This window comes from Rheinheimera sediminis, from assembly GCF_004005375.1.
In the GTDB taxonomy this organism is placed as follows: Bacteria; Pseudomonadota; Gammaproteobacteria; order Enterobacterales; family Alteromonadaceae; genus Pararheinheimera.
In genome coordinates this window covers 1-115,343 of sequence record NZ_RZUF01000008.1, presented here as the reverse complement: position 1 = coordinate 115,343, position 115,343 = coordinate 1, and the positions used below count along the sequence as shown (strand labels likewise).

Here is a 115,343-nt window from a genome sequence, read left to right as displayed (position 1 = left end):
TCGGTGCCTACGAGCAACTGGCTACCTTTGGCCGGATTATAGGTTGCCCGGTAAAGCAGGTGAAAGATAGCGAAGAGTTAGCTATGCTGTTAAATCAGTTACAACAACGTAAATTGATACTGATTGATACTGCCGGTATGAGCCAGCGAGATGTTCGTTTAGCTGAAAAACTTGCCTCCTTAGTGCATAATTCGCGTGTCAAAATAAAAAGTTATCTGGTATTGTCTGCAACATCTCAAGCTCGCGTCATGCAGGAAACCGTTGAGCATTTCAAACGTATTCCATTAGCGGGTTGTATTTTCACCAAACTTGATGAATGCTTAAGTTTGGGAGAAATCATTAACGTGGCAATACAAAATGCGTTACCGGTCAGTTACTTGACTCATGGCCAACGAGTCCCTGAAGATATTGAAATGGCAGACGCAAAAACAATGGTTGCCAAGGCAGAGCAGTTACGGACCTCTAATAGTAGTACGGGTTACCAGTGGTATTCAGATGCAGTGACCCGGGTGGAAGGAACCTATGCATAATCTTCCGATGAATGATGATCAAGCCAGTGGCCTGAGAAGAATGAACCAACAGCAACAGATGGTAAAAGTAATAGCAGTGACAGGGGGGAAAGGTGGCGTAGGTAAAACCAACGTGACATTGAACCTTGCTATGGCTATGGCTCAACTGGGTAAAAAAGTATTGGTTTTGGATGCTGACCTGGGGTTGGCAAATTGCGACGTCATGCTTGGACTGCGGGTCCAGAAAAACTTATTTCATGTGTTATCTGGCGAAGCTGAGCTGGATGATATTCTTATCGAGGGGCCTTTCGGTATCAAAATAGTGCCTGCGACCTCAGGTACTCAATCCATGACTGAGTTAAAACCAGTAGAGCATGCTGGCCTTATTCGTGCTTTTAGCGAAATGCGGACACGTTTTGATATTCTGCTGGTTGATACTGCTGCAGGTATTTCAGACATGGTGCTAAGCTTTTCCCGTGCTTCTCAAGATGTTTTAGTGGTGGTCTGTGATGAGCCCTCATCAATCACAGATGCCTATGCATTGATGAAAATCCTTAGTCGTGAACACGGTGTGCAACGTTTTAAAATTGTCGCCAATATGGTGCGCAGTTTAAAAGAAGGTCAGGAGTTGTTTGCTAAGTTAAGTCGGGTCACGGATCGATTTTTAGATGTCAGTCTGGAATTAGTTGCTACTATTCCTTTTGACGAGAACGTAAGAAAAGCGGCTCGTAAGCAAAAAGCCTTTGTGGATGCTTTTCCAAAAACGCCCGCTTCCTTGGCTATACGAACTTTAGCAACCCGTGCCGTACAATGGCCTGTGCCTCCTGTGGCCTCCGGTCATCTGGAATTCTTTTTAGAGCAGTTGGTACAACAACCTGAAGCGAGAGGTCTGGTTTGAATAGCAAGCTTGCAGCCTATGGCGCCGCAGATCAACTAACTCAAATGGTCGAGCGGCATGCCCCTTTGGTGAAGCGTATTGCTTACCACTTGTTAGCCCGGTTACCCGCTAGTGTATTGGTCGATGACTTAATTCAATCGGGTATGATTGGGCTGATTGAAGCGGCGAAAAATTTTGATGGCAGTAAAGGAGCAAGTTTTGAAACCTTTGCTGGTATTCGTATTCGAGGTGCTATGCTGGATGAAATTCGCCGCGGCGACTGGACTCCACGCTCGGTGCACCGCAATTCTCGTATGATAGCTGAGGCTATCGCAGAACTGGAAGCTGAACTGGGTCGTGATGTAAAAGATAGTGAAGTTGCTGAAAAACTTGATATATCCTTAGATGAGTATCATCATATGTTGAGTGATGCCAGCAGTGGTCGAATTATTGGTATCGAAGATCTGGGCATCTCGGATGATGTTTTAGTGACGGCAAATGATAAAGATGACGATCATTTGTATGAACAACAGGCAACTGATGCGTTTCAACAGGCGTTGATAAAAAATATCAGTAGCTTACCGGAGCGAGAAGCGATAGTGTTGTCTCTGTATTATAATGACGAACTAAATTTGAAAGAGATTGGTGCTGTGCTGGATGTCAGTGAGTCCAGAGTCAGTCAAATTCATAGTCAGGCGCTGGTGCGCTTGCGCTCCAGAATGCAGGATTGGTTGTAATAGTTTGAGTTAGTCCAGCTTGGGCTCTCACCGGAGGGGATTTTGGATAAGAATATGAAAATTCTTGTGGTTGATGATTTCTCAACCATGAGACGCATTATTAAAAACCTGCTAAGAGATCTTGGCTTCACCAATGTGTCTGAAGCTGATGACGGCAGTACCGCTTTGCCTATGTTGCAAAATGGTGATTTCGATTTTGTAGTGACAGACTGGAACATGCCAGGTATGCAGGGTATAGACTTGCTTCGTGCAATTCGTGCTGATGCTAAGCTGAAACATATTCCTGTGCTGATGGTTACCGCTGAAGCCAAAAAGGAACAGATCATTGCTGCTGCACAGGCTGGAGTGAACGGTTACATTGTCAAACCTTTTACCGCTGCGACCTTACAGGAAAAACTGGCTAAAGTATTCGAACGCTTAGGTTAAACCGTAACCGACAAAGGAGTACACTATGTCTGTAACTACGGCACCTTTGATTACTTTAGAGCAAGCCAGAGAACTGGTTCAATTGTTGGAGTTTGGTGAAACCGACGCAGCAAATGAACTGGTACAACAGTTGGCCGTTCCTGGTTCTTCTGAGTTATTTGCCGAGGTTGGAAAACTGACCCGGCAATTGCATGACTCGTTAAAAAGCTTCCAAATTGATCCATCTTTAAGTTCGTTGCTGGAAGATGATATTCCGGACGCCAAAAAACGCTTGAATCATGTAATCGATATGACAGAACAAGCCGCCAATAAAACCATGGATGCTGTAGAAAACTGTCTCCCAATAGCCGACGAATTGAATTCCCACTTACAATCTATTTTGCCAAACTGGCAAAAGCTGATGAGTCGCGATTTAAAAGTCGGTGAGTTCAAAGCCTTATGTCACAATCTTAATGGCTTTTTGCATCAAGCCACCGGAAACTCTGCTACCTTACATGCGAGGCTGACCGAAGTTTTGATGGCGCAGGATTATCAGGATTTGACGGGGCAGATTTTACGGCGGGTCATCGAATTGGTCCGGGAAGTGGAAGACAGCTTAATTGGTTTATTAACAGCCTTTGGCCAGACCAATCTGAGCACGGAAGCGCGTCCCGCAGCCGTATCAAAAAAACCAAAAGCAGGTCACGAAGCTGAAGGCCCTATTATCGACGCAGCAGAGCGTGATGATGTGGTGTCCGGTCAGGATGATGTTGACGATTTATTATCAAGTTTAGGTTTCTAAAAGGGGAGCTGTAGCATGGGCTTTGATTTAGATGAGGATATTTTACAGGATTTCCTAGTCGAAGCCGGCGAGATCCTTGAACTACTGCAAGAGCAGTTGGTTGAGTTGGAAAACAATCCGGATGACGCAAATTTATTAAATGCCATTTTCCGTGGTTTTCACACTGTTAAAGGTGGCGCTGGGTTTTTATCGCTGACAGAATTAGTAGACGCCTGTCATGGCGCCGAAAACGTGTTTGATATTCTTCGTACCGGCAAACGCCGTGTTACTGCAGAATTGATGGATGTTATCTTACAAGCGCTTGATGCGGTCAATGCTATGTTTGCAGACGTGCAAAATCGCGCTCCTTTAACCCCTGCTGACCCTGCTATTATCGAAGCTCTGCACCGTCTGAGTATGCCAGAGTCTGAAGATGAACAGACCCAGCACGCTCCTGCTGCAGAACCTGAACCAGAACCTGAAATCAGCATGGAAGAATTTGATGCTGTGGTAGAGTTTGCAGCTGCACCAGCTGTTGAAAGCTCTGCGTCTATTGACGAAATCAGCGATGATGAGTTTGAATCTTTACTGGATGAATTGCATGGCAGCGGTGCGCCCGGCCGTGATACCTCTGCAAACTTACCACCTCCTGCGACTAAAGAAACCGCAAGCGAAGACATTACTGACGATGAATTTGAAGCCATTTTAGATCAATTGCATGGTCAGGGTTCCTTTATACCCGGAGAAACAGCAGCTGCAGTGCCAAAAGCTGTAGACAAGGCGCCGGCTAAAACTGAAGAAAAACCTAAGGTAGCCAATACAGACGATATCTCTGACGATGAGTTTGAATCTTTGTTGGATGAATTACACGGTAAAGGCAAAGCTCCGATCGGTCCAGCTGAAGCCGCTGCTGCTGCAGCTAAGGTCGTTCCAGTTGCAAAAGCTGCTGCCAAAGCCGTTGAACCCGCAAAAGTTGCAACTCCGGCTGCACCTCCTGCACCAGCGCCAAAAGCTGCACCTGTTGCTGCAGCAGCAAAAGATGCTGATGCGGATCCTAAAGCTGCTGCGAATCAACCTGAAACTACGGTTCGTGTTGATACCAAACGTTTGGATCAGATCATGAATATGGTCGGCGAGTTGGTTTTGGTGCGTAACCGTTTAGTCAGTTTATCCGGCTCGGCTCAAAATGAAGAAATGAGCAAAGCCATAGCTAACCTGGACGTAGTGACTGCAGACTTACAGGGCGCAGTGATGAAAACCCGGATGCAGCCGATCAAAAAAGTCTTTGGTCGCTTCCCTCGAGTAGTTCGGGATTTAGCCCGTTCGCTGCAAAAAGATATCAATCTGGTGCTGGAAGGCGAAGAAACAGATTTAGATAAAAATCTGGTGGAAGCTCTGGCTGATCCATTAGTTCACTTAGTGCGAAACTCGGTTGATCACGGCATCGAGATGCCTGATGTTCGTGTGAAAGCGGGTAAACCACGCACAGGTTTAGTCCGGTTAGCCGCATCTCAGGCTGGTGACCATATTTTGTTAACCATCACAGATGATGGTGCAGGTATGGATCCAGAAAAACTGAAGGGCATAGCCATTAAACGCGGTGTGCTTGAGCCTGATGCCGCAGCTCGTATGTCAGACACTGAAGCCTTCAATCTGATTTTTGCGCCAGGTTTCTCAACCAAAGAACAAATTTCTGATATTTCGGGCCGTGGTGTGGGTATGGACGTGGTGAAAACCAAAATTACCCAGCTCAATGGCACTGTGCATATCAATTCTAAACTGGGTCAGGGTACTATTCTTGAGATTAAAGTGCCCTTAACTCTGGCGATCTTACCTACCTTGATGGTGATAGTAGGTGAGCAGACCTTCGCTTTGCCTTTAGCTACAGTGAATGAAATTTTCCATCTGGACTTAGCTAAGACAAATAATGTTGATGGTCAGTTGACTATAGTGGTCAGAAACAAAGCTATACCGTTGTTTTACCTCGAGCACTGGCTCGTCAGAGGCTCGACCAAGAAGATACGCCGCGAGCAGGGCCATGTGGTGATAGTGCAAATCGGCACTCAGCAAATTGGTTTTGTAGTGGACTCTTTGATTGGTCAGGAAGAAGTAGTGATCAAGCCTCTGGATGCCTTACTGCAAGGTACACCTGGTATGGCTGGCGCTACTATTACGTCAGACGGTGGTATAGCCCTTATTCTGGATGTGCCTAACTTGCTGAAACATTATGCCAAACGCTCCAAAATAAAATTTGATCGCTTTGACAAGTTCTCAGCTTAAGAGAGTGAACTATGACCATAAGGGTATTAGTTGTTGATGACTCCAGTTTTTTCCGTCGCCGACTGACGGAAATACTGAGTCAGGATGCCGAGTTAGAGGTCATCGCTACCGCCAATAATGGCAAAGAGGCGGTAGAAAAAGCTTTAGCCTTAAGGCCTGACGTCATTACGATGGACATCGAAATGCCGGTAATGGATGGCATTCAGGCTGTACGTGAAATTTTAAAAGTCCAACGTACTCCCATTCTGATGTTCTCCTCGCTGACGCATGAAGGTGCAAAAGCCACTTTAGACGCATTAGAAGCCGGCGCTATCGACTTCCTGCCGAAGAAATTTGAAGACATTGCTCGTGACAAAGCAGAAGCCGCTGATGTGTTGCGTCAGCGTGTCAAGACAGTCGCCAGACGTCGCGTGATCAGCAGACCCTCAAGTTTAACCGGGTCTGCCAATTCCATCTTAGCATCCCGTGCTTCAGCTACGCCTGCAGCAAGCTCAACCGCTATACCAGCGAGAGCGCCTTTGGCTCAAAGCCTTGCTGCCAGAGCCTTAGCTGAGCGTGCTGAATTGCAAACTCGTGCTGCAGAGCGGGCCGAAACTCATCGTTCAGTCAGCTTTGATTCCAGCGGCAAAAACTACAAACTGGTTGCTATCGGCACTTCTACCGGTGGACCTGTTGCGTTGCAGCAAATTATCACCGCTTTGCCGGCCAATTTCCCTTTGCCGATAGTCCTTATTCAGCATATGCCTGCGGCCTTCACCGGTGCTTTTGCCAGCCGGTTAAATGGTCTGGCTAAAATTGAAGTGAAAGAAGCAGCAGACAACGATGTGTTGCGTCCTGGCGTAGCTTATTTAGCTCCAGGTGGTAAACAAATGCTGGTAGATGGGAATGAAAATCAGGCCAGGCTTAGGGTGCGTGAAGATGATTCTCCTCGTATCACCTTTAAGCCCAGTGTAGATGTTACTTTTGGTACCGCAGCAAAAGTTTTTAACGACAAAGTGCTGGCTATAGTGCTGACAGGTATGGGCTCGGATGGTCGGGAGGGTGCTCGTCTGCTTAAACAGGCTGGTTCCCGTATTTGGGCTCAGGATGAAGCCAGTTGTGTGGTCTATGGCATGCCACAAGCCGTTACTGCTGCTGGCTTAACAGATCTTGAAGTGGCGTTATCTGAAGTAGCTACTCGCATTGTTTCCGAAGTAGGCAATGGATAAGCTTACTTTTGCCGGGATCCTGATTGTATTAGTTGCCATAGTAGGGGGCTTTAGTCAGGAAGGTGGCGACGTCTTCACTTTGTTGCATTGGCCCGCCTTTGTGATTGTGTTTGGTGGTACTTTGGGTGCTGTGCTTATTCAAAGTCCTGCCTCGCAGTTTCGGTTGAGTATCAGTCTGCTGCCTTGGGTGATCCGGCCGCCTAAGCTTGATTTTGACGCGACGATCGAACGCATGACTCAGTGGGGGCACTCAGCGCGGTTGCAAGGTTTTTTGTCCTTGGAACAGGATGCATTAAATGAAAAAGAACCTCTACTAAAACGCGGTTTAAACTTATTGGTAGACGGCACAGAAGCTAAAGTACTGCAGGATATTCTTGATACTGAGCTGCATCTGGACAAAGAACGTTTATTAAGAGCGGCCAAGGTGTTCGAAGCCATGGGGGGCTACAGTCCGACTATAGGTATAGTGGGCGCTGTGTTAGGGCTTATTTTAGCCTTATCCAATATTTCTAACCCCGACGACTTAGGTCAAGGTATAGCTATAGCTTTTGTCGCTACTATTTACGGTGTGGGTTTAGCTAACTTTGTTTTTATACCTATCTTTAATAAAATCAGAGCGTTAGTTGAGGAGCGAGCGCTATTTCACTCCATGATTATTGAAGGTTTGTGTTCTATAGCTTTAGGTGAAAACCCTCGTTATGTAGAATCTAAGTTGATGGCATACAGAGCAGCTTAAATGTACAGACCTCGCCGTTCGCCAGCCATTGAACCTGAGAAGTCAGACGCAGAACGTTGGTTGGTGTCTTACGCTGACTACATGACCCTGTTGTTTGCACTTTTTGTTGTGCTCTATTCGATGGCCACCATGGAGCGGGAGCAGATTAAGGCTGTGCAGGACACTATTGCTAAGGTTTTTGTGACAGGGGATATCACGGCAACAACTAGTCAGAGCGACTTGGTTCAAACTAAGCCTGAGTCGGGTCAGGCAAAAAGTGATTTCGAGCTGAATGATTCAGGTTTAGAGGAGCCACAGGGACCTTCTGTGTCAGCTGACAAGCCTAAGCTGGATTACATCGACAAGACAGAATTCGGTAGCCCTTTAGTGGGAATGCAAAAAGAGATAAATCTGGCTCTGCATAGTTTAATCGAGTCAGGTTTAGCTAAAGTAACATTGGATGAAGATTGGTTAACAGTTGAATTAAATAGTGGTTTATTGTTTGGCAGCGGCAGCGCGCGGGCAAATAGCTCAGCTTCTGTGGTGATGACTGAATTAACTGCTATTTTAAAACAGTCGAATAATATTTTAAGGGTGCGGGGTTATACTGATTCGGTACCTATTCGTACTGAGCAGTTTCCGTCCAACTGGGAATTGTCTGTCGCCCGGGCTGCCTCTATAGTTCGTTTATTGGAAGACTTAGATATAGCTCCCGAGCGTATGGCGATTGAAGGCTATGGTCAGTATTCGCCTTTTGCAGACAATGCGACAGCTCAAGGTCGTAGTCAAAACCGTAAGGTGGTCATAGCTCTGTCAAAATATGCTTATCAGCCTGTGACGGTTAAAGCGTCAGAGTCAGTTGAGACTGAAACCGAAGTGGAACAGGCTGCAGAGTCTGCAGCTATGCAGCAACAGAATAAAATACGGGTGATCCGTTTGCCTCATGGTGGCATCCGGATCACGACCAGACCGCCTGAACCAGGCGAAGAAGAACCACCTAGTCAGTAGGAAAAGTAAATTGGTTGTTTGGACTATCGCAAATCAAAAAGGTGGGGTTGGCAAAACGACCACCACAGTAACTTTAGGCGCTTTGCTTGCACAGCGTGGTCATCGTGTTTTACTGATCGATACTGACCCTCATGGCTCTTTGACTTACTACTTTGGCATTGATGCTGAAGAGTTGGAAGTCAGCGTTTACGACATTTTTTTGCGTGGTAAAGATATTACCGGTGAAGAGATCCTGCAGTCACTTTGCCCTAGCGGTATGGACAATTTAGACATATTACCAACGTCTATGGCGTTGGCTACTTTGGACCGCTCGCATGGTCAACAAGGTGGTATGGGGCTTATTTTGAAAAAAGCTCTGCAAAAAATTGAAAAAGACTATGACTACGTATTGATTGACTGCCCTCCCGTTATTGGTGTGTTGATGGTGAATGCCATGGCAGCCTGCGATCGAATTCTGATCCCGGTGCAAACCGAATTTTTGGCATTAAAAGGTCTGGATCGGATGATTGCTACAATGCAACTTATGCATAGCTCATCGCCACAAGACTATGCTTTTACCATAGTGCCCACTATGTATGATAAAAGAACTAAGGCCTCGCTTGATGCTTATAAAGCACTTAAAGCCCAGTATCAGGAGAGAGTATGGTCAGCTGTTATACCTATAGACACCAAATTCCGTGATGCCAGTCTTGCTCAGACTCCACCACCTGTATTCGCGCCAAAATCCCGCGGCGTTTTTGCGTACAATACATTGCTAACTTATTTATTGCAGTTAGCACCGGAGGACTAAGATGAGCGATTTACAAGCCAGCCAAAAAGTGATGAAGCATTACATGAATGCTTTATTGACAGAGGACGTGGTTGAAACGCCTATTGATCAAGCCAAAAAACAGCAACTGAATGCATTACTGGCGACTGTTTCAGCTCCTGTTATTGCCCCTGTGAAAACTCCGGCACAGGTAAAACCTGCAGTTGTAGCTCCAGTAGTGGCTCCAGCTGTAAAAGCACCGGTGGCAACTCCGCTAGCCCCCGTTACAGAGCAAGTGAAGCTTGCTGCTGTTGTTCCAGCTGTACAAGCTGCAGCGCCTGTGGTGAAAGAATATCGAAAAGGCCGTTTTCAAGCGTTGTTTTTTACTGTCGCAGGCTTAAAAGTTGCGTTACCCTTGAAAGCGCTGGGCGGTATTCATAAGATAATGCCTGTCAGCTCTTTGCCAGGCCAGCCACAATGGCTTAAAGGCGTGATGTTATACCGTGAGCAGAAAATTAACGTCGTTGATACTGCACTTTGGGTCATGCCAGAAAAATATGATCAAGAGCTGGCAGAAAAGCTAAACTATCAATATGTTATTATGCTAGGCAATAGTCATTGGGGTTTGGCTTGTGATACCTTGGTCAACACTATTGCTCTGGAGCAAGACGAAGTAAAGTGGCGGGAGACCGAAGGTAAAAGGCCATGGCTCGCCGGTTTAATTAAACAACATATGTGTGCTTTGCTGGATGTCGATGCTCTTATCGCTTTACTGGCAAAGGGCATGAATAGTCAAGACTGAGTTCAGAATACAAGCATTTAACCTCTGGGTAGGAGCTAGGCATGAGTAATTTAACAGCACAATCTGGCAAAACTAAAGAAGTCACAGACTTAGTGCTGCAATGGGTGACCTTTAAACTGCAGGAAGAAACCTACGGTATTAATGTCATGCAGGTGCAGGAAGTTCTGCGGTACACCGACATAGCCCCAGTGCCAGGTGCGCCTGATTATGTGATGGGCATTATCAATTTACGTGGCAACGTCGTCACAGTCATTGATACCCGATCACGTTTTGGTTTAGCGCCCTCAGAAGTCACAGACAATAGCCGTATTGTGATCATTGAATCAGAACGGCAGGTTATAGGTATTATGGTCGACAGCGTCGCTGAGGTTGTGTATCTGAAGCAATCTGAAATCGATACAGCACCAAACGTAGGCACTGATGAAAGCGCTAAGTTTATTCAAGGGGTATCAAATCGTGATGGCGAGCTGTTAATCCTGGTCGATCTGAACAAGCTTTTATCTGACGACGAATGGGAAGAGATCCGTAGCATTTAATGGCTAATCTTCTGACTGAATTCTCATGGGTATGGCTGCTACTCATAGCAGCCATACTGCTGCTTTCTGCTGTTATGGCAATGCTTGGTTCACGCCAAATCAAGAAATTGCTAAGTATCATCAATGAAAATGCAGCTGCGACCTGGCAACAGCAACAACAGTTTGAGCAACTGAGTCAGCAGTTGGAGCTACAAGCGCAGAAACTTAAGCGTGCACATCAGGATATCGAAGAGTTGCGGTCTACTGTTATTGGTGTTGGACAAAGAGTTCTGACATTAGAGAGTCATCTTGGCCAAGGTATGCAACAAGTTGCGGAATTGGCTGAGCAACAAAAATCACTGCATTTGTTTGACCCAGAGTCAAAAATTTACAGCAGAGCCATGAAAATGGTCCATCTAGGTGCCAGCCTGGATGAAATCATGCTCGAGTGCGAACTGCCACAGGCAGAAGCTGAACTGCTATTTAATCTGCATAAGCAAACTCAATAATCTAACAAGCAGAAAACTTGGCTCAAATCATTTCAGTTAATCATATATGAACTCGGAACAACGAGTGTCGAACACAGTGCATTTAACGCGATAAATCAGACAGATAAACACGCCCTAATCCATACCAGTAGCTTCAGCCTTTACTGACCGCATTCACAGATTTTTGTAGATCTCAGCGCGCTTTGCGGTACGCCAGAGCTGACTTTGGCTAGACGAAGCAAGGTACAGAAGAGCGAAAAGAGCTTTGGTCAGTTTCACAGCTTAAGCCATCACATCAGGTTAACCACTGTGACCTGACGTCATTCTGCTATAGTTTAGCGACAAAGAAAGCTTCATTTCCGGATAAGCTATGCATCAGCCAATTCTTGTTCATCATGGTGCTACTGACGGTGTAACAGGCTCCTGCCATCAATATTATTTCAATCGCCAACAAAGTGTTCTGATCGATTGTGGCTTGTTTCAAGGGGTCGAACAGGGCAGGAACAAAGCGGGAGCAGACGCTGCCCAAATAGAATTTTCTCTGCATGGCATTCAAGCCTTGCTATTGACTCACGTGCATATTGATCATGCGGGTCGTATTCCCTATCTGATAGCTGCTGGTTTCAAGGGCCCAATCTATTGCAGCAAGGCCTCTGCTTTGCTCTTGCCGCTGGTTTTAGAAGACGCATTGAAAATGGGCGTGACGAAAAATAAAAGGCTGATCAGCGGCTTCATCCGGGCGCTTTCACGTCAACTAAGACCTTGTGATTACAATAACTGGTATCCACTGGAAGGCTGCGATACTGTTGTTGATGTGCGTTTTCAAAATGCGGGTCATATACTAGGCTCTGCCTATATTGAAATTCGACACTCTATTCCACACACACTAGCTGCTCCACATCAAGCTGAGTACAAAGCTGTGTTCTCGGGCGATTTAGGATCACGAGATACGCCTTTGCTGCCTGACCCTACTCCGCTTGATAGTGCCGATTTATTGGTACTTGAAAGTACATATGGCGATAAAAATCACGAAAACCGTAAAAACCGCCAAGAGCGTTTACAGCAGATGTTGCAGAAAGCGCTGAGCGATAATGGCACAGTTCTTATTCCTGCATTTAGTATAGGCCGTACTCAGGAGCTGCTTTATGAGCTCGAAGATATAATTCATCGAATGCGGGGGCAAGCTATTCATAACGAGCTGAAGTGGGAACAGCTGCATATTATTGTTGATTCGCCTTTAGCTGCTGGTTTTACTTCAGCTTACAAAGAGTTAAAACAGTTCTGGGATCAAGAGGCAAAACAAAGAGCGCAAAATGGCCGTCACCCTTTGCAGTTTGAGCAACTACTGACGGTAAACTCTCATGATGACCACCAAAACCTGGTCCGGTATCTGGCCGAAACCGGACGGCCCGCTATAGTGATAGCGGCCAGTGGCATGTGTGCCGGTGGCAGGGTAGTCAATTACCTGAAAGCTTTGCTGGGTTCAGCTCAGCATCAAATTCTGTTTATTGGCTATCAGGCACGCGGCACACCGGGTGCCGCATTACTCAGGCTAGGTAAAGCAGGTGGCGAATTAATGTTGGATGGACAAAAATATCCAGTGCGGGCTGAAGTTATCCAACTTGGTGGGTATTCAGCACATGCAGATCAGCAGGATTTACTTGCTTTTGTTGAGGGCATGCGAAAAGCGCCTGAGCAAATCCGGCTGGTACATGGCGACGAGGAGGCTAAACGAGAACTGAAACGACAACTGCAAGCACGAGGCTATCAGGTTGTTATTGGCTAATGGCTCAGATTGGCGAGCTTGCCACTTGTTAATTTTAAGTTCTCATTCAGCCTGATTGTTTTACTCTGCCTGCATTGCATAAATTCTGATACCATTTCGGTAGTTTCAGCTCAGTGGAAGTCCCTATGATCAAAGTATTAAGTGTGTTTGGCACCAGACCAGAAGCTATAAAAATGGCGCCTTTAGTGAACTTATTAAAAGAAACTTCAGGCATTGAAAGCAAAGTGTGTGTAACAGGCCAGCACAAAGAAATGCTGGATCAGGTACTGAAGCTGTTTGACATAGTGCCAGATTACGATTTGGCCATTATGAAAGCTGGCCAGGATTTATATGACGTCACGACAAGTATTCTTCTTAACATCAAAGCTGTTTTACGTGATTTCAAACCCGATATAGTCTTGGTACACGGCGATACCAGTACCACCTTTGCCGCAGCATTAGCCTGTTACTACGAGAAAACAGCAGTAGGCCATGTCGAAGCAGGGCTTCGTACTGGCAATATTTATAGTCCCTGGCCAGAAGAGGCCAACCGTAAGTTAACTGGTGCTTTAACTAAACTGCATTTCGCACCAACAGAGACGTCTAAACAAAATCTGCTTAAGGAAAATATTGACCCCACCGGCATTGTAGTGACTGGCAATACAGTGATTGATGCTCTGCATCAGGTGGTGGCAAAAATTGATGGTGATGCCAATTTAACTGAAAACTTTGAGCACCAATTCCCCTATGGTTTGAATGGACGTCGTTTAGTGCTGGTTACAGGTCACAGACGTGAAAGTTTTGGCGATGGTTTTGAGCAAATTTGCGCAGGCTTAAAACAAATTGCACAGCAATTCCCCGACACAGATGTGGTCTATCCTGTGCACTTAAACCCCAATGTACGTGAACCTGTGTTTCGTTTGTTAAGCGACACGTCCAACGTGCATTTAATAGAACCCCAGGATTATCTGCCTTTTGTTTATTTGATGAGCCGCAGCACAGTAGTGCTTACCGACTCGGGCGGTATTCAGGAAGAAGCACCATCTTTAGGAAAGCCTGTGCTGGTCATGCGAGATACCACAGAGCGCCCTGAAGCAGTAGCTGCTGGTACAGTCAAACTGGTCGGCACAGACGCCAGCGTTATCGTACAGGAAGTGAGCAGATTGTTAACGGACAAAGCCTACTATGAGCAGATGAGTTTCGCCCATAACCCTTATGGTGATGGCAAAGCCTGTGCTCGGATTATTGAGGCGATAAAAGCAGGCTTTTAAGCTATTTTGACAGTATTTATAGCGGCGAAATGTGAATAAACATTTCGCCTTTGTTACCTTTAATACACAATTTTTCCATAGACAAAAACAGCGTAATTCGCTAAAGTCGCGGCCGGTTTTGTGTTGCAATAAAACTACGAAGGACATTTGGCATCAGGATGTGCAGAAACCCTCACTGAGTTACTTCTGACATAACGCTGGTTTAACACTAAAAGACGTGCGAAAAGCAAAGTTTGGCCATACTTTTTTGTCCGAAAAACCAACGAAGTTGGAAAAAGAGGCTTGAGTTTGCTGCATAGCGACAGCCAAAAGCCGAAGCTGCGGCCAGTTTTCGCTTGGAAAAACGAGTAAAGCAGGTAAACTAAGTAAAGTTTTTTGCTGGATCTAACTACTATAAAATCTGGAGTTGTAGGGTGCTGAAATTAGTAAAAATCACTGCATTTGCTGCATTATTTGCCGCATTGCCTATATCTGCTGTGACACCATCACCAGCCATGATAGCGCAGATTCAAAATTTGTCTCCTGCAGAACAGCAGCGCTTAGCTAAGCAATATGGGATTGAATTACCAGCAGGGGCAGGTGCAAACAGTACTTCTTCTCAGGCTGAACCTGAAGTTTTGATTCCAAAGCAACACTCCGCTATTAGAGAACAATCGCTTCTGAACTCAGACAAACTAGCAGTTGATTACGACCAAACGCCTAAACGCTTTGGTATGGCAATGTTTGATTCACAGATCAGTACCTTCGCTCCTATAGATAATGCGCCTGTTGCTGAAAACTACCGCTTAGGCCCGGATGATATTGTGTTGTTGCAATTGTTTGGCAAACAAAATAGCAGTGAAGAATTAAAAGTAAGCCGCACTGGCACAATAAGTTTGCCTGAAATAGGCCCTGTTAATGTCAATGGTTTAACTGTAGCCCAAGCCTCAGATCTTATTGTTAACAAAGTGCGCGAAGCCATGATAGGTGTTGACGCTGTTGTTACTATGGGAAAATTACGCACCATCAATATTTTTGTAGCTGGTGAAGCAAAAACACCAGGCATGTTTGCTGTTTCCGCTTTAACTAATGTAACTCAGGCTTTATATGTAGCTGGTGGTGTATCTGAAATCGGCAGCTTGCGAGACATTCAGGTCAAACGCAACGGCGAAACTGTAGCTCGTTTTGATTTATATAACCTGTTATTGCGTGGTGACAACAGTGGTGATATTCAACTGAAACATGGTGATGTTATTTTTGTCGCACCATTAAAAGCCACAGTTGAAGCCACAGGTGAAGTAAAACGCCCTGCTGTTTATGAAATCAAATCAGGCGAAACTATAGACAACTTATTATCTATGGTTGGTGGCACCAAAGCTGGTGCTTATCCTCAGTCTGTAGTGCTCGAACGTTTTGATAGTAATAACTTACGTAATTTGTTAAATCTTGATCTGACCAATGCTGTAAATAAGCAAATGTCTTTGCGAGATGGTGATGTGTTAAGCGTCTCAGCAACTTCTCCCCGTATCGAACATCAGGTGACTTTAGTGGGGGCTGTAGTGCGCCCTGGCCAGTATTCATGGCGGCAAGGTTTAAGAGTTACTGACCTTGTTAAATCATTCTGGGCTGATCTGCATATGACGGCAGATTTAGATTACGCACTGATAGTTCGTGAAGTTAACGATGCCGGTGATGTCAAAGTTCTACAGTTTGCATTAGCTAATGCCGTAAATCAGCCGCAAAGCGCAGATAATATAGAGTTAAAACCACGCGATTTAGTCTTAGTTTTTAACTATGCCGAGCAAGCCGTTAACAGAACAGCGTTAAACGACTATTTTCGTAAAGAACTCCAGAAGCGTTTTCATATCAGCGAGGACGTGCGCTGGGCTGCAGGTCAGGATTTATCGGCTATAGGATTCAGCAAACTCTCAGAAAGTAAAGAATACAGAGCCGCCAATAGCTTATCTGTTGGAGTGACCAATGATGTTGGGGGGCAAAAAATTGTCGACTCTCAGCAGGGCAATGAACAACGTCGCGTGAGTGAGCAAGCTACGATAGTTGGCTCTACTGGTGCTGAAGCATTACCCGGAATTATGCAGCATGTAATGTCAAAGCTTTTTTATGATAAAGATCTGCTGGCATTATCAGCTAGTTTTAAACGTACAGAGCTGATGTATCCGCTTATAGAAAAACTGAAGATGCAAGCCCGTAACGGTGCTACCCCCTTATTGGTGCGTGTAAGTGGTGAAGTTAGAGTTCCTGGCGAATATCCGTTGGTTGAAGGTGCTAATTTAAAACATTTGATTGCTGCAGCTAGCGGTTTAACTGACTCTGCTTATTTAGGTCGCGCAGAATTAACCAGAGCTGACGCAGTAAGCAGCAATACAAATTCTGTGGAAGTGAAAAATGTCGCGGTAAATCTCGACGCAGCCTTTAAAGGCGATGAGGTTATTCAGCTTCAAAGTCGCGACAGACTGAATGTTTTTGCAATCCCTGATTGGAATATAGAACGAGCCATTGAAATTCGTGGAGAGGTCAAGTTTCCTGGCCGCTACACAATTCAACGTGGTGAAATGTTATCTGATGTAATTGAACGTGCTGGTGGCTTAAGTCGCAATGCTTTTATGCAAGGTGTGGTGTATACCCGTGAAAGCGTAAAAGAACGTGAACGTCTGCAACTCAAGAAGCTGACTGACCAATTGCGCGCTGACATAGCAACAAAAAGTTTGTCTGAGGCTGGCATACAAACATCACCACAAGAAGCAATGCTGATGATCGACCAGTTAGAAAAACAACCTCCAGTTGGTCGATTAGTACTTGATGTTCCAGCAATTTTAGCTGGCGATATCACTGCAGACATTCCTGTGGAAGATGGTGACTTGTTTTATATTCCGCGCACTGATTATACAGTTTCGGTTGTCGGTGAAGTACAGCATGCCAGTAGCCACAGATTTAAAGACAATATGACGGTTGACGATTATCTGAACCTTGCTGGAGGCCTGCGTAAGCGTGCTGATGAAGAACGTATTTATGTGATCAAAGCAAATGGTTCAGTGGTTATACCATCTACAAAAGGCTGGTTTGCGGTGAAGAGCTCTCAGCTTGAACCTGGCGATGCCATTATTGTCCCTGTGGATACTGAATATAAAGACAGTTTAGGTCTTTGGACCTCTGTTACGCAGATATTCTATCAATCAGCCGTTGCTTTAGCTGCATTGAATTCATTCTGATAGTATTTGTGAGCGTTTTTTAATAAAAGTATTAGGCAGTTAATTATTCTATCGCACTGATAGGCATGATTTATGTCAATTCGTTTTCATTCGTTTTAATATTGGTGTTCGTAAATGATTCACGATAAAAATAGCACAAATAATGAGCTTGTGAATAAATCCGGTGATGACGAGATAGACTTAATTGGTCTCCTTTCACTTATCTGGAAGGGAAAGTTAACCATCATTTTAGTTACCTTTTTATTTGGAGCTTCTTCGATTTATTACTCGCTAGGTTTGAGTGATATATACAGAAGTGAATTGTTAATGGTTCCTGCTGAACAAAAAAATTCCAGTGTATTACCTGGGCAGTTAGGTGGTTTAGCTGCAATGGCAGGAGTAAATTTAGGTTCTGGTGGAATAGACAAAACAACAATAGCGTTACAGACTTTACAATCCAGAGATTTCATTTCGAAATTTATTAGAAAACACAATATACTAGTGGAACTTATGGCAGCTAAAGGCTGGGATCGGCAAAGTAATACATTAGCTATCGACGGGAGTTTATATAGTGTTAAGGATATGTCTTGGATAAGAAATGTTAAAGCACCAAGAAAACCTGAGCCATCGATGCAAGAGGCTTATGCTGTTTTTAGTGATCTTTTTAAGTTATCAAAAGACATAAAATCAGGATTGATTACTTTGGAGTTTAAACATTATTCTCCGTTTCTCGCAAAGCAGATACTTGACTGGCTAGTTGCTGATATAAATCAGGATATGAAGTTAAAAGATATTCAAGAGGCTGAAAAAAGTATTGTGTATTTAGAGCAACAAATTTTAAAAACTAATATATCTGAGGTTAAAACAACTTTATTTTCATTAATTGAAGAACAGACTAAAACTTTGATGCTTGCAAATTCTCGTGACGAATATATGTTCAAAATGATTGATTCGGCGTTTGTTCCTGAAATGAAATATGAGCCGAGACGTTCGATTATTGTCGTTGTTACCACCTTTTTCGGTTGCATTTTCGGAGTTTTTGTTGTTCTGCTCTTTCCAAGACTAAGAAATTGAATAGTAGATAAAATTTTTAATTGACATAGGCATTTATAATGAAGAAAAAAGCGTTAATCACTGGTGTAACAGGTCAAGATGGCTCTTATTTGGCCGAGTTTTTATTGGAAAAAGGTTATGAAGTTCATGGTATTAAACGCCGTGCTTCATCTTTTAACACACAACGTGTGGATCATATTTATCAGGACCCGCACATAGATAATAAAAATTTTATCCTTCATTACGGTGATTTGACGGATTCATCAAACCTTACGCGTATACTGCAGGAGGTTCAGCCAGACGAAGTGTACAATTTAGGTGCACAAAGCCATGTTGCCGTAAGTTTTGAATCGCCGGAGTACACTGCTGATGTAGATGCAATGGGTACTCTAAGGTTACTTGAGGCAATTCGCTTGCTAGGTTTGGAAAAGAAAACCCGCTTTTATCAAGCTTCAACGTCAGAGCTCTATGGTTTAGTGCAGGAAATACCGCAGAAAGAGACTACGCCTTTTTACCCACGTTCTCCTTACGCTGTTGCCAAAATGTATGCCTACTGGATCACTGTTAACTACCGCGAATCCTATGGTATGTATGCTTGTAACGGTATTCTGTTTAACCATGAATCTCCGCGCCGTGGCGAAACTTTTGTTACCCGTAAAATTACTCGTGGCTTATCAAATATTGCCCAAGGTTTAGAGTCCTGCCTGTACATGGGCAACATGGATGCTTTGCGTGACTGGGGTCATGCGAAAGACTATGTACGTATGCAATGGATGATGTTGCAGCAAGAGCAGCCAGACGATTTCGTAATTGCGACGGGTGTGCAATATTCGGTTCGTGAGTTTATCAGCTGGTCGGCAAAAGAATTAGGCGTCACTTTGCGTTTCGAAGGCCAGGGTGTTGATGAAATTGCTGTTGTTGAACAAATCGAAGGTGATAACGCTCCGGCACTGAAAGTGGGAGATGTTATTGTAAAAGTTGATCCTCGTTATTTCCGACCTGCCGAGGTGGAAACTTTATTAGGTGACCCAACTAAAGCGAAGCAAGTATTAGGTTGGGTGCCCGAAATTACCACACAGGAAATGTGTGCTGAAATGGTTGCAGCCGATCTAAAATCAGCAAAGCGCCATGCTTTATTAAAAGCGCATGGCTATGAGTTGCCAGTATCTGTAGAGTAACGACTAGTGTTCTGAAACCACAATATATCCTTGTGTATTGTGGTTTTCATATTTGAGGTTTTCATGAAAAAGATATTTGTTGCTGGTCATAACGGTATGGTTGGCTCGGCTATAGTGCGGCAGCTTGAAAAAAGCGGAACAGCAGAGGTTATTACCAGAACTCGCAAAGAATTAGATCTGACTAATCAGTCGGCTGTTCAACAGTTTTTTGCTGAACAAAATGTAGACCAGATATACCTGGCCGCGGCTAAGGTTGGGGGCATTATCGCTAACAATACCTACCCTGCCGACTTTATTTATGAAAACTTAATGATACAAGCCAACATTATTCATGCAGCTCATGTTAACAACGTACAACAGTTACTTTTTCTCGGTTCCAGCTGTATTTATCCGAAACTTGCTGCTCAGCCTATGGCTGAAGATGCTTTGTTAACAGGCACTTTAGAGCCAACCAACGAGCCTTATGCTTTAGCGAAAATTGCAGGTATTAAGTTGTGTGAAAGTTATCAAAGACAATATGGCCGTGATTACCGTAGTGTAATGCCAACAAATTTGTACGGTCCTAATGATAATTTTCATCCTGACAATAGTCATGTAATACCGGCATTGCTAAGACGCTTCCATGAAGCAAAGCTTGCAAATGCTACAGAAGTTATTGCTTGGGGGTCAGGTTCGCCAATGCGCGAGTTTTTGTATGTTGATGATATGGCAGCAGCAAGCATTTTTGTGATGGAACTTGATAAGTCGACTTACGATAAGCACACCAGCGCTATGTTAAGCCACATTAATGTAGGCACTGGCTTAGATTGTACGATCAAAGAGTTAACTGAAACTGTAGCTAAGGTTGTTGGCTACACCGGTAACATCGTATGGGATACCACTAAACCTGATGGTGCACCACGCAAACTGATGAATGTTGACCGTCTTAAAGAGCTAGGCTGGCAGTATTCTGTTGATTTGGAATCAGGGCTGGAAAGCACTTACGAATGGTTTTTAGACAACCAGGAAGTGTTTAGAAAATAATGCTTAGCGTTGAAGATTTCAAGCAAGTGGTTAAGACTGCTCCACTGTTTTCTATTGATTTAGTCGTACTGAACGAAAAGCATGAAATGTTGGTTGGTTTACGTAAGAACGAACCAGCAAGCGATTTTTGGTTTGTACCTGGCGGTCGTACCTATAAAGGTGAAACTATAGTAGAGGCTTTTAGACGTATCACAGCAGCAGAGCTTGGGCGCTCATTTGAACGCGAATCTTCTGTAATGCTTGGTATCTATGACCATTTTTACGAAAACAGTTGTTTCGATGAGTCAGTATCAACTCATTATATTAATGCCCCACATTTCATGTTAGTAAATAGTAAAGAGTTGAAGCTCCCATTAGTACAACATCACAATTATCGTTGGGTTCCTATTCAAGCTGTTGAGGTTGATGAGACAATACATCGTTTTAGCAAAGTCTTTCTCTCAGACTTATTAAGTTATCTGAATTAGATGAGCATTTATTTAAAATAGATATGGGATAGCTGAGAGCTCAGAGCATCAATATGAATGATTTAAAAATAAACACCCGTGAAGCGAAGCAATTTGTCGGAAATGCTGCTGAGACTATTCTGAATTCAGCGTTGAAGTTTGGCTTAGTTTTTGAGTACAGCTGCAAGACTGGTCAGTGTGGCGTGTGCAAAACAAAAGTGATTTCCGGCACCATAGCTGAACTGCAAACACAACTCGCGCTAACTGAACATGATCGGGCTGAGAATAAAATTCTCACTTGTTGTTGTGCTCCAAGTTCAGACCTGTTGATTGATGCTGAAGATTTAGGCGCATTACATGGCATTGATATTAAAACTTTGCCCTGTCGGATTAAACACATCACACGTTTTTCCGATGAGTTGATAGGCGTAACTCTCAGACTTCCACCAACGGCTCATTTTAAGTTTTTGGAAGGCCAATATATAGATATAATAGGTCCTAATAGCATTCGGAGAAGTTATTCGGTAGCTAGCACAGCTGAGCAGAACGACATAGTTCTTTTTATTAAGCGTTTCGAAAATGGAAAAATGAGTAATTATTGGTTTAATCAGGCAAAAGAGAATGATTTGTTAAGAATGGAAGGCCCTAAGGGAACATTCTTTTTACGTGACAGTAAGCAAGATTTGGTCTTTTTGGCTACAGGCACCGGAATAGCACCCATTATTTCAATTCTGTCCGGTTTAGATAATGACCCGGATTTTGTACAAAGTGGCCCAATCAGTTTGTATTGGGGGAATCGTTTCCCTGAAGAGTTTTTCTGGACACATTCTTTTAAAAAACTGCAAGTAAACGTGAATTATGTGCTGTCGAGAAAGGCTGATAACTGGCCTCATCATACTGGCTATGTCCAGGATGTTGCTTTGGCATCAGATCACAATATGGCAAAGTCAGCTGTTTACGCTTGTGGTTCAAATATAATGATTCAGTCAGCAAAGGAGCGCTTTTTAGCTTCAGGATTAGCGGAAAATAAATTTTACTCAGACGCTTTTGTGCAAAGTTATTAGATTACTTAAATAGGAAATGAACAGATGAAAGCAGTGATCCTTGCTGGTGGCCTTGGTACCAGACTCAGTGAAGAGACCAGTACAAGACCCAAACCTATGATCGAAATAGGTGGTAAACCAATACTCTGGCATATCATGAAAATGTATTCAGCTCATGGTGTAAATGAGTTCGTCATTTGTTGTGGTTACAAAGGATATGTAATCAAAGAGTATTTCGCCAATTACTTCTTGCATCAATCAGATGTCACTTTCGCTATGCATGATAATCAGATGAAAGTTCATCAGAAACGAGCTGAGCCTTGGGTTGTAACTTTAGTTGATACAGGCGACGAATCAATGACTGGTGGCCGCTTAAAACGAGTTGCTGATTACGTTAAGGACGAAGAAGCGTTTTGTTTTACCTATGGTGATGGTGTGGGTGATATTAATATTGCCGAAACTATAGCGTTCCATAAAACTCACGGAAAGGATGCTACTTTAACTGCAACCTACCCACCTGGTCGGTTTGGAGCTTTAGACATCAATAAGGGTCAGGTACTGAGCTTTAAGGAAAAACCTAAAGGCGATGGGGCCATGATTAATGGTGGTTTTTTTGTGTTATCGCCTAAAGTACTCAGCCGCATTACTGCTGATTCAACTATATGGGAACAAGAGCCCTTGATAACTCTTGCTGAAGATAAGCAACTTATGGCCTATGAGCATCATGGCTTCTGGCAACCCATGGATACGTTACGTGATAAAGTCCATTTGGAATCCTTGTGGCAGTCAGGCAAAGCTCCCTGGAAAGTGTGGGAATAAAAGAGAATATGATGGTTAATCCAGACTTTTGGCGTAACAAGCGCGTTTTCGTTACTGGTCATACAGGCTTCAAGGGCAGTTGGTTGTCTATTTGGTTACATCTGATGGGCGCCAAAGTCAAGGGTTATGCACTAATCCCACCGACAACACCCAGCTTATATAATGAAGCCAAGGTAGGATCTTTAGTAGAATCGGAGATTGGTGATATACGTGATTTTGAACAATTAAAATCCAGTATATTAGCTTTTGAGCCTGAGATACTGATCCATATGGCAGCTCAGCCTTTAGTTCGTTTGTCTTACAGAGAACCTTTGGAGACTTATGACATAAATGTTATGGGCACAGCCAAAGTGTTGGAAGCAGCAAAAGTCTGTAAGTATCTGAAAGCTATAGTCAGCGTGACTACAGATAAATGCTATGAGAATAAAGAATGGGAGTGGGGTTACAGAGAAGATGAACCTATGGGCGGGTTTGACCCTTATAGCAGCTCTAAAGGCTGTGCCGAATTAGTGACATCTGCTTACCGACGTTCTTTTATGCAGGAAAAAGGTATTGGTTTGGCTTCTGCTCGGGCTGGTAATGTGATTGGTGGCGGTGATTGGGCTGATGATCGCCTGATCCCTGACATTTTGAGTGCGTTTGAACGCAACGAGCCTGTAGTGATTCGCAACCCTAAATCGACCAGGCCTTGGCAACACGTTTTAGAACCATTGTCAGGCTATTTGGTTTTAGCCCAGAAACTCTATGAAGAGCCAACTAAGTATGCAGAAGGCTGGAACTTTGGTCCTTTTGAAGGCGATGCTAAACCAGTAGATTGGATTTTAAGTAAAATGACAGCGCTGTGGCCAAACTCCTCATGGAAGCTTGATAACGACGCTCATCCACACGAAGCTGGCTATTTAAAGTTAGATGTATCAAAAGCCAAAAAGCATTTGGGATGGGGTCCAACCTGGCGCTTGGAACAGACATTAACGCGAATAATACTGTGGCAACAGGCATGGTTGAATAAGCATGATATGCAAAAAGCCTGTGCAGAAGAAATAAACGATTATATGAGAGATATGAATAATGCAGACAACTGATTCTTTAAGAAAACAAATAGCAGACTTAGTAGAGCAGTATGCCAAAGTGCAATATGCAGAAAAACTATTTATTGCTGGTCAGACTCCAATTCCGCCTTCAGGTAAAGTGATAGGTGCTACCGAATTGCAGTATATGGTTGACGCTTCCTTAGACGGCTGGTTAACCACAGGTCGTTTTAATGAGCAGTTTGAAAAAGAACTGGCAGCTTTTATCGGTATAAAACACCTAATTACTGTTAACTCTGGTTCTTCTGCAAATCTCGTTGCGTTCAGCACTTTGACTTCGCCAAAACTAGGTGAAAGGGCTATTAAAAAAGGTGATGAAGTTATCGGTGTCGCAGCGGGCTTTCCAACTACTGTGAACCCTATAGTGCAATTTGGTGCTATACCGGTGTTTGTCGATGTGGATATGGCTACTCATAATATCGACGCCGATTTAATCGAGGCAGCAATCACACCGAAGACAAAAGCTATTATGCTGGCTCACACTTTAGGTAACCCATTTAACCTGGCGAAAGTGAAAGCTCTTTGTGAAAAATATGGTCTTTGGTTAGTCGAAGATTGTTGTGATGCACTAGGTGCTAAATTTGACGGTAAGATGGTTGGCACTTGGGGTGATATCGCAACGCTGAGCTTTTATCCGGCTCACCATATGACCATGGGTGAAGGCGGCGCTGTATTCACCAACAACTCAGAGTTGATTAGTATTGCTGAGTCTTTTAGAGACTGGGGCCGTGACTGCTACTGTAAGCCTGGTTGTGACAATACTTGTGGTACTAGATTTAGTATGAAATTAGGTAGCCTACCAGCGGGTTATGATCATAAATATACCTACTCACACTTGGGATACAACCTCAAAATCACCGATATGCAAGCTGCCTGTGGTTTGGCTCAGTTGAAGCGCCTTCCTGAGTTTATTGCCAAGCGTAATTCCAACTTTGAGTATTTAAAGAATCGTCTGGAATCTTTATCCGAATATATCGACGTTGCTAAACCAACTGAAAACTCAGAGCCTTCCTGGTTTGGTTTTCCTATTACAGTGAAAAACTCAGCTGGTGTAAATCGCACTGACCTGACTAAATATCTCGATCAGCATAAAATTGGAACCCGGTTATTGTTTGCGGGCAATTTGATCAGACAACCTTATTTTCACAATCTTGAGTATAAGGTTGTAGGTGAACTGATGAACACCGACAATACAATGAACAACACTATTTGGGTTGGTATCTATCCTGGTTTAGGTGAAGAACATTTGAATTTCATAGCTGAAAAATTAGAAGAATTCTTTGGTGTAAATTTCTAATGACCAAAGCCACTGTTTTATTAACTGGTGCGACTGGATTTTTGGGTAGTAACCTACTCAAAGCGCTGTTAGATCAGGAATATAAAGTTGTTATTCTAAAACGTTCAACCTCAGATATTTGGCGTATCAAACAGTACATGGATCGGGTTGTAAGCTACAACATTGACATTGACCCTATATCACTTGCTTTTGAACAGCAACGGATTGACTGCGTCATTCATACAGCCTGTCACTATGGACGTAACGGGGACTCTTTACATCTTATTGTAGAGAGTAACCTTATGTTTGGTTTAAAGGTGCTGGATGCTGCAATAGCTCATAATGTAAATACCTTTATAAACACGGATTCTATGTTGCCAAGAGAGTTAAACGCATACAGCTTATCAAAAAAACAGTTGGTAGATTGGTTAAAACAGCAATCCGAAAAAATTCAAGTGATCAATCTGAAGCTTGAGCATATGTACGGTCCTAAAGACGATACGACTAAATTTGTTCCTTGGGTCGTATCGCAACTTAGGCAAAATAAAATAGAAATTAAACTTACCAAAGGCGAACAGCAGCGTGATTTTATTTATATCGACGATGTTGTTTCTGCTTTCTTAACTGTTTTCGATAACATTCGTAGTTTGGGTCAGTTCAGTGAGTTTGACGTCGGGACTGGTAAGTTAATTTCGGTTAAATCATTTTTATTGCAACTTAAGCAAGCTTACGAGGATAGTTTTGGTGCATCGCCTACCACACTAGCTTTTGGTTTATTGCCTTATCGTGATGGCGAAATGATGACTGTTGAAGTTAACAATCAGGCCTTAATCAGCTTGGGGTGGTCACCAAAAATATGCCTAAAGCAAGGTATCGAAAATAGTTTAAAGGAAAGTATATGAAGTACTTAATAACGGGTGGTTGTGGTTTTTTAGGCTCAAATATTGCCAGTGAGCTATTGAAGCAAGGCCAAGAGGTAATCATATTCGACAGCCTTTATCGGTTTGGTAGCAATCAAAACTTAGAATGGTTGAGAACTCAAGGTCAATTTGAGTTTATCCACGGTGATATACGAAATACCAATGATGTTGAGAGAACTATTAAGCAGCATAAACCTGATGTGATTTACCATTTGGCGGGGCAGGTAGCTATGACAACATCTATTGCTGATCCTCGAATGGATTTTGAGGTAAATGTTGGCGGCAGTTTTAATCTACTGAATGCGGTACGCCTATATTCGCCAGAAAGCGCGATTATTTATTCTTCTACTAATAAGGTATACGGCGATCTTGAGCAATTTCGATATAAAGAGACTGAAACCCGCTACGAATGTGTTGATAAGCCAAATGGTTTTGATGAAGCTGTTAACTTAGACTTTCATTCTCCTTATGGCACATCCAAAGGAAGTGCCGATCAGTATATGCTCGATTTTGCAAGAATTTATGGATTAAAGACAGCAGTTTTTCGTCATTCATCTATGTTTGGTGGTCGTCAGTTCGCAACATTCGATCAGGGGTGGGTCGGTTGGTTTACACAAAAGGCTATTGAAACTAAAACAGGTAATTTGGCAGAGCCTTTCACAATTTCAGGAAATGGAAAACAAGTACGTGATTTACTTTATGCAACTGATTGTGTTGCTCTCTACTTGGATGCGGCTAAAAAAATTAGTGAGATAAAAGGAAAAGCTTTTAACATTGGTGGTGGTATTGATAACTCGTCATCTTTGTTAGAGCTATTTAGCTTTTTAGAGCTAGAGCTTGATATTGAAATGACCTATAAACAATTGCCGGTTAGAGAAAGTGATCAGCGGGTATTTGTTTCCGATATTACGCAAGCTAAAAATTGTTTAGGCTGGCATCCTAAAGTTAGTAAGGTCGAAGGTATCCGTAAGATGATTGAATGGGTATCGACCAAGTGAGTTTATCTAATGTTAGAAGCAACAATTATTTTACCCAACTAAAAGTATCTGCTTTGTATAAAGTTGTCGCGATAGCTGCTTCTTTCATCGCTTTACCAATAATGCTTAAATATTTGGGCCCAGAACGTTTTGGTATTTGGACTACGATGCTCACACTACTAACGTGGGTCATGTTATTTGATTTAGGTATCGGGAATGGCTTAAAAAATAAAGTATCTGAAAGTATAGCGAAAGATAATTCAAATTACGCCGCTGAATACATCTCAACGGCGTATATGCTAATAGGCTTAATTTCTTTTATACTATTTGCGAGTTTTCTAATAGCAGCTATATGGTTGCCGTGGCAGAGTATATTTAATACTCAATTTGTTTCCGAAGTAGATTTGAAAAGCTCTGTAATTACTCTCAGTTTCTTCATTTTTTTTAATTTTTGGATTAGTCTGATAAACCAAATTTATCATGGCCTACAAAAATCTTCTGTAGTTGTTGTAGGTCAGTGCATGTCTAATAGCTTCGCACTTGTATTTATATCTATTCTGTATAATTTTACTGAACCCTCAATTTTATTAATTGTGTATGGGTATGGTTTTGCGTTGGTTTTGACTAACGTCGTTTTTAGCTTATTTCTCTTTAAAAGATATCCTCAGCTAATTCCGACTGGCCGAAAGTTTGATCGCAATAAAATAAAACCATTGCTATCATTAGGTATTAAATTTTTTATCATACAGTTAGCTGTGTTAGTCATTTTTATGACTGATAAAATTTTAATTACCCAGTTACTGGGTCCTGAACATGTAACCCCTTACGAGGTTTTATTTAAGCTGTTCAGCATCATTACAATTTTACACGGTATGATACTTATCCCACTTTGGCCAGCCTACTCTGATGCTTATAATCGTGGTGAATTTGATTGGATCCGTCGAAATATTAAACAACAGTTAAAGATCGCACTTTTCCTTTTTATTTGCACATTTTTAATGGCTGTATTGGGCCCAATAATCGTTAGTATTTGGACTGATGATCTCGTCAGTGTGTCTCCACGATTATACTACCTATTTGCTCTTTTCATTGCCTTTACCATTTGGAGTAACGTATTTGCGTATTTTGTAAATGCGGTTAATAAATTAAATTTGCAGTTATTCACCGCAGTTATTGCCGCAATTGTTAATGTTCCTTTATCAGTTTATTTTGTACGTGTTTTGGATATGGGATTAGAAGGTATTCTCTTAGCAACGGTAATTAGTTTATCGTTTTTCAGCCTTCTAGGCCCAATCCAAGTTTATAGAATTCTTGTAAGGAAAAGATAATGACACCTTTAGTATCTATACTGATCCCAGTATACAATCGAGAGAATATTATTACTGAAACCTTAGAGTCTGCATTAGCTCAGACCCACGATAATATTGAAGTTATAGTTGTTGATAATGCCAGTACAGATGATACCTGGCGGGTTATAAAAGAATTTGCAGAAAAAGATAGTCGTGTTCTGGCTTTTCGAAATGAGGTTAATCTTGGGCCTGTTCGTAATTGGTTGCTTTGTGTTGAACGTGCCAGAGGAGAAATAGGTAAGATCTTGTGGTCTGATGACTTAATAGCGAAAGATTTTCTTGAAAGAACGTTGCCGTTGCTGCGAAGTGATGTTGGTTTTGTATATACTGGAGTTAAAATATTTACTGACGATAAACCAGATTGTGGCACAACGCACTATCAAATGCAGGATACTGGAATATACGATTCTGTAGATTATATAAACAAAATACTTTCAGATTTGGATGCCCCATTCTCCCCAGGTTGTGCAATTTTCAGGATGAATGATATAAGAAAAAATTTGTGGCTTGACATACCTAATAAAATAAAAAGTGATTTTTCAATGCATGCGATAGGTAATGATTTGATGTTGTTTCTCTTGACCGCTTCGAACTATAAATTTTTTGGTCATGTTACAGAACCTCTTGCATTTTTCCGAGCTCATGGAGGCTCAATAAGTACCTCTTCAACAAATGGTAAACTATTATTACATTACGCTTTAGCAAAGGCTCATTTTGTTGAAAATTTTTTGCCAGCTGAGAAGAATAATTTAGCCGCTAGAATTCAAGTTATGCTTTGGAAATATAAAGATTCTACTGTATATAACATGCATTCGGTTAGTGATTTTTTCAGCACTAATGTTTCGGTGAGTAAAAGAAAAATATTCATGCGTATACTAAAAAAAATACTACGATTGCCAAAAAATTATTTTAATAAATTTTTCAATTAAGAATCTTATTAATGTAGTAGGGGAATGAGCTATTTAGTATTTATCGAGCAAGTATTACTGACGTTTATTTCATTGACACTCTTGCCTTACTTTTTTGAGTTTGATATTTCAAATAAACCAGTTGCAGGTTTTAGTATTTAATATGAGTTTAAAGTATGAAAATTTCTGTAGTGGTAGCGGTATTTAATGGTGAGAAGACTATTCGATCTTGCATTGATAGTTTCTTAAAACAAACATACTCAGAAAAAGAACTAATAGTTTTCGACGGGCATTCCACCGATAGCACTAGAAGTATTTTGCAGCAGTATGATAAAGAGATAAGTTATTGGAAATCAGAAAAGGATTCAGGAATTGCTGATGCTTGGAATAAAGCATTAAAACACGTTACTGGAGAGTGGGTAATATTTTTAGGTGCGGATGATCAGTTTTATAGCGTTGATGTGTTCGAGCGAATGGCTGCAGTGTTGAAAGAGAGTGTCGCTGATTTCGTGTTTGGTCAAATTGTGTTTGACGGTGGAGAATATGAAGGTATTCGAATAGGTAAGGAAACCACTTTAGCCGAATTAAAAAGAAAGATGACGTTTCCTCATACTGCTACTTTTAATAGAGTTGAATTTTTGCAAGAATTGGGTGACTTTGATGAGTCGTTTAAAATTGCGATTGATTATGAGCTGGTTTTAAGAAAAAAAGATTTAACTTTTTCATTCTATAATATGCCAATAGCTTTGATGGGATGTGAGGGAGTTAGCTCTCGTTTAGTCAAAGAGACTTTTAAAGAGTTTAGACGAGCGCAGTTAAAAAATAAGACTGACTACAAGGTGTTAATTTATTATTGGTATATAGCAAACAGGGTCAAAAAGAAATTGGTTGATCTTTTGCAATCAACAAAAAGACTGCTGTTATAGATTTTATAAAAAGAACGTTGCTAAGATTAAAATGAATATACTACAAATTAATGTATGCCTTGATAAAGGCGGTGCAGCAAAAGTTGCTCTTGATTTGCACAATAATTTACAAAAAATTGATGTAAACAGTCAGTTTGCGTATGGTTGGGGTGTTAAGGGAGGCAAGAGTGATTCTGAATCAAATGTTAAGAATTGCTTTCGGATAGGATCAAAACCTCAAGTAATAGCTAATTTTGTATTCCATAATCTTTTCGGGTTTGATTTGTTCAGCCCTTTTGGTGTTGGGCGTAGTAAGCTAATTGACGCGATAAAAATGGCTGATGTCGTTCATTTGCATGTGATTCATAGTTATTTCATTAGATTTTCATGGATTCTTGACGCAATAGCTAGTGCTAATAAACCTGTAGTTTGGACTTCGCATGATTACTGGATTCTTACAGGTAGGTGTTCTTCCGTAGGGGATTGTAATAAGTGGCAAAGTGGTTGTGGTCATTGTCCTAATTTATCAAGCTATCCGGCTACCTTTGTGGATTTTTCTGCAACAGAATTCAAAAGAAAACGAATGTACCTAAGTAAAATTAGCTCAAATTTGGTTTTAGTTTCTCCTTCCAGTTTTCTTGCTAATGAGCTTAAAACAGAATTACCTAACGTAGACGTTTGCCATATTCCAAATTGGTTAGACAAGAACTTTGAAGACGCTTGTCGTAATAATATCTTAGCGAATGAGTTAATTAAACTGCCCTTTGGTTCAGTAAATGTTCTTGTAGTGTCTAATAATTTGGACGACACATCCAAGGTTAATAAGGAATTAATTATTAGCCTGTTAGATGTCGAGGGAGTATTTTTACACACAATTGGTAAAAACTCGCCTTTTTCTGGAAAAAATGTATATAACCATGGCGAAATTACAGACCGTATTGAGATGGTAAAAGTGATATCTTCATGTGATGTTTCCTTATTTACATCTAAAATAGACACTTTCGGATTAGTAATGATTGAGTCTTTGGCATGTGGTGTACCAGTATTAGCTGTAAAAAGTAAAGCAGCTGAGGAAGTACTATTAGCTCTCAACATTAAACCTATAGATTCTTACGCGGATATTATAGAGTTAATCAGGTCAAGAACGTTACCAACAGAATATCTTAATAAGACAAGAGAATCTTTACAAGTCTCGATCTTCGAGAGGTTTGGCCATAGTGCTGCGACACAGAATTATGTGAAAATTTACAAGCGTTTAATTTCGGCTAACAAATTATCATGATAATTAGATACCGTTTTTTTTTACTTTTATCGATAATATTCATTCATTTCATGTTTTTATCCATAAGTAAATTTCCTTTAACCATTGCTCCTTTGGCTATTTGTATATTTTTAACTAGGCACTACCGTATTACCTTTAACAAAAAAAAGTGCTTATTATTATTTTTTGTGATTTTCTGGCCGATATTTATTTTTTTGACATACTCGCTATTTATTAAAACAATTGAAATAACTGAATTTGCAAGTACTTATCTCCTTTGGTTATTCGGTTCGGTAGCCGTTGTGCTGGGATCTATAAGTCATATTAAGAAATTTGAGAGATATAGTAGTATATATATAATGGCTTTGTTTTTAGTTATTTCTTTTTCTATTGTGCAAGTGTTAGCTTTGAGGGTTTTTGATATCGAAGCTTTGTACAATCCATTCGGAGAATTCACTTATTTAAGTCAATATAGTTTGGATAGAGTTTATTCTTTGACTGGCCCTAGAGCTTATGGATTATTCTTAGAGCCATCTTACAATTCTTTTATAATGTTTTTCTTAATGTCGATGATTCTGATGGATGATAGATCAAATTTCAGAATATTCGTTTATGTCATCGGAGCTTTGGGGATCGTTTTCACCGCGTCTGCGTCAGGAATCCTGTTAACATTCATTTTGTTATTTTTAATTTTTTGGTTGACTGTAATTAAAAATAACGTACTTAGGCTGGTTTTACTGTTTTTGGTGCCCATAGCTTTAGTTTCGATGATCCCAGAGGAACTTATGGTTAGGTTAAATGAAGTGAATTTAGAGGGGACCTCAGGTTATTGGAGGTTGGTTGCTCCGATAAAAATTATTTATGAGGCAATGTTAGTGTTGCCTTTAGGAATTCCTTTCGGTCAAGTAAATGATTTTGTTTATAACTTAGGTATAGATCATGGTGGAGAGAAGGGCACTTCATTAGATAATGGTTTTGCAATATTGTTTTTTTACTTTGGGCTTTTTGCATTTATATTTTTAGCAGCTATTGTTTATAAATTGCTTGTTGCTATATATTTTCGGAATTATAAAGGGGTGATTTTTTGGTGGTTTATTTTTGCGAGTTTACAATTTTCAGGCGGCATATTTTTGCCTGAGTTCATATTTCCAATTCTATTAATATTGTATCAATATAAAATTGTAAATTTTAATGAGAAGCTTGATGGACCTTTCAGCGGAATCAAGAAGTATATATCCTAATATTAAAGTTGCTTTAGTTAGTAGATGTATATGAGTTTTTCTGCTTAAATATTTTAATTTGATTAAGTTAAGGTGTACTAATGAACCCATTGTTGACAATAATCACCCCGGTTTTTAATTCTGCCAAGTTGCTTCAAAGTACTATAGATTCGATTAAGAATCAAACATATGACAATATTGAATATATCATTGTTGATGGTGGTTCTACTGATGGAACTATTGACATAATAAATGATAACTCTCAAATGGTAAGCGTGTTAATTTCGGAGAAGGATTCTGGGATGTATGATGCGTTGTCAAAAGGGCTGAAAGTCGCCAAAGGTGACTTTATTTGCTACTTAAACGCTGGTGATATTTTATACCCTGATGCTGCTAGTAAAGTAGTCAAATTTTTATCTGAAAACAAATTAGATTGGGTAACTGGTTATATTAGTGAGTGTAATGAGAGTAACGAGATAACGAAGATAGACTTGCCTTTTAGGTACAAAACACATTTAATTCAGAGAGGCATGTATGGTAAGTATCTGCCATATATCCAGCAGGAGTCTACATTTTGGAGTAAAAGGCTAATCCACAAGATAGATTTTGATAAGCTAAGAAGTCTTCGATTGGCTGGCGATTATTACTTGTGGTACTGTTTTTCTAAAGAAAGTAAACTTGAAATACTGAAAACCCCGTTAGGTGCATTCAAAAAACACGAAGGGCAGCTTTCGGAAGATTTGCATCGCTATTGGAAAGAAGTTGGAGAATTCACTGAACCTTCGAATTTATTTAATAAGCTTGAGGTTCTTTGGGAGGGATTATATTGGCTTCTTGATGTTAGAGTGAGAGAGAAACTTGTATCCACTAATTGGCGGTTCGACCATGCTAAGCATAAGTGGATGAAAAAATGATTCTTTTACTGTCTTTTATTTTGTAAATACTATGGACAAGTACATCTCACATAATGTGATGCAGTAATAAAGCGTTTTTTGTAATTATATTTTTTAAATTTACTTCATCATGATTTGTCGTGATGCTTATTATAGCGAATGCTCTACTATATCACTTAGATTACTTACCGAAACTGAATGTTTTTGTGTTTTATGATGTTGTTCTTGCCATGGGTGAAGCACTGTGGTGCTTTTGTTTCTGAATTAGGTTATTATCTGTGGGTTACATCGTCGCAGTAGTTTTTATTTCGATATTTGAATGTTGGTCGCTTTTGAGTTGAATGTTCGCCGTTTTTTTATAGTTTTAATGTAAATGTATTCTGTATGAAAAATTGATAAAGTATATCCACTTTTTAATTTGATGTGATATGACATGTTAGGGGTCTTATGATTGTTCCAATTATTTTATGCGGCGGTACCGGTAGTCGTTTGTGGCCTTTGTCACGTGATTTAATGCCAAAGCAGTTCTTAAAACTGGATGGCGATACTACTATGCTTCAAGCCACAGTTCAGCGTTTGCACGGGTTAGATGCTTTACCGCCTTTAGTAATTTGTAACGAAGAGCATCGTTTTATTGCTGCTGAGCAAATGCGTCAAATCAACCAGCTTGATCATAATATTATTCTTGAGCCTGTTGGCCGCAACACAGCGCCAGCCATTGCCCTTGCTGCAATGACTGCTGTCAAAAAAGGACAAGATCCTCTTTTGTTAGTGTTGGCGGCCGATCATATTATTTCCGATAGTCAGGAATTCCGTCAGGTTGTGACTCAAGCTTCAGAATTTGCAGCAGCAGATAATTTGGTTACCTTTGGTATTGTCGCTACAGGTCCTGAGACTGGCTACGGTTATATAAAAAGAGGCGGCGAGAAATCAGGTGCTTACAGTGTTCAGCAATTTGTTGAAAAGCCTGATTTAGAGACAGCCAAAAGCTATGTTTCCTCTGGTGAATACTATTGGAATAGCGGCATGTTTATTTTCAAGGCAAGCGTTTATCTTGCTGAACTCAAACAGCATCGTCCCGACATCTATGCAGCTTGCGAACAAGCAATGGCTGAAGTTGACCCCGACTTAGATTTTATCCGTGTAAATAAAGAAGCATTTTTAGCTTGTCCGGACGACTCTGTCGATTATGCTGTGATGGAAAAAACCACCAAGGCGGTTGTTGTGCCATTAAATGCCGGCTGGAGCGATGTAGGGTCATGGTCGTCTTTGTGGGATGTCACTGCTAAAGATGAAAACAACAATGTCCATAAAGGTGATGTGTTGAGCGTTGCCAGCAAACATAACTATGTATTTGCTGAGACTGGTCTTGTCGCTACTGTAGGTCTTGAAAACATCATTGTGGTTCAAACCAAAGATGCGGTATTGGTTGCTGCTAAAGATAAAGTGCAGGATGTGAAGTCTATTGTTCAGCAATTAAAAGGCGCAGGCCGCACCGAGCATAGGATTCATCGTGAAGTATATCGCCCTTGGGGTAAATATGACTCTATCGACAATGGTGCTCGTTATCAGGTCAAGCGTATTACTGTAAAACCAGGCGAGAAGCTATCTATTCAGATGCACCACCACAGAGCTGAACACTGGATTGTTGTATCCGGTACAGCCAATGTAACTGTCGATGGTAAAGATACTCTGATGTCAGAAAACCAATCTATATATATCCCTCTGGGCGCAATACATGCACTGGAAAACCCTGGCAAAATCCCTTTGGAATTAATCGAAGTGCAATCAGGTTCGTACCTGGGCGAAGATGATATTGTGCGTTTTTCTGACAGATACGGCAGGGCTTGATCCATGCTATTAGTGTTAGCTCAGGTTATTGCACAGAGTAATATAGCCTTTGGCACCAGTGGTGCCAGAGGCTTGGTAACAGACTTTACAGACGAAGTGTGCGCCGCCTTTGCACAAAGTTTTGTAAGGGTCATGCAGCGTTCTTTTAGCTTTAAGCGCATTGCCATAGGTATTGATAACAGACCAAGCAGCCCCCAGATGGCTGCTGCTTGTGCCGGTGTTTTAGAATCAATGGGTTATTCGGTTGATTATTATGGTGTTTTGCCAACGCCTGCATTGGCCTTTCAGGCTATGCAGGACAAAGTGCCGGCAATTATGGTGACGGGTAGTCACATTCCGTTCGACCGTAATGGCTTAAAGTTTTATCGCCCTGACGGCGAAATCAGTAAAGATGATGAGCAAGCAATTCTGAACGTCTCAGACGAGCTAACTTGTTTTATCTCTGCTTTGCCTGCCACCAGTTCTGTTGCATCTGATAACTATATACAACGTTATTTAGATATTTACCCTCAGCAGATGCTGGCTGGTAAACGTATTGGTATTTATGAGCACTCCAGTGCAGGACGTGATTTGTATCATAGAGTCTTTACTAAGTTAGGTGCTGAAGTTATCTCGTTAGAGCGTACAAACACCTTTGTTCCAATCGACACCGAAGCGGTCACAGAAGTGGATCAGCAAAAAGGACTGGATTGGTCGAAGCAGTATGGTTTCGATGCAATTTTTTCTACCGACGGAGATGGTGACCGTCCACTCATTGCAGACGAAAAAGGTCAATGGTTGCGTGGCGATATAGTTGGCCTGCTTTGTGCTAAAGCTCTAGGTATTCAGTCGCTGGCTGTGCCGGTTAGCTGCAATACAGCGATAGAACAAGCCGGAATATTTTCTACCGTAATTCGTACTAAAATTGGTTCTCCTTATGTGATTGCTGCTTTTGCTGAACTTACCGGTTCTGTCGCCGGTTTCGAAGCTAATGGTGGGTTTTTACTTGGATCTGATGTAACAGTTTCCGAACAGGTGCTGAAGGCTTTACCAACCCGTGATGCTTTATTGCCAGGTTTGGCATTACTTGCATTAGCTGGTGAACTGCCGCTGTCAAAGCTGACCGAAGCTTTACCGCAACGTTATACCGCGAGTGACCGTTTACAGCAGGTACCAACCCAGTGGAGTAAGGAGTTTTTAGCCAAAGCGGCTTCGTCCCCAGAAGAGTTCCTTGATCAGTTAGGCCAGAGTGCACGCACACTGCAAAGTCTGGATCAGACCGACGGCTTGCGCATGCGGTTTGTCGACGGTGAAATTGTGCATTTACGTCCATCAGGTAATGCGCCTGAGCTGCGTTGTTATGCGGAATCTACAGAACAAGCTAAAGCTCAAGATTTAGTGCTTGTTATTCTTAACGCGGTGAAGGGATTACTGAACTGAGATGAAAGTTTCTATTATTACGGTTTGCTATAACAGCGCTGCCACTATTCGCGATACTATCGAATCAGTGTTGGCACAAGATTACTCCGATATCGAATATATCATTGTCGACGGTGCATCAAAAGATAATACCTTGAGTATTGTAAATGAGTACCGTGACCATATCGCAAGAGTAATCAGCGAGCCGGATAAAGGTATTTATGATGCGATGAATAAAGGTATCAAGGCTGCTACCGGTGATATCGTTGGCATACTTAACTCGGATGATTTTTACGAGTCCAGGGATGCTTTGTCTTCGGTCGTAAATGCATTCGGTGAGTGCGAAAAGGCAGAAATGATATTTGGTGACTTAGTTTTTGTTAAGCCAACAGATTTGACTAAAGTGACTCGCTTTTATTCTTTGCCTAACTATGCCGGCTGGAAGCTCCGCTTTGGTTGGATGCCTCCGCACCCAGCAACTTTCATTAAAAAAGACGTCTACGATCGTTTTGGTTTGTACAAAACTAATTTCAAAATTGCTGCTGATTATGAGCTTTTTGTAAGACTACTCATGGTTCAGAAAATCGCTTTCCAGCATGTTGATAAAGTATTGATCCGTATGAGATCCGGTGGAGCCAGCACTTCAGGTTTGAAAAGTTCAATGACTTTAAATCATGAAATTATCAGAGCCTGTAGAGAGAATAATATATATACGAATATGTTATTTTTGATGTTTAAAATTCCTTTTAAGTTGATTGAATTGCTCAGAAGGCCATCCGCGTGAATAGTAACCCTGAAATATTATTAACCGGAGCAAGCGGTTTCGTTGGGAATGCTCTTCTCGGCGTGTTAGGTCCGAAACACTTGAGTATTCTGGGTAGAAAGTCAGTACAGGGCGATTTCAAGGCTTTTTTCCATGCTGATATAGCAGGAAACACAGATTACTCAGCTGCTTTAAAAGGTATTGATGTCATTATCCATAGTGCTGCCCGAGTGCATGTTATGGATGAGAAAAGTTCTGATCCACTTGCTGAGTTTCGTGAAGTGAATACTGCCGGAACCTTGAATTTAGCGCAACAAGCGGCAGATTCAGGCGTAAAGCGTTTTATTTTCATCAGTTCGATTAAAGTGAATGGCGAAAAAACTTTTCCTGGTAAGCCTTTTCAATACGATGATAAACCTATGCCTGAAGATGCATATGGTATATCTAAAGCAGAAGCAGAAACAGGACTTAGGCAAATCGCTTTAAAAACCGGGATGGAAGTTGTAATTATTCGTCCTCCTTTGGTTTACGGACCTGGAGTGAAAGCAAATTTTGCAGCTATGATGTCTTTGGCCAAAAAAAATCTGCCTCTTCCTTTAGGCGCGATAAATAACAAACGTAGCCTGGTTGCAATTGATAATCTGACGAGCTTAGTTGTTACTTGTGTTACTCACCCAAAAGCGGCTAACCAAACTTTTTTAGTCAGTGACGACAATGATCTTTCTACCACTGAATTGGTTGAAACAATGTTTGGAGCAATTGGTAAAAAAGCTATTTTTATTCCTGTTCCGGTCAAAGTATTGCATTTTGCAGCCAGGCTTTTAGGTAAGGGTAGTGTAATTGATCGCCTATATGGCAATTTGGAGGTCAATATAGAGTTTACTAAAAATGCTCTAGGTTGGAGCCCAGTTGTTTCAGTACATGAGGCAATAAAGAAATGCTTTGCAAAGGAATAAAGCTCTTATGATGTTTCGTTTATTAGATGTTCTATTTTCAATAATTGGATTAGTTTTGACTTTTCCTTTCTTGATCATTCTCACTCTAATTGGTTTGTTTGATACTGGCTCACCGATCTTTCGTCAAGTCAGGGTAGGGCGTAACAAGCAGCCTTTTACACTAGTAAAATTCCGTACTATGAGACCTGATACAGCTTCTGTCGCCAGTCATTTAGCCAGCGCCTCAGCTATTACACCTTTTGGGGGATTTTTACGTAAAACTAAACTAGATGAATTACCACAGTTATGGAACGTGCTGAGAGGGGAAATGAGTCTGGTTGGGCCAAGGCCTTGTTTGTTTAATCAGGAAGAGTTGATTGCAGAACGCGATCAGCGTGGGGTGTTTAATTACAGACCAGGTATTACAGGGCTTGCACAGGTCAACGATATTGATATGTCTACTCCTGTGTTGCTGGCCGAAACTGATCAAAAAATGCTTTCGAATTTGTCTTCAAAAAACTATTTCAAATACATTTTTATGACCGTTGCTGGTAAAGGTGCAGGCGACAGGGTAAGACACTGAGCTTTAAGTTCACTTCGCGTTAATGCTCTGACAAGTAAGCTTGGTTAAAACCCACTAAAGGATTAAGCAATATTTATGAAAGTTACGGTGTTTGGTATTGGTTATGTTGGTTTGGTGCAAGCTGCAGTTTTAGCTGAAGTTGGCCATGAAGTGGTTTGTGTCGATATCAATGCTGAGCGTGTTGAGAAACTGAATCAGGGCATTATCCCTATTTATGAGCCTGGCTTAACGCCGCTTGTGACTAATAACTTTCAGGCGGGACGCCTTCGTTTTACCACTGACGCTGCTTTTGGTGTGGAACATGGTTTAATTCAGTTTATTGCCGTGGGGACACCGCCTGACGAAGACGGCTCAGCCGATTTACAGTATGTGTTAGCTGTCGCTAAAACCATTGCTACTCATATGAATTCTCCCAAAGTCGTGATTGATAAATCCACTGTACCTGTAGGCACCGCAGACAAAGTGAAACAGCAAATTTCGACTGTGTTAACAGAACGGGCTGTGGATATTCCTTTTGATGTTGTATCTAACCCTGAATTTTTAAAAGAAGGCGCTGCGGTAGCTGATTGTATGCGACCAGATCGTATTATTATTGGAACCTACAATGAGCAACCCATCGACGTTGTGCGTGAGCTCTACGAGCCTTTCAATCGCAATCACGACAAAATGATTTTTATGGATGTTCGTAGTGCAGAGCTAACTAAGTATGCAGCCAATTGCATGCTAGCGACCAAAATCTCATTTATGAACGAAATGGCAAATCTGGCTGAGTTACTTGGTGCCGATATTGAGGCTGTGCGTAAAGGTATAGGGTCAGACCCTCGTATTGGCTATCACTTTATTTATCCTGGCTGCGGTTATGGAGGCTCTTGTTTCCCTAAAGATGTGCAGGCACTTATTCGTACTTCTGCACAAAATGGCTATACGCCAAAAATTCTACAGGCTGTTGAAGCTGTGAATAATAAGCAGAAGTACAAACTACCCACCCTGGTAAAAAAACACTTTGGCGATGATTTAACAGGCAAAACTTTTGCAGTATGGGGCTTAAGTTTTAAGCCCAATACCGATGATATGCGCGAAGCGTCCAGCAGGGTGTTAATTGAAGAGTTGTGGGCTGCTGGAGCAAAGGTTCATGCTTATGATCCTCAGGCGATGGAAGAGACTCAGCGCATTTATGGTGTCCGGTCTGATTTTGTGCTTTGTGGCACTAAAGAGGCCGCTTTACAGGAAGCAGATGCCTTAATAATCTGTACAGAGTGGCAACAATTCAAAGCGCCTGATTTTGACTTTTTAAAACAACAACTCAAGACGCCAGTTGTTTTTGATGGCCGTAACTTGTTTGACCCTGAACGGCTTAAACAAAAAGGTTTGCAATACTACGCTATAGGTCGGGGCCAAAGTGTATTGCAGTTTTAGTCCCTGTGTTGTTTGCCTGATAAAAAATTGGGCTTTTCGATGATTCGATAAACCAGCTTTCTTTTTTTGCTTGAAGCTGGTGATGAGTTATGTTTTAAGTATGGAGTTTTTCTTGCGCAATTTAACCTCTAAAACACTGCAACATTGCTTGCAACCTCTGATGGATTGGCCGCGCTTTATTAAACGTTCAATATCTATGTTGGTCGATGCGATCATTTTATTTGCTTCCTGGGTATTGGCTTATTATTTACGCTACGACAGTTTTGAGCTGGTTCGAGATGAATCTTTTATCTTAAGTTTTATGGCCGTAGTATTGGCTACTCTTGTTGTTTTTAGTCTGTTTGGTCTTTATAGGGCTGTGGTCCGATATATAGGTTTGCGTTCTATGATTGCCATAGCTGCAGGTGCTATTGTCTCTGGCGTGTTGCTTAATTTTGCCATCGACGCGAATGCTTTTTTATATAGTTTGTCGGGCAATTTAAACTATGTATTTTTTGCTTTTGTCGGAATAGCAGGCAGTCGTTTGTTGTTACGTGAATTGGTCACTGTGATTGGTCGTGCAGCGCAGCACAAGGTCCTAATTTATGGTGCTGGTGCCAGCGGTCGGCAATTGCTTTTAGCGCTGGCCAGCAGCGCTGAATTTCGAGCTGTAGCTTTTGCTGATGACGATCCATCTTTTCACGGCGTAATGATCAGAGATGTTAAAGTCTATTCTCCTGATTGTATTAAAGCCGTTATTCAAAAATATGGCATTAGCCGTATTTTATTGGCCTTACCTTCTGCCAGTCGTGGTACCAGAGCTAAACTGATTGAACGCTTGGAGCCTCTAGGTTTGCCTGTGTTGACTATCCCCGGAATGGCGGATTTAGTTGACGGTAAAATGAAAATTGATGAGCTTCAGGATGTCAAAATTGAAGACTTGTTGGGGCGTGATCCAGTGGCACCTGTACCTTCGTTACTAACAGCTAACATAACGGGCAAGGTCGTGATGGTAACTGGTGCCGGAGGCTCTATTGGCTCAGAGCTATGCCGGCAAATTATTTTACAGTCGCCACAAAAACTAGTGTTATTCGAAGCCTCTGAATTTGCTTTGTATGAAATTGATAAAGAACTGACAGCTATGTTGAGTAGTCGGCAGTTAGACGTTCAATTGCTGCCAGTGTTAGGTACGGTGGTCGACCAACAACGCTTGCAGCAAATTATGCAAAGCTATCATGTGCAAACTGTTTACCATGCGGCGGCATACAAGCATGTGCCTCTGGTTGAATTTAATGTGATTGAAGGTTTACGTAACAACTTGTTTGGCACCTGGCACACAGCTGAAGCAGCTATAGCTTCAAAGGTTGAAACTTTTGTACTAATTTCGACAGACAAAGCGGTCAGACCAACAAATGTTATGGGTACAACCAAAAGGCTGGCTGAGCTGACATTACAGGCTTTGGCAACGAGGCAGCAAAGTACCAGATTTTGTATGGTGCGTTTTGGTAATGTGCTTGGATCATCAGGCTCTGTAGTGCCCTTATTTCGTAAACAAATCAATAAAGGTGGGCCTATCACCCTTACTCATGAAGACATTACCCGTTATTTTATGACGATCCCTGAAGCCTCACAGTTGGTGATCCAGGCTGGCGCTATGGGCGAAGGCGGGGATGTCTTCGTGTTGGATATGGGGGAGCCTGTTAAAATTTATGACCTTGCGAAAAAGATGGTGCATCTGACAGGGCTTGAAATTAAAAATAAGCAAAATCCTATGGGCGATATTGAAATCAAGATCACAGGATTAAGACCTGGCGAAAAATTATATGAAGAGTTATTGATTGGAGAGGATGAAAAGCCTACCCGTCACCCCAGGATAAAAGCCGCGAATGAAATATGTTTAAGCTGGCCTGATATGCAAGCCCTGTTGAGTGAACTGAGTGAAGCCTGTCTGAATTATGATTTAGAGAAAATAAGAGCGTTAATGTTAAGTGCTCCTACAGGCTTTAATCCAACAGATGGTATTTGTGATTTATGGTGGCAAGCCAATAAAAGTATCTGATGGTTAACGTTTAGTTACCAATTTAGGGCTTGTGCCATTATGGAAAAATATGTAATGTTGCTGTAAATAATGAGCTCGAAGGACATCTTTATTCATAGATAGTTCATTTTTGCTGCGCTAAAACTGGTAGAGCGTCAGATGCTGTTCTAAGCTGATGTTCTTTAAAGTTGCCTTTAGCCAACAAAAAAGACGATTCTGGTGAGCAAAGAGGGAGTGAAAGCGTGACTTGGATGATGTCGCTACCCCGTACAACAAAGCGCGGAATATCTGTTTTAGCAGATTTGTTTTTTTTATTAAGTGCACTTTTCATAGCCAGTTGGTTGTCAGGTGTTTTACAACTAGCTGAGTTTTTCTCGTCTCATAGTCTGGGTTTGTTGGTCTGGCTGGCCTTTAGTATTGCAGTGTTTTCATTGTTAGGGCTCTATCGCGCTATTTTGCGTTATATGGCTCCTCAGGCTGTGGCCACTGTGATAAACGGCGTTCTTTTTGCTAGTGCTGGTTTGGTTGCTTTGTTGTGGTTTTTAGCCATCGCTGACATAGCTCGTTTTGTTTTGTGCTTCAGTGTAATAGCTGTGTTGCTGATTGGTGGCAGCAGATGGGGCTTTCGTAGTGCCATTCAACTGCAACGGCATAAAGCAAAACATCGAGTGCTTATTTATGGTGCCGGTTGTTCTGGCCGACAGTTATTGTACGCACTGCAAAGCGGTGACGAGTATAAACCTGTTGTTTTTGTTGATGACAACACAGAACTACAGAAAACTACAGTTTGCGGTTTGACAGTACTTCCAGCCGAACTTCTGGAAAAAGCCATACAACGTTATCGTATAGACAGGGTACTTTTGGCTATGCCGTCTGCAGGCCGTGGTCGTAAGCGTGAGTTACTGGAGTGGCTGTCTGCATTGCCAGTGCCAGTTCAAAGTATCCCAGGCATGGCTGATCTGGTCGCAGGTCACATGAAAATAGACGATCTGCAGGATATACGTATCGAAGACGTGTTGGGCCGCGAAGTGATTGAGCCCAATCAGCAATTAATGTATGCCAATATCAGAAGCAAAGTAGTGATGGTGACAGGCGCTGGTGGCTCTATTGGCTCTGAGTTATGCCGCCAGATCATCCGGTGTAAACCTCGAATTTTAGTGTTATTTGACGTATCTGAGTACGCCTTGTATTCGATAGAACGAGAACTTAATGCCTTGAAACGGCGCTTTGGTTACTCTTGTACAGTCAAGCCTGTTTTAGGCTCTGTCCAGCAGCAAAAATTGTTAGAGCAGGTGATGACAAACTTTCAGGTGCAAACGGTCTACCACGCCGCTGCGTACAAACACGTTCCCTTAGTTGAATACAATATGGTCGAGGGAGTGCGTAACAATGTTTTTGGTACTTGGGCTTGTGCAGAAGCCGCCATTGCGGCAAAGGTAGAGAATTTTGTACTTATTTCTACAGATAAAGCCGTTCGTCCTACCAATGTGATGGGAGCCAGTAAACGTGTGGCCGAACTGGTGTTGCAGGGCCTTGCCAGTAGGCAAAATAGCACTCGTATGTGTATGGTACGCTTTGGTAATGTGCTGGGTTCTTCAGGTTCTGTAGTGCCTTTATTCGCCCAGCAAATTAAAGCGGGCGGCCCTGTTACTTTGACTCATCAAGACATTACCCGGTTTTTTATGACGATACCTGAGGCCTCGCAGTTAGTTATTCAGGCTGGTGCTATGGCAAAAGGCGGAGAAGTTTTTGTGCTGGATATGGGCGAGCCTCTGCGTATTTATGATTTAGCCAAACGCATGATTCATTTGGCTGGCTTAACGTTAAAGGACAAAACTAATCCTAATGGCGATATAGAAATTCAGATCACAGGGCTTAGGCCTGGTGAAAAGCTCTACGAAGAGCTGTTGATTGGTAATAACGAAAGTAAAACAGAGCATTCGAGGATAAGAGCGGCCAAAGAACAATTTCTGTCATGGTCTGCCACTATGCTGTTGTTAAATAGCCTGGATGTCGCCTGCCAGTCTTTTGACCAGCAAATGCTCAGGCAAATTTTATTGGATGCACCCACGGGCTTTGCTCCGAATAGTGAAATTTGTGACTTGTTATTTTTAAGTGGTCGGCGCAGTGAGTCAGCGAAAAAAGAGTTGGTTCACTAGCGTAAAACCATGAAAAACAAGTTTTTCCTGCTTAAATGAAAGCAGGGGAGATGTAAAGCGGTGGCAAAAAAATGCTTGTCGGTAGTTCGAAAAACCTCTATCCTAAGAGGACTTTTTTAAAGGGATGATGTGATGAAAAAATTAAGTGTCGTAATGGCTGCTATGTTAGTGGTATCTAGTGCTGCTATGGCCCAGGGCGAAGAAACTGGCGCTGCAGGCGCTGGCTCAGGTGCTTCTGCTGCCGGTGCTGGTTTAGGTGCTATCGGTGGTATTGCTACAGGTACTATCGTAGCTGGTGCTATTGCTGCTGGTGTGTTAGCTTCTGTTGTTGCTAACAACCGTAGTGATTCTCCGGTGAACTGCCCTACAGGTCAAACGTTGGTGAATGGTGTCTGTACTAATAACCCGCAACCACAACCAGGTTGTAATGGTAGCGATCCATTAGTGGGTACTGTGTGTGTTGGTACTACTTCAACTGTAACAGTGTCAGGTACAGGTACTAATACTTCTACCATTTCTGTTCCAGTGACCTTCACTTACGCACCAACACTGCGTTAATTGATTGTACTGTGAAAAGGCCGCCTGTTGGCGGCTTTTTGTTATCTATAACTTTTGCTAGAAATGGATCTTATGCACAGATTAATATGGCTTTTTGTCTTTTTTGCTTTGGTCAGCCTGGCAGGGTGTTCCAGTACTATTCGCACTTATACCCAAACTTTGGAACTGGCATTTAATCCAGGCGACGGAGCCAGTTTAACTAAAACTGAGCTTGCAGCCAGAGAAAGTGATGTTTTATACGCTAAAGTAGGTGCTTTGCCTAATGCCGTGCTTGTATTGGCTTTTATCGAGCATGGGCAGCACAAATGGATATCAGCCGACGAAGCCATGTTGGTGCTTGAAAAAGGGCGTTTGGTAAAGACAACAGGTTTTGACAACAACTTGCTATATCTATCTGATACTGCATTGGATCCACTACAACAAAAAATGACAAAAATTCAAGCGGGTCAGGCCTGGCAAAGTGTAACCGATTGGTCTGGAAATTCGGAATCTGGCCACCCGGTGAGTTATGAAATCCTTTATACCGAAGTAACCTCCCTTGATGTACTTGAACAGAAGTTTCAAACCAAATTAGTCACAGAGCAGGTTACTTTTTCTAATGGCCAGACGGCTATTAATCAGTTTTGGTTTGATTTAAATAGCGGTTGGTTATTAAAAAGCCGTCAGACCATTGCACCTTTCTGGCCTGAAGTTGAGCTGGTTCATATCAGTAATGCAGGTCGTTTATTGGGTGTCATTAAAAAAGGGAGTTTAAGATGAGCCGCTTAAGCTGTTTCGGCCTCGCTGTGTGGATTATTAGCATAAGTATAGCTAAAGCTGCAACGCCAGTGGTTTTAGTAGAGCATCAAGGCAAGTATCAAGGTTATTTTGAGCAGCCCAGATTGGGGTTGGTTGTTTATCAGTTCAATACCTCCGCTTCTTTGTACTGGCCAGCGGCAAAGCTTTTTAAAACGGATGCAGAAACCACATTAAAGCTTGAGCAACAACGTACAGCACTGCTGAACCGACTAGCCGCACTTAAACATGAATTTCAGCAAGATTCTGATCCAGCTTTAGCGGCAAGTGTTGAAAAAATAGAAAAAGATATTGCGTCCTGGGAATTGGCGGGCAATATGAATCTACCTCTGGACCCCGATAGCGTTCGAGCTAAAAAGTCTCTTAATCCTTTGCTTGCTGCAGGACAATACACACTGCGTGTCGGTACCAGACCGACAGAATTACCAATGCAAGGCTTAGTGGCTGAATACAAGATGCCATTGCGAAATGCCGTTTCTGTCGATAGCTATCTTGGAAGCATCTCTATACTGGAAGGTGGCAGCCACTCTTTTGTTTATGTGATTCCTGCTTTTGGTGAGTTTTACATTGCAAAAACAGGGTTATGGAATAAAAGTTATCAGGAAGTATCACCAGGTAGTCTGTTATTTATTCCTTTTGAACAACGACACTTGCCAAGCGAATTTAGTGATATTAATGAACAAATTGTAGAACTCTTGTTACACAAGGTTGTGACCCAATGAAGAAGTCCTGTTTAGCTGCTCTTATTTCCTCGCTGTTGTGCTCGACAGTCATTGCGGATCAATACTTTTCTCCTGCATCAAACGGTTATTCCCAAGGCAATCATGGGGGTATTGGCTTAATTCAGATGCCAACAGCTCGTATGAATGATGCCGGAGCCTTTAGCCTGAATTACCAGGATAGTGAAGAGTACCGATTTTGGTCAGCGTCCTTGATGTTGTTCCCTTGGATGGAAACGACATTCCGTTATTCAGATGTTCGTACCCAGTTTTATAGCGATGATCCTGGGTTTAGCGGCGATCAGACCTATAAGGATAAAGGGATCGACGTTAAGTTTAAGTTGTGGAAGGAAAGTGAGTTTTTGCCAGACCTTGCTGTAGGTTTTCGTGACTTTGGCGGTACAGGTTTATTTGAAAGTGAATTTATTGCGGCAAGTAAAAGATTAGGTCCTTTTGATTTGCATTTAGGCATTGGTTGGGGGTATTTAGGCCGCAAAGGTAATATCACTAATCCATTTTGTGAAATCAGAGATAGTTATTGCGAAAGGCCCGGTGGATTCAGTGGTTCAGGCGGAAAAATTGACTACCAACGTTTTTTTAAAGGACCTGCCGCTTTATACGGTGGTATTGAGTATCAGACTCCATGGCAGCCTTTGCGCTTGAAACTGGAATACGATGGCAATAACTATTTACAGGATTATGCTGGTGTATTGCAGCAAGATTCCGATTTTAATATCGGCGCCGTTTATGCTCTGAACGACTCATTTGATCTGAATTTAAACTACCAACGCGGCAATACTTTTGGCTTTGGTGTGAACTACAAGGTCGATTTTAATAACCTGAAACAAATCAAATTTGACCCTGCAGTTAAGCAAATACCTGACGTTCCAGTGGCTTCGATCGATGTTTTAGATAAAGTGCAGCTTCGGCAGGATTTGTATTTGAATGCAGGTTTTGTGGTGAATAACTACGTATTAAAAGCTGACGAAATTATTTTAAAAGGTTCACAGATAGCTTACCGCGACGAAGATGTTGCCATGAATCGTGTTGGTCGAGTGCTCGCAACCCATTTGCCTCGAAGCATCAAAACTTACAGGGTGATCATTCAAGCGATGGATTTGCCTATGGTCGAGACTGTGATTGATGCAGAGCAATTTGCCAAAGCTGCACGTTACGAATCACCAGAAGCGGATGTTCGTACAACCTATCAAAGAGTGGAGCCTGCAGTAGATAATCAACAGTGGGCTGTAGAGCGCAACGAAAGTGGCTTTGGGTACACTGCGGATGTTTTCTGGATACAGACCTTTGGTAATCCTGAAAGCTTCTATATGTATCAGGGGGGGTTATTACTAGGCGGTGGTTATCAATTTGATACGCATTTTAGTCTGCAAACCACAGTGAAAGTGAACGTACTGACCAACTTTGATGACTTTAACTTTAAAGTTGATGCGCAGGAAACTGGTGTACCTCGCGTTCGTACTTATGTTCGTGAGTATGTGAGCCGTAGCGACGTGACCATGGAGAATCTATACGGACTTTGGAAAGATCAAGTTTCAGAAAACTGGTACGGTCAAGCTTACGCAGGGTATTTGGAAACCATGTACGGCGGTATAGGTGGTGAACTGTTATACAAACCCATAGATACATCATTGGCTATTGGTTTAGACGTAAATTACGTTCGTCAACGTGATTATGATAGCGAGGTGGCCTTTTTTGACTACAAGGCGCTCACAGGTCATTTGAGCTTTTATTGGACTCCTCAGTGGTTAAAAGACACTATGCTGACTGCCAGTTTCGGTCAATATCTGGCGAAAGATAAAGGCGTGACGCTGGATTTCGCCAAACGTTTTGATAGCGGCATTGTAGTAGGTGCTTATGCCGCTATTACAGATATGTCGTCCGAAGAATATGGTGAAGGCAGTTTTACCAAAGGTTTTTATCTGTCTATCCCCTTTGATTTATTCTCGTTGAAATCAGCCATAGGCAGGGGGCGTATTCCATGGGTTCCAATAGCCCGCGATGGCGGCCAAATGCTGAATAGACCGGTAAATTTAAATGGGTTAACCGAAGCTCGTTCTCCGTTTATGAGATAAAGTGAGATTGGTAGAATAAAGCCACTCTTATGAGTGGCTTTATTATTTGATGGAAAAAATGAATGGTTCAGATTACAGCTTTACCTCTGCCTGGTTTATTGCTTTTGCAGCCTAAAGTCTACGAAGATGAGCGAGGCTATTTTTTTGAAGTAAACCGAAGTGCTGAGCTCGAGCAAATATTGGGTCATATCGACTTTGTACAGGAGTCACAATCTGGCTCTGTGCACCATGTGCTTCGGGGGTTGCATTATCAGTTGGAGAGACCACAAGCTAAATTAATACGAGTGTTAAGTGGCCAGATTTTTGATGTCGTTGTGGATTTAAGGCTACAATCAGCCAGTTTTGGCCAGTGGTATGGTCTGGAATTATGTGCGGAAAAAAGACACCAACTTTTTATTCCGGCCGGCTTTGCTCATGGTTTTTTAACTTTAAGCCAGTACGCTGAAGTCGCTTATAAAACGGATCAGTATTATGATCCTTCCTCAGAACGTGCTATCAAATGGGACGACCGGCAATTGGCAATAAACTGGCCCTTACAAAAGCCTCCTCTAGTCTCAGCCAAAGATGCAGCGGCCCAATCTTTTGCTAGCGCCGATGTTTACCCAACAATGGGGTTAGAACAGATTTAATGTTAAAAGTAGTATTGCTTGGACAATCAGGTCAGCTGGCATCAGAACTTAAGTTCAGCGCTCCTGCGTTTATCCAGCTCAGAGTACTGGGTCACGCTGAGTTTTGTACTTTGTCTGATGCAGTTTTAACAGATTTTTTTTTGCGATTCAGGCCGGACTGGGTGGTTAATGCGGTGGCTTATAATCAGGTTGATCAGGCTGAGTTATCTCCTGACGTGGCTCTTGCAGGTAATTTTTGTTTAGTTCAGAAACTGCAGCAACTTTGTGCCTTGAATCAAACCAAGTTGTTACACATATCCACAGATTACGTCTTTGACGGTGAAAAGCTGACTTCTTATAAAGAATCAGATCAGCAATACCCTCTAAACTACTACGGGAAAACGAAGTTGTTGGCAGAGCAGTGGCTACAGCAAGAATATAAAGCGCAGAGTTTCATCATTCGTACTAGTTGGCTTTATTCAGTCTATGGTAAAAACTTCGTAAAGACTATGTTGCAACTGATGCAAACGAAACGACAATTGCAAGTGGTGCAGGATCAAATGGGCTCTCCATGTTGGGCATATGGCCTCGCCGTAGTTATTTGGCAGATTATCTGTAATGAAACTGTGATTGCTGGAGTCTATCATTGGGCTGATTCTGGGTTTTGTTCCCGCTATGAGTTTGCTTGTGAGATCCAACATTTAGCCATACAACTGGGCTTAGTTGGTGACGAGGTTGAACTGATAGCTGTCAATTCTGAACAACTGAACAGCGTCGTTAAGCGTCCGGTTTTTAGTGCTTTGGATAGTGGTTTGCTCAGAGAATTGTTATCTTTGCCGCCAGTACCCTGGCAGCAGCAGTTAGCGAAGGCTTTAAAGTTACTTTCAATTGGATAAACGAGTAAAAGGATAAGTTATGAGTTATGTATTGTTAACTGGTGGCGCGGGCTATATTGGCAGTCATACAGCTTTAGCTTTGCTTCGCGCTGGCGAACAAGTGATTAGTTTTGATAATTACAGTAACTCCAGCCCTGAGTCATTAAAGCGGGTAGAGCAGTTAACGGGCAAGTCAATTATTCAGATTGAAGGGGATGTACTTGACCCCGTCGCATTAACTGCAGTGTTCCAACAATATCCAGTGAAAGCAGTAGTGCATTTTGCTGGTTTAAAAGCCGTTGGTGAATCAACACAAAAACCTTTGTGGTACTACGAGACTAATGTAGGCGGCACTATTAAACTTTGTCAGGTGATGGCGAAGTTTGCTGTAAAAAATTTGGTATTCAGTTCATCTGCTACTGTGTACGGCGATGCGCAGAATAGTCCCTTGCCCGAGACTACGCCCACTGTGGCAATGAATCCTTATGGTCAATCTAAGCTAATGACAGAGTGGGTCCTACAGGATTTGTATAAATCTGATCACAGTTGGAACATAGCTGTACTGCGTTACTTTAATCCGGTAGGTGCTGATTCGAGTGGTTGTATTGGCGAAGACCCCAATGGCATACCAAATAATCTGATGCCTTTTATTACCCAGGTGGCTGTAGGTAAACGTGCCCAACTGCAGATTTTTGGGAGTGATTATCCTACCCCTGACGGAACAGGAGTTCGGGACTATATCCATGTCACAGATTTAGCCGCAGGCCATGTCGCAGCTCTGCACTATTTGTCTAAAGAACCCGGCTTTGATTGTTTTAACTTAGGCAGTGGCGAGGGGTTATCAGTGCTTGATATAGTGAACGCCTTTGCAGCTGTGAATCAGGTTGCAGTGCCCTATCAAATAGTTGACAGACGCCCCGGTGATGTAGCGCGTTACTTCGCTGATCCATCTAAAGCTAAAACTGGATTAAATTGGCAAACAGAACAAAGTCTTCAAGACATAGTACGTGACAGCTGGAACTGGCAAAAAAATAACCCGAACGGTTATAAATAAACTGGGGCAGATCGCATTTTTCAACGGATGCGATCTGTCTTCCTCTATGCCAAATAAGCCACAGTATCCAGTAGATATTTACCATAAGCGTTTTGTTTAAAAAGCCTAGCGCGCGCCACTATTTGCTCTTTAGTCAACCAACCCATTCTGTACGCAATTTCCTCAAGGCACGCAATTTTTAAACCTTGTCTTTTTTCTACCGTTTCTACGAATTGGCTTGCATCCAACAGCGAATCATAAGTACCAGTATCGAGCCATGCAAAACCCCGGCCCAGTAAACTGACTTTAAGGTTTTTAGTAGTGATGTAACTTCGAATGACGTCTGTGATTTCCAGCTCGCCTCGTTGTGACGGAGTAAGACTCTTGGCGATGGATACAGAGCTGTTGTCAAAAAAATACAGGCCGGTCAAAGCAAAGTCTGATTTTGGCTTCAGAGGTTTTTCTTCAATACTCAATACATTTTGGTTAGCGTCCATTTCCACAACACCAAAGCGTTCCGGATCTGTGACATGATAAGCAAAGACAGTGCAGCCTTTTTCAACTTTGGTCGCCTGAATCAGGCGTTCAATAAAATTCTGACCATAAAAAATATTGTCCCCCAATACCAGGCAGCAATTGTCACCTGCAAGAAAGGGCTCAGCCAGAATAAGTGCCTGAGCTATACCTTCAGGTTTCTCCTGCACTACATAAGTGAACTCAACACCAAAATCTTCACCTGTCCCCAACAGATTCAGAAAGCCAGACAGGCTTTCAGCTGTAGTGATAATTAATATTTCACGGATCCCAGCCAGCATCAGCACAGAGATAGGGTAAAAAATCATAGGTTTGTCGTAAACCGGCAAAAGTTGTTTTGATGTAGATAAGGTCAGAGGGTACAACCTGGTGCCCGAACCTCCAGCTAACACTATGCCTTTATACTTTGCCATCATTCAATTCCTGAAAGACCTTTACGGTTAAGCTGATAATGACCGGATAAAATATTCTGCCACCATTGTGGGTTATTCAGATACCACTTTAGGGTTTTCTGTAATCCAGCCTCGAAACTTTGTATCGGCTGCCATTGTAGTTGCTGTAAAATTTTTGTGGTATCAACAGCATAACGTCGGTCATGGCCAGGCCTGTCTTTGACAAAACGAATTTGCTCTGTGTAGGATTTACTTGTTGCCGAAGGGCGTAATTGATCCAATAAGCTGCAGATGCAGTGAACTACTTCGAGATTGGTTTTCTCTGCATTGCCGCCAATCATATAAGTTTCACCCACCTGACCCCGGCATAACACTGCCCATAATGCACTCACATGATCCTCTACATGCAGCCAGTCACGGATTTGACCGCCATCACCATAGACAGGTAATTCTTTACCTTGTATCGCTGATAAAACTATATGTGGGATCAGTTTTTCCGGGAACTGATAAGGACCATAGTTGTTGGAACAATTAGTGATTAAAACCGGCAGGCCGTAGGTACGATGCCAGCTACGAACTAAATGGTCTGAGGCTGCTTTTGACGCTGAATAGGGAGAGCTTGGCGCGTAGGCTGTGTCTTCATTAAATAAAGCTTCTGTGCCCGCCAGATCGCCAAAAACTTCATCGGTAGAAATATGATGAAACCGGAATGCTTGTTGTGCTTCAGGGCTTAAACTTTTCCAATAGTGCAAACTGGCTTCCAGCAACTGGAAGGTGCCCTCTATATTGGTTTGAATAAAGCTGCCAGCGTTTTCTATGGAGCGGTCAACATGAGATTCTGCAGCCAGATGCATAACGCAGTCAGGTTGAAACTGTGCAAAAATCTGACTTAATTGCTGACGATTTATAATGTCAGCCTGGTAAAACTGATAGTTGCTATAGTGCTGTACATCCCACAATGACTCCAGGTTGCCCGCATAAGTGAGTTTATCTAGGTTAGCGACCAGAACATTGGGTTGATTCAGTAAAAACCGGACTAAATTTGAGCCAATAAAACCTGCGCCACCAGTGACCAAAATTCTCATTTGTTACCTGCAAAAAATAAAATGGGTTCAGAACACCTTAGTTACTTATAACTAAGGTGTTCTGAACCCATTTTACAACATCTGCTCAATTTGTTCTTTGATAAAATGGTACCTTTTCCGTTGTTCTTTGGGCAGCTCGGCGTCATCTATCAGGTTCATACACTTGTGAACCAGATAAATTAAATCTTCGTTTAAACGGCCGCGTTGGCTGATGGCCTGCAGTAAATTCATCGCTATGCTGGCGTTTGCCGGCATAGTTTTTTGTGCTTCGATAAAATAGGAAATGGCTTCAGAATATTGCCCCAGACTATAAGCCTCCATACCAGCGTTATGGCTTGCCATCATGGTGGCTCTTTTGTGGCTGTACTTATCTTGTTCCGATAAAAACATCATATTCAGCGCTTTGTTATACAGATCAGAACTTTGCGATAAGGTATTCAAGGAACCCATATAGTGGTCACTCATCGCCAGATTACCGGTTTCGAAATAGGCTCTGGCTCTGTCCAGCAATGCTGAAGCAGATAAAGTGCGGCCTAAGCTCAGTTCTTCGCTCTGTTGTAGTAAGCTTGTCGCTTTGTCTGTTTTACCCTCTAGTACTGCAGCCCTTGCTTCTATCACCAGTTTGTCGTGTTCGTAACTGCTTGGGTTAAACCGTTTTTTAACCTCTTTGAGAAAATAGTCTACCTTGCCAATCACCTTTCCCCGCTCACGCACTGACATTGACTGAGCATTTTGGATCATAGCTCTGGCATAGTTCAGCATATTGTCTGCTGTGTCATAGATGGAATACTTAGCGGCTTGCAGCAGTTTAGAATGTACCCGTACTGCTAACTCTGTTTGATTATTGATTACAGCTAAATTGGCCAGCACATGCTGACGCAGATAGTTTTTAGGTGAGGCCTCCGCCACAGCGCGCACTGTATTAAAAGCTTCTTCAGCTTTGTTTTGACTCAAATACAGGCGCGTTAGCCAATCCAGCGCTTCAATTTTCGTTTCAGGCTGATCGGTGAGCTCAATCAACATGTCTTCAGCTTCGGTGTCCTGTTCCTGATAGCCTTTAGCCACAGCCAGACCCAACTTGGCCCAGGGCAGATCACGAAAAGCCAACACCTCGGTGTACAATAGTTCCGCCTCTTTATAGCGTCCTACTTTCACTAAGAGCTCACCTTTTAAGCGTTGAATATAAGCATGATAAACAGGGTATTGTTCCAGGGAAATGTCACAGGCTTGAATTGCTTCAGGGTAGTTTTCTTCAGCAATCATTTGATAGGCATATGTTAACGCCCGTTTTACCTGAAAGGCCCGGCCTATGCGCCGCTCAAGTTCGGCATAGCTAAAGGGCTTTAACAGGTAATCATCCGGCAGGAATTCGATCATGCCATAGACTGCCTGACGATGACGTTCACCACTGACCACAATAAAGCAGCAACTGTGTTTTAAGCAGTGCTCAGCTTTTAAGGCTTCAAATAACTGATAACCATCGCGGCCTGCGCCTAAGTTGTAGTCGCACAGAATAAAATCAAAATCAGTTTTACGGCAAACTGACATGGCAGTTTCCGCATTACGCGCCACAACAACATGGTCAAAACCAATTAGCGCTAACATACTTTTCATGTACGCTATGACTTGTTCATAATCTTCTATGACCAGAACCTTTTTCGAACGATAAAATGCTCGCTTGGAAATCACTTGGCTCAACTCTCATTACAACTGCTGTTAGCCTATCATACTATCAACCTGTTTTGGGGAAGCTTCAGTCACCTGAATGCGGGATCCGCAGCGCCACTGAATGAATGTCTTTTATAGCGCTGTGTGTCACTCGGCCCGGCCATAGCAAGCTATGAGCAGCACAGTGCCGTGATAACCACACAAGTCTGTTGCTGCATTGGGCAGCTAAAGCTGCGCAAATTTAAATGAATAAACGGACTTTATTGATTTAATTTGTTAAAGACCCAGTGAGGCACTCATTATCCCGACTCAGATCCACTACTAGCTGCTTACAAGGACTGGTCTTTCCATAAATCAAGCTGTTGCAATTCTGTGGGACAGGCGCCGGCACGGATCCACTTAGCTAAAGCCTGAGCTACATTAGCGTACGCGACTCTTTGGAATGAGTTTGAACCAGCCAACCAGTCAGCGATAACGGCCGTAGTCAAATGCTCTGTACTTTGTCCAAGTTGCAGCTGAGTGAGCGCAAGAGCGTTAGACTCTTGCTCCATCTGTCCCTGTAAGGCTTTGACTAAGATACGTTTTTGTAGCTGTAAAGCTTCACTTACCAGCTCAAAACCTGCGTTGCTTAGTACGGCGCCGGACTGATGTAAATCACGCTTAAACTCATCAACACAAGGACCAGAACACTGAATATGTCCAAGCTGGTTTTTACTCAGGCCCGGGCCATAGAGGTAAAACTGATACTGCTGCAGAGGTTGCAAACACTGGATCACCTGGCGTTGATCTTCAAATGGCAGATACACCAACACTTTATTTGCATCTGCTGTATTTATCCCAGGTTCTAAGTCAACAATAGGCGGCAATATAGGCTGGTTAAAATGATGCCAGTGCAAGCCTATTTGTTGCTGAGCAGGGGCAAACCATTTGAAGATACTGCGGCTGAGTAGGGTGTCATGAATTTGCGGGACTTGATGGAGAAAGGCATATTGATGACCAAAAGCGACAGAGCGTTTTTTTTGTCGTCGCGCCGCCCAGGCTGTGATAGGTTCAAAGTCGGTGAGCACTAAATCATAAGCTGAACAGTCCAGTTGACACACATCACGCCATAGCTCCAGAGGTTTAGCCCGGGCCGCAGTTTTCAGATAGTTGATCTGACCTTGTTCTGTGACAAAGGTTAAGCCGGTTTTTACCTGAAAATCACCAAACTGCTGCATATCAAATAGTTGTTCAGCGGGGCGACCAGAGAACAAAAAGTCAACGGCTATGCCCTCAGCTTGAAGGTATTTGCCCATAGCGCGGGCTCTGCTGATATGTCCATTGCCTGTTGCCTGCACACCATACAAAACCCGCATCGATTTACTCCGGTTAGTCCCTCCAGACCAGTGCTTTAAAGTGTGCACGGCACATAGAGACATAGTGATTATTACCGCCTATCTGCACCTGGCTGCCAGCAGTGGCTGCTTTGCCATTTTCGTCCAGCCGCACCACGAAATTAGCTTTTCGGCCACAGTGACAAACGGTTTTAAGTTCTACTAATTTATCTGCCCATGCCAGCAATGCCTGGCTGCCGGCAAAAGTTTCGCCTAAAAAGTCAGTTCTCAGACCAAAAGCCAACACTGGCACATTCAGATCATCAACCACATAGGTCAGCTGTTTAACCTGAGCTTTGGATAAAAACTGAGCCTCATCAATCAGCACACAGTCCAAATCACCCTGCTGTTTCAGAGTTTTGCAAGCTGCAATAAAATCAAAGTCGGCGTCAAAAATCTGCGCATCCATCGACAAACCAATGCGGGAACTTATTTTTCCGACACCAAATCTGTCATCAATAGCAGCGGTAAAGAGCGCTACCGTCATACCTCTTTCCTGATAGTTATAAGCACTTTGCAGTAAAGAGGTCGATTTACCTGCGTTCATCGCCGAATAATAAAAATACAATTGCGCCATCTGCGTGGTCTCATGATTGAAAGTCTCGCGCAGTATAACCAAAAGCTAATCTGTGTCGTAGACTAACGGCCAAAGATGACAGTAAGAAGACAATTGACGTACACTGCTCAGCGCCATAAAAATGGGATTTAAGGGGATAAAATGGATAAATTGTTGTTTGGAACAGTGCTGCTGCAGGTGCTGTTAACGCTATTCATGATGGTGTTAATGGGAAAGCGGCGCTTTAACGCGGCTAAAAATCGTGAATTACCCTACAAGGCATTCAGGGTAATGGATTTAACCGGTGCTAACGAAAAAGTGATTACCGCCAGTCGTAACTTTGATAACCAGTTTCAACTCCCTGTGTTGTATCTGTTTGCCGTTACTTTTGCGCTGCAATTTGCTCTGGCCGATCTTGCTCTGGTGGTATTGGGCTGGCTCTTTGTTATTAGCCGTTTAGTGCATGCTTATGTGCATGTGGGCGCTAATCATGTCCGTTTGCGTTTTGCGGTTTATCTGTTTGGTGCCCTGATGTTAGTGATGTTCTGGTTGAAGTTAAGCCTGACCTATTTACTTGCTTGAGCATGGATTTATTTGGTGCTTATCTAAGCCTGGCACTAAGTGCTTTTGTTTCCGCCACTCTGTTGCCTTTTGGCTCAGAGTTGGTGCTGATGGGGCTGGTGCACCAGGGCTATTCGCCGCTGCTGCTGTGGTTGATTGCAACTGTATTTAATACTCTGGGCTCTGTACTGAACTGGTATCTGGGTAAACAACTGCTGAACTTTCAGCATAAAAGTTGGTTTATGTTTAAACCCGCTCAAATAGCAAAAGCCAGCGGCCAATTTCAGCGTTGGGGTTTACCTTCCTTATTGTTGGCCTGGCTGCCAGTGATAGGCGATCCACTGACCTTAGTCGCTGGTATTCTGAGAGTACCGTTGTTTTGGTTTGTCGTCTTGGTAGGTTTAGGTAAAGGTTTGCGTTATGGTGTGGTGATAGGACTTATGCCTGGGGTTTAAATCGAATGAAAGGAGTGTAAATGAAAGTATTATTATTCTCTGGTCTGGCTATGATTTTGGCCTTAGGTGCTATAAATGCCCAAGCGCAGCAAAGCTCGGTAGCTGAGCCTGAAGTGAAAGCCGGATGGCAAACCCTGCCGCAGGACAACCTACTTTATCTGGAAACAGACCAAGGCCGTATTGTCATTTTATTAGCACCGCAGTTTGCCCCTGAACATGTAAAACGTGTCAAAGAATTAGTAAAAAACCGCTTTTATGATGGTGTGACTTTTTATCGGGTGATTGAAGGTTTTGTCGCTCAGTTCGGTGTTCCTGAGCATGAGTGGGGCAGCAGAACTAAATTAACGCCGATGAAAGCTGAATTCAGCTGGCCTGTGAATGGTCGTGATCCTTATCTTTTAGTGCAACGACCAGATTTATTAGCCGAAGAAACTGGGTTTAATCAGGGATTTGCTGTAGCTCGTGAACAAAACCAAGAGTGGTTGGTGCATTGCCCCGGTGTAGTGAATATGGCGCGTGCGAACGAACCCGATACTGCAGTGGCTGACATTGCCATTATGCTGGGGCAAGCGCCCAGGCATTTGGACAAAAATATGTCGGCATTTGGTAAAGTGATTTGGGGCCAATATGCTGTGAATCGTTTGCGTCGTGGTGAAGTAGCTGACGGCGGCGTAATAGGTTCTGCATCAGCGCGGACTGTGATTAAACAAGCCCGCTTAGGTTCAGATTTGACGCCAGATAAACAGTTGCAACTGGAAATGCTCAATACCAATAGTTCTGAGTTTTCGCAGTCTCTCGCCGAGCGTCGTTCCCGCATTCACGTGTTTTATCAACACAAAGGCAACGGAAATATGGATGTTTGTTATCCGCAGGTGCCAGTGCGTGAAGTAAAAGTAGGGTAAAGACCTTCCAGCTCCAAATGAACTCAAGCTACAGGGAGGCGGCAAGCCAGTCAGCCCTGCAATGAGTGTAACGCCATTGGACTGGCTGATATAGCGCACTTTAGAAAGCTGCGGCTGTAAGGAAAATAAAGAATTCACTGGTCGATGGCGGCCTTTTCAGTCATTATGTGCGCCTTTTCTGTGGCGCTCCGAGGGGATAGCAATGAACTATGAATTAACAGCTGATGATTTAAACAAACTCAGTTTATTGGACGCTGAACAGCGTTATGACTACTTTATTCAGGCCGTAGCCGATTTAGAAAAGATCTGGATCCTGGTGGATGAAGAAGGTTTTGTTTTGGTTGATGCCGATGAAGAGCGTTGCATCCCGGTTTGGCCACATGCTGAATTGGCACAACTGTGGATCAATGGAGACTGGGCTGAATGTCAGGCCCAAGCGGTAGATATTGCCACTTGGCTTGATAAGTGGACCAGCGGCTTAGACGGTGACGAGTTAGCCATAGCGGTTTTCCCACACGCTGCAGAACCTGGCGTGGTCATTGGCCCTGAAGAGTTCGCTGAAACTCTGATCGAAGCCACTCAAGACAACGAATAATAGTGTTAAATTGGGGTCAGAATCTGACCCCATTTTTATAGCTAAGATTTTCTCCTTGAAGCTATTGATAACAATTCTTGATTAGATTACTATGCCTGCACTTTAATTCGCAGGTGCATTTATGTACGTTTGTCTTTGTAAAGCAGTCACAGATAAAGCCATTCGCCAACAGGTCGAAGCGGGCGCTTGTTCTATGCGTGAGCTGAAACAAAATTTGGGTGTAGGCACTCAATGTGGCAAATGTGTCTGTCAGGCCAGCGATATTCTCGACTCTGCTTTATCCAAACAGTCAGCACAACAACGTATTCCGGTGTTAATGATCAATACCACCCGTCCTGCTGCTTAATTGCATTGGGGGCAAATTGCATTGGGGTCAGGCCTTGAATGTTGAATTTGATTCAACATTCAAGGCCTGACCCCAATTGACAATTCATTTTTAAAGTTAAATGGGCTGCATTTGTTGCTGCGGCTAGGCATAATGTTGGCATCTTTTCCTGAGGTAAGCCTTATGACTAAAATTGCTAAGGTTGCAATAGTGGGCGGCACCCACGGCAACGAATTCTCCGGTATTTATGCCATTCGCCAGTACCAGGCTAATCCTGCTTTAATTCAGCGCCCAAGCTTTGAAACCAGTACCTTGTTTGCCAATCCTGAAGCGCATAAAGCCAATAAGCGCTATTTACACAGTGATTTAAACCGTCAGTTTAAAAATGTCGATTTAGCCAATCCAGAGCTCAGCAATTACGAACAAAGCCGCGCCAAAGTGATTAATGAAATTTTGGGCCCCAAAGGTAACGCCAAAACCGATCTGGTAATTGATTTACACAACACCACCAGCAATATGGGGGCGTGCCTGATCATGACGCAAGCTGGCCCTTTTTATAATCAGATGGCTGCTTACGTGAAGATGAAAATGCCGGAAGCTATTATCTCCCGTGATGAAGACCATTTAGCCGCAGAAGATCATGCGCTGATGTGCACGCTGGGCCGCTATGGCGTGATAGTGGAAGTGGGGCCACAGTCTCAGTCTGTGCTGCGTCAGGATGTGCTGGAGCAAATGCATGAGATGACAGCGCATATTCTCGACTTTGTGGAACTGTACAACACCCAGAGCCTGCCAGAGCTGCCAAAACGCACTGAAGCTTACCTGTATTTGCACAGCATTAAATTGCCGATGAATGAAAAAGGCGAACGTTTGGGCATGGTGCACAAAAATGTGCAGGACAAAGACTACCAAGCTATTCACCCAGGCGATCCGATTTTCACTTTGTTTGATGGTACTGAAGTGCCATACGACGGCGCTACAGTGGTATATCCAACCTTTATAAACGAGGCTGCTTATTACGACAACAATCTGGCGATGTCACTGAACGACAAAATCTGGATCGAGCTGTAAGGTCAAAGCCTTGTTATTTGGATAACTCTGTTGGGGTCAGGCTGAAAGCCAGACCCCAGACATTACAGCTGAACGTAGCTGGCTTTTTTCTGGATAAGCTCAATAGCGTAGTTGTCCGGGTCGCGGACAAAAGCGATTTCTGTAGTACCACCTTTCACCGGACCAGGTTCGCGGCTTATTACCCCGCCTTTAGCGCGTATCAGCTCACAAGCGCCATAAATATCATCGACTTCCAGGGCAATATGGCCGTAAGCTGTGCCCAGCTCGTAGCTGTCAACGCCCCAGTTGTAAGTTAACTCCAATACAGCGCCTTGGCTTTCATCGCTAAAACCAACAAAAGCAAGGGTGTATTTGTATTCAGCATTTTCTGAAGTACGTAACAGCTTCATGCCGAGCACTTCAGTGTAAAAGGCCAAAGAGCGTTCTAAGTTCGTCACGCGAAGCATGGTATGTAAAATGCGCATAAAATTTCCTTCATCGGCTTTTCAGTGAACAGGTACAAAGATCCAAGCAGACTGAGGCAACTTGCGAGCTACCGAACTGCATACATCTTTGCTTAAATTCACCCTGTGATGGCAGATAGTAGCACAAGACAGAGCCGTAACTGGATCGCTGCTCGACACAAATGAGATGGCCTGCAATTCTATGTCGATGATCCACCTCTAAACGTCGTCTATAAAGTCTGCATACCCTCACAGTTGCTGCTGGATTTAAGCTTCCTGATAGGCGGCACGCATTAGTCTGTTCTGCACGGCAAGCCATGCGCCATCCGAAGGCGGATGCTCTACCACAATAAGTTCGGCACCACTTTGATCTGCTAAATACAGCTGTTTGTATAAATCTCGGCCATACTGCATGGCGTCATTTGGCATGCGATATTGCCAGTGAACCTGCGTTGTATAAGACGGTTCACTGAAAGACAGCACCGCAAGTTTTAGCCTGTTGTTTTCAAGCAGCCTGTTGAGCTCAAGAGTGGAAACACAGCGCAATGGGGTCTGAGGTTGGTAGTGAGCTGCCACATTGCCCGAGACCTTCACCTGATGCTGTTCCGGTGTCTCCACCTTCTGCCCCAGTACCTGCTCTAACTGTTCTGCACTAATAGGACCGGCGCGCACTACCGCTATGGAGTCACCAACCAAACTGACAATAGTAGATTCAAGACCAAACTCACAGTCGCCCCCATTCAGCACTGCATCAAGTTTGCCTGCCATGGTGTCCATGACGTGCTGCGCACAGGTTGGGCTTAATCTTTTGTAGGGATTAGCAGAAGGTGCTGCGACCGCTAGTTGCTCAGCTGCCAGTAGCTGCAACAACACAGGATGAGCCGGCACTCGTAAGCCTATGGTATCCAAACCTCCAGTCACACAGCTGTCGACGTGATCTGCTTTTTTAAGCAACAAGGTGAGTGGACCTGGCCAAAATGCCTCTGCAAGTGCAAAAGCCTGGGCAGGAATATCTTTTGCCCAGTCTTTCAGTGCTGTGGCTGCATGCAGATGGACAATCAGCGGATGATCAGCAGGCCTGCCTTTGGCAACAAAAATCTGCTTCACTGCCTCTTTGTTTCGGGCATTTGCTGCCAGGCCATAAACAGTTTCAGTAGGCACTGCAACCAGCTTTCCTTGCTTTAATAACTCTGCTGCAGTGTGGACATGTTCTGCAACTGCAGAGTGTAACATCAGGGTATTCAACACAGTTTGACTCCGGTACCTGGTGGTTGGTAGTTAACCTGAACTCGGGATAATGAGTGTCGACTTTTTTCGATTTAATGAATTAAATCAACGAAGTAACATTGTTACGTTAAGCAACCAAAGTCTTTGCTGACTGAATGTACAGATTTTTGTGGATCTCAAGGCGCTTGGTCGTACGCCATAGCAAGCTATGGCTAGACGGAGCAACGCAGAGAGGCGCGAAAAGATGTCTATTCAGTGGCACGGCTTATCCCGAGTTCAGGTTAGTTAAGGATTACAAAGTGGGCAATAAGCCGGTTCTGCATAAGGTTCGGCCGGAGGCTCATGCTCGGTATGACCACAACAATCGCATTTTTTTATATAGTATTTCACCCGCTGCGTGGGGTAAGTGCAGGCGGAACAGGGCAGACCCGGTTCATGCGCTTTACGCCAAAAATCGGCCGCCTGACACACAGGACAAAGTGCAAGCAACCTGTCAGCGAGCTGGGCTGCCGCCTGCTGAATATAACGCTGCCGGGCAGGGCATAAGTGAGCGCGTAAATCTGGTGAAATACGAATAACTTCTGTCAATTGCCCTGAGGTACTAAGCAAATCTGCATGCTGCACAGCCTGAAAAATAGCATCAAAGCCGAGTAGTCCTTTTAGCAAGCCAGTGCTGTAACTGAGGAGCCAACCTTGTGCTGCATCATGCTGCTCCAGGTGCGCACGGATCAGTGCAAGCTGATCTGTTTTGAGATCAGACAAAGGTACCGGGCCTGAAGCATAAGCCATAATGAATTGCTGCTTATCCTGATAAAACAGGCACAGCACCTCGTCATCCCAATTCAGCAAGCCAGGAGCTGGACCACCACCAAAGCTGCCCTCACTGCCAATACCTATAGCAAGGCCTGTCGCTTCGCAGGCCAGTTTTGCTTTGGTTTTTGCGCAGTCCAACGGGCTTTGTGTGCGCGCTGTTTCACCAGAAAATGAACCCAAAGCGTCAGTATCAAAAGCTTCGGTCAGCTGTAGTTTTAAGCCAACCTGGGCTAAAGCAGGCGCTATCAAAGCTAATTTTTGATGTTTCGTCAGTAGCGCTGCCCTTAGTTCTTTTGCTTTCATCTTATAGCCCTTGCCCCAACATAAAGCCCGGTTCACCGTGAAAGGTGCAGAGGTTCTCGGTTTTAATCACGTCCAGATTATTGGCTGAGATAAGACTAAGCAGGCGAATGATATCGCCATATCCGAGTTGCGTCAGGCCTGCTTTGAGCATAAAACGACATCGCCATTGGTCGGTACAGAAGGTTTCAGGAAAGCCATCAGGCCATACTTTTACGCCCCTATTCGTGATCATTTCCAATTCAAGTTCTGCGGTTTCCAGCAGCTTCAGGCGTTCAGCCAGCATGCTCGCTGAGAGTTGGTGTTTATGCAAAAAAACGTCAACGCCGACGATAATTTTTTCCGCAGGCGCTTTCGCTTCATAGTCTGGAGTAGCAGGCTTTTGCTGCAGAGCTGAGTTTTTATAAGTCACGGCCGTAAACCTCTGCGTTGGCACCAAGTCGAGCTATGACCGCAGCAGCAAACTGGTCGGTATTGACCAGAACTTTGGTTTTTTCACCCATAATAGCTATATCTTTGCCTTCGAAGCTCTGCTGCTGACGGCCATTGTTTCTATTATTTTCAATAACAAGCTGCTGATTTCTCATGGTAGCGATACTTCAATGTGCCAGTGGGCGCACTGTATGTCAGCAAATCTATAAATAAAAATACTTTGTTTTAATTGAATCCATAGCTTCAAAGCTATAGATTTGTGCTGTGCTTAGTAAAAACAGAGAATTCATTATGCCTGCTCTCACTCTTGCCCGATTTCAGCGTATTACTCCACAACAACTTCGGGCCTTTGAGTCTGCAGCGCGTTTGTTATCAGTCACCAAAGCAGCGCAAGAGCTGTATGTCAGTCAGCCAACAGTGTCGGTACAACTGCGCGAATTATCTGTGACTACAGGCCAGCGATTATTCGAAACAACAGGTAGGCAAATACGTTTAACTCAGGCCGGCGAAGAGCTTTATAAAGCAGTACGTGAAGTGGCTGCATGCTGGCAACGCTTCGAAGCCAGAATTGCTGAAATCAATGGATTGGTCAGCGGTCGTCTGCGTATCGCTGCAGTAACAACGGCCGAATACTTTGTGCCTGATTTATTAGGGCCCTTTTCCGCTGCACATCAGGGGGTAGAAATTGAGCTGGCAATTGAAAACAGAGACAGAGTGGTGGGGCGCCTTACTCAGGGGATAGACGATCTGGCGGTCATGATGATGCCCCCGGATGACCTGCCGCTGGAACGCCTGCAGTTTCAGATCAATCCCTTGGTGATCATCACTTCGTCAAAGCACGCTTTAGCGAATAAAACAGTTGAGCTGAATGAGTTAAGCACAGAGCGTTGGTTGATGCGAGAGTCCGGAAGTGGCACTCGTATGGCGGCAGAGCAGCATTTCAAAGAACATAATTTTAAACCAAATGTAGTGATGAGTTTAGGCAGTAACGAAGCGATAAAACATTCAGTCGCAGCAGGTTTAGGTATTGCAGTGCTATCGCAATTGGCCTTACAACCTTCGGTATGGTCAGGCGCTCAGTCTGCGGCAGCCACGACTAAAACTGCGGTGCCACTAGACTATGAGGCCTTGTGCCAAGCCGGATTGAGCATAGTCAAAGTCAAAGACTTCCCAATTATCCGGCATTGGTCTGTGGTCTGGCGTAAAGATAACCCGTTATCGGCCACAGCCCGGCATTTCCTAGACTATCTGCAAGCTGCAGCTGCACAAAAAAAGACGTGAGAAGGCGACTATGGGTCGACTTTCTCTTTAAACTCACACAGGTCCTCAATAATACAAGAGCCACATTTGGGTTTGCGTGCCACGCAGGTATAGCGGCCATGCAGGATCAACCAGTGATGCAAGTCAAACATAAACTCTTCTTTGTTTGGCGTATTCCGGATAATGCTTTGCTCGGTCTCTTCAACCGTTTTGCCTTTGGCGTAGCCGGTGCGGTTGGCCACGCGCTGGATATGGGTATCAACGGCGATAAAGTAGTTACCTTCGTTATCTTTTAGCCAGCCGAAGGCGGTGTTCAGCACCACGTTGGCGGTTTTGCGGCCTACGCCTGGCAAGGCTTCTAAAGCTTCCCGATTTTCCGGCACTATGCCATTGTGCTGGTCTATCAGGATGCGGCAGGTTTTAATCAGGTTCTCTGCTTTTGAGTTAAACAGCCCTATGGTTTTGATGTACTGCTTTACGCCATCCACACCTAAATCAAAAATGGCTTGCGGCGTATTAGCAACAGGGTAGAGCAGGCGGGTGGCTTTATTAACGCTGACATCCGTCGCCTGAGCAGACAGCAACACAGCAACCAGCAATTCAAAAGGAGAATTGAACTCCAGCTCAGTGGTTGGCTTGGGATTGTTTTCCCGCAGTCGCTGTAAAATCTGAATACGTTTTGCTTTATTCATCTGGTTTTATTTAAAACTCTTTATTCAAATTTTTTAAAGCTAACTGGACACATGAGTGACTCGTGCCCGGCTGATTTTTTGTTCCGCAGGTTTAGCTTTGGCCGCAATTCGAGCATCTACAGCATTTTTGCCTGCAATCAAAAAACCCATCACTAAAAAAGCACCGGGCGGTAATATGGCCAACAAAAACTGATGATCCGCCTGGTACAAATGCACGGTCAACACTTTGGCCCAGTCACCCAGCAGCAAATCAGCTCCGGCAAACAAGGTGCCAGCCCCCAGTACTTCTCGTACTGCACCCAAAGTACAGAGCACTAACGCAAAACCAGTGCCCATCATCAAGCCGTCGAAAGCCGCTGGTAGCACTGCGTTTTTCGAGGCATAAGCTTCAGCTCTGCCTATCACAATACAGTTGGTGACCATCAGTGGAATAAAAATGCCTAGCGCCTGATACAGGTTGTACATAAAAGCATGCATCAGCAGTTCGATCACAGTCACTACGGAAGCTATGACCATGACAAACACCGGAATACGGATTTCATTCGGCACATAGTTCCGAACCAGCGATACCACTGTGTTGGTACTAAGCAATACCAGCATAGTGGCTAAACCTAACCCCAGCGCACTGGTCAGGCTATTGGTCACGGCCAACAAAGGGCAAAGCCCTAATAGCTGCACCAGGCCCGGGTTGTTTTTCCACAGCCCTTGCCGAACAAGTTCCTGATAAGGGCTCACTTTTTGTTCTACAGCAGTAGTTTCCATAGGGCTCAGGCTCCACAATTAGCTGGCAAGCTGGCCAGTTCAGGATGTTGCTGAATATAGATAGCAGCATTTTTCACTGCTTTCACCACGGCGCGTGGCGTAATAGTGGCACCGGAGAACTGATCGAATTGACCGCCGTCTTTTTTCACCGCAAAGCTGCGATCTTCAGCTGAGGCCAAAGTTTTGCCATTAAAACTTAAAACCCAAGGGCTTTTACGAAGTTCTACTTTATCTCCAAGGCCCGGGGTTTCTTTATGGGTCAGTACTCGAACGCCAATAATCTGTTGCTCTGGGCTAATAGCTGCCAATACCTCAATAGCACCGCTGTAGCCATCTGGCGCCGTGGTTTCTACCAAATAGGCTTTGACTGAGCCATCAACGCGATAGCGGTAGATCTGTTGTGTCGCATCTTTTCCCAATAACTCTGTATCCAACACCGCGACGCAATCGTGCAAAACCTCTGTATTGCCTGCAAGTTCAGGCATTACTTCAACCAGAGTGCGAAGTTTACTATCAAGTTGCTGCTGCTTAATTTCAACTTTGGTGATTTCATTCACCGCAGCCACGGCAAAAACACAAAGCAGGGCTGCAGTGCCCAGCAGCAAGGCGTTTTTAGTGACAGAACTCAGCATTAGCGCGCTCCCTTATTTTTATGGCCATAGGTGCGTGGCTGGGTGTAATAGTCAATCAAAGGAACCGCCATATTGGCCAGCATCACGGCAAAAGCGAAGGCATCCGGATAACCGCCGTAACTACGGATCACAAACACCAGGCCGCCAATTAAAGCCCCAAAAACCAAGCGACCTTTTTCTGTGGTGGAAGCCGATACCGGGTCGGTCGCAATAAAAAATGCTGCCAGCATAGTGGCACCAGAAAATAACTGAAACAGCGGGCTGGCATTGGTGTCTGGCGATAGTAACCAGGCGATAAAACTAAAGCTAAACAAGGAGCCTAACACAGCCACCGGAATGCGCCATTGAATGACTTTTTGCTGCAACAAAAACAAACCACCGAGTAAATAGGCCAGATTAACCCAAAACCAGCCTTCGCCGGATAACCAGCCAAACACCGGTTTGTCCATGCTTTCGGTTGTGGTGTAGCCCTGCGCCAGGTCCGTTTTTAATGTATCCAGTGGTGTCGCCATACTGACGCCATCCACATTTTGACGCAGTTGGCTGATACTGTAGCCACTGCAACTGAACTGGGTGAAAATAGTACAAACCGCATCAGCGGGCCCCAGACTTTGCTGTTGTAAAGGTGCTGCGGGTAACCAACTGGTCATAGGCAAAGGAAAGGATACTAAGAGCAACACATAAGCCGCCATCGCCGGGTTAAATAAATTGTTGCCTAAGCCTCCGTACAGTTGTTTCACTACAATAATCGCAAAAGCTGTTCCTATCACTACCAACCACCAGGGGGCATAAGAAGGGATAGCTACAGCAAGCAATACGGCGGTCACCACAGCGCTGTGGTCCAGCAATTTAGCTTTCACTTTTTTACCGCGCAGGGCCAGTACTGAGGCTTCACAAAGCAAGGCGGTCGCTATGGCCAATAGCAGTTGGATCAGTACCCCATAGCCAAAAAAGTAAGCTTGTACTGCAATACCTGGTACAGCAGCTAAAGCCACCAACTTCATCAACTGAGCTGTGCTCTTTTGGTTGTGCTGGTGCGGGGAGCTGGCGATTTTAAAACTCATAACGGCTCACTATTTTGTTGTTTTTTCGCTTTAGCCCGCGCTATAGCAGCTGCTATGGCGGCTTTTTTCGCATCGACATCAGATGCTGCTGCTTCAACCTGAGCTGGCTCTGCAGTAGTTTCAGGCTGGGCTTCAGGCTCTTGCTGCGTCAGCTTTTTTGCTTTAGCCCGCGCTATAGCGGCTGCTACTGCGGCTTTTTTCGCATCGACATCAGACGCTGGTGCTTCAACCTGAGCTGGCTCTGCAGCAGCGGCTGCAACTGAGTCTGGCTGGGATTGCGGCTCTTGCTCTGTCAGTTTTTTCGCTTTAGCCCGCGCTATAGCAGCTGCTATGGCGGCTTTTTTCGCATCGATATCAGACGCAGCTGCTTCAACCTGAGCTGGCTCAGCAGCAGTTGCTGCAACTGAGTCTGGCTGGGCTTGCGGCTCTTGCTCTGTCAGCTTTTTCGCTTTAGCCCGCGCTATAGCTGCAGCTACTGCGGCTTTTTTCGCATCTGCATCAGCTGCTGGTGCTTCAACCTGAGTTGGTTCTGCAGCAGTTTCAGGCTGGGTTTCAGGCTCTTGCTGTGTTAGTTTTTTTGCTTTGGCACGAGCTAAGGCGGCGGCAATAGCGGCTTTACGTGGGTCTTCTGTTGCTGCTTCAGTTTGGGCTGGAGCTGACTCCGTGGCCGCAGATTGTTGTTTTTGCTGCTGATAAGCCAAAGCTTCGGCTTTTTTACGCTCGCGCTCTGCAATAATTTGTGCTTTATCCAGAGCTGGTGCTGCTAGTTGTTGGCTGCGCTCCAGCGCCTGTTGCACAGCTGCAGCGCTTTGTGCCGCCTGACCACTGGCTTGTTGCTGCGCAACACGCTGAGCCGCCAGTTGTTGGTTGCGTTCCAGACGTTCTTGTTTTTCCCGCTCTAAACGTTCGGTACGGGCATCAAAACGTGCTTTGGCTTGCTCTGCTTTTAAGGCTTCACGCTGGGTTTCACGGATCTCTGCTTTGGCCACCCGGTAGTAATGCACCAACGGAATTTCGCTTGGACAGACATAAGCACAGGCGCCACATTCAATGCAGTCGGATAAATTGTATTCGGCTAGTTTGTCCTGATCTTTGGCTTTGCTGTACCACAACAGTTGCTGCGGTAATAAGCTGGCAGGGCAGGCGTCAGCACAAGCACTACAACGGATACAATCCATTTCCTCACTGACTGCACCCAGTTCCTGTTCGGTCGGGGCTAAAATGCAGTTGGTGGTTTTAACCACAGGTACAGACCAGTCTGCTATCGCAAAGCCCATCATTGGGCCTCCAACAATAATGCGCTGGCGTTGTTCTGCCTGAAAACCGCAAGCAGTCAGCAAATCTGAGATGGGCGTTCCTATCAGTGCCAGTACGTTTTGTTGCTGCGCCAGGGTTTCGCCAGCCACAGTCACTACGCGGTGGATCAGTGGAATATCGTCCAACACCGCCTGAGCTATCGCAAAAGCTGTACCGACGTTTTGCATCACAATGCCAATATCCAGAGGTCTGCGACCTGCTGGCACTTCTTTATTCGTCAGCAACTGAATTAATTGTTTTTCGCCACCTGAAGGGTACTTGGTGGGGACTTCCCGAACGAAGTAGTTATCTTTTTGGCCTATAGCAGCTTTTAATGAGGCTGCCGCTATAGGTTTGTCGTCTTCTATGCCTATCAATACTGCTTTTGGACTCAGCAGTTTTACCAGTATCTCTATACCGGCAATAATGTCGCTGGCGCGCTCCTGCATCAGCATGTCATCTGCTGTGATATAAGGCTCGCATTCCACAGCATTGATAATCAGATAATCAACCGGCTGCTTCACATTGACTTTAATGTGCGTTGGAAAACCCGCACCGCCCATACCGGCAATACCAGATTCCTGAATACGTTCCAATAAAGTGTAGTTATCTACCACTGCAGGATCCAAAGGTTTGCGGGGACGCCACTCGTCCATACCATCCGGAGTCAGCACTAAAGTAGGTTCAGCTAAGCTGGAAGGGTGAGTACTGGTATGAAGTTCAATCGCCAGCACTGTGCCAGAGGTGGGGGCGTGCACAGGTACAGCCATCGCATTATCAGCCTGAGTCAGAGCCTGGCCTTTAAGTACCCGATCGCCGACTTTGACTAATAGCTTGCCAGCAACACCAATATGCTGGCGCAGTGGAACATATAAACGGTCAGGAATATCTAAAAGCGCCACAGGTTTTTGGTTAGTGCGCTCTTTACGGCTTGGTGGATGAATACCACCATGAAAGTCCCAGACTTTTCCTGCCTGAATTTGTTGAAATAAAGTAGGCAAGTTACGACTCCAGCACTTTGACAGGAATGGCATTAAGGTCCCATTTCCAGCGTTCAATGCTGCTGGCCAATGGCACCATATCTATGCAATCCACAGGACAAGGTTCAACACATAAATCACAGCCGGTGCACTCGTCAACAATAACAGTGTGCATTTGCTTCGAAGCACCCACAATCGCATCCACAGGGCAAGCCTGAATACATTTGGTACAACCAATACACTCATCTTCGCGGATAAAAGCGACACGTTTTATTGCCGGAGTTTGAGCTGCATCCAGAGGTTTGGCTTCCACCCCCATCAGATCGGCCAGCTTTTTGATAGTGGTATCGCCACCTGGCGGACACTTATTGATGTCATCGCCATTGGCTATAGCTTCCGCATAAGGCCTGCAGCCCGGATAACCACATTGACCGCATTGGGTTTGCGGTAAAATTTCATCAATTTGTTCAACCAGCGGATCCGCGTCCACTTTAAAACGTATGGCTGCGTATCCTAAGGCGGCACCAAAAATAACAGCCAGAATACCCAAAGCCCACAAAGCAGTAATAATAGACATTTACGCTTTCACCAAACCAGTAAAGCCCATAAAGGCTAATGACATTAAACCCGCAGTAATCATACCTATGGCAGCACCTCTGAAAGACACTGGCACATCAGCCGCGGCTAAACGTTCACGCATAGCCGCAAATAAAATCAGTACTAAAGAAAATCCTACTGCAGCACCAAAGCCATACACCACTGAAGAGAAGAAATCGTGCCGGGCATTGACGTTCAGAATAGCCACACCCAGCACAGCACAGTTAGTGGTGATCAAAGGTAAAAATATACCAAGTAATCGGTACAAGGTCGGACTGGTTTTATGCACCACCATTTCGGTAAATTGCACGACCACAGCAATCACCAGGATAAAACTCAAAGTACGGAGGTACATTAAGTCCAGCGGCTGTAGCAGGTAAACATCAACCAGATAACTGCAAAGAGAGGCTAAAGTCAGAACAAAAGTGGTGGCCATGGACATGCCAATCGCAGTTTCTAGTTTTTTTGATACGCCCATCACTGGGCATAGCCCTAAAAATTTCACCAGCACGAAGTTATTCACCAGCACTGTGCTGACCAGCAACAGCAAAAATTCCGACATAAAAGAACCTCAGAAAAAAGTCGCGCTATTATGCGGCTTTGTAACAATCGAAACAACAACACTAAACGCGAATGGCATAGAACTGAGGCGATAGCGCTGGATAAAACTGATTAAAAATCTCGGGCGACCATAAAGGTCGCCCCTACATAAACATCAAGGCTCCGTAAGGGCGTGTCTTGTACCCGCCCGCAGACATCAAACGTAGGGGCGGGGTTTACCCCGCCCGCAGGCACCAAACCAATGCCACCCAAATCCAAATCAACATCAATGCACCGTAGGGGCGGGTCTTGTACCCGTCCGCAGGCACCAAGGCAACCCAAATCCAAATCAACATCAATGCATCGTAGGGGCGGGTCTTGTACCCGCCCGCAGAAACCAAACCAAGGCCACCCAAATCCAAATCAACATCAAGGCATCGTAGGTGCGGGTCTTGTACCCGCCCGCAGGCACCAAACCAAGGCCACCCAAATACAAATCAACATCAAGGCACCGTAGGGGCGGGTCTTGTACCCGCCCACAGACATCAATCGTAGGGGCGGGGTTTACCCCGCCCGCTGAAACCAAGCCAAGGCAACCCAAATCCAAATCAACATCACTGCATCGTAGGGGCGGGTCTTGTACCCGCCCACTGACATCCAACGTAGGGGCGGGGTTTACCCCGCCCGCAGAAACCAAGCCAAGGCAACCCAAATCCAAACCAACATCAATGCACCGTAGGGGCGGGGTTTACCCCGCCCGCAGACACCAAGGCAACCCAAATCCAAATCAACATCAATGCATCGTAGGGGCGGGGTTTACCCCGCCCGTTTACACCAGCGCATTATTCCAGTGGCGCGGGCTTACTGAAGAAGTAACCTTGTACACCATCTATTAACAGCGATTCCAACATCTGTTGTTCCGCTGCCGTCTCGACATGTTCTGCAAAGACTGCGACGCCAATACGGTGGGCTAAATCGACCATCAGCCGAACGTAGTACTGATTGTTTTTATCGTCTTCAATCTGTCTGGTGTAGCTTGCGTCCATTTTTGCAAAATCAGGTTTTAACTCGCGGAAAAATTTAAACGACGTAATGCCAGCACCAAACTTTTCCACTGTTATCCTTGAACCGAACTGGTGCAGCATATCAATCAGCTTTTTACTCAACTTCAGATTCTGCAACAAACCCGACTCGCTTATTTCAAACACCAGCCTGGAACTGACATCGGAGTCTTTCGCTAAGCGCTGCTCAAGGAAGCTGATAAAGCCTTCTGTCTGCACCGAATAGTCTGACAAATTCACACCAAAACTTTGATCCGGATGTTTGGCTGCCAGTATCAATGCCTGTTTTACGATCAGCTGTTCTATTTCGATCAGCTTGTCGAGCTTTTGCGCCATCTCTAAAAACGACGCTGTGGGTAACAACTGATCGTCACTGTTACGAAATCGCACTACTAATTCGGCATAGGTTTTAGTGGTTTTATTCAGAGCCTGAATAGGTTGGGCTAACAAGCTCAGCCTTTGGCTTTGCACTACATCATCAAAGAGCCTAAGCCAATCTTGGCTACTCAGCTGAGAGTCGGCACTTACTTGCTGCATATCGCTTAGCAAGTGCCATTGATCAGATTGAGCCGCCACTTTGCTGTTCTTCGCTTTCGCCAGGCCCAATGCGGCATCGGCCATCGCCAGCAATTCAGCTAAAGGTTTACCCTGAGCCACTTCAACTAAAGCGGTTAACGCCACTGCATCCAGTTGTTTTTGCTGCCGATATGACTGAAAACCTTGTTGCAGCAACAACAGCAGATCTTCCGTGTATTCAGTACTCTTCTGTGGAAACCAGACGCAAAAATCAGTGTTGTTTAAGCGAAACAATGGACTTTCATCCGACAACTGCGGCAATGCCTTTAATAAATCCGCCATTTCTTTGATGTACAAATCACCAGCCAGATAGCCTTTAGTCTGGTTGATTTGGCTCAGACTACTGCAACGAACCACAAGAAAAATGGACTGATACGCAGCGTTAGCGGCTTTAACCTGCTGCTCGTAATAGCGCACAAATTGCTGACGATTCGGCAGTGAAGTGAGCTGGTCATACAGAGCCAGTTCTAATAAATAGTCGGTTCCTGAACTGCTTTGTTGCGACTGCAGTGGCTGCACTACAGCGGGAGCTTGATGCACTGCTTCTTCTATAGGATGAGGTGGCAGATCTTTGGCTTGTTTTGGCCGGGCTGGTTGCAGGTAATAGGGCAAAATGCCCAGCACTAGTATGCCAAAAAATAAATACAGGGATAAAAGTTCTAACCTGTCTAATTGTTCGGCCAGGGCTGGCAAAAACTCCACCTGTAAATTGTGTGATTGATCTTTAATAGAGGCCGCGATGATAGGACGGTCAAACTTATCCAGCAGCCAGAACGCCAGTCTATAAGTTGGCAGCGTATTGCTCTGCTCATGCAACACCACTCCATCCAATTGGCTGACTTTTAAATAAGGTAAATCAAAACTGCTGCTGAGCTGACGAGTCAGGATCTTGGTGTCGCCTGTTAAATCACTGACCAGCATTTGCTGAATGGCACTGTAATGCAGCTGATACAAGCTTTGGATTTGTTGAGCGGCCGCAAACCAAAACAGCCAAAGTGCCAGCAATGCTGAAACAAAAGCGGCAGTCCAATGAGTTAACGCATTAAAGGATGGGGACTTCATAGCAGGCAATCCATACTGAATTCTTTTCCGGACTTGAACATCAGAACAGAAGCTTAAGATATTTCAAAGAAAAACACTAAAGAAAAGAAAGAATTAACTATGGAGGATAGAGTACTTTTGGTGGCTCCCCAGGTTGGACTCGAACCAACGACCTACGGATTAACAGTCCGCCGCTCTAACCGGCTGAGCTACTGAGGAATTGTCTACGGTTACCAAATTGTCATTACTTCAGTTGGCTCCCCAGGTTGGGCTCGAACCAACGACCTACGGATTAACAGTCCGCCGCTCTAACCAGCTGAGCTACTGAGGAACTGAAATAATGTGTTGAGACTACAGTGGCTCCCCAGGTTGGGCTCGAACCAACGACCTACGGATTAACAGTCCGCCGCTCTAACCAGCTGAGCTACTGAGGAACTGTGTTCTGCAACGGGGCGCAATACTAATGCCGGTGTTAAACACTGTCAACACTTAGACCAGAGCTTTTTCACAAAACAAGTTCACTTGCTGCTTGTTTAGCCAAAGCCAGTAGAAAAGCTGTGCAACTGATAATTCTGACTATGCAAAAGCTATTCGCACTTAGTGGCTAGACTGTAATTTGTCAAAGTCAGGCCACTCAAGGGCTGGCGTAAGTTACCCACAGAATCTGTGGATAAGTCTGTGAGTTGTTGGCCTGAAGGGGAAGCTAAGCCTTAATTGATAAGGCTTAGCGCCAGATCAATAGGTTTCAGGTTAATTTTTTATTCTTTATAAAACAATGGCTTATAAATTTGAAAGAACTGAAACTTTATGTCATACCTTGTTAATGAAACAAAGTTTCTATGCAAAAGCAGATTGTGAACATTTTTTAGTAGTCCAGCACAACTTTGCACCAGATGGCTTTTATATTTAACCTGAGCTCGGGATAACGAGTGTCGACTTTTTTCGATCTCAAGGCGCTTTGTCGTATGCCATAGCAAGCTATGGCTAGACAGAGCAACGCAGAGAGGCGCGAAGATGTCTATTCAGTGGCAGGGCTTATCCCAAGTCCAGCTTATTTATGGTGGCGCGGGTAGTGCGAAGTGTTACTTTTCTCTACAATAGCCGCCACTTGCGCTAAAGCTGACTGTTATGACTCAATCCACTTCCAAACGTCCTGATCTGCTCAAAGGTGATATTCAGGCCACACTCAAACAAATGACGGTACCAGTGCTTTTTGGCATGCTCACGCTTATGTCATTTAATCTGGTGGATACCTTTTTTATCAGTATGCTGGGTACAGCAGAGCTGGCTGCTGTCAGTTTTACGTTTCCTGTCACTTTTACCGTGATCAGCTTAGCTATAGGTTTAAGCATAGGTACTTCAGCTGTGATAGCCCGTGCTTTAGGCAGTGGTGACGAAAAAAGTGCGCGAAGTGATGGCTTAGCCGCCTTATGGCTGTCAGCCTATCTGGTCATGGCCTTGTCTTTGCTGGGCTATCTGACGATCGATCCTTTATTCCGCCTCCTAGGGGCAAAAGACGATACCTTGCCTTTTATTCACGACTATATGCAAATCTGGTTTTTAGGCGCTGTGTTCTTAATTACTCCTATGATTGGTAATGCGGTGCTGCGTGCTGCTGGCGATACCAAAACGCCCAGTATTTTGATGGCTTGTGCGGGTTTACTCAATGCCATCCTGGACCCGCTGTTTATTTTTGGCTGGGGCCCTGTGCCAGCGATGGGAGTGGCCGGAGCTGCACTGGCCAGTCTGATTTCCTGGTTATTGGGATTTAGTCTGATTTTGTATTTACTGATGGTGCGCCGCAAACTGGTTGATTTAGGGCATCAGCCTTTTGCTGAATTTATTCAAATCAGCCGCAAAATTTTGTACATAGGTTTGCCAGCTGCGGGCGCCAATATGCTCACTCCTTTGGCCATGGCTATCTTAACGGCCCTGATGGCCAGTTATGGCGCTGAAGCTGTTGCCGCTTTTGGTGTAGGGGCACGTATTGAAAGTATTGCCTGTTTGGTTGTGCTGGCGCTTTCTATGACCTTGCCGCCTTTTGTCAGTCAAAACTATGGCGCCTGTGCTTATCCGCGTATTGATGAAGCCTACAGGCGTTGTATTAAATTTATTTTAGCCTGGCAGTTTTTGGTTTATCTGGGCTTAGCTGCCTGCGCCTGGGCTGTGGCCGATGTATTTACCGACGATCCTTTAGTCGCCCAGTATATCCGCTACTTTATCTGGATTTTGCCTTTAGGTTATGGTTTGCAGGGCATCATTATCCTGACCAACTCGTCCTTTAATGCCTTGCATTTACCTATGAATGCGTTACAGCTTAGCCTGATCCGCCTTTTCGTATTTTATGTACCTTTTGCTTACGTCGGTGGTTTAGTTGGCGGAGTAATAGGGGTTTTTGTTGGCGGCTTAATTGCCAATCTGTTTACATCTTCTCTGGCGTACAGTTGGTTTACACGTAAACTGGCTGCTTTAACTGTAAGTGGAGGATCCTGATGAGTCTTGCCTTTAAGTGGCATAGTCGCCGCGAGTTGAACAAAGTGATACAGGGTGAAACTCTATGAGCCGCGATTTTGAATTAGTCTCCAATTATCAACCTGCAGGCGATCAACCTACAGCAATAGCAAAACTGGTTGAAGGTCTGGAGTCAGGTTTAGCGCATCAAACCCTATTGGGTGTGACGGGCTCAGGTAAAACCTTCACCATGGCCAATGTGATAGCCCAGGTAAACCGGCCTACGCTGATTATGGCGCACAATAAAACTTTGGCGGCTCAGCTCTATGGCGAGATGAAAGAGTTTTTCCCGAATAACTCGGTGGAATACTTTGTGTCTTATTACGATTATTACCAGCCAGAAGCTTATGTGCCGTCCAGTGATACCTTTATCGAAAAAGACGCCTCCATTAATGAACACATAGAACAAATGCGTTTGTCGGCCACCAAAGCGCTGATGGAACGCCGCGACGTGGTCATTATTGCCTCTGTTTCCGCTATTTACGGTTTAGGCGATCCGGAATCCTATATGAAGATGCTGTTGCATCTGAAAGTGGGCGACATAGTCGACCAACGTTTTATCCTGCGCCGCCTCGCTGAGTTGCAATACAGCCGCAATGACGCTGCCTTTGAACGCGCTACTTACAGGGTGCGGGGTGATGTAATTGATGTATTTCCGGCTGAATCGGACGAAATCGCTGTGCGTATCGAACTATTTGATGAAGAAATTGAGCGCATCAGTTTGTTCGACCCACTTACAGGTTCAGTAGAAAAAGTTGTCAGTCGCTACACTATTTATCCAAAAACTCACTACGTCACGCCAAGGGAAAAAATTCTAGAAGCGACAGAGCGTATCAAGGTCGAGCTAAAAGAGCGCCGTGCGCAGCTGCTGGCAGAAAACCGTCTGATCGAAGAGCAGCGTATAGGCCAGCGAACCTTATTTGATTTAGAAATGATGATCGAACTAGGCTATTGCTCAGGCATTGAAAACTATTCACGCTACTTATCAGGGCGCGGGGAGGGCGAACCGCCGCCCACTTTGCTGGATTATTTCCCGGCCGACGGCTTAATGTTTATCGACGAATCCCATGTCACCATTTCGCAAATAGGCGCCATGTACAAAGGTGACCGTTCACGCAAAGAAAACCTGGTGAACTATGGTTTTCGTCTGCCTTCAGCCCTGGATAACAGGCCACTGAAGTTTGATGAATTTGAATCCATAGCGCCGCAGCGCATTTATGTCTCTGCTACTCCGGCAGATTACGAGTTAAACCAATCAGCAGGCGAAGTAGTAGAGCAGGTAGTGAGGCCAACAGGCCTGATCGACCCTGTGATTGAAATCCGGCCTGTGGCGACACAGGTGGACGACTTAATGTCGGAAGCCTTTCGCTGCGCCAAAATTGGTGAACGGGTGCTGGTGACAGTATTGACCAAAAAAATGGCTGAGGATTTAACCGACTATTTAGCAGGTCATGGCGTCAAGGTGCGGTATTTACACTCAGACATCGACACAGTAGAGAGGATGGAGATTATCCGCGATTTACGTTTAGGCGTATTTGATGTGCTGGTGGGTATTAACTTATTGCGGGAAGGTCTGGATATTCCGGAAGTCTCTCTGGTCGCTATTCTGGATGCAGACAAAGAAGGCTTTTTACGTTCAGAGCGGTCCCTGATCCAAACCATGGGGCGAGCTGCCCGTAACCTGGCCGGTAAGGCGGTGCTCTATGCCGATCGCATCACAGGTTCGATGCAGCGCGCTATTAATGAAACCGAACGCCGGCGCACTAAACAAATCGCCTACAACGAACTGCATGGCATCACACCTACTGCTATTAAGAAGAAAGTATCGGACGTGATGGACCTGGGCCAGGATGCCGATCTGCCAAAAGTGGCAGAGAAAATCAAACTGGCCAAAGGCAAAACACCTTATCAATTGCAGGCAGAAATCAAACAGCTGGAGCAAAAAATGCTGCAACACGCCAAAGACCTGGAATTTGAACAGGCAGCACAACTGCGCGATCAAATTCATCAACTACGCCAAGCCTTGCTGGAAATCTAACATAGATACAGCGGGGTCAGGCCTTGGATCTTGAATTTCAATTCAAGATCCAAGGCCTGACCCCGCTGTCTATGACCCCGCTGTCTATCGCCCCCCGCTGTCCATCAGACTTTTCTCATTCTATTTGTTTATCTTTTTGATATTTATACACTTATTTACAAAATCATTCAGAGAGCGTTAACTTTCAGAGTTTTACACTGCCTGCGTTTTCTTAACCAAAAGGTAGTAATTATGAAAGGTTCTGTGCTCGCTTTACTTATCGCTGTAGTCTCAACTGGTGCAGCAGCGAACAACTATCAACATGAATCATCAGTGGCCTATGGCAATACAGATATCAACGGTGTTGATATCGATGGATGGCAACTGAAGCATCAGTATTTCTTTAATGCAGTAGACACTTCAGGTAAGACACCACGCGCTGAAGCGGCATTCATCAACAAAAATGCCAGCGTTTTCGGTACCTTGTCACGTTTATCATCCAATGAAGCGGATCAAAACTCTTGGTCTGTCGGTGGTGAATACATGGACCAAAGCCATAACTTTTACGGCAAGTTGGAATGGACACATTTCAGCGGCACAGACCAACAGGATCTGGATGGTACTCTGGGTTACTTTATTAGTCCGGACTGGTTAGTAGGTGCTATTTTCGAACATGACAGACCTGAGCAAGCTGGCAGCAGCACTAACTATGGTGTGATGACGAAAAAACTCTGGGATTTAGGCACAGGTGACATGATGAATCTTGAAGCCAGTATCCTGGATTATCGCCAGGCTTCAGTGACGCGTTATGGGGTAGGTGCTGACTATTACTTCGGTAAAAACTTTTCAGCTGGTGTTGGGTATGAGTGGATCTCTGACAAAGTATTCAGTGAAAGTGAAGACAGCCTGAGTTTGCGTGCGAACTGGTTTGCATTGCCGAACTTGTCCTTGTCAGCAAGCGTCGTCTTCGACTCGCTCGAGACAGATGATGATGTGTACCAGATAGGTGCAAGCTACCGCTTCTAAGCTCTATGGATCCATGGGGTCAGGCCTTGAATGTTGAATCAAATTCAACATTCAAGGCCTGACCCCAATTGTTCCAAATTCAACATTCAAGGCCTGACCCCAATTGTTCCCAATTGTTCCCATATGGCTTTAGCCACTGGGCCTGGTTGTTGATCTTTATGTCGCGCTAAATGCACTTCTCCACGGATATGCTTTGGAAACTCCAGTGGTTTGAGCTGCACCAAAGCACCGCTCGCTAATTCTGCTGCTACCTGATGTCTTGCCACCATGCCCCAGCCTAAATGGGCTAACAGCGCCTGCTTCATACATAAACTGTTGTTCACTTTCACCCGCCGTGCCGATTGCAAGGGCAATAACTTTCCGCTGTCAAAATCCAGTGCTTCTGAATTCGCCACCAATTGCGGCAACTCGGCCAATTGTTCCTGACGCGTTAAAGGTTCAGTCAGCTGCTGTAAAAACTCCGGGCTGGCTACACATAAAATATCAAAATGACCAATAGCTACAGTTTCAAAATCGCCAAGGCTGATAAATACTGGAAACCAGGGGCTAATAGCTAAATCAACTTGCTGATTCTTAAGTTTTTCCAGTGCTTGCAATCTATAGTCGCAACTGAGCTGCAGCTCGGTATGAGGAAACTGATGTTGCGCTTGACGAATAGCGGGTAAAAACAGAGCCAGATCCACAGCTTCGTCAAAAGCCACGGCTAAACTGGCCTCAGCGCCCCGGCTTAAATGCTGGGCTAAAGATTTAAGTTGAGCACTTTGATGCAGAAGCTGTTGAGCTTGTTGATAAAATCGTTGGCCAGCCTGAGTAAATTGCAAGCGATATTGACTGCGGTCCACTATAGTAAAACCGCATTCCTGCTCGAGTTTCTTCAGCGCCATACTCAAGGCAGGCTGGGTTTTATGCAATTTAGTAGCGGCTTGCAGTAAGCTTTCACTGTTTGCTACGGCGTCCAAAATATAAAGCTGAGTCAGATTCATCAATTTTTCTTATGAAGAGATGAAATAAATATAAATTTTAATCTTATCCTGGCTTTTGTATAGTGCCAGCGCGAATTTAAGTGGTATGACAAAGGGAGAGGTTTAAATGTCCAGACAAACGATGATCTACAAGGTTTTAACTCTGGTTTTGGTGACGGGCTGTTCCAAGCCTGCACAAATCGAAGAACAAAGCCCAAGCAGGCCAGTGAAATTGCACCAGGTGCAGGATGGCCAGCAAAAGTTGATCCGGCAGTTTCCGGCTCTAGTCGAACCCACAGAAAATGCCCGTTTAACCTTTCGTGTCAGCGGTAAACTTACCCAATTTGCTATAAGGCCCGGCCAGGAAGTGCAAAAAGGCGACGTGCTGGCGCGTTTAGACCCAACAGATTTTAAACTCAGGTTAGAACAGGCTCAGGCCAAATATCAATTATCTAAGGCTCAGTTTGACAGAGCCGCCAGCCTGATTGGTCAGAATCTGGTGTCGCAAGCCATGTACGACGAAACCAAAGCACAATTGCAAGTGGCTGATGCCGATTTAAAAACAGCCCAAGCCAACTTAAGTTACACCGAATTAGTCGCTCCTTTTAGTGGCACTGTGTCGCGTTCTCTCGTCGAGAATCACGAAAATGTCGCAGCGCAACAGGCCATTCTGGAGTTACAACTCACAGGTATGGTCGACGTGGTGATCCAGGTGCCAGAAGACGTGATAGCGCTGGTCAGAAAAGACGTCAGTTATCAGCCAGATGTTATTTTTGATTCCTACCCTAGCCTAAGTTACAAAGCCGACATTAAAGAATGGGACACCCGCGCCGACAGCGCAACCAACAGCTTTAAAGTGGTATTCAGTATGGCGGCGCCTAAAGAATTTAACGTGCTCTCAGGTATGACGGCCAATGTGCTGGCAGACATGAGCAAGCTGATGCGCACACCCTCTGCTGGAGTGACGGTACCTGCCACCGCAGTCTTTGCAGCCAATGATCAACCCGTAGACGCCGCAGAGCGTTTTGTCTGGGTGTTTAACGAGGGGAAAGTCAATCGACGCGCAGTAACAGTAGGGCGTTTAACTCAGCAAGGTATAGAGGTAGTAGCTGGTTTATCTGCCGGTGAGCAGGTGGTTACTGCAGGTGTGCAGCAACTGACCGAAAATCAGCAAGTGCGGCCATGGCAACGTGAGCGGGGTTTGTGATCTATGGATGTCGCTCAGTATTTTATTAAAAATAAAACCTCGTCCTGGCTGGTCACTGCCATTTTACTGATAGGCGGTACCATGGCCTATTTTGGGCTGGGACGTCTTGAAGATCCGCAATTTACGCTGAAACAGGCTCTGATCATTACCTCGTATCCAGGCGCTTCGCCCTTACAGGTTGAGGAAGAAGTCAGTTACCCCATTGAAAATGCTATTCAGCAGCTGCCTTATGTCGATCACGTAACGTCCATATCCACCACCGGCACGTCGCAAATCATGGTCGAGATGAAAGGCATCTACAGAGCCACTGAATTAAAGCAAATCTGGGACGAACTGCGCCGTAAGGTCAATGACTTAACGCCACAGTTACCACCCGGAGTGCAAAGTCCTGTGGTCAATGACGACTTTGGTGACGTCTATGGCATGTTATACGCCATCACTGGCGACGGCTACACAGACGAAGAAATTCGCGACTATGTCGATTTTTTACGTCGTGAGCTGGTGCTGGTCGAGGGCGTGGGTAAAGTGTCTGTCAGCGGTCGGCAGCAAGAACAAGTGGTGGTTGAGATCTCTCGCTCGCGTTTAACCGCTTTGGGTATACCACCAACACAAATAGCCAGTTTATTGCAAACCCAAAACGTGGTGTCCAATGCGGGCGCTTTGCGCTATGGCCCTGATCGGATCCGAATTCATCCTACAGGTGAGTTCCAGTCGGTGCAGGAACTAGAGCAGCTGATTATCAGTAATCCTGCCGCTAAAGAACTTATTTATCTGGGCGACGTTGCCAAAGTCTACAAAGATGTGCAGGAAGTACCGAGCCAAATCATTAAATTTGATGGTAAAAATACCCTGACTCTGGGCGTCTCATTCAGTAAAGGGGTGAACGTAGTCGACATAGGCGCTTTTGTCTCCCAGCGCCTGGCTGAACTGGACTATGCACGCCCTGTAGGGATGGAAATAAGCACTATTTACAATCAACCTGCAGAAGTCGAAGCCTCAGTCGGGGGGTTTGTCCTCAATCTGCTTGAAGCTGTGGTGATCGTCATAGTGGTACTGCTGATATTTATGGGGCTGCGCAGCGGGCTGTTGATTGGTCTTATTCTGCTGTTAACAGTACTTGGCACCTTTATTTTCATGCAGCAAATGCAAATAGAGCTGCAGCGGGTCTCGCTCGGCGCCTTAATTATTGCTTTGGGTATGCTGGTGGACAATGCCATTGTCATTACCGAAGGCATTTTAATCGGAATGCAAAAGCGCTTAAGCATCAGTCAGTCCGCTTCAGCCATAGTAAAACAAACCAAATGGCCTTTATTGGGCGCCACTGTCATAGCTATTACAGCCTTTGCGCCCATAGGCTTATCCAGCGACGCTACGGGCGAATTCGCTGGTAGTCTGTTTTGGGTGTTACTGGTCAGTTTGTTGTTAAGTTGGGTTACAGCTATCACCCTAACGCCCTTTTTTGCCAGCCTGTTTTTTAAAGACGAGCTAAAGGCGGGGCCTGATGCACAGCTGGACCAGGCAGCAGAGCTATATCGTGGTGTTATTTTTGACGGTTACAGAGCGGTATTAACAGCCGTATTGCGTTACAGACTGCTCAGTTCAGCTCTGATGCTAGTGCTGTTAGTTCTGTCTGTGCTTGGTTTTAGTAAAGTAAAACAAGTGTTTTTCCCTGCATCCAATACCCCCATCTTTTTGGTGGACTTATGGCAGCCAGCCGGCACTGATGTGCGGCAATCAGACGCCGAAGCTCTGGATATAGTGAAGTATTTGAAAACACAGCAAGGGGTGGAAGCTGTCACGTCCACAGCAGGTCGCGGCGCAGATCGTTTTATGTTGACCTATCAGCCAGAACGCTTTTATGCCGCTTATAGCCAATTAATAGTGAGGGTAGAAGACAAAGCATATTTTGCGCAGCGGATGGCCGATGTTGAACGTTACATCACAGAGCAGCATCCAGGGTTGCAATTTAAACTAAAACGACTGGATGTAGGGCCTGCCACACCCGCCAAACTCGAAGCCCGTTTTAGTGGTGCAGACCCCGAAGTACTGCGGCAATTAGCAGAGCAAGCCAAAGCTATACTGGCAAAAGACCCAGGCAGCAGAAACTTACGTGACGACTGGAGCAACAGAGTCAAGGTGATCCGGCCACAGTTCAACGAAGCAATGGCGCGTCGGGTTGGCATCAGCAAGCAAGACATAGACGACGTCCTGCTGACACATGTCAACGGCCGTACAGTGGGCATTTATCGCGATGGTACTCACTTACTGCCCATCATCACCAGAGCGCCGGATTCAGAGCGGCAAAGTGTGGATGCTTTGGCCGACTTGCAGGTCTACAGCCCAAAACTGAACCGTTATATTCCTATCAGTCAGGTGGTGACTCGCTTTGATCTGGAATGGGAAGATCCACAAATTAAACGCCGTGACCGTAAACGCACTCTGACAGTGATGGCCGATCATAATATTTTGAGTGACGACACCGCAGCCGCGCTGTTGAAAAGAGTCAGACCACAGATAGAAGCTATAGCGCTGCCACCTGGCTACCACCTGGAGTGGGGCGGAGAGCTGGAGGCCCAAACCAAGGCACAGAAAGCCCTGTTTAGCTCATTGCCACTCGGGTATTTGGTGATGTTTGTTATTACCGTCTTACTCTTTGGCTCAATGCGCGATTCACTGGTCATTTGGGCTTGTGTGCCTATGGCATTAATAGGGGTCACCCTGGGCTTACTGGCAGTGAACGTGCCTTTTGGCTTCCTGGCGTTACTGGGTTTTTTAAGTTTGTCAGGTATGCTGGTGAAAAATGGCATAGTGCTGGTCGACCAAATCAAGCTTGAACTCAGTCAGGGCTTAGCCCCTTATCAAGCGGTTTACGACAGCGCAGTCAGCCGGGTTCGTCCTGTTTCTATGGGGGCCATCACCACTATTTTGGGCATGTTACCTTTGGTCACAGACGACTTCTTCGCCAGCATGGCCGTAGTAGTGATGTTCGGCTTAGGCTTCGGCACTATCCTGACATTGCTGTTTTTACCTTTGATGTACTGCACCATCTACCGCATCCGCTCCTAAAAGCAGTGGGGTCAGGCCTTGAATGTTGAATTTCAATTCAACATTCAAGGCCTGACCCCTTTTTCTTTTTGCCTGCCCCTTTTTAATCTTGACTGTTAATGGTAAAAACTTTGGCGACTTGTTTAAAAGCCCCGAAATGGATTTGTGTAAAATGAAAAAAATCGCCCTTGCTCTGGCGTGCAGTATTGTTTTCTCTGTTACAGCAGCCGACCATTTACCCCCTTTGCCTGAGTGGCAAGGAAGCACTTTAAGTCTGATTAAACCAGCTCAGCATCCCTGGGTAACACCGGCTGAACTGTCTGATTTATCTGAAACTCCAGACTACCAAAGCACCATCAAGTACCTTGAACGGCTGGCCGCCAGTACCTCAATGGTGAAGTTGGAAGTGATAGGACAAAGCCCCCAAGGCCGGGCCATTTATCTGGTCAAAGCGGGCACAGATCCGGACATGATAGGCCGCGACAATAAACCCCTGCTGCTGGCTCAGGCTGGGATCCACAGTGGCGAAATTGACGGCAAAGACGCCGGCTTAATGCTGCTGCGCGACATAGTACAAGGCGACAAAGCCGACTTGCTGAAAGAAGTAAACCTGCTGTTCATCCCAATATTTTCAGTAGACGGCCACGAGCGCAGCGGTAAACACAACAGGATGAATCAGCGTGGGCCTGAGCTTCAGGGCTGGCGTTCTACTGCACAAAACCTGAACCTAAATCGCGACTATATGAAAGCCGAAGCTCCGGAAATGCAAGCGCTGCTGAAGTTACTCAACCGTTATCAGCCCGATCTCTATCTGGATCTGCACGTCACAGATGGCGAAGACTATCAATACGACATCACCTACGGCTTTAACGAACCTTTTGCCGCCCTCAGCCCCAACGCAGCCAGTTGGCTCGCTACCAGCTTTCGGCCAGCTCTTGATCAAGCGCTGACTGAGGCAGGTCATATTCCTGGCCCCCTAGTGTTTGCATACGACAGCTCCGACTTCAGCAAAGGTTTAGCAGGTTCAACCTCAAGCCCGCGTTTTTCCAATGGCTATGGTGATTTACGCCATATTCCAACAGTATTGGTAGAAAACCACAGTTTAAAGCCTTATAAACAACGGGTATTAGGCACTTACGTGCTGCTGGAACACAGCTTAAAACTATTGCAACAACAAGGGGCAGTATTAAAACTGGCAAAAAAAGCCGATGAAAATGCCCGTCCTCAACGCCAGGTTCTGGCCTGGAAAGCCAGCGAAACTCCAGACTACATCAGCTTTAAAGGCGTAGAGGCTGTGCAGAAAAAAGATCCTATTACAGGAGTTCAATATCAAACCTGGACAGGAAAGCCGGTCAATTTTGAACAATTGCCAGTGTATTGGGAAAAAGAAGTCGCAGCAGAGATCGAAGTACCAACAGCCTATTGGATCCCACCTGAACAGCAAGCAGTGATCGCCAAACTGGCTTTACATGGTGTGCAGTTTACCAGCTTAAAATCGCCAAAAACTATCCAGTTGCAGCAGCTAACTGCCACTAAGCACCAATTTGCCACTCAACCTTTTGAAGGGCGCTTTGGTGTCAAGGCCGAGTTCAGCCGTCACTGGAAAAAAATCCGCTTACCAGCCGGCTCAATCCGGGTCAGCACCGATCAACCTTTAGGTGCCCTGGCTGTGGCCTTGCTGGAACCCACAGCACCCGATTCCTTATTCAGTTGGGGCTACATGCCAGGCATGTTTGAGCGCGTTGAGTATTTTGAAACTTACGCCCTGGTGCCTTTAATTGAGGTTGCTTTAAAACAGGATAAAAAACTTAAAGCAGAATTTGAAGAAGCGCTAAAACAAGACAAAAAGTTGGCCTCAGATCCTAACGCCAAGCTGCAATGGTTATACCAGCGCCTGCCGTACTACGACCAAAACTACCTGAAATACCCAATACTGATAGAGTAAAATGGGGCAGAGCACCTTGTTAGTAGCAAATAGCGAACAGCGAACAAGGTGCTGCTGTCTTCAAGCGCTTGGTCTACCTCAAGCCAGCCTAAGGTAACCTGAACTCGGGATAAGCCGCGCCACTGAGTAGGAATCTTTTTACGTCTCTCTGCGCTGCTTTGTCTAGCTATAGCTTGCTATGGCGAGACAAAGCAATTCCCAAAGTGTCTGAACTATAAAGGGGCAAGGGGCCGACGCAATAGGCTAAGGCAATGGGCGCAGCTTATTTAGCCTTCAGTGGCATCTAATTCGATTAACTCTTTATCATGCTGGTGATAAACAGCGTATCGGTTTTTGCCAGAGTTCTTCGCCTCATACATGGCCAAATCAGCCTGGCGGATCAAGGCCGCATCATCAACCGCATCTTGCTGCGGGTAGAACGTAATGCCAATACTCGCGCTTACCTTAGCTTGTTGTTGCCGTAACTCAAAAGGAGTGCTGGCGGCCAGTAACAGGCGTTTGATCAGTGGGAAACAATCTTCCTCACTGACCAGATTGGTCAACAACGCAATAAACTCATCGCCACCCAAGCGCGCCAGCGTATCGTTTTCGCGCATTACAGCACGCATCCGATTGGCCAGCTCTACCAGCAAATCATCCCCTGCCGCATGGCCCAGGCTATCGTTCACCGCTTTAAAACCGTCAATATCAATAAAAATCACCGCCATCAGCTGTTTACTGCGTTTGGTTAACGCCATATTTTGCTCAATGCGGTCTTTTAACAACAAACGGTTCGGCAAGCCGGTCAGGGCATCAAAATGCGCAATAAACCTTAGTTTATCTTCCTGAGCTTTTTGCAGCGTGATATCAGAAAACAAGGCGACATAATGAATAGCCTGATGCTGCATGTTGCGCACCACAGAAATAGTCAACGCCAATACAATAGCTTCGCCATTTTTGCGCTGACCGTTAATTTCACCTTCCCAAAAACCAGCCTTGCTCAGCTTGTCCCACAAGGCCTCAAAATACAGCTTGTCCGAATCTGACGCGCCCAACAGCGCCAGATGACAGCCCAAAGCCTCTTGTTCTGAATAACCGGTAATACGACAAAACGAGTGGTTCAAATCCAAAATAGTGCCACTGGCGTCGGTAATAAAAATCCCTTCACGGGCTTGCACAAATACACTTGCGGCCAGCTCTTGTTTCATTTGTGCATAGTACCTTTCGGAAATATCCACTTGAGAGCCAATCACCTCAGTCACCAAGCCATGTTCATCCCGCAGTGCGCAAAATTGGCTTTCAATACAAATTTGCTGCTGATGCAGTTCAGGGTCTTCCACCAGCAAACCTGTCTGCAACGGGTTGCGCACCAGAATACAGCTATAATTCAACACACCCTGATGGCCGGCATCCCGCCAATCCATCAGCTTTTTCGTGATCTGCTCCTGACTATCCGGATGCACAGACAAATTCCACCAGTCTTGCATTCGCATAATTTCCATCGAACTTTTCAGATAAATATTAAAACAGTTCGGGCTGATGTAATTCAGCCTCATACTAAAAGGGTCAAAGGCACAAATCACCGCCGGGCTGCGCTCAATCAGCACATCCAGCCGCTTAAAGCTCTTCTGCAAGCGTTTTTCCGTGGTGTAACGCCGGCTTACATCTATGCCAAGCAAAACAAAGCGAACTTGCGACGCACTTTCACCAGGCAAACAAAACAAGTCCACATCCAAAAATAACTCTTTGCCGTTCGGCAAATGCACTTGCAGGTTAACCACAGTGGCCTGTGTCGACGAATGCGCTTTGGGGTTCAACGCAGCCAGTACTACCGAATGTTGTTTCTCATCAGGTAACCAGTCTAAAAACACTTTGCCTTGCAACTCAGCCTCTGAGCTATTCAACAGCTTAAGCGCATTGTCATTAAAGTGCAGCACAGTGCCACCAGAGTCCAGTCCCAACAGCAACAAGTGCGCTGTGTTATTAATTACCTTGTCGGTACGAAGTTTTTGTAACGCCAGCAGCTCATTGCTCTGTCGCAAGCTGGCGCAGGTTTTTTGATCGGCTCTGCTTCTGTAGATAAAAACCAGCAGCAACAGCAGCAAGAAGGCACCCTGAGCAGAGATAAGCAGCACAGCTTCCTTGTGGTCACTCCAGCTATGCATAAAGCTTTCTGCTGGCGCCAGTTGATAAGGAGGGAAAGCCAAAGCCTTCAGGCTATGTTCCACACTCAAATAATCGGCTGGGGCGCCAAAGGCATAATTCATCCCCAAAGTTCTGGCTTGTGCTTCCCAGTTCAGCAAAGCAGCCATCACGCGGCTTATAGTGCCTGAAGACACAGCAGGCATCACCAACACAGGCCAGTCCGGATAAAGCCGGGTCGAGCTATAGACAGGCAACTCAATCAGCTGCTGTGTATTAAGAATGCGCACCATCTGCTCAGTCACCACAGCAGAGGCAAATAGCTGCTCCACAGCACCGCTGCGAATAAAACCTATGTCAGCACGCTGATTAAGCACTGCAGCCACAGTATCTGCGTCAGACACATTGTGCTGCACCAGATTGGCAGAAAGCCGAACCCCCAGATGCTGCAGCTCCCGCAGTTGCGCAACATAACCCAGCAGCGAATGAGGCCCAGCGGCAGCAATACTGGCCTGAGGCATAGAATTCAAATCACAAAGCGGATTAGAAACCAGGCAAAACATCACACCACCGGCCAATTCAAACAGCCCGCTCTCGGTCAGGGTCACCTGGCTCAGCAAAGGCGGCAGAGTATAGCCTTGGTTTTTCAGCAGTATGTAATGATAGGGGTCGGTCAGTAAAAAATCGGTAGTGGCCTGAAGGCCAGGCAACTCCAGCATATCAGGTTCAATAAACACCAGTTCAACGCGCATAGGCTGCAGCTGCTCAGACAAAAACTGCTGCAAAGGCTGGTAAGTGGATACAGCATCGTCACTGGAGTTATGCATCAGCACACCAAATCGAACCACAGGCTCAGCCGCCTGCAGCTCTGCACTGCCGGGCAGCGCTAAGCATAACAAGAAGAGTAATTTTAACCAGAGCAAAGGCTTCATCCGTTGTGTACCAACTGTTTAAGTGCAGCAGGGTGCAGCAGACCAGCGGCGGCGATAGGGTGGCGCAGCTCTGGCATCCACTGCTGCAATTGCAGCAAAGTTTTCCCCAGTGCAGAAGAGTCTGCCATCAGCTGTAAATTTTCAGCTGGGCCAGGGTGCAGCACACTGGCAAAATAACGTCTTGTTTCTGCCAGGGTTAAATTCCGCCAAAGCGCGGTGCGTCTTAAGGTGTCGCCTTTAAACAGCTCCTGCTGTCGCAGGCCAAGATAAAAACTGTTGAGTAACAGGGCAGGGGTGTTGCTTAGCCAGTTCATCCGGTCAGCGCGAATAGCCAACACCTGAAAACTGGTAGGGGCGCTATGGTCAGCGGCAAACAACGGCTGGGCGCCATTGCGTTCTATATAATGACAAACCGGAGGGCAGCTGATCGCAGCGTCAATATAGCCTTCTTGCCAGGCCATCAATTGTTTTAACTGCGGCAAGTAAGCCAGCTCGACATCCTCGCGTTGCAAACCTGAACTCTCAAGATAATACTGCAACAATAATTCAGAAGAGGCCCGGGGTTCTAAGGCTATGACTTTGCCTTTTAAAGCGGCAGCAGAGCCTAACTCAGGTTTAGACAAAAACGCATCCGAACCGCAGGATTGCGACAACACAGCAACAATTTTCAGTGGAATGCCGCCATGCAGGCAGCTAAGAAACTCATCTAAAGCTAAGGTTGCAGCATCCAGCTCGCCCTTTAGCATAGAACTCAGCACAGCCTCAGCCGACTGGCTTTTACGTAAAACAACAGAGGTTGGCAACAGGCCAGCGTGCTCGCTGAGGTAAAAAGCCTCATGTCCCGGGTGCTGATAAATACCCAGGTCAAAGGTTGATTGATAACCACAAGCTGTCGCCGTGGTCAGAACAAGCGGTCCCGCCACACACAGCTGAAGAAACTGGCGGCGGGTCAGCTTAGGCGCTATCCCCATACTCTCTTGCAATCCTTGCAACTTTTTACTGTTGCTAAATAAAAATTCAGCCTAACGACAGACCTGCACTACTCAGACTACCCGGCTAGCCTGGAGCTTAATATCTTTACGCGTATACACAATACAGCTTAAACACAACAAGGTAATAAACAGCACCGCATTAGCCGGCGCCTGTAGATTAAAATCAACCAGATTGTGGATCAACATATGCACAATAGCAATGGCACAACCAAAAGCTATGCCTCTGCTAATTTTATTTTCTTTCAGCCTCATGGTTTGCAGGTTAAGCCACAAGGCCCAAAGCAACCAGATCCCCAAACCCAGGGTCACAGGTACGCCAAACTCTATGGCAAACTGCAAATATTCATTGTGGGCATGGTCGTAAAAGCCATGGTAATGCCCGGGTTGATAAGCCGGAAATACGGTATAGAAACTGCCGCCACCGTGGCCAAACCAAGGCGCGTCATAAATTATAGGCATACCATCCCTTACTACTTCATCCCTGGCTTCTGACGCAAAAGAGGTTTCCTGATAGCGCTGTTGTAACTTCTCAATGCCAAAAATCGAGCCTATAGCCACCATATCAAACACAAAAATACTGATCACTAAAGCTTTTAGCAGGGCAGGACGGTTTTTATAAAACCAAATGGCATAAAGTGCTATCGCAAGTAAGGCGGTAAAAAATGCGGCGTTGCCCATGCGGGAGCGGCTGAGGATCAAGCCAATCACCATAATAATCAGGGCTAAACGTAAAATAATTTTGCTACTAAGCAAAGACGACACCAAAGTACGGCTAAAGTTACGCCAGTTCCACTGCATGGCATGGCTCGACAGCTGAGCCATCAGTAAGCCTATGCCCACAGCCAAAGTCATAGCCAGATAATTGGCAAAATGGTTCTGATACACAAAAGAGCCGCGTGCTCTGTTGCCTTCAGGTACACCAAACAAAGGTGAGGTTTCAGCGCCTTGTAAATTCAGAATAGCGCCGTATGTGGCTTGAAATACGCCGCTGGCAATAATGGCATAACACAGCAGCTTTAGCTGATCGTCGGTGCGGAAATAGCTGGTAATCAACCAGGCAAACAAACCATAACAGAGGGTTTTTATCAGCAGAATTTGGGTTTGATTCGGGTCTACTGTGCTTAGCCAGTCAACCGGAGACCATAGTTGAGCCGACAAAAGTGCCATTACGGCGACAAAAGGCAGCAAGCTGTACTGTTGCCACCGGCCAACAAACCAGGGGCTGCGGCCAAAATACACTGCAATCAAATGCAAACAAAAAATAGCCAGCACCAAAAGCTCAAGAATAGCCCAGGCCCAGGGTCTGTTACTTGCAAGAGGAATAGGAGACCAGCACAGTGTCAGGCAACACAGTAAGCGAACTATCTGGTTTAACAAATGAGGTGTATTCATCAATTGGCGCTTTCCATTTCGCGCAGCTTATACAGGTGTTCAAACTGCCTTGTATCAGAGACAAAAATACAGAATCAATGCAAAATCGAAGAGGGCCAATAGGCCCTCATCTTTAGTCAACGACTATTAGTTGCCAGAGGCTGAACCACCGCCACCGCCAGAACCACCGCCGAAGCCAGGAGCACCTGGAGCGGCAACAGCACCAGTACCGGCACCAGCACCAGCGCCAGCAGCTGGAGCAGCAGCAGTTTCACCACCAGCAGCAGTAGCCTGAGCCACTACGTCTTGGTTTACGCCAGAAGTTGCAGCAGCAATTGCAGTGACAGTATCAGCTGAAACGCCAGCAGCAGCAGCAGCAGAAGCTACAGCAGCAACAGCAGAGTCACCTAAAGTAGCAGCAGCTTCCATTGCAGCAGCAATTAAAGCTTCTTTAGCTTCAGCAGTAGGAGCAGCAGCAATTAAAGCTTGCAGTGATGCTTCAATAGATTCAGCAGCAGCAGCTTCAGCTTCTGCTTCAGTCATGCCTTGGGCCTGATACTGAGCAACTAAAGTTGAGTATTGAGCAACAGCAGCGTCAACTGCTGAAGTGTCTTGTGCCATAACAGTGGCGCTGAACAATGAAGCTGCTAATACAGCGGCTGCAAGTGTTGAGGTTTTTTTCATAAAGCTCTTCCTTGTGGGTTAAATTTTAGGCGCGTGCGTCAATTCTAGGTTTATTATCGGTTGTGTCAAGATAGATTTTTTCATGCGTTGCGCCACTTTCTGCGGTGCCAACAACCAATTTCCCTGAACTGCATCCACACCAGCCTCAAAACAATTAGTCATTATTTGTTCACATTCAACATGAGGCGCCAGCACTTTAATACCAATGCCTTGGCTTATTTGGCATAAGGTCTTGATAAAGAACTGGTTATCTGCATCGTTAATAGTGCTGGTATAAGTGCCGTCAATTTTTACATAGTCTACGTTCAGGCCTTGCAGGTATTTAAAGGTCGTCATGCTGGCGCCAAAACGTTCGATACAAATTTTGCATTTATGCCGCTTAATAATTTCCATTAATGCTTTAGTTTGCTCTGGTGCTTTTAAAATAGCGTACTCAGACACCTCAAACACCAATCTGACCTGACCGGCCAATTGCAGCAGTTCTTTATCCAGCCATTGCAAAAATTCAGCCGAGCCAACAGAGCCAATAGACAAGTTCACGCCATAAGTATTTTCCGGGTTGTCCTGCACCTGATTCAGAATAAACTGAATAACCTGCTGGTCCAGTTGCAACGAAATACCCTGCTGTTCTGCCATGGCATAGGTTTCGGCTGTCGACAGCTGCGAATGCATGTAATAAAACCTCACGAATGTTTCCACATATTCAATCGACTTATTGGCGTTTACCACAGGTTGCGCCCACAACTCAAAATGATGATGCTGGATCAAATCTTTAATCACCGCATGCCAGGCCATACGGCCTTCCGGCTTAATCAACATGCTTTGCTCTTTTACCATCAAAGGTAATTCAGGGCGTTGCGCTCGTTGAATAATAGCGCTGTCGAGTGTCGACAAACAGTGATGCAAGGTGTCGTCAGGCTCTACTTCCATCAAAGCCACAGAAGCAAAGCCATTGGTATAAAACACGCTGTCGAGCAAATTCAGCTTGGTTTCTAACAGCTGCATTTGTTTTTCCAGTGCTTCGGCGTTGGTTTGGCTTAAGAAAATAAAATCACTGCCGCCGAGGCGGAATAATTGATTACTGGCCGACTGCTCCAGCACCTCTTTAAACTGCTTTACTGCCAGCAATATGTATTGATCGGCCGCCTCATAACCCTGGCGGTGGTGAATATCCTGCAATGAATGCAGGCTCATCATGCCAATATGCAAATGCAGGTCATGGGCTTTTTGCTCATTTTTTTCGGCTGTGTAGCGCTGCTCCAACAACCTTCTGTTGCCAAGGCCTGTTAAATGATCAGTAAAAACTTTTTGCTGCAGGGCATCGGCTTGCACACTTAAGGTTTTAAAACTGCGCTGAATATTAGCCACCATAGCGTTCATGGCTTTAACCACAGAACGCAAGTCTGTGGTAAAAGGCAGTTTTTCCAGCTGTAAAAAGTTCTTTTTGCCTACTTCTATTGCCTGGTTTTCAATCAGGCGCAGTGGTTTCAGTACAGCCCTTACTATCAGCTGTATCACCAGCAAACTAATAAGTGCAATAAGCGCAATGCTGTAAAAACTATGCTTGGCTTGCTGCCACAAGGTTTTATAGGCAATGCCAGGGTTAGACCTGACCGACAAATCCCCTGCAACCATCCAGCCATTATTAACTTCAGAGCTTTGCAAAGGCGGGTTCAGCGGAAACCAACTAACAAACCACTCCGGCACTTCGTCAAATTCAATAGGGTTTTCTTTTTGAATTTTTACTTCGCCTTTGCTGGTTTTAAATTCCAGCTCAGCGTAATAGCCCGAATCAAAAATAGCGCTCACCATGGTTTTGGCTATCACTAAATCCGGGTCGTCCATATAAGCCGACATAGACAAACCCAGGCTGGTGGCCGTGTCTTGTGCATGCGACTTCATTTGAGTATTCAGATAATGCTGCGTACTTTGCACCGAAATGTACAAACTAAAAGCAAAAGTAAAAACCGCAACCAGCATTATCAGTAAATGCAGTTGGGCTCTGAGTGAAATACCGGGCAGCTTACCCCTAAACTTGTGAACCATAACTGTTACATTCCCTTTTCAATTCGATTAAGCAAGTCCTGCCAGTTCGAACCCCCTGTCTTGCCTTCAACTTTACGCCCCAGGCCTTGCGCTTTGGCAAGCCACAAGCCTTCGGCGTTAAAACCGTAAATAGGCTTCAGATCAGGTCGTCGTGTTGCTGGCTGCACTTTTTTAATCAGGTTGTCCAAAACCAAAGGCACTTTGTCCTCACTTTCCATGTAAATAAGCACCATATGAGGCTCGTTTACCGACAAAGCCCGAACGTACATAATCCTTAACTTACTATCTGGCACACCCATAGCCCGCAGCGACACATACTTAGCTATGGCGTAGTCTTCACAATCACCAGCGGCGGTGCCCAAAGTTTCTATCGGCGTTGCCCAGTAGTCTGTTTGCTTCCAATGCGCTATATCAGACTGATAGGCTATGCTGTCGTTAAAAAACTTATTTACCTTGTTCACCCGCACCCAGTCCGACTCGGTTTGCCCTTCTTGCAGCAATTCGTGCCATTGTTCCACTCTGCTTAGCGCGGCATCGCCATATTTAGCGCGAACACCTTCCAGCAATTTGGGTTCAAACACGGCCTGCAAGTAACTGGCATTGCCAAATAAAGACAAAGAGCAGGCCAGTAGTGCTACAAACACCGACTTACGCAGCATAAACCTCCCCGCAGTTCCTTTGGCCTTTACTAAGTAACTTAGTACAGGCTAAGGCAAAGTTAAACAGCTGATACGAGCTAATGCAATGCCCGCATGATTGAAATATCTTTTGCTGTGGGTCAACAGGTTTGGCTGACAAACGGCAGCTAATTTGCCATGTTCTACACCCCTTGCCAAGGTGCGGCCCAAGTTAAATTCTGCCCTATCAGTTTTGCCATATTTTTGGGCAAAAAAGCACCAAAACAGCACAGCGAAATTTGCAAAAAATAGAAAAATGATAATATATGTTATCGATTTTATCATTTCTATCTGGTATTGCCAGCTTTTGTTATTGGCACAATAAATGCTTACCTGTAACATAAAAAGCAAAGCAACAAAAAAGCGAACGAAAACAGCGCTAAAGCTAAAGACAAATGCAGGCCAGGTAATGCGGGTTACCTAATGCAGGTTAAAATTTGTGCGGGTTGAGATTAGTGCAGGTTAAAAATTATGCCAAAAAAACTGGCTTTTATTCCCTTGCTGCTAGGCTCAATGCTAGCCGAAAAGCCAGGCACCAGCGCTAGGCATCAGCACCAGGTATTATTGCCAGTCAAGGCGAGCTTTACCAGCGCCACCAGCAGCCAGGTTTAAGCTGTCATTAGGGTTAACCTGCTGTAACAGCGCAGTTAAAAACTCGCTTTGGGTACAGTAACAGTGCGCTAACACAGAGAACAGAACACAGAAAACAAAACCTAATTGGTAGCTTAAAGCTGGGGCAAGCAAAAAACTGCCAAAAAGCTGTAAAAAAACCTAAAAAAATTGCCTGGAATAAATGCTAACTACAGCAACAGCTTAGCGGTAAACATTAAGCCTGGCGCTTTGTCATGTTAATGTCACCTGTTGAATATAAAGTCGTTTCGGGTTACCTTCGCAGCCCGCAAACGAACAGTAAAAGTACAGGCAAGGAATGGCCATTGCTGAGTTCTAAAGCAAAAGCCTTTTTTGCCTTTTAATTAAATCAGCCTTACACAGAGGGAATTGTATATGCAGCCTACTACCAACCGTAAAGTTACCCGTGCTGTTATTCCGGTTGCTGGCCTTGGCACACGCATGTTGCCAGCCACTAAAGCCATTCCAAAAGAAATGCTGCCAGTGGTCGACAAGCCACTTATACAATATGTAGTGGAAGAAGCCGCAGCCGCAGGCATTACCGAAATAGTGCTGGTGACGCACAGCAGTAAAAACTCTATTGAAAACCACTTCGACACTAGCTTCGAGTTAGAAACTCAGCTGGAAAAGCGGGTAAAACGCTCCTTGCTTGACGAAGTGCGCTCTATCAACCCAAAAAACGTTACAGTAATTTCAGTGCGCCAAAACGTAGCTTTGGGTTTAGGCCATGCCATTTTATGTGCCGCTCCTGTAGTAGGCAACGAGCCTTTTGCCGTGTTATTGCCCGACGTATTAATAGACAAATACACCAGCAACTTAAAGCAAGACAACCTCAAAGCCATGATCGACCGCTACGAGCAAACCGGTACCAGCCAAATTATGGTGGAGCCAGTGCCACGTGAACTGGTGCATAGCTACGGCATTGTAGATTTAGCCGGCCAGCCAATAGAGCAGGGCAAGTCGGTTAGCTTAAAAGCCATGATCGAAAAACCAGATGTAGACGAAGCCCCTTCCAATATGGCCATTACCGGCCGTTATGTGTTATCGCCTTTAGTCATGGAAATTTTAAGCTTCACCCAGGCCGGTGCCGGCGGCGAAATTCAATTAACAGACGCACTCGACCAGCTCTTAAAAGAAGAAGCCATGGAAGCCTACCGCATAGTTGGACGAAGCCACGACTGTGGCAGCAAACTGGGCTACCTGGAGGCTATTATCGACTACGCCTTAAGAGACCCTAAACTAGGCGAAGATTTTGCGGCTTTACTGAAAAAAATGATGACAGGCAACCAGTTAAGTTTAATAGCTTAATACTCTGAATAGTTGTGGTTCAGCCACTCAACTAATGAGAGTGTGCGTTTTAAACGCCACAGATATTTACGGTGTGTGCTTTACTAGCTTAAATACCGTACGGGCGGGGTTTGTCCCGACCGCAATCGAAACAAAAAATGGTGGTAAGGGCTCTTCTCATCCATAAATTGCGGTGTGGTCTACCACCCCAATAAATTACTGTAGGGGCGGGGTTTACCCCCGCCCGTCACGTTTTAAAAAACGGCAGGTAATATCCGGCCTAGATAGTAAAAGGAAAGGGAATGAAGATCAGTATTTTTGGTACAGGCTATGTTGGCTTGGTCACAGGCGCTTGTTTAGCTGACGTAGGCCACGACGTAATTTGTGCCGACGTAAATCAGGCAAAAATTGACGGCTTAAAACAAGGCATAATTCCTATCTACGAACCAGGCCTGGAAAACGTGGTAAAAACCAACGTCAGCCAAGGCAACTTACGTTTTACCACTAACGCTGAAGAAGCAGTGAACCATGCCGAAGTCATATACATAGCAGTAGGCACACCTCCAGACGAAGACGGTTCAGCCGATTTACAATACGTAATGGCTGTGGGCAAAACTATAGCCCAACTAATGCAAAGCTATAAAGTAGTAGTGAATAAAAGCACAGTACCAGTAGGTACTGCCGATAAAGTCACAGCTGTTATTCAGCAAACCTTAGCTGAGCGCGGTTTTGCTGCTGAATTTGACGTAGTCTCCAACCCTGAATTTTTAAAAGAAGGCGCCGCAGTCGCCGACTTTATGCGCCCTGACCGCATAGTCATAGGTACCAGTTCCAAGTTTGCCGAAGACATCATGCGTGAGGTCTATGCACCTTTTAATCGTAACCATGAAAAAATCATAGTCATGGACGTGCGCAGCAGCGAATTAACTAAATACGCCGCCAACTGTATGTTAGCCACCAAAATCAGCTTTATGAACGAAATGGCCAATATAGCCGAGCGTGTCGGGGCTGATATCGAAAACGTGCGTAAAGGTATAGGTTCAGACCCGCGCATTGGTTACCACTTTATCTACGCAGGTTGCGGTTATGGTGGCAGCTGTTTTCCCAAAGATGTACAAGCACTAGCACAAACCGCACGCCAATTTGGTTATGTGCCAGAAATTCTCGACGCAGTAGAAGCAGTAAACTATCGTCAAAAACACAAACTCTTTGAAATGATCTGCAAGCACTATGGTGTATGGGACAAAGCCGAAAAAGGCGAAACCAAGGACATTCTGAAAGGAAAAACTTTTGCCCTTTGGGGTTTAGCCTTTAAACCCAATACCGACGATATGCGTGAAGCTCCAAGTAGAGTATTAATGGAGCAACTTTGGGAGGCCGGAGCTAAGGTGCAGGCTTATGATCCAGAGGCTATGGAAGAGACTCAGCGGATTTATGGTCAAAGTGAAGATCTTCGTTTATGTGGTACTAAAGAAGAAGCACTTAAAGGAGCATCCGCTTTAGTAGTTTGTACGGAATGGAAAACATTTAAAACAATTGATTATAAGCAAATTAGCCAGAGTCTTGAAGATAAACTATTAATTGATGGTCGAAACCTATACAGGAAAAAAAGCGCCAATGAGCATAATATTTCCTATTATGGTATTGGAGTAAATTGATATGATGTTAAGTATTATCATCCCTACATATAACGAGGAAAACTATATTGTTGATACAGTGTCTTCAATAATAAATGCAATAATTCCTTGGGATTATGAAATACTTTTGATTGATGGCAATTCCACAGATAATACTTTAAACTTGGTAAAGAAATTAACAAATGGAATAAGTAATTTTCATATTTTAAATAATCCAAAGAGAATGCAAGTTTATGCTCTAAATATTGGTATTAAGGAATCTAAAGGAGACATTATTGTAAGGTGTGATGCTCACTCTGTATACCCAAAAACATATTTTCTGAATTTGGTGAACTACTTGTTAGATAATGAACATCTCAAAATTGGAAATGTTGGAACGCCTTTTGAAACGAAAAATAAGTCAACCACTGAGATTACTAAAGGTCTGCAAGACGCTATGTCCAATAAAATTGGAGTGGGCGACTCACACAGGACGAATACTTGTTTAGAGAAAGAAAAAGAGGTAGATACCCTACTTTTTGGTGCATGGCGCAAAAGCGTATTTGACGACGTAGGTCTCTTTGATGAAGCTTTCATCCGTGGGCAAGATTATGAGCATAATTTAAGGCTGAAGGACAAAGGTTACAAAGTCATGCAGATACCTGGTGAGCCATTTTTTTATTTCACTCGAAGCAGCTTTAAAAAACTAGCAAAGATGATATATCAATATGCTTATGTCAAAGGGCAGCTATTGTCTATAAGAAAAAAACCAGTAAATGTAAGATCTCTTATACCTGTCTTATCTTTGCTTATTTTTACATTAGTTGCGTTGGTAGATAGACAAATTGCTTTCTTGTTACTATTAATCTATTTTACAGTAGCAATAATTCAAGCCGTAATAAATTTTATCACTCATTCGAGTGTTTTAAGGTCTGTCAGTTTATTTTTCTCATTCCCAGTTATGCATGCTTCTCATGCTTTAGGTTTTATTGCAGGCTATTTAAAGACTCAATTTAGTAAAGATAAATCCAATGCTATGGACGGCACCCGATGAAAAACGAAAAAATATTAATATCCGCGATACTATACAATAATGAGGCTGAATTAATGAGTTTTGTTCAGCATGTTTTTAGTGTTGCTAAAGAATTTATAGTTGATATTTGTGTGACAGTTAATTCATCTTCACTTCACGGAGAGGAGTATGCCTCATACAAAGAGAAGCTCATTTTGACGGGGGCTACTATATTAGAACCTGGCAGCAACTTAGGCTATTTTGGTGCCATGAATTATGCATACAAAAAAAAGTTTACTGAAGGTATCCACAGATACTTTATTGTATCTAATACAGACTTATCGTTTGATGCAGATTTTTTCAAAATATTAAATGACTACAAATTGCTTGATGCGTGTATTGTAGCTCCAAGAATAATATCTTCATTGAGTTGTAACGATCAAAACCCTATGTATGTTGAAAGACCAAGTAGAGTGAAGTTTTATATCTTGTCCAAGATATTTTCATCGTTGATCTTAACTATCATGCAAAGGGTATTTAATCTCGTCATAAGAAAACTCAGAGGGGGAAAGAAGGCATCTGGTGTGGCTGTGAGTGCTAGAGAAATATATGCTGCTCACGGAGCTCTAATTATTATTAGCGGAAATTTTTTTAGTGAAGGCGGTAACCTAAATTATCCAATGTTCTTGTTTTGCGAGGAAATTTTTCTTGCAGAAGAAGTCAGGAGTTTAAAAGGTAAAATAGTATATGAACCGTCATTGATCTCTTATCATGAAGAGCATAAAACGACAGGATTTATTCCATCAAAGAAAATGAGACAATTTCTATCTGAGTCTCATTTGTTTTGTTACGAGAACATGTTGAAATGATTTTTTTTGTATTGTTATGTCAAGTCATTCTCTTGTATTTTTCAAGAAAGTTGTTTCCATCTTATGTGCACGCGTGTACTTTTTTTTCTTCATTTCTATTTTTAGTATTGATTGCTTCTTTAGTGTTTGCACCTGATTATTACTTTTCACACGATGCGTATTTTTTCGTATTGTTGATGCAACTAGCTTGTCTAACTGGTGCTGTATGCTCAAAAATTGTGCTTAGGGATAAAAGTCTTTTAAAAAATACAGCGCAAGACGTGCTCGATATCCGAAAGAATCTTCCGCTATTCACTCGGATAATTTGGTCATCACTAGCGTTTGGGGCTATATCTATTTTAGATACTCTAGCTAGAGGAGGGGTTCAGGTTGGTTCACTTTTCAATTTTGATGCACTACTTCAAGCATCTAACGAGATTTCTGTAGCACGGTACACTGAGGAATTTAGAATTTCGATGGTGTCAAGTATTTGTCAAATGTTCATATTTTTTTCGCTTCTAACATCGGCTTTTGTTTTTAGTTTTGGTGGAAACTATATTAAACGATCCTTAATTTTCCTTCCTTTTTTGCCTTTGCTGGTTGTATCGATTGTTCTTACAACGAGAGCTACCGTTTTGTTTGGCGTCGTATTGTGGGTCAGTTCATATATGGCTACAAGTTTTTATACAGGAAGAAATATTTTTTACAAAGTTGATCCAGCCTCTATCACTAAGCTAGTTTGTTTTATTTTACTAGGGGGGGCTTTCTTTGTAGTGTTACAGTTTTTCAGAGCTGGTTTTTTTGACTTAGCGGCAATACCTGAAATTCTTCAACATCTAAGAAAATGGCCTTTTGGAAGTATTGCAGGCTTCTCCATCTGGTTTGATAATTTTCATGATTCTGAAATTTTTACAGGCTGGGGGTATTATACTTTTACTGGAATGTTTGATTTATTAGGGTTAAGAGATAGAGAGACTGGCCTGTATCTGGATTATGTAGATTTAGGATCTGGAGAGTTTGGCAATATTTACATGGCTCTTAAAGGACTTTTGCTTGATTTTGGTTTCTTGTTAACATCTGTAATTTTTTTCCTCATCGGCTATCTTTCCACACGGTCTGCGATACGCCTTTCTAAAGGGATATATTTAGCGATACCACTGGCATCAGCTTTTATTTCTTTTATTGCTTGGTTTCCTATCGTAAGTTTCTTCTCATACACTGGACATATTTTTTCCTATATCCTTTTCTTTTCTCTATTGAAGTATATTAATATGAGAGAACATAGTCGATGAGATATGAAATATTAGCACGCTTTCTTATTTTTTTCTCAGCTAGAGTAGCACCGAGTGCTATTAATTTTATAATTCTACTTGTCGGAACTGTAATATACCCACCAGATGATTATATTTCTCTTTCTCTATTTTTGACGTTAATTCCGTTTTTGTCATATTGCTTTTATGGTTGGATAAACCAAATCTGTTTACGAGAAGACCTATCGTCGTCAATAAATCGACGATTTGAGTTTGTAACATTAAATTTATTATTTGCATGCGCTGTAATGTTTTTATGTTCTCTTTCTGCTTTATTGATTTCTGAACTAAGTATTTATCCGATACTTGGGGCTTTATTTCAATCTATACATCTTATCGCTGGTTCGTTTCTCCAAAATCAAGGCCGTAACAAATCTTATGCAAAATTAGAGTTTTCTAGATTTTTCCTTCTTTCACTAATGATTCTCTTTTTCTATTTTTTTCGTTTTAAAGTGGAAATTTTATTTTTACTTTACTGCGTAGTTATAATGGTAAATATTGTCTTTTTTTTCTGGCCCGCTATGATTGCAGCTAAAAGTTCATTCATATCAATATTTGGTGAATCCAATATTTTTTCTAAAAAATATACTAAAATTTTTAGTCTTTTTAAGCGATATTTTTGGGTGTCGGTTTGGGTTTCAATGTCGCTCTCTATGCCAGTTTTAGATCGGTTTATTATTCAATATTTCCTACAGGAAAATCAGCTTTTCTTTTATTCTTTATACTCAGACTTTATATATCGATCTTATGTATTTGTCTTACTACCCACGGTTGTTTTTTTTCAAGTAGACATGTTTAAGTCATACAGAAACGGAGACTTTCTTCATTTTTCTCGATTGCTTAAGAGATCTGTATACATTCAGGTTTTAATGTTTATGTTTTTTTTCTCCGGCCTTTTTGTTTTTTCTCATTTTTTTATGTCAAAGGTAATCGAAGGTTTTTTATTTGATTGGCGCCCCTTTGCTTCATTTTCACTTCTATGTTTTGCTTGGCATTTTACCATGCTTCATCAGAAAGAAATTGAAGCTAAATTGGATTTTGGTATACTTTCATTATTCTTATTTATTACTTTAGTATGTTATGTTTCTACTTGTATATTGATGATTAAGTTAAATTTTCTGATGTGGTGGATGATGCCGTTAGTACTTAGTGCGTCGTTGCTTTTTTACAATTGCTTTGTTTTTAAAGCTCGTAAAATTAAATTTTTTGATGGTGGATTATGAATGTATTAGTTACAGGTGGTGCTGGTTTTATTGGCTCAGCAGTTATACGCCACTTAATAAATGATTCAACGCATAACGTGCTGAATCTTGATTGCCTAACTTATGCTGGCAATCTGGCATCTTTGGTCGAGGTCGATAGATCTGAGCGTTACAATTTTTCTCAAATAGATATTTGTAACAAAGAAGCAGTTAAGAAAGTGTTTAGCGAGTTTAAGCCTGACATCATAATGCACCTTGCTGCAGAAAGTCATGTTGACCGCTCTATCGATGGCCCTGCTGCTTTTATTCAAACCAATATAGTGGGTACTTACACTTTGCTTGAAGCTGCCCGCGAGTATTGGAAAGCTTTAGAGCCTGCTAAACAGCAGTTGTTTAGATTCCATCATATTTCTACGGATGAAGTGTATGGCGATTTACATGGCACAGATGATTTGTTTACCGAAGAAACACCTTATGCGCCCAGTAGTCCTTATTCCGCCAGTAAAGCCAGTAGCGACCATTTAGTTCGGGCCTGGAACCGTACCTTTGGTTTGCCGGTAGTGGTGACAAATTGTTCGAATAACTATGGTCCTTACCATTTTCCTGAAAAGCTTATTCCATTAGTTATTCTAAATGCGATACATGGTAAACCTTTGCCTGTGTACGGCGAAGGTAACCAAATACGTGATTGGCTTTTTGTTGAGGATCATGCCCGAGCCTTAGTTAAAGTTGCTACTGAAGGTAAAGTAGGCGAAACCTACAATATTGGCGGCCATAACGAAAAGCGCAATATCGAGGTTGTGCAGGCAATTTGTGGTTTATTAGAAGAGCTGGCGCCAGTGAAGCCTGAAGGCGTTGAACACTACGCTAACCTTATTACTTTTGTAAAGGACAGGCCAGGACACGATCTACGTTACGCTATTGACGCGAGCAAGATTGAGCGTGAGTTAGGGTGGGTACCAGAGGAAAGTTTCGAGACTGGTTTACGTAAAACTGTGCAATGGTATTTAAATAACAAGGGTTGGTGGCAAGCTGTTTTAGATGGCAGTTATCAATTGGAGCGTTTAGGACAGGGAGAGTAAAAATGGCATCATATAAAGGAATAGTACTGGCAGGTGGTTCGGGTTCGCGGTTGCACCCTATTACTATGGGTGTGTCTAAGCAGTTGTTGCCAATCTACGACAAACCAATGATTTATTACCCGTTGTCTGTGCTTATGCTGTCGGGTATTCGCGATATTTTAATTATATCTACGCCAGATGATATGCCTGGTTTTCAGCGTTTGTTAGGCGATGGCAGTCAGTTTGGTTGCCAGTTTAGTTATGCCATACAGCCAAGCCCAGATGGTTTAGCGCAAGCCTTTATTATTGGCGATGCGTTTATAGGAAACGACAACGTTTGTTTGGTCTTAGGTGATAATATTTTCTATGGTCAACACTTTAGCGAGAAATTAACCAAGGCAACTGAGTTAAGTAAAGGCGCTACAGTGTTTGGCTATCATGTAACAGACCCTGAACGTTTTGGTGTTGTTGAATTTGATCAAGCGGGCAGAGCCTTATCTATCGAAGAAAAACCTGCTCAGCCTAAATCAAATTATGCTGTTACAGGTTTGTATTTCTACGACAACGATGTAGTTAACATTGCTAAACATATTAAGCCATCTCACCGTGGCGAGTTGGAAATTACGGACGTAAACATGGCCTACCTTAACAGAGGTGATTTAAATGTAAGCCTGTTGGGCCGTGGTTTTGCCTGGCTAGACACAGGCACCCATGATTCGTTGTTAGAAGCAGGGCAATTTGTGCAAACTATAGAGCATCGTCAGGGCTTGAAAGTAGCATGCCTGGAAGAAATTGCCTTTAACCAAGGGTGGATAACCCCTGAGCAACTAGCCAAAAGGGCTGATGTTTTGAAAAAGACGGGGTACGGTCAGTATCTGTCGCGGTTACTTGTTAATCCATAAGCTTAGGGGCTATTAGTTTATGAAGGTGATAGAAACAGGTTTACAAGGCTGCGTGGTGATAGAGCCTAAAGTATTTGGTGATGAACGTGGCTTTTTCTTAGAAACATTTAGTGCAAGCCGTTACGCTGAGCTGGCTGGTATTGATTTGCCTTTTGTTCAGGATAACCATTCACGCTCTGCAAAAGGCGTGTTGCGTGGTTTGCATTTTCAAAAAAAACGCCCTCAAGGCAAGCTGGTTCGGGTGGTTCGTGGAGAAGTATTCGACGTGGCAGTAGACATTAGGCCTGCTTCAGCTAGTTTTGGCCAATGGTATGGTTTAATTCTGTCCGAGGAAAATAAAAAGCAGTTTTGGGTGCCACCAGGTTTTGCTCATGGTTTTGTGGTGTTATCCGACATGGCCGATTTTGAATATAAGTGTACAGATTATTACGACCCTTCAGATGAAGGCTCGTTAAGCTGGAATGACCCGGATTTGGCTATTCAATGGCCTGAGCTGGATCTGGATTTTAAATTATCAGCCAAAGATAGTGCTGCTGGTTCTTTAAAAGCGCTTCGAGAGGAGCTGGCTTTGTTATGAAAATTTTAGTCACAGGTGCTAATGGTCAGCTAGGCAAATGCCTGGCTGATGTGTTTCAAGCTAGTGAGCACGACGTTGTTTTTGCTGACAGGGCTCTTGTTGATTTGTCAGAACCTGAACATATTTGTCAAAAGCTAGACAATTTGAAGCCAGATTTTGTGATCAATGCGGCGGCTTACACAGCAGTAGACAAAGCCGAAGCCGAACCTGAGTTGGCTCAGCTTATTAATGCCAGTAGCCCTGAAGCAATAGCCCTATGGTGTAGTGCGAATAAGGCTGGTTTTATTCATGTATCAACAGATTATGTATTTGATGGTACGGCAACAAGGCCTTATGTTGAGACCGATTCAGTAAATCCAACCAGCGTTTATGGTAAAACTAAACTTGCTGGTGAAATCGTTGTTTTGCAGGCTTATCCCGCTGCAATTATTATTCGTACTGCTTGGGTTTTTAGCGAGTACGGTAGTAATTTTGTGAAAACAATGTTGCGATTAGGCGCGCAAAGAGATGAGCTAAAAGTAGTTGCTGATCAGGTTGGTTGCCCTACCTATGCAGGTGATATTGCTGCCGCTATTAAAGACATTGTGTTAAAAGTAGCTGATTCGGGTCGTGACGGAGGTGTTTATCATTTTTGTGGCGATAAGGCGGTAAGTTGGTTTGAATTTGCTCAACAGGTGTTCGCTGCAGCGAAAGAGCATGGAGTTTTACTAAAGGATGTGGTGGTACAACCTATTCCAACCAGTGAATACCCAACCCCAGCACGTCGGCCTGCTTTCTCCGTTTTAAGTACAGCAAAAATGCTCGACTCATTTGGCGTTTTGCCGTCAGATTGGCAAAACGCTTTGTCGCATGTAGTTAGTGGGGTCAGGCCTTGAATTTTGATTCAAAATTCAAGGCCTGACCCCGAAGGATGAACCCGAGGGATGGAAGTGCTATTTCCAATTATTATGGCCGGTGGCATGGGCACTCGTTTATGGCCTTTGTCGCGCAGTAACTACCCTAAGCAGTTTATTCCGCTTTGTGGTGAACACAGCATGCTGCAGGAAACCTTGTTGCGTTTAAAGGGCTTGGCCCATCAGCCTGCTATGGTTATTTGCAATGAAGACAACCGCTTTATTACCGCTGAACAGGTAAAGCAGCTGCATATAGCCAATGCACAAATTTTATTGGAGCCGGCAGGGCGTAATACAGCACCTGCTATAGCGCTGGCTGCCTTTACTGCTGTTGCAAAAGGCGACGACCCTCTGTTGTTAGTACTGGCCGCCGACCATGTGATCCAAAACGTGCCAGCCTTTCATGCCGCAGTAGCTCAGGCGACAGTTCTGGCGCAAGCGGGCAAGCTGGTTACCTTTGGCATAGTGCCTGGCCATGCTGAAACTGGTTATGGTTATATTCGCCGGGGTGAGGCTGTTGCTGCCAATGCTGCCAATGCGCCGGAACAAAGCGCGCAGTCAGGCGAGCAATCAACTTATGCAGTAGCGGCTTTTGTAGAAAAACCAGATGCGGCTACAGCTCAAGGCTATTTAGCAAGCGGTGAATACTACTGGAACAGTGGTATGTTTTTATTTAAAGCTTCACGCTATTTAGTAGAGTTAAAGCTACACAGACCAGATATTTATCAGGCCTGTGAGCGCGCTGTTGCAAATTTAACGGCCGACCTTGATTTTATCCGCATTGACAAAGAAGCCTTTTTGGCTTGCCCTGATGACTCTATCGACTATGCAGTGATGGAGAAAACTCAGGATGCAGTAGTAGTTCCTTTGGACGCAGGTTGGAATGACGTAGGTGGCTTTGCGGCTTTGTGGCAGGTAGCGACCAAAGACGCAGAAAACAATGTGTTGCGTGGTGAGGTCTTTAGTCACAATTCGCATGACTTGTACGTGCATTCTGACGACAAAATGGTGGCTACTGTAGGTGTGAGCGACCTGGTGATTGTGAACACCAAAGACGCTATTTTGGTAGCGCATAAAGACTGTACTCAGGACGTAAAACATATAGTTAACCAGCTAAAAGCGGCTGAACGCACTGAAGTAAACTTTCATCGTGAAGTGTATAGGCCTTGGGGTAAATACGATTCGGTCGACAATGGCCAACGTTTTCAGGTGAAGCGTATTACGGTAAAACCTGGCGCTAAGCTTTCAGTGCAAATGCACCACCACCGCGCTGAACACTGGATAGTGGTTGCTGGTACAGCTTTGGTTACCATAGACGGCAAAGATCAATATTTATCCGAAAATCAATCGGTTTATATTCCTATTACCGCAGTTCACGCGCTGGAAAACCCAGGCAAAGTGCCGCTGGAACTGATTGAAGTTCAGTCGGGCAGTTATTTAGGCGAAGACGACATAGTACGTTTCTCCGATAAATACGGCCGGGTGTGAATAAACGGGGTCAGGCCTTGAATGTTGAATCATTGGTGTCAGGTTTTACGGGCGACCATAAAGGTCGCCCCTACAGTAATCTTGATTTATGGAAATTCATTGTAGGGGCTGGGTTTACCCCTCCCGTGAATGGTCAGCCAAACGTGTGCCGGATATTGGTTTAAAACCACTCACGACCATAAAGGTCGCCCTACAGTAATCCGGATTTATGGAAATACATTGTAGGGGCGGGGTTTACCCCGCCCGTGAATGGTCGGCCAAACGTGTGCCGGATATTGGTTTAAAACCACGGGCGACCATAAAGGTCGCCCCTACAGTAATCCGGATTTATAGAAATACATTGTAGGGGCGGGGTTTACTCCGCCCGAATGGTCGGCCAAACGCATGCCAGGTATTGGTTTAATACCACGGACGACCATAAAGGTCGCCCCTACAGTAATCTTGATTTATGGAAGTACATTGTAGGGGCGGGGTTTACCCCGCCCGTGAATGGTCGGCCAAACGTGTGCCGGATATTGGTTTAAAACCACGGGCGACCATAAAGGTCGCCCCTACAGTAATCCGGATTTATAGAAATACATTGTAGGGGCGGGGTTTACTCCGCCCGAATGGTCGGCCAAACGCATGCCAGGTATTGGTTTAATACCACGGACGACCATAAAGGTCGCCCCTACAGTAATCTTGATTTATGGAAGTACATTGTAGGGGCGGGGTTTACCCCGCCCGTGAATGGTCGGCCAAACGTGTGCCGGATATTGGTTTAAAACCACGGGCGACCATAAAGGTCGCCCCTACAGTAATCCGGATTTATGGAAATACATTGTAGGGGCGGGGTTTACTCCGCCCGAATGGTCGGCCAAACGCATGCCAGGTATTGGTTTAATACCACGGGCGACCATAAAGGTCGCCCCTACGATAATCCGGATCAATGCAAATACATTGTAGGGGTGGTGTTTACCCCGCCCGTGAATGGTCGGCCAAACGTGTGCCGGATATTTGTTTAAAACCACGGGCGACCATAAAGGTCGCCCCTACAGTAATCTGGATTTATGGAAATTCATTGTAGGGGCGGGGTTTACTCCGCCCGTGAATGGTCAGCCAAACGTGTGCCGGATATTGGTTTAAAACCACGGGCTACCATAAAGGTCGCCTCTACAGTATCTGGATTTATGGAAATACATTGTAGGGGCGGGGTTTACCCCGCCCGTGAATTGTCAGCCAAACGTGTGCCGGATATTGGTTTAATACCACGGGCGACCATAAAGGTCGCCCCTACAGTAATCCGGGGAACATTGGGGGCCTGACCCCATTCGTAAACAAAGAATCAGCAAAACCAGGAGTCACCATGCTTAATACAATGGACGTTATCGCCAATAGCGGAATTGCTTTTGGTACCAGTGGCGCCCGTGGTCTAGTTACTCAATTTACCACTGATGTCTGTGCCGCTTTTACTCATGCTTTTGTTGCTCAAATGCGGCCAGCTTTTCATTTTGATACTGTTGCTATTGGTATCGACAACAGGCCAAGCAGTTTACATATGGCGCAAGCTTGTGCTGTGGCGGCTCAGCAGGCTGGCTTAACAGCTATATTTTATGGTGTGTTACCTACACCTGCATTGGCTTTTGTCGCTATGCAGCAGGCTATTCCAGCCATTATGGTTACAGGTAGTCATATTCCTTTTGATCGCAACGGTTTAAAGTTTTACCGGCCGGATGGTGAAATTAGCAAGCAAGACGAGTTTGCCATTATTCATTCTGAAACCGAATTTGAAGCCATTACAGCCTTGCAGACACTGCAGATCAACACCTCAGGGGCAGCAGCTTATATAGAGCGCTATCTACAGGTGTTTCCTGCCAACTTATTGCAGGGCAAGCGCATAGGTATTTACCAGCATTCCAGCGCAGGCCGTGATTTATACAATCAGTTATTTAGTGCCTTGGGTGCTGAAGTGATCACGCTGGAGCGCACCGATCATTTTGTGCCTATAGACACGGAAGCAGTGTCAGAAGAAGACAGAGCTAAAGCCAGGCTATGGGCGGCAGAGCACAAGTTGGATGCTATTTTCTCCACAGATGGTGACGGCGACAGGCCTTTGTTGGCTGATGAGGCAGGCAATTGGCTGCGTGGCGATTTACTCTGCTTACTGGCTGCCCGCTATTTAGCTGTTGAAGCTTTGGCTGTGCCTGTGAGCTGCAATACTGCTATTGAAAAGACCGGCAGCTTCAGCACTGTGCTGCGCACCCGTATAGGTTCGCCTTATGTTATTGCCGCTTTTAACGATTTAGCCGCAGACTACAAAACCTATGCTGGCTTTGAAGCCAATGGCGGTTTCCTGCTGGGCAGCTCAGTGCAGATTGGTGCAGCAGAGCTGGCCGCTTTACCAACCCGTGATGCTGTATTGCCTGCGTTGGCGGCTTTGGCACTAGCGGGGCAGGGCAGTGTTTCTGCTTTGTTAGCCAGCTTGCCAGCGCGATACACTGCCAGCGACCGCATTACCAATTTTGCCACTGAAGCAAGCAAGGCCATATTGGCGCAAGCCGCAGCAGCGCCAGAGTTGTTTTTACAGCAGCTAGGTTTTGTGGACAGCAGCATCAGCGAGGTTAATCAAACCGACGGTTTACGCTTAACCTTAGCCAACCAGGATATCATCCACTTGCGCCCATCGGGCAATGCTCCTGAACTGCGTTGCTACGCCGAATCCTGCTCAGAACAAGCAGCGCAAGAATTAGTCCGCCAAACCCTTCAGGGGGTCAGGCCTTGAATGTTGAATCAACATTCAAGGCCTGACCCTGACGAATTCCATTGAATGTTGAATCAACATTCAAGGCCTGACCCTGACGAATTCCATCTATACAAAGTCAAAACTAACTCTCGCAGCTGTAGTTATTTTGTCGCAGCAATGCACAATAAACTATCTGCCTAACCTTGTCGGGTTTGCCCAAGCTTAATTCAGTTGCGCGTGTAAATAGTTCATCTGTTTTTGAGTCTCTTACTGACAATTGTATTTGTATTGTTTCTTTATTGTAATTGTGTGTTAGTTTTGCTTCTTTAAACGATCCGCAAACTGGCTCAACTTCTTCAGAACCCTCATAGCAAAATGCATATTTATACAGACATTGCTCATCATTAGAATTTAAATCTATAACAGCTGTTAATTCTAAATAATCAATACCGTTAAAGGCTTTATTAGGGCATAACATCATCACCCCTAAAACAGCGCCAACTTCAATTTCAATAGTTTTTTCAGGTAACTTAGCGAGGCCTGATTCTACGGTAAAATGAAGTTCTTGAGCAGCATTCGATATATCTTCTAAAACTTTTTTTACACCGGCGTAATTAGAGTTCGATGCAAAAAATAGATATTGGTCGAGTAGGCTTCTTGGGTAAGACGTATTTGCAACGCTCGACAATTCATTTAAATTACTTAAGGAGCCTGACAGGTCGAGAAATTCTGCGACTTTTTCATAGTCTAAACCTTCTGATTTTACATGTTTTAGAATGTCAGAAGCCGCCGTATGGTAGATAGATGTATACACTATATTTTTTTCTAGTGTAGATATGTTGACGTCAATATATGCAGTAAGTCCAGATAATTCATTGTATGTGACAGGTATTTCAAAATATAAATGATTGTCGCTATCGGTTGCTAATAGGTTTTTGGATAAAACATAGATGACCTGCCGTTCGAGTTCTACATAGTAAAAATCTTGTTCTGAAATATTTTTATTGTTTATTCTAATAATCCCTGCATCCGCGGCACTTTCTTCAAGTGTAGAGCGAGCATAAATAATAAACACATGGTCCTCGTCGATAACCGGGACAGGTGTGGTGGGTGGTGTAACCACAGGCGGGGGAGGTGTTACTGGTGGCTGCGTTACTGGTGGAGGACTTGGCACACCAGAGCTAGGTGGTGGCGGATCATTACTTTTCTCCCCACCACCGCAAGCTGTAGCAAATAATAAAACCGCCATCATTAAAACGGTTGCACGAAAAAATCTAAAGGATATAGCTGTTTCGTTCATAAAACACCATCTTAAATTTTAAAACTGACTGTTATTTATACTTTTGAAACAGACTCATAGTATTTAATCATGAATTGTATTGTATTTGTACTGCGTCTACGTTGTAGGTTTTTTTCAACTAAAGGATCTTTACTGAGCTCCTTTTTGTAAATTGGAAATAAGCCACGCCCAGCGCTTAGCGCTGCTCTTAACATTTCTCTCATAATAACCATCTCACTTACGTCAATAATCCTTACTCCATCGTCTTCACGTAATGCTGCTGAAACAAATTTATTATAGATGCTGTGATAGCCATTATGAATGACAGCTTTTCCATTACGTGCACATTTACTCTTTATTGTGTCATTCATAGGAAGCGCCATTAAATTGGATTGGTCATTCACTGCAAAATAATTATTTGTATCAACTTTTAGTAATAATTTTAGGGATTGTGGAATGATATGATGCACTTGGCAACCGTCTATTTTTGCCGTTGTAGTGTGCAAAAATAAAGCGCGATAATTTTTTTCAAAAAACGAACTATTTTCTGTGACCGCATATTTAAAAGATCTACCGTGGCCGATTTTAGTTCCATTAAGTACAAAACAACTCGTCGGGTAATTAGTAATTATAGAATTAGTGAGAGTACCGCAGCGGAGTGCATTTCCACGTATATCGGGGAAGTCTAAAGACACTGCTTCTAAAGCATTTGCATCTACATCATCTGGTTCAAAAAAGATATTAAGTGTATCTCGAAAACTGAGTATCTCAGTTAAGGGATTCCCGCCTGTGAGCATTAGCTTTTCAGTACTAGAAAATCCTTTATTAGACGCTTTATAAATAATACTCGCTGATTTACCTAATGTCTTAACCAGAGCGCCGGCAACTGCTTTGCCTGCTTTCTTCTGGATTTCTTTCAGCGCTTTTAGACTGGCAAATTTTTGAGCAATCTCTACAATCGCCTCGCCTCCCATTGAGCCAAGTATATAAGCGAATTCTGGAGATGACATTGCTCTTATTCCTGCCGATTTTTTTAGATCTAAACCTATGGCTTTCGCAAATGTCTCTTTAAAGGCTGCTGATGTTATAACTTTTTCCAGTTCAAAAGAATCCAACCAGCCACCTTCTGGAGAATTTTCAATAAGAGTGACCAAAGGGCCAAGTAGAGACTCTAAATCAGTATCGCGAAAAATCTCTTTATACATGGTTAGTGAGTTGTTAAGTTCATCAATAAGTTGTGGAAGCTCCGCTAATTGCTCAATGACTTCAAGATCGTCGGTAATAAAATGGCCAACAGTTCTCGAAATGGCGAAGCTAATAGATGCTCTTCGAGACATAGCATCCATTTGCTGGTTTCGAATTGCCATTAAGCCATCATTCAACCCGAGTACAACATTACTGCGAAATTTTGCTTTAGCCAAAGCATCTGAAGCCATAAAATTTTGGTTTAGGGCAAGACCTTGGGTCGATTCGGCTTCCTGAAATAATTTAAGGTTTGATGCAGCTGTTTCTAGAAATCCTCTGCGAAACTTTGCAGCAATCTCAGGCATGAAATTCAAATGTATGCTGGCTTCGCACAGGCTTCTTTTGTCTCCGAATGAACCAGAAGATATTTTCATCCAATCAGTGTAAAGCTCTACCCCCGAGATCAAGTTGTGAGCAAACTCATACATGTGCTGCGGAGCGGGAAGAGGGCTTCGTGCTGCGACTAGAACGCTATGTGCATCTACATCATATTTAGCTCGTGCATAAATAGAGTCATTAAGAAAAATAGTTTCTATGCGGGTATTATTAATTTGATGCACTGGGTAAATGGTTTTCGTACTGTTTTCTGCCAGGCAAATTGTCATTTCCTGTTCAAATCTTTTTTTATACTCTTGGCAGACAACCCCATTGCAAATATCCTGATCTGGGTAAACCGAAATCGTATTTCTGTAAATACTGGTTGTATCTAATGCATGAAAAACTTCATATTTATATGACCCGGCTTTTAACGCTTTTAGTTTGATCGTCGCGACTCTTTTATCCGCAAGATCTATTGTCATGCTCTCTCTGTTAGCCGAATTGATCGAGATGTATGCATTGTTTATCACGCGATCAAAGTGAACTTTTATCACAAAATCTTTTGTTTCTGTAAGAGGTTCGGGTGAGGTGGACACTGATTTAACTTGAGGAATATCACTTATAATATTTAGTTTTCCTCGATAAAGGTCACTATCTCTGGCGGAGTTGTTCACCCTCACGCTGTAAGCCTTGCTGCCTGCTTTTAAGCCGGTGCTGCGCGGTAG

General features: G+C 44.2%; 99 protein-coding genes and 3 tRNA genes (1 of these 102 running past the window's edge). 72 read left to right on the top strand and 30 right to left on the bottom strand.

Annotated features, from left to right (window positions below; translation table 11 throughout):
• The 47 genes from flhF to galE all read left to right on the top strand — a co-directional run.
• Positions 1-530, top strand: partial view of a flagellar biosynthesis protein FlhF gene (flhF, locus tag EMM73_RS07095; protein ID WP_127685745.1) — the 3' portion only. Its footprint begins 877 nt before the window's first position; the window shows 530 of its 1,407 coding nt (coding positions 878-1,407); its start codon lies off the left edge, out of view; its stop codon occupies positions 528-530.
• Positions 523-1,407, top strand: a complete 885-nt coding sequence (locus EMM73_RS07090) for a MinD/ParA family protein (protein ID WP_186435152.1) — start codon at positions 523-525, stop codon at positions 1,405-1,407. Before flhF ends, EMM73_RS07090 begins: the two co-directional genes overlap by 8 nt.
• Entirely contained in the window at positions 1,404-2,123 is a 720-nt protein-coding gene (locus tag EMM73_RS07085; RefSeq protein ID WP_127685744.1) for an RNA polymerase sigma factor FliA, read from the top strand. Before EMM73_RS07090 ends, EMM73_RS07085 begins: the two co-directional genes overlap by 4 nt.
• Before the next feature lie 54 nt (positions 2,124-2,177).
• Positions 2,178-2,549 (top strand): chemotaxis response regulator CheY, encoded by a 372-nt coding sequence (gene cheY / locus EMM73_RS07080; RefSeq protein WP_008898490.1) that lies wholly within the window; start codon positions 2,178-2,180, stop codon positions 2,547-2,549.
• Between the two features lie 25 nt (positions 2,550-2,574).
• Positions 2,575-3,330, top strand: coding sequence for a protein phosphatase CheZ (locus tag EMM73_RS07075; protein WP_127685743.1), 756 nt, complete (start codon positions 2,575-2,577; stop codon positions 3,328-3,330).
• A gap of 15 nt (positions 3,331-3,345) precedes the next feature.
• On the top strand, positions 3,346-5,589 hold the full coding sequence (locus EMM73_RS07070) for a chemotaxis protein CheA (RefSeq protein WP_127685742.1): 2,244 nt from the start codon (positions 3,346-3,348) through the stop codon (positions 5,587-5,589).
• Between the two features lie 11 nt (positions 5,590-5,600).
• Positions 5,601-6,797 (top strand): protein-glutamate methylesterase/protein-glutamine glutaminase, encoded by a 1,197-nt coding sequence (locus EMM73_RS07065; RefSeq protein WP_127685741.1) that lies wholly within the window; start codon positions 5,601-5,603, stop codon positions 6,795-6,797.
• On the top strand, positions 6,790-7,533 hold the full coding sequence (locus EMM73_RS07060; RefSeq protein WP_127685740.1) for a flagellar motor protein: 744 nt from the start codon (positions 6,790-6,792) through the stop codon (positions 7,531-7,533). Before EMM73_RS07065 ends, EMM73_RS07060 begins: the two co-directional genes overlap by 8 nt.
• Entirely contained in the window at positions 7,534-8,520 is a 987-nt protein-coding gene (locus tag EMM73_RS07055; protein ID WP_127685739.1) for a flagellar motor protein MotB, read from the top strand.
• Between the two features lie 10 nt (positions 8,521-8,530).
• The gene (locus EMM73_RS07050) at positions 8,531-9,310 is read left to right on the top strand and encodes a ParA family protein (RefSeq protein WP_127685738.1); all 780 of its coding nucleotides are present in this window, start codon (positions 8,531-8,533) and stop codon (positions 9,308-9,310) included.
• A 1-nt stretch (position 9,311) separates the two neighbouring features.
• A complete protein-coding gene (locus EMM73_RS07045) occupies positions 9,312-10,070 on the top strand; it encodes a chemotaxis protein CheW (RefSeq protein ID WP_127685737.1) in 759 nt (252 codons plus the stop codon).
• A gap of 41 nt (positions 10,071-10,111) precedes the next feature.
• Positions 10,112-10,606: a chemotaxis protein CheW gene (locus tag EMM73_RS07040; protein ID WP_127685736.1), complete on the top strand. Its 495-nt coding sequence runs from the start codon at positions 10,112-10,114 to the stop codon at positions 10,604-10,606.
• Positions 10,606-11,094: a DUF2802 domain-containing protein gene (locus tag EMM73_RS07035; protein WP_261373346.1), complete on the top strand. Its 489-nt coding sequence runs from the start codon at positions 10,606-10,608 to the stop codon at positions 11,092-11,094. The genes EMM73_RS07040 and EMM73_RS07035 overlap by 1 nt, the downstream gene beginning before the upstream one ends.
• Positions 11,095-11,443: 349 nt before the next feature.
• Positions 11,444-12,859 (top strand): MBL fold metallo-hydrolase RNA specificity domain-containing protein, encoded by a 1,416-nt coding sequence (locus EMM73_RS07030; RefSeq protein WP_127685735.1) that lies wholly within the window; start codon positions 11,444-11,446, stop codon positions 12,857-12,859.
• A gap of 125 nt (positions 12,860-12,984) precedes the next feature.
• Positions 12,985-14,109, top strand: a complete 1,125-nt coding sequence (wecB, locus tag EMM73_RS07025; protein WP_127685734.1) for a non-hydrolyzing UDP-N-acetylglucosamine 2-epimerase — start codon at positions 12,985-12,987, stop codon at positions 14,107-14,109.
• A gap of 413 nt (positions 14,110-14,522) precedes the next feature.
• Complete coding sequence (locus EMM73_RS07020) at positions 14,523-17,318, top strand: SLBB domain-containing protein (protein ID WP_127685733.1); 2,796 nt, start codon at positions 14,523-14,525, stop codon at positions 17,316-17,318.
• Between the two features lie 114 nt (positions 17,319-17,432).
• The gene (locus tag EMM73_RS07015; protein ID WP_127685732.1) at positions 17,433-18,371 is read left to right on the top strand and encodes a Wzz/FepE/Etk N-terminal domain-containing protein; all 939 of its coding nucleotides are present in this window, start codon (positions 17,433-17,435) and stop codon (positions 18,369-18,371) included.
• A gap of 38 nt (positions 18,372-18,409) precedes the next feature.
• Complete coding sequence (gmd, locus tag EMM73_RS07010) at positions 18,410-19,528, top strand: GDP-mannose 4,6-dehydratase (protein WP_127685731.1); 1,119 nt, start codon at positions 18,410-18,412, stop codon at positions 19,526-19,528.
• Positions 19,529-19,591: 63 nt separating this feature from the next.
• A complete protein-coding gene (fcl, locus tag EMM73_RS07005) occupies positions 19,592-20,551 on the top strand; it encodes a GDP-L-fucose synthase (protein ID WP_127685730.1) in 960 nt (319 codons plus the stop codon).
• Positions 20,551-21,018, top strand: a complete 468-nt coding sequence (locus EMM73_RS07000; protein WP_127685729.1) for a GDP-mannose mannosyl hydrolase — start codon at positions 20,551-20,553, stop codon at positions 21,016-21,018. Before fcl ends, EMM73_RS07000 begins: the two co-directional genes overlap by 1 nt.
• A 53-nt stretch (positions 21,019-21,071) precedes the next feature.
• A complete protein-coding gene (locus EMM73_RS06995; RefSeq protein ID WP_127685728.1) occupies positions 21,072-22,061 on the top strand; it encodes an FAD-binding oxidoreductase in 990 nt (329 codons plus the stop codon).
• Between the two features lie 24 nt (positions 22,062-22,085).
• Complete coding sequence (gene rfbF / locus EMM73_RS06990; protein WP_127685727.1) at positions 22,086-22,859, top strand: glucose-1-phosphate cytidylyltransferase; 774 nt, start codon at positions 22,086-22,088, stop codon at positions 22,857-22,859.
• A gap of 11 nt (positions 22,860-22,870) precedes the next feature.
• Positions 22,871-23,941 (top strand): CDP-glucose 4,6-dehydratase, encoded by a 1,071-nt coding sequence (rfbG, locus tag EMM73_RS06985; protein WP_127685726.1) that lies wholly within the window; start codon positions 22,871-22,873, stop codon positions 23,939-23,941.
• Positions 23,928-25,244, top strand: coding sequence for a lipopolysaccharide biosynthesis protein RfbH (gene rfbH, locus EMM73_RS06980; protein WP_127685725.1), 1,317 nt, complete (start codon positions 23,928-23,930; stop codon positions 25,242-25,244). The genes rfbG and rfbH overlap by 14 nt, the downstream gene beginning before the upstream one ends.
• Entirely contained in the window at positions 25,244-26,125 is an 882-nt protein-coding gene (locus tag EMM73_RS06975) for an NAD-dependent epimerase/dehydratase family protein (protein WP_127685724.1), read from the top strand. The genes rfbH and EMM73_RS06975 overlap by 1 nt, the downstream gene beginning before the upstream one ends.
• Positions 26,122-27,141: a GDP-mannose 4,6-dehydratase gene (locus EMM73_RS06970; RefSeq protein WP_127685723.1), complete on the top strand. Its 1,020-nt coding sequence runs from the start codon at positions 26,122-26,124 to the stop codon at positions 27,139-27,141. Before EMM73_RS06975 ends, EMM73_RS06970 begins: the two co-directional genes overlap by 4 nt.
• Positions 27,123-28,448: an oligosaccharide flippase family protein gene (locus EMM73_RS06965; RefSeq protein WP_127685722.1), complete on the top strand. Its 1,326-nt coding sequence runs from the start codon at positions 27,123-27,125 to the stop codon at positions 28,446-28,448. Before EMM73_RS06970 ends, EMM73_RS06965 begins: the two co-directional genes overlap by 19 nt.
• Positions 28,448-29,398 (top strand): glycosyltransferase family 2 protein, encoded by a 951-nt coding sequence (locus EMM73_RS06960; protein WP_127685721.1) that lies wholly within the window; start codon positions 28,448-28,450, stop codon positions 29,396-29,398. The genes EMM73_RS06965 and EMM73_RS06960 overlap by 1 nt, the downstream gene beginning before the upstream one ends.
• A gap of 155 nt (positions 29,399-29,553) precedes the next feature.
• On the top strand, positions 29,554-30,303 hold the full coding sequence (locus tag EMM73_RS06955; protein ID WP_127685720.1) for a glycosyltransferase family 2 protein: 750 nt from the start codon (positions 29,554-29,556) through the stop codon (positions 30,301-30,303).
• 31 nt (positions 30,304-30,334) lie between these two features.
• Complete coding sequence (locus EMM73_RS06950) at positions 30,335-31,564, top strand: glycosyltransferase (protein ID WP_127685719.1); 1,230 nt, start codon at positions 30,335-30,337, stop codon at positions 31,562-31,564.
• Positions 31,565-31,902: 338 nt separating this feature from the next.
• A complete protein-coding gene (locus EMM73_RS06945; RefSeq protein ID WP_127685718.1) occupies positions 31,903-32,784 on the top strand; it encodes a hypothetical protein in 882 nt (293 codons plus the stop codon).
• Positions 32,785-32,864: 80 nt separating this feature from the next.
• Positions 32,865-33,677 (top strand): glycosyltransferase family 2 protein, encoded by an 813-nt coding sequence (locus tag EMM73_RS06940; protein ID WP_127685717.1) that lies wholly within the window; start codon positions 32,865-32,867, stop codon positions 33,675-33,677.
• Positions 33,678-34,103: 426 nt separating this feature from the next.
• Positions 34,104-35,507: a mannose-1-phosphate guanylyltransferase/mannose-6-phosphate isomerase gene (locus tag EMM73_RS06935; RefSeq protein ID WP_127685716.1), complete on the top strand. Its 1,404-nt coding sequence runs from the start codon at positions 34,104-34,106 to the stop codon at positions 35,505-35,507.
• 3 nt (positions 35,508-35,510) lie between these two features.
• Positions 35,511-36,926, top strand: coding sequence for a phosphomannomutase (locus EMM73_RS06930; RefSeq protein ID WP_127685715.1), 1,416 nt, complete (start codon positions 35,511-35,513; stop codon positions 36,924-36,926).
• Position 36,927: 1 nt separating this feature from the next.
• The gene (locus EMM73_RS06925; protein ID WP_127685714.1) at positions 36,928-37,689 is read left to right on the top strand and encodes a glycosyltransferase family 2 protein; all 762 of its coding nucleotides are present in this window, start codon (positions 36,928-36,930) and stop codon (positions 37,687-37,689) included.
• The gene (locus EMM73_RS06920) at positions 37,686-38,624 is read left to right on the top strand and encodes a UDP-glucose 4-epimerase family protein (protein WP_127685713.1); all 939 of its coding nucleotides are present in this window, start codon (positions 37,686-37,688) and stop codon (positions 38,622-38,624) included. The genes EMM73_RS06925 and EMM73_RS06920 overlap by 4 nt, the downstream gene beginning before the upstream one ends.
• Before the next feature lie 10 nt (positions 38,625-38,634).
• Positions 38,635-39,186: a sugar transferase gene (locus EMM73_RS06915; protein ID WP_127685801.1), complete on the top strand. Its 552-nt coding sequence runs from the start codon at positions 38,635-38,637 to the stop codon at positions 39,184-39,186.
• A 75-nt stretch (positions 39,187-39,261) separates the two neighbouring features.
• The gene (locus tag EMM73_RS06910) at positions 39,262-40,602 is read left to right on the top strand and encodes a UDP-glucose dehydrogenase family protein (RefSeq protein ID WP_127685712.1); all 1,341 of its coding nucleotides are present in this window, start codon (positions 39,262-39,264) and stop codon (positions 40,600-40,602) included.
• Positions 40,603-40,684: 82 nt separating this feature from the next.
• Entirely contained in the window at positions 40,685-42,640 is a 1,956-nt protein-coding gene (locus EMM73_RS06905) for a polysaccharide biosynthesis protein (RefSeq protein ID WP_261373345.1), read from the top strand.
• 230 nt (positions 42,641-42,870) lie between these two features.
• Positions 42,871-44,778, top strand: coding sequence for a polysaccharide biosynthesis protein (locus EMM73_RS06900; RefSeq protein ID WP_186435156.1), 1,908 nt, complete (start codon positions 42,871-42,873; stop codon positions 44,776-44,778).
• Positions 44,779-44,910: 132 nt separating this feature from the next.
• The gene (locus EMM73_RS06895) at positions 44,911-45,336 is read left to right on the top strand and encodes a hypothetical protein (RefSeq protein ID WP_127685710.1); all 426 of its coding nucleotides are present in this window, start codon (positions 44,911-44,913) and stop codon (positions 45,334-45,336) included.
• 72 nt (positions 45,337-45,408) lie between these two features.
• On the top strand, positions 45,409-46,095 hold the full coding sequence (locus EMM73_RS06890; protein ID WP_186435151.1) for a YjbF family lipoprotein: 687 nt from the start codon (positions 45,409-45,411) through the stop codon (positions 46,093-46,095).
• Positions 46,092-46,853, top strand: a complete 762-nt coding sequence (locus EMM73_RS06885; protein WP_127685708.1) for a capsule biosynthesis GfcC D2 domain-containing protein — start codon at positions 46,092-46,094, stop codon at positions 46,851-46,853. The genes EMM73_RS06890 and EMM73_RS06885 overlap by 4 nt, the downstream gene beginning before the upstream one ends.
• Positions 46,850-48,943: a YjbH domain-containing protein gene (locus EMM73_RS06880; RefSeq protein ID WP_127685707.1), complete on the top strand. Its 2,094-nt coding sequence runs from the start codon at positions 46,850-46,852 to the stop codon at positions 48,941-48,943. The genes EMM73_RS06885 and EMM73_RS06880 overlap by 4 nt, the downstream gene beginning before the upstream one ends.
• Positions 48,944-49,005: 62 nt before the next feature.
• Positions 49,006-49,572 (top strand): dTDP-4-dehydrorhamnose 3,5-epimerase, encoded by a 567-nt coding sequence (gene rfbC, locus EMM73_RS06875; RefSeq protein WP_127685706.1) that lies wholly within the window; start codon positions 49,006-49,008, stop codon positions 49,570-49,572.
• Positions 49,572-50,447: a dTDP-4-dehydrorhamnose reductase gene (gene rfbD / locus EMM73_RS06870; protein ID WP_127685705.1), complete on the top strand. Its 876-nt coding sequence runs from the start codon at positions 49,572-49,574 to the stop codon at positions 50,445-50,447. The genes rfbC (EMM73_RS06875) and rfbD (EMM73_RS06870) overlap by 1 nt, the downstream gene beginning before the upstream one ends.
• Positions 50,448-50,466: 19 nt before the next feature.
• Complete coding sequence (galE, locus tag EMM73_RS06865; protein WP_127685704.1) at positions 50,467-51,480, top strand: UDP-glucose 4-epimerase GalE; 1,014 nt, start codon at positions 50,467-50,469, stop codon at positions 51,478-51,480.
• Between the two features lie 44 nt (positions 51,481-51,524).
• On the opposite strand, the gene rfbA (EMM73_RS06860) is transcribed toward galE, so the two are convergent.
• The 5 genes from rfbA (EMM73_RS06860) to EMM73_RS06840 form a co-directional block, all read right to left on the bottom strand.
• Positions 51,525-52,406: a glucose-1-phosphate thymidylyltransferase RfbA gene (rfbA, locus tag EMM73_RS06860; protein WP_127685703.1), complete on the bottom strand. Its 882-nt coding sequence runs from the start codon at positions 52,404-52,406 to the stop codon at positions 51,525-51,527.
• Positions 52,406-53,470 (bottom strand): dTDP-glucose 4,6-dehydratase, encoded by a 1,065-nt coding sequence (rfbB, locus tag EMM73_RS06855; RefSeq protein ID WP_127685702.1) that lies wholly within the window; start codon positions 53,468-53,470, stop codon positions 52,406-52,408. Before rfbB (EMM73_RS06855) ends, rfbA (EMM73_RS06860) begins: the two co-directional genes overlap by 1 nt.
• A 72-nt stretch (positions 53,471-53,542) precedes the next feature.
• Entirely contained in the window at positions 53,543-55,159 is a 1,617-nt protein-coding gene (locus tag EMM73_RS06850) for a response regulator (RefSeq protein WP_261373344.1), read from the bottom strand.
• A gap of 308 nt (positions 55,160-55,467) precedes the next feature.
• The gene (locus EMM73_RS06845; protein ID WP_127685700.1) at positions 55,468-56,493 is read right to left on the bottom strand and encodes an MJ1255/VC2487 family glycosyltransferase; all 1,026 of its coding nucleotides are present in this window, start codon (positions 56,491-56,493) and stop codon (positions 55,468-55,470) included.
• 13 nt (positions 56,494-56,506) lie between these two features.
• On the bottom strand, positions 56,507-57,088 hold the full coding sequence (locus EMM73_RS06840) for a thymidine kinase (protein WP_127685699.1): 582 nt from the start codon (positions 57,086-57,088) through the stop codon (positions 56,507-56,509).
• Between the two features lie 141 nt (positions 57,089-57,229).
• Between EMM73_RS06840 and EMM73_RS06835 the strand changes: the two genes are divergently transcribed.
• The 6 genes from EMM73_RS06835 to EMM73_RS06810 all read left to right on the top strand — a co-directional run bounded on the left by EMM73_RS06835 (position 57,230) and on the right by EMM73_RS06810 (position 60,976).
• On the top strand, positions 57,230-57,649 hold the full coding sequence (locus tag EMM73_RS06835; RefSeq protein ID WP_127685698.1) for an MAPEG family protein: 420 nt from the start codon (positions 57,230-57,232) through the stop codon (positions 57,647-57,649).
• Between the two features lie 2 nt (positions 57,650-57,651).
• Positions 57,652-58,083 carry a YqaA family protein gene (locus EMM73_RS06830; protein WP_127685697.1) on the top strand — a complete coding sequence of 144 codons (432 nt, stop codon included), beginning with the start codon at positions 57,652-57,654 and terminating at the stop codon, positions 58,081-58,083.
• Between the two features lie 20 nt (positions 58,084-58,103).
• Complete coding sequence (locus EMM73_RS06825) at positions 58,104-58,985, top strand: peptidylprolyl isomerase (protein ID WP_127685696.1); 882 nt, start codon at positions 58,104-58,106, stop codon at positions 58,983-58,985.
• A 202-nt stretch (positions 58,986-59,187) separates the two neighbouring features.
• Positions 59,188-59,580 (top strand): DUF2750 domain-containing protein, encoded by a 393-nt coding sequence (locus EMM73_RS06820; protein WP_127685695.1) that lies wholly within the window; start codon positions 59,188-59,190, stop codon positions 59,578-59,580.
• A 121-nt stretch (positions 59,581-59,701) separates the two neighbouring features.
• A complete protein-coding gene (locus EMM73_RS06815) occupies positions 59,702-59,926 on the top strand; it encodes a bacterioferritin-associated ferredoxin (RefSeq protein ID WP_127685694.1) in 225 nt (74 codons plus the stop codon).
• A 162-nt stretch (positions 59,927-60,088) separates the two neighbouring features.
• The gene (locus tag EMM73_RS06810) at positions 60,089-60,976 is read left to right on the top strand and encodes an aspartoacylase (RefSeq protein ID WP_127685693.1); all 888 of its coding nucleotides are present in this window, start codon (positions 60,089-60,091) and stop codon (positions 60,974-60,976) included.
• A 62-nt stretch (positions 60,977-61,038) separates the two neighbouring features.
• Here EMM73_RS06810 and gloA read toward each other — a convergent pair whose 3' ends face one another.
• From gloA to EMM73_RS06785, 5 genes are all read right to left on the bottom strand, one after another.
• Entirely contained in the window at positions 61,039-61,440 is a 402-nt protein-coding gene (gene gloA, locus EMM73_RS06805) for a lactoylglutathione lyase (protein WP_127685692.1), read from the bottom strand.
• A gap of 246 nt (positions 61,441-61,686) precedes the next feature.
• The gene (locus EMM73_RS06800; RefSeq protein ID WP_261373343.1) at positions 61,687-62,667 is read right to left on the bottom strand and encodes an L-threonylcarbamoyladenylate synthase; all 981 of its coding nucleotides are present in this window, start codon (positions 62,665-62,667) and stop codon (positions 61,687-61,689) included.
• Positions 62,668-62,931: 264 nt separating this feature from the next.
• Complete coding sequence (locus EMM73_RS06795) at positions 62,932-63,762, bottom strand: DUF6671 family protein (protein WP_127685691.1); 831 nt, start codon at positions 63,760-63,762, stop codon at positions 62,932-62,934.
• 1 nt (position 63,763) lies between these two features.
• On the bottom strand, positions 63,764-64,171 hold the full coding sequence (locus EMM73_RS06790) for a hypothetical protein (protein ID WP_127685690.1): 408 nt from the start codon (positions 64,169-64,171) through the stop codon (positions 63,764-63,766).
• Positions 64,161-64,346 carry a hypothetical protein gene (locus tag EMM73_RS06785; RefSeq protein ID WP_127685689.1) on the bottom strand — a complete coding sequence of 62 codons (186 nt, stop codon included), beginning with the start codon at positions 64,344-64,346 and terminating at the stop codon, positions 64,161-64,163. The genes EMM73_RS06790 and EMM73_RS06785 overlap by 11 nt, the downstream gene beginning before the upstream one ends.
• Positions 64,347-64,482: 136 nt before the next feature.
• On the opposite strand from EMM73_RS06785, the gene EMM73_RS06780 reads away from it, so the two are divergent.
• Entirely contained in the window at positions 64,483-65,472 is a 990-nt protein-coding gene (locus tag EMM73_RS06780) for a LysR substrate-binding domain-containing protein (RefSeq protein ID WP_127685688.1), read from the top strand.
• 8 nt (positions 65,473-65,480) lie between these two features.
• On the opposite strand, the gene nth is transcribed toward EMM73_RS06780, so the two are convergent.
• The 11 genes from nth to EMM73_RS06725 form a co-directional block, all read right to left on the bottom strand.
• Positions 65,481-66,143: an endonuclease III gene (nth, locus tag EMM73_RS06775; protein ID WP_127685687.1), complete on the bottom strand. Its 663-nt coding sequence runs from the start codon at positions 66,141-66,143 to the stop codon at positions 65,481-65,483.
• A gap of 39 nt (positions 66,144-66,182) precedes the next feature.
• The gene (locus tag EMM73_RS06770; protein ID WP_409994300.1) at positions 66,183-66,905 is read right to left on the bottom strand and encodes an electron transport complex subunit E; all 723 of its coding nucleotides are present in this window, start codon (positions 66,903-66,905) and stop codon (positions 66,183-66,185) included.
• A gap of 5 nt (positions 66,906-66,910) precedes the next feature.
• Positions 66,911-67,537: an electron transport complex subunit RsxG gene (rsxG, locus tag EMM73_RS06765; RefSeq protein WP_127685686.1), complete on the bottom strand. Its 627-nt coding sequence runs from the start codon at positions 67,535-67,537 to the stop codon at positions 66,911-66,913.
• Entirely contained in the window at positions 67,537-68,601 is a 1,065-nt protein-coding gene (rsxD, locus tag EMM73_RS06760) for an electron transport complex subunit RsxD (RefSeq protein ID WP_127685685.1), read from the bottom strand. Before rsxD ends, rsxG begins: the two co-directional genes overlap by 1 nt.
• Entirely contained in the window at positions 68,598-70,898 is a 2,301-nt protein-coding gene (gene rsxC / locus EMM73_RS06755; RefSeq protein WP_127685684.1) for an electron transport complex subunit RsxC, read from the bottom strand. Before rsxC ends, rsxD begins: the two co-directional genes overlap by 4 nt.
• Position 70,899: 1 nt before the next feature.
• Positions 70,900-71,454 carry an electron transport complex subunit RsxB gene (rsxB, locus tag EMM73_RS06750; protein WP_127685683.1) on the bottom strand — a complete coding sequence of 185 codons (555 nt, stop codon included), beginning with the start codon at positions 71,452-71,454 and terminating at the stop codon, positions 70,900-70,902.
• Positions 71,455-72,036 carry an electron transport complex subunit RsxA gene (rsxA, locus tag EMM73_RS06745; RefSeq protein ID WP_127685682.1) on the bottom strand — a complete coding sequence of 194 codons (582 nt, stop codon included), beginning with the start codon at positions 72,034-72,036 and terminating at the stop codon, positions 71,455-71,457.
• Positions 72,037-72,856: 820 nt separating this feature from the next.
• Positions 72,857-74,713: an EAL domain-containing protein gene (locus EMM73_RS06740; RefSeq protein ID WP_127685681.1), complete on the bottom strand. Its 1,857-nt coding sequence runs from the start codon at positions 74,711-74,713 to the stop codon at positions 72,857-72,859.
• Between the two features lie 121 nt (positions 74,714-74,834).
• Positions 74,835-74,911 (bottom strand) — tRNA-Asn (locus EMM73_RS06735).
• A gap of 35 nt (positions 74,912-74,946) precedes the next feature.
• Positions 74,947-75,023: transfer RNA gene (locus EMM73_RS06730), tRNA-Asn, on the bottom strand.
• Between the two features lie 26 nt (positions 75,024-75,049).
• Positions 75,050-75,126 (bottom strand) — tRNA-Asn (locus tag EMM73_RS06725).
• A gap of 694 nt (positions 75,127-75,820) precedes the next feature.
• Between EMM73_RS06725 and EMM73_RS06720 the strand changes: the two genes are divergently transcribed.
• The 3 genes from EMM73_RS06720 to EMM73_RS06710 all read left to right on the top strand — a co-directional run bounded on the left by EMM73_RS06720 (position 75,821) and on the right by EMM73_RS06710 (position 80,246).
• The gene (locus tag EMM73_RS06720) at positions 75,821-77,185 is read left to right on the top strand and encodes an MATE family efflux transporter (protein WP_127685680.1); all 1,365 of its coding nucleotides are present in this window, start codon (positions 75,821-75,823) and stop codon (positions 77,183-77,185) included.
• A 64-nt stretch (positions 77,186-77,249) separates the two neighbouring features.
• A complete protein-coding gene (gene uvrB / locus EMM73_RS06715; protein ID WP_127685679.1) occupies positions 77,250-79,241 on the top strand; it encodes an excinuclease ABC subunit UvrB in 1,992 nt (663 codons plus the stop codon).
• 231 nt (positions 79,242-79,472) lie between these two features.
• The gene (locus EMM73_RS06710) at positions 79,473-80,246 is read left to right on the top strand and encodes a putative porin (protein WP_127685678.1); all 774 of its coding nucleotides are present in this window, start codon (positions 79,473-79,475) and stop codon (positions 80,244-80,246) included.
• 86 nt (positions 80,247-80,332) lie between these two features.
• Here the strand turns inward: EMM73_RS06710 and EMM73_RS06705 are convergent, their stop codons facing one another.
• Positions 80,333-81,229: a LysR family transcriptional regulator gene (locus EMM73_RS06705; protein ID WP_127685677.1), complete on the bottom strand. Its 897-nt coding sequence runs from the start codon at positions 81,227-81,229 to the stop codon at positions 80,333-80,335.
• 106 nt (positions 81,230-81,335) lie between these two features.
• Between EMM73_RS06705 and EMM73_RS06700 the strand changes: the two genes are divergently transcribed.
• The 3 genes from EMM73_RS06700 to EMM73_RS06690 all read left to right on the top strand — a co-directional run bounded on the left by EMM73_RS06700 (position 81,336) and on the right by EMM73_RS06690 (position 87,405).
• Positions 81,336-82,415, top strand: coding sequence for an efflux RND transporter periplasmic adaptor subunit (locus EMM73_RS06700; RefSeq protein ID WP_127685676.1), 1,080 nt, complete (start codon positions 81,336-81,338; stop codon positions 82,413-82,415).
• Positions 82,416-82,418: 3 nt separating this feature from the next.
• Positions 82,419-85,481 carry an efflux RND transporter permease subunit gene (locus EMM73_RS06695; RefSeq protein ID WP_127685675.1) on the top strand — a complete coding sequence of 1,021 codons (3,063 nt, stop codon included), beginning with the start codon at positions 82,419-82,421 and terminating at the stop codon, positions 85,479-85,481.
• A 151-nt stretch (positions 85,482-85,632) separates the two neighbouring features.
• Positions 85,633-87,405 carry a M14 family metallopeptidase gene (locus tag EMM73_RS06690; RefSeq protein WP_127685674.1) on the top strand — a complete coding sequence of 591 codons (1,773 nt, stop codon included), beginning with the start codon at positions 85,633-85,635 and terminating at the stop codon, positions 87,403-87,405.
• 266 nt (positions 87,406-87,671) lie between these two features.
• Here EMM73_RS06690 and EMM73_RS06685 read toward each other — a convergent pair whose 3' ends face one another.
• The 6 genes from EMM73_RS06685 to EMM73_RS06660 form a co-directional block, all read right to left on the bottom strand.
• On the bottom strand, positions 87,672-90,458 hold the full coding sequence (locus EMM73_RS06685; protein ID WP_127685673.1) for a diguanylate cyclase domain-containing protein: 2,787 nt from the start codon (positions 90,456-90,458) through the stop codon (positions 87,672-87,674).
• The gene (locus EMM73_RS06680; RefSeq protein ID WP_127685672.1) at positions 90,455-91,429 is read right to left on the bottom strand and encodes an ABC transporter substrate-binding protein; all 975 of its coding nucleotides are present in this window, start codon (positions 91,427-91,429) and stop codon (positions 90,455-90,457) included. The genes EMM73_RS06685 and EMM73_RS06680 overlap by 4 nt, the downstream gene beginning before the upstream one ends.
• 72 nt (positions 91,430-91,501) lie before the next feature.
• A complete protein-coding gene (locus EMM73_RS06675; RefSeq protein ID WP_127685671.1) occupies positions 91,502-92,842 on the bottom strand; it encodes an O-antigen ligase family protein in 1,341 nt (446 codons plus the stop codon).
• 126 nt (positions 92,843-92,968) lie between these two features.
• Entirely contained in the window at positions 92,969-93,505 is a 537-nt protein-coding gene (locus tag EMM73_RS20015; RefSeq protein ID WP_186435150.1) for a hypothetical protein, read from the bottom strand.
• Between the two features lie 18 nt (positions 93,506-93,523).
• On the bottom strand, positions 93,524-95,551 hold the full coding sequence (locus tag EMM73_RS06665; protein ID WP_127685669.1) for a bifunctional diguanylate cyclase/phosphodiesterase: 2,028 nt from the start codon (positions 95,549-95,551) through the stop codon (positions 93,524-93,526).
• A gap of 5 nt (positions 95,552-95,556) precedes the next feature.
• Positions 95,557-96,210: a transglutaminase-like cysteine peptidase gene (locus tag EMM73_RS06660; protein ID WP_127685668.1), complete on the bottom strand. Its 654-nt coding sequence runs from the start codon at positions 96,208-96,210 to the stop codon at positions 95,557-95,559.
• Between the two features lie 1,023 nt (positions 96,211-97,233).
• Here EMM73_RS06660 and galU point away from each other — a divergent pair.
• The 12 genes from galU (at position 97,234) to EMM73_RS06600 (ending at position 111,815) form a co-directional block, all read left to right on the top strand.
• Positions 97,234-98,166, top strand: a complete 933-nt coding sequence (galU, locus tag EMM73_RS06655; protein ID WP_127685667.1) for a UTP--glucose-1-phosphate uridylyltransferase GalU — start codon at positions 97,234-97,236, stop codon at positions 98,164-98,166.
• A gap of 281 nt (positions 98,167-98,447) precedes the next feature.
• Positions 98,448-99,803 (top strand): UDP-glucose dehydrogenase family protein, encoded by a 1,356-nt coding sequence (locus tag EMM73_RS06650; protein ID WP_127685666.1) that lies wholly within the window; start codon positions 98,448-98,450, stop codon positions 99,801-99,803.
• Between the two features lies 1 nt (position 99,804).
• Positions 99,805-100,815 carry a glycosyltransferase family 2 protein gene (locus EMM73_RS06645; protein ID WP_127685665.1) on the top strand — a complete coding sequence of 337 codons (1,011 nt, stop codon included), beginning with the start codon at positions 99,805-99,807 and terminating at the stop codon, positions 100,813-100,815.
• Complete coding sequence (locus EMM73_RS06640) at positions 100,812-101,642, top strand: hypothetical protein (protein ID WP_127685664.1); 831 nt, start codon at positions 100,812-100,814, stop codon at positions 101,640-101,642. Before EMM73_RS06645 ends, EMM73_RS06640 begins: the two co-directional genes overlap by 4 nt.
• Positions 101,639-102,913 carry an O-antigen polymerase gene (locus EMM73_RS06635; RefSeq protein WP_127685663.1) on the top strand — a complete coding sequence of 425 codons (1,275 nt, stop codon included), beginning with the start codon at positions 101,639-101,641 and terminating at the stop codon, positions 102,911-102,913. Before EMM73_RS06640 ends, EMM73_RS06635 begins: the two co-directional genes overlap by 4 nt.
• On the top strand, positions 102,910-104,154 hold the full coding sequence (locus tag EMM73_RS06630; protein ID WP_127685662.1) for a hypothetical protein: 1,245 nt from the start codon (positions 102,910-102,912) through the stop codon (positions 104,152-104,154). The genes EMM73_RS06635 and EMM73_RS06630 overlap by 4 nt, the downstream gene beginning before the upstream one ends.
• The gene (rfbB, locus tag EMM73_RS06625) at positions 104,151-105,215 is read left to right on the top strand and encodes a dTDP-glucose 4,6-dehydratase (RefSeq protein ID WP_127685661.1); all 1,065 of its coding nucleotides are present in this window, start codon (positions 104,151-104,153) and stop codon (positions 105,213-105,215) included. Before EMM73_RS06630 ends, rfbB (EMM73_RS06625) begins: the two co-directional genes overlap by 4 nt.
• A gap of 2 nt (positions 105,216-105,217) precedes the next feature.
• Positions 105,218-106,096, top strand: coding sequence for a glucose-1-phosphate thymidylyltransferase RfbA (gene rfbA, locus EMM73_RS06620; protein ID WP_127685660.1), 879 nt, complete (start codon positions 105,218-105,220; stop codon positions 106,094-106,096).
• 19 nt (positions 106,097-106,115) lie between these two features.
• A complete protein-coding gene (rfbC, locus tag EMM73_RS06615; protein ID WP_127685659.1) occupies positions 106,116-106,673 on the top strand; it encodes a dTDP-4-dehydrorhamnose 3,5-epimerase in 558 nt (185 codons plus the stop codon).
• Positions 106,670-107,548 (top strand): dTDP-4-dehydrorhamnose reductase, encoded by an 879-nt coding sequence (gene rfbD / locus EMM73_RS06610; RefSeq protein ID WP_127685658.1) that lies wholly within the window; start codon positions 106,670-106,672, stop codon positions 107,546-107,548. Before rfbC (EMM73_RS06615) ends, rfbD (EMM73_RS06610) begins: the two co-directional genes overlap by 4 nt.
• A 48-nt stretch (positions 107,549-107,596) precedes the next feature.
• On the top strand, positions 107,597-109,054 hold the full coding sequence (locus EMM73_RS06605; RefSeq protein WP_186435149.1) for a mannose-1-phosphate guanylyltransferase/mannose-6-phosphate isomerase: 1,458 nt from the start codon (positions 107,597-107,599) through the stop codon (positions 109,052-109,054).
• A 1,345-nt stretch (positions 109,055-110,399) separates the two neighbouring features.
• Positions 110,400-111,815 (top strand): phosphomannomutase, encoded by a 1,416-nt coding sequence (locus tag EMM73_RS06600; RefSeq protein ID WP_127685657.1) that lies wholly within the window; start codon positions 110,400-110,402, stop codon positions 111,813-111,815.
• Positions 111,816-111,918: 103 nt separating this feature from the next.
• On the opposite strand, the gene EMM73_RS06595 is transcribed toward EMM73_RS06600, so the two are convergent.
• Together EMM73_RS06595 and EMM73_RS06590 are read right to left on the bottom strand one after the other, a co-directional pair.
• Positions 111,919-113,076, bottom strand: a complete 1,158-nt coding sequence (locus EMM73_RS06595) for a hypothetical protein (protein WP_127685656.1) — start codon at positions 113,074-113,076, stop codon at positions 111,919-111,921.
• Positions 113,077-113,111: 35 nt separating this feature from the next.
• Positions 113,112-115,343: AHH domain-containing protein (locus EMM73_RS06590; protein ID WP_186435148.1), on the bottom strand; the 2,232-nt coding region annotated here is incomplete at its 5' end.

Bases quoted from the DNA above. Each gene is read 5' to 3' on its own strand.
- EMM73_RS06810 (WP_127685693.1), top strand. From the start codon at position 60,089: ATGACTAAAATTGCTAAGGTTGCAATAGTGGGCGGCACCCACGGCAAC.
- EMM73_RS07060 (WP_127685740.1), top strand. From the start codon at position 6,790: ATGGATAAGCTTACTTTTGCCGGGATCCTGATTGTATTAGTTGCCATA.
- EMM73_RS06595 (WP_127685656.1), bottom strand. From the start codon at position 113,076: ATGAACGAAACAGCTATATCCTTTAGATTTTTTCGTGCAACCGTTTTA.
- rfbH (WP_127685725.1), top strand. From the start codon at position 23,928: ATGCAGACAACTGATTCTTTAAGAAAACAAATAGCAGACTTAGTAGAG.
- EMM73_RS06700 (WP_127685676.1), top strand. From the start codon at position 81,336: ATGTCCAGACAAACGATGATCTACAAGGTTTTAACTCTGGTTTTGGTG.
- EMM73_RS06905 (WP_261373345.1), top strand. From the start codon at position 40,685: ATGAGTTATGTTTTAAGTATGGAGTTTTTCTTGCGCAATTTAACCTCT.
- EMM73_RS06970 (WP_127685723.1), top strand. From the start codon at position 26,122: ATGAAGTACTTAATAACGGGTGGTTGTGGTTTTTTAGGCTCAAATATT.
- rsxA (WP_127685682.1), bottom strand. From the start codon at position 72,036: ATGTCGGAATTTTTGCTGTTGCTGGTCAGCACAGTGCTGGTGAATAAC.
- EMM73_RS06890 (WP_186435151.1), top strand. From the start codon at position 45,409: ATGCACAGATTAATATGGCTTTTTGTCTTTTTTGCTTTGGTCAGCCTG.
- rfbA (WP_127685660.1), top strand. From the start codon at position 105,218: ATGGCATCATATAAAGGAATAGTACTGGCAGGTGGTTCGGGTTCGCGG.
- gloA (WP_127685692.1), bottom strand. From the start codon at position 61,440: ATGCGCATTTTACATACCATGCTTCGCGTGACGAACTTAGAACGCTCT.
- EMM73_RS06680 (WP_127685672.1), bottom strand. From the start codon at position 91,429: ATGGGGATAGCGCCTAAGCTGACCCGCCGCCAGTTTCTTCAGCTGTGT.
- EMM73_RS06665 (WP_127685669.1), bottom strand. From the start codon at position 95,551: ATGGTTCACAAGTTTAGGGGTAAGCTGCCCGGTATTTCACTCAGAGCC.
- EMM73_RS07090 (WP_186435152.1), top strand. From the start codon at position 523: ATGCATAATCTTCCGATGAATGATGATCAAGCCAGTGGCCTGAGAAGA.
- EMM73_RS06645 (WP_127685665.1), top strand. From the start codon at position 99,805: ATGATGTTAAGTATTATCATCCCTACATATAACGAGGAAAACTATATT.
- EMM73_RS06895 (WP_127685710.1), top strand. From the start codon at position 44,911: ATGAAAAAATTAAGTGTCGTAATGGCTGCTATGTTAGTGGTATCTAGT.
- EMM73_RS06950 (WP_127685719.1), top strand. From the start codon at position 30,335: ATGAATATACTACAAATTAATGTATGCCTTGATAAAGGCGGTGCAGCA.
- EMM73_RS06600 (WP_127685657.1), top strand. From the start codon at position 110,400: ATGCTTAATACAATGGACGTTATCGCCAATAGCGGAATTGCTTTTGGT.
- EMM73_RS06910 (WP_127685712.1), top strand. From the start codon at position 39,262: ATGAAAGTTACGGTGTTTGGTATTGGTTATGTTGGTTTGGTGCAAGCT.
- rsxG (WP_127685686.1), bottom strand. From the start codon at position 67,537: ATGCTGAGTTCTGTCACTAAAAACGCCTTGCTGCTGGGCACTGCAGCC.
- rfbG (WP_127685726.1), top strand. From the start codon at position 22,871: ATGGTTAATCCAGACTTTTGGCGTAACAAGCGCGTTTTCGTTACTGGT.
- EMM73_RS06960 (WP_127685721.1), top strand. From the start codon at position 28,448: ATGACACCTTTAGTATCTATACTGATCCCAGTATACAATCGAGAGAAT.
- EMM73_RS06835 (WP_127685698.1), top strand. From the start codon at position 57,230: ATGGATAAATTGTTGTTTGGAACAGTGCTGCTGCAGGTGCTGTTAACG.
- EMM73_RS06770 (WP_409994300.1), bottom strand. From the start codon at position 66,905: ATGGAAACTACTGCTGTAGAACAAAAAGTGAGCCCTTATCAGGAACTT.
- EMM73_RS06815 (WP_127685694.1), top strand. From the start codon at position 59,702: ATGTACGTTTGTCTTTGTAAAGCAGTCACAGATAAAGCCATTCGCCAA.
- EMM73_RS06995 (WP_127685728.1), top strand. From the start codon at position 21,072: ATGAATGATTTAAAAATAAACACCCGTGAAGCGAAGCAATTTGTCGGA.
- EMM73_RS06840 (WP_127685699.1), bottom strand. From the start codon at position 57,088: ATGGCGCAATTGTATTTTTATTATTCGGCGATGAACGCAGGTAAATCG.
- EMM73_RS06975 (WP_127685724.1), top strand. From the start codon at position 25,244: ATGACCAAAGCCACTGTTTTATTAACTGGTGCGACTGGATTTTTGGGT.
- EMM73_RS06940 (WP_127685717.1), top strand. From the start codon at position 32,865: ATGAACCCATTGTTGACAATAATCACCCCGGTTTTTAATTCTGCCAAG.
- EMM73_RS06925 (WP_127685714.1), top strand. From the start codon at position 36,928: ATGAAAGTTTCTATTATTACGGTTTGCTATAACAGCGCTGCCACTATT.
- gmd (WP_127685731.1), top strand. From the start codon at position 18,410: ATGAAGAAAAAAGCGTTAATCACTGGTGTAACAGGTCAAGATGGCTCT.
- EMM73_RS06830 (WP_127685697.1), top strand. From the start codon at position 57,652: ATGGATTTATTTGGTGCTTATCTAAGCCTGGCACTAAGTGCTTTTGTT.
- EMM73_RS06650 (WP_127685666.1), top strand. From the start codon at position 98,448: ATGAAGATCAGTATTTTTGGTACAGGCTATGTTGGCTTGGTCACAGGC.
- EMM73_RS07040 (WP_127685736.1), top strand. From the start codon at position 10,112: ATGAGTAATTTAACAGCACAATCTGGCAAAACTAAAGAAGTCACAGAC.
- EMM73_RS06955 (WP_127685720.1), top strand. From the start codon at position 29,554: ATGAAAATTTCTGTAGTGGTAGCGGTATTTAATGGTGAGAAGACTATT.
- rfbB (WP_127685661.1), top strand. From the start codon at position 104,151: ATGAATGTATTAGTTACAGGTGGTGCTGGTTTTATTGGCTCAGCAGTT.
- EMM73_RS06935 (WP_127685716.1), top strand. From the start codon at position 34,104: ATGATTGTTCCAATTATTTTATGCGGCGGTACCGGTAGTCGTTTGTGG.
- galE (WP_127685704.1), top strand. From the start codon at position 50,467: ATGAGTTATGTATTGTTAACTGGTGGCGCGGGCTATATTGGCAGTCAT.
- EMM73_RS06780 (WP_127685688.1), top strand. From the start codon at position 64,483: ATGCCTGCTCTCACTCTTGCCCGATTTCAGCGTATTACTCCACAACAA.
- rfbB (WP_127685702.1), bottom strand. From the start codon at position 53,470: ATGAGAATTTTGGTCACTGGTGGCGCAGGTTTTATTGGCTCAAATTTA.
- EMM73_RS06675 (WP_127685671.1), bottom strand. From the start codon at position 92,842: ATGAATACACCTCATTTGTTAAACCAGATAGTTCGCTTACTGTGTTGC.
- EMM73_RS06630 (WP_127685662.1), top strand. From the start codon at position 102,910: ATGAGATATGAAATATTAGCACGCTTTCTTATTTTTTTCTCAGCTAGA.
- EMM73_RS07030 (WP_127685735.1), top strand. From the start codon at position 11,444: ATGCATCAGCCAATTCTTGTTCATCATGGTGCTACTGACGGTGTAACA.
- fcl (WP_127685730.1), top strand. From the start codon at position 19,592: ATGAAAAAGATATTTGTTGCTGGTCATAACGGTATGGTTGGCTCGGCT.
- EMM73_RS06685 (WP_127685673.1), bottom strand. From the start codon at position 90,458: ATGAAGCCTTTGCTCTGGTTAAAATTACTCTTCTTGTTATGCTTAGCG.
- EMM73_RS06695 (WP_127685675.1), top strand. From the start codon at position 82,419: ATGGATGTCGCTCAGTATTTTATTAAAAATAAAACCTCGTCCTGGCTG.
- rfbA (WP_127685703.1), bottom strand. From the start codon at position 52,406: ATGGCAAAGTATAAAGGCATAGTGTTAGCTGGAGGTTCGGGCACCAGG.
- rsxB (WP_127685683.1), bottom strand. From the start codon at position 71,454: ATGTCTATTATTACTGCTTTGTGGGCTTTGGGTATTCTGGCTGTTATT.
- rfbF (WP_127685727.1), top strand. From the start codon at position 22,086: ATGAAAGCAGTGATCCTTGCTGGTGGCCTTGGTACCAGACTCAGTGAA.
- EMM73_RS06640 (WP_127685664.1), top strand. From the start codon at position 100,812: ATGAAAAACGAAAAAATATTAATATCCGCGATACTATACAATAATGAG.
- EMM73_RS06820 (WP_127685695.1), top strand. From the start codon at position 59,188: ATGAACTATGAATTAACAGCTGATGATTTAAACAAACTCAGTTTATTG.
- EMM73_RS07075 (WP_127685743.1), top strand. From the start codon at position 2,575: ATGTCTGTAACTACGGCACCTTTGATTACTTTAGAGCAAGCCAGAGAA.
- EMM73_RS07045 (WP_127685737.1), top strand. From the start codon at position 9,312: ATGAGCGATTTACAAGCCAGCCAAAAAGTGATGAAGCATTACATGAAT.
- rfbC (WP_127685706.1), top strand. From the start codon at position 49,006: ATGGTTCAGATTACAGCTTTACCTCTGCCTGGTTTATTGCTTTTGCAG.
- uvrB (WP_127685679.1), top strand. From the start codon at position 77,250: ATGAGCCGCGATTTTGAATTAGTCTCCAATTATCAACCTGCAGGCGAT.
- rfbD (WP_127685705.1), top strand. From the start codon at position 49,572: ATGTTAAAAGTAGTATTGCTTGGACAATCAGGTCAGCTGGCATCAGAA.
- rsxD (WP_127685685.1), bottom strand. From the start codon at position 68,601: ATGAGTTTTAAAATCGCCAGCTCCCCGCACCAGCACAACCAAAAGAGC.
- EMM73_RS07035 (WP_261373346.1), top strand. From the start codon at position 10,606: ATGGCTAATCTTCTGACTGAATTCTCATGGGTATGGCTGCTACTCATA.
- rfbC (WP_127685659.1), top strand. From the start codon at position 106,116: ATGAAGGTGATAGAAACAGGTTTACAAGGCTGCGTGGTGATAGAGCCT.
- galU (WP_127685667.1), top strand. From the start codon at position 97,234: ATGCAGCCTACTACCAACCGTAAAGTTACCCGTGCTGTTATTCCGGTT.
- EMM73_RS06825 (WP_127685696.1), top strand. From the start codon at position 58,104: ATGAAAGTATTATTATTCTCTGGTCTGGCTATGATTTTGGCCTTAGGT.
- EMM73_RS06930 (WP_127685715.1), top strand. From the start codon at position 35,511: ATGCTATTAGTGTTAGCTCAGGTTATTGCACAGAGTAATATAGCCTTT.
- EMM73_RS06720 (WP_127685680.1), top strand. From the start codon at position 75,821: ATGACTCAATCCACTTCCAAACGTCCTGATCTGCTCAAAGGTGATATT.
- EMM73_RS07000 (WP_127685729.1), top strand. From the start codon at position 20,551: ATGCTTAGCGTTGAAGATTTCAAGCAAGTGGTTAAGACTGCTCCACTG.
- EMM73_RS07065 (WP_127685741.1), top strand. From the start codon at position 5,601: ATGACCATAAGGGTATTAGTTGTTGATGACTCCAGTTTTTTCCGTCGC.
- cheY (WP_008898490.1), top strand. From the start codon at position 2,178: ATGAAAATTCTTGTGGTTGATGATTTCTCAACCATGAGACGCATTATT.
- EMM73_RS20015 (WP_186435150.1), bottom strand. From the start codon at position 93,505: ATGAAAAAAACCTCAACACTTGCAGCCGCTGTATTAGCAGCTTCATTG.
- EMM73_RS07015 (WP_127685732.1), top strand. From the start codon at position 17,433: ATGATTCACGATAAAAATAGCACAAATAATGAGCTTGTGAATAAATCC.
- EMM73_RS06900 (WP_186435156.1), top strand. From the start codon at position 42,871: ATGATGTCGCTACCCCGTACAACAAAGCGCGGAATATCTGTTTTAGCA.
- EMM73_RS06915 (WP_127685801.1), top strand. From the start codon at position 38,635: ATGTTTCGTTTATTAGATGTTCTATTTTCAATAATTGGATTAGTTTTG.
- EMM73_RS06885 (WP_127685708.1), top strand. From the start codon at position 46,092: ATGAGCCGCTTAAGCTGTTTCGGCCTCGCTGTGTGGATTATTAGCATA.
- EMM73_RS06785 (WP_127685689.1), bottom strand. From the start codon at position 64,346: ATGAGAAATCAGCAGCTTGTTATTGAAAATAATAGAAACAATGGCCGT.
- EMM73_RS06795 (WP_127685691.1), bottom strand. From the start codon at position 63,762: ATGAAAGCAAAAGAACTAAGGGCAGCGCTACTGACGAAACATCAAAAA.
- rfbD (WP_127685658.1), top strand. From the start codon at position 106,670: ATGAAAATTTTAGTCACAGGTGCTAATGGTCAGCTAGGCAAATGCCTG.
- EMM73_RS06635 (WP_127685663.1), top strand. From the start codon at position 101,639: ATGATTTTTTTTGTATTGTTATGTCAAGTCATTCTCTTGTATTTTTCA.
- EMM73_RS06965 (WP_127685722.1), top strand. From the start codon at position 27,123: ATGGGTATCGACCAAGTGAGTTTATCTAATGTTAGAAGCAACAATTAT.
- EMM73_RS06690 (WP_127685674.1), top strand. From the start codon at position 85,633: ATGAAAAAAATCGCCCTTGCTCTGGCGTGCAGTATTGTTTTCTCTGTT.
- EMM73_RS06705 (WP_127685677.1), bottom strand. From the start codon at position 81,229: ATGAATCTGACTCAGCTTTATATTTTGGACGCCGTAGCAAACAGTGAA.
- EMM73_RS06740 (WP_127685681.1), bottom strand. From the start codon at position 74,713: ATGAAGTCCCCATCCTTTAATGCGTTAACTCATTGGACTGCCGCTTTT.
- EMM73_RS06945 (WP_127685718.1), top strand. From the start codon at position 31,903: ATGGCTTTGTTTTTAGTTATTTCTTTTTCTATTGTGCAAGTGTTAGCT.
- EMM73_RS06605 (WP_186435149.1), top strand. From the start codon at position 107,597: ATGGAAGTGCTATTTCCAATTATTATGGCCGGTGGCATGGGCACTCGT.
- EMM73_RS06660 (WP_127685668.1), bottom strand. From the start codon at position 96,210: ATGCTGCGTAAGTCGGTGTTTGTAGCACTACTGGCCTGCTCTTTGTCT.
- EMM73_RS06880 (WP_127685707.1), top strand. From the start codon at position 46,850: ATGAAGAAGTCCTGTTTAGCTGCTCTTATTTCCTCGCTGTTGTGCTCG.
- nth (WP_127685687.1), bottom strand. From the start codon at position 66,143: ATGAATAAAGCAAAACGTATTCAGATTTTACAGCGACTGCGGGAAAAC.
- wecB (WP_127685734.1), top strand. From the start codon at position 12,985: ATGATCAAAGTATTAAGTGTGTTTGGCACCAGACCAGAAGCTATAAAA.
- EMM73_RS07070 (WP_127685742.1), top strand. From the start codon at position 3,346: ATGGGCTTTGATTTAGATGAGGATATTTTACAGGATTTCCTAGTCGAA.
- EMM73_RS06710 (WP_127685678.1), top strand. From the start codon at position 79,473: ATGAAAGGTTCTGTGCTCGCTTTACTTATCGCTGTAGTCTCAACTGGT.
- EMM73_RS06845 (WP_127685700.1), bottom strand. From the start codon at position 56,493: ATGCGGGTTTTGTATGGTGTGCAGGCAACAGGCAATGGACATATCAGC.
- EMM73_RS07055 (WP_127685739.1), top strand. From the start codon at position 7,534: ATGTACAGACCTCGCCGTTCGCCAGCCATTGAACCTGAGAAGTCAGAC.